Here is a 115343-nt window from a genome sequence, read left to right on the forward strand (position 1 = left end):
TTTTTTAAAAAATTTAACACTACAATCTTTGGAAGCGATTGTAATGGATATTATATGTAATGTAACAAAAATTATACTTTTTCAACTTGCATAAAACTCAATTCTAAAGGTGTTTTTCTTCCGAAAATTTTCACCATTACTTCTAGTTTACGCTTTTCTTCATTGATTTTTTCAACCGTTCCGTTAAAACCATTAAAAGGGCCATCAATAACCTTAATAGTTTCTCCCAAATTGAAAGGAATAGCACGAGTATCAGTATTAACTGCCAACTCATCTACTTTACCTAGCATTCTATTAACTTCAGAAAGTCTTAGAGGAACAGGCTCACCACCTTTAGTCTCACCCAAAAAACCAATAACACTAGTTATAGACTTAATAATATGAGGTATCTCTCCAACAAGATTTGCTTCAATCATAACATAACCAGGAAAATAAACTTTATCCTTGATTATTTTTTTTCCTTCTTTTACAGTAACTACTTTTTCAGTAGGAACTAGAACTTGAGAAACATAATCACCCATCTCTAATCTAGAGATTTCAGTTTCTATGTAAGCTTTCACTTTATTCTCCTGTCCACTTACTGCACGAACAACATACCACTTTTTTACATTATTATCTGCCATCACAAAAACTACGCTTTTATCCAGTTAAAAAATCCAGCTAATGCTTTTGCAAAAAACTCATCTACTCCCCATGTTGCCAAAGCGAATAGAACAGAAAAAATAGCAACAACAATCGTTAGACGTTGCACCTCAGCCCATGTTGGCCAAGTCATATTTGACTTTAATTCCTCAAATGCTTCTGATATGTAATTAACTACTTTTGCCATTATGATATATTTTATTTTGCACGGGCGGAGGGATTCGAACCCCCATCAACGGTTTTGGAGACCGCTATTCTACCCTTGAACTACGCCCGTATTAAAAACCAGTAACAACCTAAGCCGTTACTGGTTTAAATTTATTTTATAGAATTATGCAATTTCAGTTACCTGACCTGCACCAACTGTTCTACCACCTTCACGAATCGCAAAACGTAAACCTACGTTTAATGCAATTGGACTTAATAATTTAACATCAATTGTTAAGTTATCTCCAGGCATAACCATTTCTACACCTGTAGGCAAAGTAATGATTCCAGTTACATCCGTTGTACGCACGTAAAACTGTGGACGATAGTTATTATGGAATGGAGTATGACGTCCACCTTCTTCTTTTTTCAAGATATAAACCTCAGCCTTGAAAGTATCATGTGGTTTAACAGAACCTGGCTTACAGATTACCATTCCTCTTTTGATATCTTCTTTTTGAATACCTCTTAAAAGGATACCCACGTTATCTCCAGCTTCACCTCTATCAAGGATTTTACGGAACATCTCAACTCCTGTAATAGTAGAAGTCAATTTTTCAGCTCCCATACCAATGATTTCAACTGGATCTCCTGTATTAGCAACTCCTGTTTCGATACGACCTGTAGCAACAGTTCCACGACCAGTGATTGAGAATACATCTTCAACAGGCATTAAGAAAGGTTTTGCAACATCTCTTACTGGCTCTTCAATCCAAGAGTCAACAGCTTCCATCAATTCAAGAATTTTAGGAACCCATGCTGGATCATTATTCAATCCACCTAAAGCAGAACCTTGAACAACAGGACCATTATCTCCATCATATTCATAGAAAGACAATAAGTCTCTGATTTCCATTTCAACTAATTCTAATAATTCCTCATCATCAACCATATCCACTTTATTCATGAATACAACCATTCTAGGAATACCAACTTGACGACCTAAAAGGATATGCTCACGTGTTTGTGGCATTGGTCCATCAGTAGCAGCAACTACAAGAATAGCACCATCCATTTGAGCAGCTCCAGTAACCATGTTTTTTACGTAATCCGCGTGACCAGGACAGTCAACGTGAGCGTAATGACGATTAGCAGTTTCATACTCAACGTGAGATGTATTAATTGTAATACCTCTTTCTTTTTCTTCAGGAGCATTGTCAATTTGATCAAATGATTTTGCTTGACAGTAACCTGCATCAGATAACACTTTAGTTATTGCCGCAGTTAATGTAGTTTTTCCGTGATCCACGTGCCCAATTGTTCCAATGTTTAAGTGGGGTTTGTTACGGTTAAAGGTTTCTTTTGCCATTTTACTTAATTTTTAATCTAGTTATATATTCATTTCAATTTCCTACTTACTTGAGCCAATGTCGGGAATTGAACCCGAGACCTCTTCCTTACCAAGGAAGCACTCTACCCCTGAGCTACACCGGCAGAGACTTTCATTTAGATTTATCTAATCTAAATTTGTGGGGAGAGCAGGATTCGAACCTGCGAAGTTTACACAGCAGATTTACAGTCTGCCCTCGTTGGCCGCTTGAGTATCTCCCCTCTTTTTTTATCTTAATATTACATTTAGCCAAATGCAATACTACTGCTTATTTTGAGCCGGCGGAGGGACTCGAACCCACGACCTGCTGATTACAAATCAGCTGCTCTAGCCAACTGAGCTACGCTGGCAGTTTCAATAAAAAAAGTCCGCTATTTCTAACGGACTGCAAATGTAGAGATTTTATCTCTCAATCAAAACATTTTTTAAAAAAATTTTAATATTATATATGTGCTCTTATCTTTTCTTTCCTTTTTACCAACAATCGCTCTAACGATTCAGCCGAAAGTTCTATTGCCTCTTCGAAAGTCTTACACTGTTTTTTTACTAAAAAATCATCTCCCGGAACATTAATTTTAACCTCAACAATTTTATTTTCTTTATCACTCGTCTTTTCAACTTTTAAATAAACATCAGAAGAAACTACCTTATCGTAATACTTCTCTAATTTATCCATTCGTTCTTGAACATAATTTACTAGTTTTCCGTCAACTGCAAAGTTAACTGCATGAACATTTACCTTCATAATCATTTTTTTTAATGGTTAAACTATTTCGAATTATTATTTATTCCTTGGATGAGCGTCCTTATACACTTTTTGCAATTCTGACAAACTACTGTGCGTGTAAATTTGCGTCGAAGCCAAACTAGAATGTCCTAACAATTCTTTCACTGAATTCAAATCGGCCCCGTTATTCAATAAGTGAGTCGCAAATGTATGCCTTAAAATATGCGGACTTTTCTTTACTTTTTCCGAGACAGTACTAAAGTAAGAATTTATTAATCGATACACAAAAGATTCATTCAATTTTAACCCTTTTTTTGTTAGAAAAAAAAAGTCATTATCCTTAATATATTCCAAATCAGATCGCTCCTTTATATATTGAGAAAATTGAGATTTAATAATTGGCAAAACAGGCAAGATTCTTTCTTTATTCCTCTTACCAAGTACCTTAATTGTACTATTCTCAACGTTAACATTACTAATATTGAGATGAATTAATTCAGCCCTTCGCATACCTGTAGTATAAAACAAATCAATTATCAATTTGTTTCTAATTTCTTCAAAACCTATTGGATTCTCAATAGTACTCAACACTTCCACCACTTCTTTTTCTGAAAAAGGTATCTGAAGCGTTTTAGGAATTTTTAAAGCTTTGTGTTTTAACAGAGGACTAACTTCTATTTGCTTTGTCTTTAATAGAAATTTATAAAAAGCTTTTAAAGATGCTATTTTTCTATTGACAGTTACATTAGACAAACCACCGTTTACAAGAGAAACGATCCAGCTTCTAATTCGACCATAACCCAGATGCACAATATTTTCTTCGTCAAAGTTTATTGTATTAAATGTTTGAAAGCTCAAAACATCATTTAAATACGCATTTACAGTATGTGAAGAATACTTTTTCTCCTTCAATAAATAATCCCGAAATGCCGCAATAATAGTAACCATATATAAAAATAAAAAAACCGTTAGCATCAAAGTTATAAAACTTTAATGACTAACGGTAATTATCATGTAAAAAGAACTACTTAGTTTTCTAAGTTGTCTTTCATGTTTTGAATATAAGCTGCTTTTTGAACTTTAATTCTATTTTTTACAGAAGGCTTAATAAAAGCAGTACGAGCTCTTAATTGACGAACAGTTCCTGTTTTATCAAATTTTCTCTTATAGCGCTTTAATGCTCTATCTATATTTTCTCCGTCTTTAATTGGTATAATTAACATAATATTGACACCCCCTTTCGTTAAGTGTGCAAAAGTAATCATTAATTTGAATTACAGACCATGAATTTCAATTATTTTTTGGTGTGCCGGCAAAACACAATTCCATTCCAAGACAACATTCCGTTTTTGCCGTCAGGCTATCCGCTACAATCTTTTATTCCGTTACACTTCATAAAAGGATTTTCACTTCTATCCTTCACACATAAAAAAAGAGCCAACAACTAAACTGGCTCTTCTAAATCACTCTAGTTCGTTCGCTTTTATTTCACCGCTGGCTTATAATTTTGTTTGTCAATTATCATTTTTGCTAAAATCTCTTTAAGAATTTCCGAAGTTCCACCCCCAATTGGCCCTAAACGGCTGTCTCTAAACATACGTGCTAAAGGATATTCTTCCATATAACCATAACCACCTAACATTTGTAAACAACTATATATTGTTTCGTCAGCCACCTTTGTAGATTTTAATTTAGCCATAGTAGCCTCCTTAACCACATATTCTCCTTTATCCAATCGAGCTACAGCAGCATAATTAAACACTTTGCAATGCTCAACATCAGTAGCATGTTCTACCAAAGTATGTCTTAAAGCTTGAAACTTATCGATTGTCCTACCAAAAGCCTCACGTTGCCCCATATATTCGATCGTATAATCAATTGCATACTCCGCTCTAGCATGACCATTTATTGCCATAATCAAACGCTCTAAAGCAAAATGCTGCATAATATAAGGAAACCCCTTTCCTTCTTCTCCCATCAAATTTTCTACAGGAATTTCAACATTATCAAATGCAATTTCCGCAGTATCTGAAGCTCTCCATCCTAATTTATCCAGTTTTACAGCGGAAACTCCTTTTAAATTACTATCCATCAAGAACATACTGATCCCTTTATTACCTAGCTCAGGACTAGTTTTGGCTGCAACAACATAATAATCTCCATAAACACCATTAGTGATGAATGTCTTAGAACCATTAATAATATATTTATCTCCTTTTTTAACAGCTGTCGTGCGCATACCAGCAACATCGCTACCTCCAAAGGGCTCTGTAATACACAAAGCGCCAATTTTATCACCAGATATACTTGGCGCTAAATACTCACGTTTAATTCGCTCATCCCCTTCTGCATTCAAATGGGTCATCGCTAAATAAGAATGTGCCCACATTGCAGCCGCAAAACCTGCTGATTTAATTTTTTGAAGTTCTTCTAAAAAAATAACAGTGTAAAATAAATCTAAGTTTAATCCACCATAAACCTCAGGATAGCGTATTCCGAAAAAACCCATTTCTCCAAATTTTTTCCATATAAAACGCTCAATTGTCCCCGTTTTTTCCCATTTTTCAATATGCGGAACAACTTCTTTCTGTAAAAAATCTTTTAAACTCTCTCTAAATAATTGGTGTTCTTCTGTGAAATAATTTGAATCCATGTATTTTAATATTTTTTTTTACTTTTATAAATTGAAGTGATTGAAAAGAAAAGCAAAGGCTTTATATTTCAGACTTAAGTTTTTTTTTGAACTACATAACTAAGATCTGATTTAATGAAAGAAAAATACGCAACAAAAACAACTATTTTGCAGTAAATTAAAAAAATTTAAACCATTTCAATTATACACTTCTAATTAAAGTCCAAATATAAGGCAATTATTTTTGCTTTTTCAACAGGAAAACCCTTAATATTTATTAAATCCTCAATATTATTAAAATTTCCATTCATACTTCGATAGATAATAATCTCTTTAGCCAAAGGATATTTAAAATAAGGAAATTGAGCCATTTCTTTCAAAGACGCATTATTTATATTCACTTTTTTCAAATTACTAACAGCAACAATTTTAAAATGGGAATCAAGATTAGCGATCACTTCAGGAGATAAACCCCAAACGTCTTTCATTTGATCCATCGAAACAAAGCCTCCAAGACTTTCTTTTAAAATCAATATCCTTTTAGAAATCACCTCGCCTATACCATAAATTTTAATCAAATCTTCTTGCGTTGCCTTATTGATATCAATTAAAACTAATTTTTCCTTCTTAGGAAAATTTACAATCGACTTGTTTTTATAATCTACATACTCTTTACGTTCCTTTTTATTGTTTACCCAATCTGGAAATTTAAAAAGTGGCGCTATACTATTCAATAACGAATCTGATACTTGAGTAACAGCCTGAAATTGTTTTGCAGAGTTTACATATTTATTCTCTTTTCTATAAGCGAGTAATCTATCTATTTCCTGAACTGACATACCCAGTTTGTAGCCTTTATAATCAGTAATGAAATTGGGGTTAAAAAGATAGACCTTAAATAGTGTTTGAGACTTGTCCTTTTTTAAAGCATCAAATTTAGACTGTATGGAAAGCCATTTTTGCTTACCCAAGTCAGTCTCTTGAATTACATTCTCATTAAAAAAGAAAAAACCCAATTGTAAAAACAGCATTATTACAACTAAAGAAAAAATACCAGCTCGTTGATCCTTTGAAAACTCAAAATAAGACTTTATATTTTTAAAATCCATTGACAAGAAATTGATTAAAAATTATATTTTTTTAGATAAAAATCGGTCAATATTTCCCTTTAATTACTGAGCTCTAAATTTATACAATTAAACGTCAAGATGGTTCGTACTAGAAAAATAATTTGACAATTATTAGTGTCAAATTGCTAAAAAAGCAATTTTATTATTAGTAAATAATAAAATTATTTCGAAATTCGAAATTAAACAAACATCAAAGTCTTTTTATTTTTAAGTAAAATTGAAAAAATTATTTTTATATTTTGTAAAAAATAATACATTTGAGCACTAATAACAATTAAACCAATAAATATATGTCAATTTGGAAAACAAAACCTCTGTCGGTTTTACTAAATGAAGCTTCAGAAGACGAAAAAGGGTTAAAAAGAACATTGTCTTCGCGATCCTTAGTAGCACTTGGAGTTGGAGCAATAATTGGTGCTGGATTATTTTCCCTAACAGGAATTGCCGCAGCAGAACACGCTGGACCAGCAGTAACTTTATCATTTATCCTTGCCGCAGTAGGATGTGCTTTTGCAGGACTTTGTTATGCTGAATTTGCTTCTATGATACCAGTTGCAGGTAGTGCTTATACGTATTCCTATGCAACAATGGGAGAATTTATGGCATGGATTATAGGATGGGATTTAGTTCTTGAATATGCTTTAGGGGCCGCCACTGTCGGGGTAAGTTGGTCACGATACTTACTTGAGTTATTAAATAAATACGGTGTTCATCTGAACCCTAAATTCATATGCTCCCCATGGGAAACATTAACACTAGGTGATGGTACGGTTGTAGACGGAGGATACATAAATCTTCCTGCTATATTAATCGTTTCTGCTCTTTCCTTGTTATTAATTAGAGGTACAAAAGAATCTGCTAATATTAATAACTTTTTAGTAGTTCTAAAAGTTATAGTAGTTATTTTATTTATTGTCTTAGGATGGCAATATATTGACCCTGCTAATTACTCTCCATACATTCCGGAGAACACAGGTGTTAAAGGACAGTTTGGTTGGTCAGGAATTGCTGCAGGAGCTGGAACCGTTTTCTTTGCTTTTATTGGTTTTGACGCTGTTTCTACCGCAGCACAAGAAGCTAAAAATCCACAAAAAGGAATGCCAATTGGAATTTTAGGATCATTAGTTATTTGTACTATCTTATATGTGTTATTTGCTCACGTAATGACAGGACTTGTTCCTTATTATAAATTTGTTGGAGATGCAAAACCTGCAGCTACAGCGTTTGCTGTTACTGGATATTCATTCCTTCAAACTGGATTAATCGTAGCTATTTTGGCTGGATACACTTCTGTAATGCTTGTGATGTTAATGGGACAAAGTCGTGTTTTCTATACCATGAGTAAAGATGGCCTATTGCCTTCTTTTTTCGGAGATATTCATAAAAAATTCCGTACTCCATGGAAAACAAACATCTTCTTTATGATCTTTGTAAGTTTATTTGCTGGTTTTGTTCCAGTAAGTGACTTAGGACATATGGTAAGTATTGGAACATTATTAGCATTTGTATTAGTTTGTATTGGTGTACTAGTAATGCGTAAAAAAATGCCAGATGCTCCAAGATCTTTCAAAACTCCATTTGTACCATATGTACCTATCGCTGGTATTCTTGTTTGTGTGTATTTAATGTACTCACTTCCTTATGAAAGCTGGTTGCGATTAGTAATATGGATGGCAATTGGTATTGGGCTTTACTTTGCCTACGGTAAGAAAAATAGTAAATTAAATAATCCAGATAAATAATATCTGGTAGTCATAAATAGAAAAAGGGATTATAAAGTGTCAAAGCTTTATAATCCCTTTTTTTTATTTTTATTTTTTTTACAAATCAAATACAGAGGTTCTTTTTGCGCGAATTAAATCTTTAAGCCTAATCCAAAAGGCCAAAGTTAAATAGACACCAAACCAAAGACCAGCTGTAACAAAAGAGATGTAAATAAAAAAAAGGCGAACACTTGTTACTCGCATTCCTAATTTATCAGCTAATCTTGAAGATACATGGAAACCATATTTTTCGAAAAAATATTTAAGTTTAATTACTCTAGCAATTTTTTGAGCCATTATCTATTTTATAAAATTGAATTTAGCAAAAATACGATATTATTTCTGATCTTCTAAACCAAAGAATTAATCTTGTTTCATCAACTCCATTCCCACTGCGCAATCTAAACACTTACTTTTTGAACAATATTCATTTTTAAGTTGCAATAATGACTGAGTTTCAAAAGCATTTGAAGTTTTTAATCCAAAAGAAGTAAACTTATCTATAATCGCATTTTTCTCTGGATGAACATCCATAACTAACTGGATTAGATTTTCTGAAATTTCTTTACCAATACTTTTTGCATACGCAAATTGAATAGGAATGATTGTGTTTATAATCAATAAATCGACAAAGGCTTTAGATAATTTTTTCTTTTTCTTTGGACTTTCCTTGTCAAATTGATAATGATTCTCCCAATACTTTGAAGAAGAAATTTGAAATAAATCATAACAACTTTTAACTGAATTTAGATCAGTAATTTTAGAAAATAAATTATGTCTAGAGTGATATAAATTAGCTAATTGAGAAAGTCGTATCGTTGGAAAATTATCGGGTCGGTGTTTAAAAAACTGAACTGGCGCCAGATTCATTTTATCAATTTGATACTTGTGCAGCAAATAAAAATACCTGATTTTTAAATCTTTAAAATAATTATCTTCCTTTTCGGAATTGAGTAGTCCAGCATTTCCAAAGAGTAAGGCTTCTAAATTTTCGACCTCCGCACTTTCTTTTCTAATGATAGTAAATGGAATTGATTTGGCATTTTGGTAAAAAACATCGCCATTCGTATTCAACCCAAAATTTCTAGCCAACAGGCTAAATAAAACGGCTTCCCAATCATTATTGGTTTGTTCCAATAATTCATAAATAGGCTTGGATTTTCTTTCTAATCGTTCAAAAAACAAACGCTCTTGCCAATTTTTCAATGTAAACTCGCTTACCTCTTTTAACTGTTTTTCGCAATAAATCCAAGATTTAGGAGCCATTAAAGATTGATAATTAGCAACCGTGTTCTTATCTACATATTGACAGAGTTCTAAAACAGGAATTTCGGTATTGTCTTTCCTAAAGATTTCGGTATCGTGTTCCCAAACGACATGAAGAATCACGTTTTCATAACCCGCATCTCTTACATGATGATGCACATACCAATCAGAAGATTTAAGATGGATCTCCACATTACCAGCCCATTTTTGATTGCCGATGGTAATTTGAGCATTAAAAAAATCCGGTCCTGCTAATTCTAAATATTGGCCAACATGAGTAATTGTAACCTCTTCTTTATTTGAAGTTTTTAAATTTAAAGTATCAAACTTCTTGAATTTCCAGAGGTAGTGCAGAAAATCTTCTTTCATCTTAAAGCCTTGTTGTTAAGTGACTAAAGTAATGAAAAAATAGTTCCGTTTCACTTAAAGGATGAAATTGAGCATCTTATCTCATCATATATAGTTTAGCACAAGCTCGAGCATCTGACAATGCTTCGTGATGATTTAAAGCAATATTCATTGCTCGGCAACAATCACTTAATTTTGTCGGTTTTAACCCTTTGGCTTTATAGATTTTTACGGTACATTCCCAACGAGAGGCAATATTTAAATCTTCATAATTTAAATTGTAAAGTGCCATCGATTTAGCCAATACATTCCTGTCAAAACTTTCATTATGAGCAACCACTACTCTATTTTGTAATCGTTTTTGAATTTCGGGATAGACTTGAGCAAATGTTTTTGCATTCACTGTATCACGTGGATATATTCCATGAACTTGAATGGTAAATGGAGAATATAAATTATTGGGAGGCTTGATCAAAGTAACAAACTCGTCCACAATTATTCCGTTTTCTACGGTAACAATACCTACAGAGCAAGGATGGAATGCAGTTGCGGTTTCAAAATCTATGGCAGTAAAAGTCATTTGTAAATTATAATTATAAGTAAGCAATTATCAACAACGAATTTATATAAATTAATTAAAAAAACTCGTTTTAGAAATTAAAAAAGCCACGAATTTAAAATAGCACACAAAATTAATTTATGCTTATCTATGTAATTCGTGGCAAAAAAAAAATTGGTTTGAAATTATTTTATTGATCCAATAATATCATATTTGGTAATTATATGGTGTTTCCCGTTTCCTAAATCAATCAAAACAGCTGCGTTTTCTCTAGAGAATAATTTAGATACTGCTTCAATAGTAGTCCCTAGCTCCACAATTGGATAGGGTTTCCCCATGATCTCACGAATGGGTCTGTCAGCGGTATTTTTATCGCTTACATAACTTTGAAACAAATCAGATTCATCAAGAGAACCTACAAATCCAGTAATATCCATTACAGGAATCTGAGAAATTTTATATTGACGCATTCTTTCAATTGCATGCGAAACTAATTCTTCAGTTCTTGCTACAATTAATGGTTTATCAATATGATCTTTAATGACATCCTCGGCTTTTGTAACTGTTTCTTCAAGAAAACCGCGTTCGCGCATCCAGTCATCATTAAACATTTTTCCTACATAACGACTTCCAGAATCATGGAATAACACGACTACTACATCGTCTTTCTTAAAATGTTCTTTGAGTTGCAATAATCCTTTTACGGCTGCACCAGCCGAATTTCCAACAAATATTCCTTCCTCTAATGCAATTTTACGCGTATAAACAGCTGCATCCTTATCGGTTACTTTTGTAAACCCGTCAATTAAAGAGAAATCAACATTTTTAGGAAGTATATCTTCGCCAATTCCTTCCGTGATATAAGAATAGATTTCGTTTTCGTCAAAAATTCCAGTTTCATGGTATTTTTTAAAAACAGAACCATAAGTATCGATTCCCCAAATCTTAATATTTGGATTTTTCTCTTTTAAATATTTTCCTACTCCTGAAATCGTTCCTCCTGTTCCTACACCCGAAACAAAATGAGTAATCTTACCTTCTGTTTGTTCCCAAATTTCCGGTCCCGTTTGTTCGTAATGTGCTATGGCATTTGATGGATTATCGTATTGGTTTACGTACCAAGAATTAGGAGTTTCCTCCGCTAATCTTTTAGAAACAGAATAATATGATCTTGGATCTGTAGGCTCTACATCAGTAGGACAAACCACTACTTTTGCTCCCACAGCGCGTAGAATATCCATTTTTTCTTTGGATTGTTTATCAGAAATCACACAGATTAATTTGTAGCCTTTTATAATTGCTACTAAGGCTAATCCCATTCCTGTATTTCCAGAAGTACCTTCAATAATAGTTCCGCCTGGTTTTAGACGGCCGTCCGCTTCGGCATCTTCAATCATTTTTACTGCCATTCTATCTTTTACAGAATTTCCTGGGTTGAAGGTTTCCACTTTGGCAAGTACTAAAGCGTCTATTCCTTCGGTTACTTTGTTCAATTTAACCAAAGGAGTATTTCCTATTGTACCTAATATATTTTCAGCGTAATGCATTTGATTTTATTTTAATAATTGCAAAATGTTATAAATGTAGTCGCAAAGATAGCATTTTGTTATAAAATAGCATCAATTAGTCTGTTTTGCGTTCGTGATAAAAGCGACATCCTCTACTTGCTCCCTTTAAGCAAGTGCCAGCTATAGCGGATAGCAGGATGAAACGCCCAAGAAAAACTTAAAATCGAATGGGAATTAGTTAAAGAAGTTCCAGATTAAACCAAAGCGAACTGTGAAATCACGATACGGACTATTGGGTGCTGAATAGAAGTTATTTCCTGTGAAAGAAGAATTAAAATGCTCTGCTTTGAAGTAGATTCTTGTTCGTTGAATGCGAGCATTAACGAAAAAATCAACATTAGGATAATTACCAATTTCTTTTTTATTTTGAACAAAAAATTCTCCAATAACCGGATTATAATCATTCGCCATGTAGCTTGTGAAATAATTCAATGTGAAACCAGTTTGCAAAAACAACGCTTTTTTGAACAGGTAATTAGTATAATAAATGGTGTTTCTACTCACTATTTCGGGAACATTTAAAATAGCATCTTGTTGATCTGCTTTTTGGTATAAAACGGTATTATCTAAAGCAAATCTCCCGAATTTAAATTCCTTACTCGCTTTAACAGAAATGTAATTTATCGTATTACCATATTGTTTTGGCGTTACAATTTGCTGGCTGTCAACAGTTGCTGTGTTTTCAAAATACAAGTGATCATTTAATGTCATTAATTGAAGAGAAGCTTCAATCCATGGCGTCGACGCATTGGCTGTTATCGAATTTATTTTTTCGTTTTTGAAATCATTCGACCAGTTGTAATTTATATAACTACTTTGATATAAGTTGTAATTATCGTTTGGTAGTTTATTTAAGTTTTGGTATCCAAATGAAAATTGATAATCATCATTCATTTCATAATGCAACTTAGCATCTAAATTCGACAACGATTGATTTGTAACCGATCTTGAATACAAGAATTTTCCGTTCCATTTGTTTTTTTGATATTCGTATTGCCCACCTGCACTATTAATATTTCTAGACAAAGAAGCAGGAACGGTTTTAGTATCAAAAATCAATATTTGATTGTAGTAATAATTCGATCTAAAATCATCGGCAAAAAACTGAAATTTACCTAAAGTCGTATTCTCATAAACCAACCCCACTTTATTATACATTTTATTGTAATGCGTTTGATCATTGATTCCAGAACTTACAAAAGAATCCCCAAATCTATAAACAATTGAAGAACCTACTGTAGAAGGAACTGTAGCTTGATTGTATTCGAAAAACTTATTTTCGTAATTGAATTGATGGGCAACATATAAATTATTTTCTCCCTTGGTTGGATTCACTCTGAAAAAATGATCCACAAAAAAACGTTTCCCTTTTAAGAAGGATTTGGCATCATTGAAATAAACCTCCAATCGTTGTCTATTATCGTATTTAGGATCTTCGCTTTCAAAATCAGAAATGGTTGTTATACCCCCATTTTCTTCATTTAAAATATCTTGATATGTAAAATGAGCATTGGCAACATAGCGGTTATTTAGCGTGTTGTAACTTGTTGTGAATCTAAAATTTCCTGTACTAGCCAACTGATTAATATATTTTCCCTCAGAACGCAATCCTTTATAAGCGATAGAAAAATTGAGTCTAGGTGACGTATTTATAGCAAAAAAAGCATCCAGAGATTGTCCTTTTTGCATAACCGATTTGAAGTACAATTCAGTTACTGGAGTTGCTACAGAGCTGTATTTAATTTGATTGGCTTCCAAAAAATTAAAATGTTTTGCCTTGAAACCAAATTCTGGATATGGAGAAAACTCTGTTAAACTATATTGAAGTGTGTTATAGGTTTGCCCTTCATTAGAAAAGGGTAAAAGTCCAAAAATGTCTTTTCGTAAATAATTAAACGAATATTCTCTTTTAATAGTAAGAGCAGTGTCGAGATAAGTGGTATCACGTTCTATGTTTATAAAACGGTACATATCCATCGTAGCTACTTTTTGAACTTTAATTGAATCTGATTCTCTTTGATATTTATTATTGTTGTTATTATTGCCGCCATTTCCTGAATTTACTTGAGAAAATAAAAGAGTAGGAAATATTATGAAATATAAAAAAAAGAGGATTCTCATTGAAACGGATATATAATTAGGGCTATTATTTTCACACTAGTAATACGAGCAAAGGTAAATGATAAAATCATATAAAAAAACACCATAATTTACAGACTTAATATTGCAAATATTTAAAATAACGAAACATTATTAATAAAATTTCATAACCTTTGTTAAACCAAAAAAATAATATGCTTGCACTTAATTTTTCTAATTTTATTCTAGAAACTGGAACCGATGAAGCGGGACGAGGTTGTCTTGCGGGACCTGTAACCGCTGCGGCAGTAATCCTACCACAAGATTTTGAAAATATAATTTTGAATGACAGCAAGCAGTTAACCGACAAAACGAGAGAAAAACTAAGGCCTATTATCGAAAATCAAGCTGTTTCATTTGCTGTAACTCATTTGTATCCCAATGAAATTGATGAAATAAATATCTTGAATGCTTCGATGAAAGGAATGCAAGAATGTGTTTTGAAATTAAACACAGTACCCGAATTTATTATTGTTGATGGCAACCGGTTATTGAATGCAAAACTGGGTTTAAAAAGTAATTTTGGAAAGCAATTTTCAAAAACTGAAATTGAATTATTAAAATCAATTCCGAATCAAAGCATTGTAAAAGGAGATGCTAAATTCATGAGTATTGCTGCGGCTTCCGTTTTGGCCAAAACGTATCGGGACGAGTATATGAATGCCATTCATGAGGAATTCCCCATGTACAATTGGAAAAAAAACAAAGGCTACCCAACTAAAGAACATCGAGAAGCAATTAGAAAATATGGGGTAACTAAATACCACCGAATGAGTTTTCGATTATTGCCGGAACAGTATAAATTTGATCTATGATTAACGATTGATGCTTTCAGATTTCACGAAAGTTGCATCAAATAATTGTGAGAAGTGTTTCAAAATTTTTCCTTTAACTTCCTCTTCATCTACTCTTTCAACTCCCAATTCTACTTGTAAAGAAGTGACTGCTTTGCCTCGAATTCCGCAAGGAATGATGTTGTCAAAATATCCCAAATCGGCATTGACATTTAAAGCAAATCCATGCATGGTTACCCAGCGCGAAGCACGAACACCCATAGCACATATTTTTCGTGCAAAAGGAGTTCCAACACCTAGCCAAACTCCGGTTTCTCCTTCGCTTCGTCCACATTCTAAACCGTATTCTTGAAGTGTAAGAATAATAGATTCTTCGAGAAAACGCAAGTATTTATGAATGTCAGTAAAGAAATTTTCTAAGTCTAAAATAGGATAACCTACAATTTGTCCTGGCCCATGATAGGTAATATCACCACCACGATTGATTTTGTAGAAAGTAGCTCCTTTGTCTTCCAATTGTTTTTCGGATAACAATAAATTACTCAAATCCCCACTTTTCCCTAATGTATACACATGCGGATGCTCTACAAATAGAAAATAATTGGGCGTTTCTAATTCTAGTTCTTCTCTCCTATTCTTAATTTTTAAATCTACAACTCCTTTAAACAATTCTTCTTGGTATTCCCAAGTTGCTTTGTAGTCTTTATTTCCTAAATCTTGAAGTTGGATTGTTTTATTCATTTTTTGAAGTCTCAAATTTTCAGAGGGACAAAGGTACAAAGTTTTTAAGAATGAATAAGTTGTTTTCTATTACACATTTGTCAAGTCGAGCGCAGTCGAGACCAACTAGATGAGTCTCGACTGCGCTCGACTTGACAAGAAAAACGATTTTTTAAGTTCAACATCATTACTCTAAAACTACTTCCAAATTAGTAATCTCAGGATTTTGAAGACAATCTGTCAATAGAAAATGTAATTCCAATGATTTTTTGTCTGCGCTTAATTTTGCATTTGTGTTCGAAACAGATTTTATTTTTTTAGGAAAATGGTAGCGTAAAACATATGGCTGACTTATTTTTAAATTAGAAAACCGAGTTTTTAATTCGGCTATTTTATCCTGCTGTTTTTTTAATTCAGCTCCATCAGTAATTTTTACCATTCTTTTAAAATGACTTCCGTCAAAAGTATAACTGACATTATAATAATGTTCTTCGGCAGATAAAGCATAATTATGTTCTAAATCATCTGCATATTCTTGAGTTTTATATAAATCAGGCACTTCTTGCATATTATTGAAATCTAGATTCATCTTTGTTCGAAATTCTTTCTCATAAGAACTATTCTTAATATGAACCTGTACTGCTGCATATTTTTGAAAAATAGCTTTTTCGAATGCTGGAAGTTTTAAAAAATTCTCCGAATATTTATTTATGTAATCCTTAAAAATATAAGTGGTGTCTTCAAATTTCTCCTCTTTTGAATAATTTTCACCAGACAATTGCATATAACTATTTTCGTCCCGTAGCGATTCCGTTTCTATTTTACCAGAGCCATCTTGGTTTAAATAAATAGTTTCTGTTATTTGGCAACTAGTTAAGGATACCATTAAAATGAGAAGTAGATATATTTTAGTTTTCAAGTTTTTAAATTTGGATTATAAATTAGTATCGAATATAGTATAATTACTCGAATCCCTAGCCCAGATTAAAGTAGAAATCCTTTAGTTTTTTTCTTTAAAAAACTAAAGATTGTAACGGAAAGCTGGAAAATGCTCCAAAAAAAACTTTGCTCCCATAAAACTTTGCGATTTTGCGACTTATAAAGTATCTTTGCGCTCTTAAAATCAGCATAAAATGGCATTATCAGAACAAGAAATTATCCGTAGAGAAAAACTACAAAACTTACGCAATTTGGGAATAAACCCTTATCCAGCTAATCTTTTTCCAGTAAATCATACTTCGAAGCAAATAAAGGAAAGCTTTGAAGAAGGTAAAAAGGTCATTGTTGCTGGGCGTTTGATGAGTGTGAGAGATCAAGGAAAAGCTTGTTTTGCTGAACTACAAGATAGCGAAGGGCGCATACAATTGTATGTGAATCGCGATGTATTGTGTGAAGGTGATGATAAAACATTATACAATCAGGTATTTAAAAAATTAACTGATTTAGGTGATTTTATTGGTATTGAAGGAGAATTGTTTACTACTAAAGTAGGCGCGCAATGTATTCGTGTGGATGGTTTTACTTTTTTGAGCAAAACATTACGTCCGTTGCCTTTACCAAAAGTAGATGAGGACGGAAAAGTACACGATGCTTTTAATGACGCTGAATTGCGTTATAGAATGCGTTATGTGGATTTAACTGTGAATCAAAATGTGAAAGAAACGTTTATCAAAAGAACAAAAATGTTCAATGCGATGCGTAATTTCTTTAATGATAGAGGATATCTTGAGGTGGAGACTCCAGTTTTACAACCGATTCCTGGTGGAGCAGCAGCACGTCCGTTTATCACACATCACAACTCGCTCGACATTCCGCTTTACATGCGTATTGCAAACGAATTGTATTTAAAAAGATTAATTGTTGGTGGTTTTGAAGGAGTTTATGAGTTTTCTAAAAACTTCAGAAATGAAGGAATGGATAGAACCCATAACCCAGAATTTACCGCTATGGAAATATATGTAGCCTATAAAGACTACAACTGGATGATGGAGTTTGCCGAAGATCTTCTAGAGCATTGCGCAATTGCTGTTAATGGAACTAGTGAAGCGACTTTTGGAGAACACACTATCAACTTTAAAGCACCTTATGCTCGCGTTACTATGACTGATTCTATCAAACATTTTACTGGTTTTGATATTTCAGGAAAAAGTGAAACGGAACTTTTTGAAGCGGCTCGCGGAATGGGAATTGAGGTTGACGCTACCATGGGTAAAGGAAAATTGATTGATGAGATTTTTGGCGCTAAATGCGAAGGAAATTACATTCAGCCAACATTCATCACTGATTACCCAAAGGAAATGTCTCCACTTTGTAAAGAGCACCGTGATAATTCAGATTTGACCGAACGTTTTGAATTAATGGTTTGTGGTAAAGAAGTAGCCAATGCGTATTCCGAATTAAACGACCCAATTGACCAAAGAGAACGTTTTGAAGAGCAATTAAAACTAGCTGCAAAAGGAGATGATGAAGCGACTGAATTTATTGACGAAGATTTCCTTAGAGCATTAGAATACGGAATGCCTCCTACATCAGGAATGGGAATTGGAATGGACCGTTTAATTATGTTCTTGACTAATAATGCCTCTATTCAAGAAGTATTGTTGTTTCCACAAATGCGTCCAGAGAAAAAACAAATTGTGGTGGAGCTTGAAGCAGATGAAAAAACAATTGTTGCTATTTTAGAAGCAAATGATAACCAAATGGAATTTGGTTTACTAAAAATAAAATCAGAATTAAGCGGTAAAAAATGGGATAAAGCCATGAAAAACCTTTCTTCACTTGGAATGACCGAAGTAGTTGTTGAAGGTGATGTTAAAGCGTGCCGATTGAAAGGATAATAGAGATACAAAAAGGAGTTCCAATTGGAACTCCTTTTTTATTTTAAGGAAAGATCAATATTACTTCTTGATAAATATACTAGTCCTATATTTTAAAGAATTATAAACAAAGTCATTATGTCAGAATCATTACCTATTAAACGAGCTAAAGAATTACAATCCATTACTGTTCATCATCATAACGGATTACTTTTAAGCAGGAAAATTAGAATTGGATTTAACAAAAAAATAGAACCAAAACGAATTAAGAAATATGTAGATTGGTATTATGAAAATCAAATAGTTCCACATTTACAACTGGAAGAAGAACTTCTTTTTCCTATTTTAGGCAATCAAAATGAATTGATTAAAAGAGCTTTGACAGACCACCGCCGATTAAGGCGTTTATTCAAAAAATCAGAACAAATTGAAAAAACGTTAGTCCAAATTGAAGAAGAAATAGAATCACACATCCGCTTTGAAGAACATACTCTTTATGCTGAAATTCAAAAATTTGCATCGGTAGAGCAGCTAACTGAAATCGAAGAAGCACATTCAAAAATGGCCTTTATAGAAAATGAAGAAGATCAATTCTGGAATTAACAATTCAGTACTTATTCAGATTAAAAAATGAGTTTGAGAACCTTTTCAAACTCATTTTTTAATTCATAAACTTTCACTAAATGCCATACAAAAAATTGTGGTAGCGTATAAAAACAAATGCTAAATCAAATTACTCCTCTACTAAAAAAGCGAGCTTAAAATTTAGCCTTTTTTGATAACTTTAAAAAAAAAAAATCTTTTACCTGTAATAATTCTAAACTTTAGCCACTAATTAAGAAAAAACATAGTGAGTAGCGATTTTTACACCACATTCATTTTACCGTATTCAGGAATCATTATCAAGATTTGCAGGGCGTATACTAACACCCAAGAGGATTTTGAAGATTACTACCAAGAAGTTTGTTTACAGATTTGGAAAAGTCATGCTAATTTCCGTGAACAATCAGAATGGTCTACTTGGATTTACAGGATATCATTGAATGTGTGTTTGACTTTACTGAAGAAAAAAAAGAAACATCATTTCGTTTCTGATGCTATGCCTGACGAGGCAATAGAGGACAGCCGTTCTTTTGTAGATGAATCTCTTAACCAACTCTTTCAAGCCATCAGACAATTATCTGAAATTGATAGAGCAGTCATTATGCTTTATTTAGAAGAAAAGTCGTACCAAGAAATTGCTGAAATTATTGGAACAAACCAAAACAACATTGGGGTGCGCATTAAAAGAATTAAAGAACGCTTAAAAAAATTATTAGATGGAAAAGTCAATTGAAACAATTTGGAACGAAGGTTTTTTGAAAAATGATGCTTTAATAGCACCAAAATTGAATGACCTCTACAATCGAAAGTCGATAGATATAGTAGAACAATTTAAAAGAATGTATAAAATAAATCGGATTGCAGTTCTTGCATTTGCCTTTATCATTTTACCTATTTCTTTTTTAGTCAAAATACCCTATATGGGTATCGGAATATTTATTTTATTTAATGTATTAGCTGCTATTGCTGATAAATTTGGTAAAAGTTTAGACAAAATAGACAAAACCGTTAGCAGTTACCAATACCTCCTTTCGTTTGACAAATGGACAAAAGAAATGGTTTCAGTAAACACTAAGTTGTCAACTTTTTTATATCCTTATGTATTCATAATCATGGTTTCCGGTTTTTGGTTTGGAAGCATTGGAGGAGACGTTCCGGGTGACAGACTTTTAAACTATTTGCTTTTGGAATACCCCAACACCTATTTAATCTTAGGCTTTCCCCTAATTCTAATCATCATAGCGATTACTATTATTAGTTTATTAGCTTATTTCGGAGGGAGAATCGGGAAATGGGATTTGAATCTTGTATACGGAAGAATATTAAAAAAGCTAGATACTATGCTGGCGGATATGGCAGAACTAAAAGCCTAATTATTTTTTTGAACAACCAATTCATTAAACTAGTTTTTGAGAATCTCAATTTCAGAAGGTAAATAAAAAAAGCGGCTTGAAAATTCAAGCCGCTTTTTTTAAGCTAATTCCAATTCTGGAATTTTGATATTTGCAATTTCGGTTTTATACTGATCTAATAAATCAATTTTACTATTCACAAAATCCTTTACAAAAAACGGAGTTGCAAATAAATTCTCATAATATCCGATACCCTCTAAAAGATTATTTTTAAACAAGTTCCATTTTTTAATTTGTCCCGCTGTTATGGATGCAGAAACAGTAGCAATTTCATTTTTTAAATAATCGATATACATCTTCAACTCTTTGACAAACATGTTTGGACGGCCTTCCCCATCTAATACAGTATCATTTCCATAAATATGTTGTACCATTTTTATTAATGAAACTTCATGATCAAAATACGCCATATTGGGTCCTGGACAAATGACCACTCCTTGTGCTTGCCCTTTAATTTTTAGGTCGTTTTCAAGATAAGACGCATTGGCTAATCCAACGCAAAGACAGGATTTGTCAGTGATTTTATTTTTAGCATTCGCGTACATTGTTGCTGTCAAAGTTTCTTTTTCCACCTCTAATTCTTGCAATTTTACATCTTGGTATTTCTTAGAAGCGGTACAAATTCCTTCGGCTCCAAATTCCTTACTCAATGCTAAAAACCTTTTAGGACACGAACTTCCTGCTTTATTATCTTGAATTCGTTTTTGCTTGAGGGTTTCATTTGTCGTTCCTCTCAAAGTGTTAAATGGAATTCCTAATGGCGAAATTGGACTTAGATACAAATCTTCTTCTTTGGCTTTCGCCAATAATTCACGGGTATGGACATCTACAGAAGTTGCCTCGGGAACCAATAAAAAAGGACTTCCCCAACCGACAGAATCCACTTGATAGTGATCCAATAAAAAGTCATGTTCTGTTGCGGTTCCTACTCCACCTTGAACCGTAATTTTTAATTCTAATGGATTTTCTGGAATGTATTTCCCTTTAATAGCTAAAGCTTTTACCATCAATTCATGAGCTGATTGAATTAATTGTTCTTTCTTTTCTTTGAATTCTTCTAAAATAGGTCCTAATAAATAACCGTCAGTTGCGAAAGCATGTCCTCCACAATTCAATCCTGATTCTACGCGGTACTCAGAAACCCAAAGTCCTTTCTTAGCTAAAAAATTTCCTTGTATCATGGCCGAACGAAAATCACTAACTTTTAAAATAATTTTTTTATTCAGATGATTATTTTCATCTGGAAAAAAAACATCGAAATTTTCGAAATAGCTATACAATCTGGGGTTCATCCCTGCAGAAAGCACAACCGATGATGACAAATTACTATTTGCAAAACCACGAAGTGAAGCATGCGCGTCATTAAACTCAGTAGGCAATTGTTCGTCTTTTATAAAATTATCCTTGTCAATTTTAGTCATGATATTCACATCAATATCACCAGGGCTTAGATTACTTTCCAGATAATTCATAATTGCTTCCTTGCCGTCTTCCATCATGTTTTGCAACCCAATTTTAATGGCTGATTTGTTAGGCAACATTGCAATATAATTGTCTAATGCTATTTTGCTTTCAGACAATTCATTTTTAAAGTTTTCAAACTTATCTTTTACAATTTTGTCAACCAGATTCAAATAAGTTGTAATTCTTTTTGCACGATAATCATGCATTTTTTGTGTGATTTCTTGATAAGGAAGATTGAATTTAGAGCTGTAAAAAGCACTCATTTTTTCAATAAGATCATCATCAATAATTGAAATCACTGAGGAAATTCCAAATTTTGCAACTCGAATCGGACTATCAATCGTGTATGCCAATCCCATAACAGGAATATGAAATGTATGTAATGGTTTTGTAGTTGTCATTGATTATAATTTTAAATAAATAATCCACAAATATTGTTATTATCCCCCATAAAAAAACTGATATTTATCATGCTCTAATTTTAGATAAAACAAAAAAACTTGAATTTTGAAGACGCATCTCCAAAATTCAAGCTTTTATAAAAATTTAAATTGTTACAAAAAAAGTGCTTTTTACAAAGTATAATTCAAATTCACACTCCAACGATAATTGGCTTCAATTCGTCCACTAGATAAATTTTGATTGATAGGAAACATGGCATTGACACCAATAGAAAACTTATCTTTCCCCGCTTCTAAACCAAATTTACTAAACAGAATAGCTCCAGAAGTATCAGGCAATGTAGTCCCATATTGCTTATTGGACTCATAAACCTCACCAGCAAGACCAACTTGCGGCATCAGTTTTATAGCATCAAAGTCTAAAAGATAGAATAAAGTACTTCCATAATTAAGCTGATTCCCATACTGATAATTCTTTTTATTTTCTGTTTTAACAGTATAATTCAACATAGCATTCAAACCCAAATTTTGCTTTTTTATTACATATTCAGTCACAAACAGATAGTCAAAACTTCCTGTACCTACCTGAAAACTCTGGTTTACACTTCCTGAATTATTTGCCTCATTAAACTTACCTGTTGGTATTTTCACACCTCCACCAACTTGTAGATTATGCGTAAACAGCGTGCTGTCTTTTTCCGTTTGATAAACGGAATAGGTTGCAATTACTGAAATATCTCCAAGACCTTGAATATTTTCCGTTCCCGTGGTAAGTGCTCTTTCATGAAACTGATACGGAATTAAGGCGGCTAGTTGAATTTTTGGTGTTACCGGAATTCTAGCCCAAACTTGTACGGTATTGAAGTTTTCATCAATCCATGGGGAATTGGCAAAAATTCCATCACGACTCGTATAACTTTGATTAAAATAACGAACACCAATAAAATTACTATTAAGCATAGAGCTAAATCCCATACTTCCACCACTTGCCGAACAGCCACATGCATCACAATCATCCAGCAATTGCATTTTTACAAAGGTGAATCTGGAAATGCTGTCGTTTTCAATCTTTGCAGATGCATACTGAATAGCAAAAAGCGAAAAAAGAGTTATTATTATTTTATTTTTCATTGTAATTAATATTCTGAAAATCGTTTATCTGTAAGATATTGATTGTCGGTTAATGTATTTAAGAATGTAATTAATTGTACTTTCTGTGTGGCAGTAAGAGGAATCCCTACAATACCATTTTGTTTTAAAATAGGATCCAATGTTGGCGAATCAGTAACTCCTGAACTGTAATAATCCAATACTGATTCTAAAGTTCCAAAGCGACCATCATGCATGTAAGGAGCAGTCATCGCTACGTTGCGTAAACTAGGCACTTTAAACTTATAATAATCGGTGGCGAGTTCCGTAACACGATACCTTCCTACATCATTTATTGCAGGGTTTATTACCAATCCATTATTACGGAACGAGTTATCCGTCATCAAATCAGTGGCGTGGCACGAAGCACATTTTGTATTAAACAATGCATATCCTGCTAGTTCCTCAGTGGTCAAGCTTCCTCCAGTTTCAACCCTTCTGTATTTATCAAACTTAGAGTCAGATGAAGTGAGCATCACCATAAACTGGGAAAGTGCTTTCAGCATGTTCTCAATAGTAATGTCTCCATTTGTAAAAGCCTGCTTAAACAAGGTTTTATAGACTGGATCGGCTTTCATCATTACTAGAATAGCATTTAAATCTCCATTCATTTCCACAGTACTTGTTAACGGTATTATGGGTTGTAAATCGAGATGATTCGCTGCTCCATCATACATAAATGTAGTTTGGTAGGCCATGTTTTGGATAGCCGGTGTGTTCCTAGTTCCAATACCTTCTCCTACTCCATGACTAAAAGTGTGCCCATGATGTGTAAATGCATTTTCCTGAATGTGACAAAATCCACATGAAACTAATCCATCTGAGGACAAACGGCCGTCATAGAACAACTTTTTCCCTAGCTCAAATCCTTTTTCCGTTGGTGGATTAAGAGCAATGTTATAGGCTAATTCTGGAAAATTGGACGGAACTACAACAGCCAATGGTTTATTGATATAAGCATCGTCATTATCCGTACAGCTGAATAAAAATGGAAATAGCAACAAGCAATAATATATTTTTCTCATCTCAAATGTTTTAGAAACGAAGAAGTCCTAAATAGCCCCGACTGAACCGATATCCCGCGCCTTTTTTGGCGTGGATAAAGGGTAAGGCGGGACAACTATTCCTTATGAAAAAGAATAGTTGTGCTCCTCCTTAATTATTTAATCATTATGAACATGAGCAACGGTAAACATATTAGATAGGTTAGCCGTGATAAGTGCTAAGCTGGAACCTCCCATAATAGTTGCATTGTCAGATAATTTGAATTTATTTGTTCCGTCGATGATTTTAGATACATCAGAAACAACGTGGATTTCAGGAGTAATTGTTGTTCTCACCATCGCATTTGTTGGTAAATCAAGTGTTACTTCGGTATAATTATAATCGGTTCCCGTTTGTCCTGTGTGTACTTTAAAATCTTTTGCAGTTGTTACTGTTGGTGAGGTAAATGTTCCTTCGAAAGCCACAAATTTATAACCTGCTGACCAACTCCACATCATTCCTGCTGCTTGAGCTTGAGCTAAAAAATCGCCTTGCCCTATTGCTCCAAGTTCCCATTGTGCTTTATCTACTCCGAGTCCGAATTTTATTTTGGTGTAATTTCCAGCAGGAATTCCTTCCAGTTCCGCTACTCTTTTATTAGAATCTGATTCATCAATAATAAAATAACTTTGACTTTTAGGATAGGTAAAAGTAGTTCCATCTTCCTTTGTCAAGACGATATTACTAATGATATATTTTACGGTACTAATTTTAAGCATTTCACTATTTGAAGTGGTATTTGCTTGAGTTCCTAATATTAAATCATTGGCTCCAAAAGCATTATCAAATTCAACTCCTAGATTTCCTGTTCCTGTAATTGCGATTTCATCACTTGAGCATGAAGCAAATGCTATACTAATAGCAATAATTGCAATTGCTTTATTCAATATATTTTTCATTCTTTTTTTAAATTTTCATTCTTTTTTTAAAATAATTTTGCGCACAAGTCTCTTTCAAATGAAGATGTTCAAATGAAAAGTACAGCTGGCACTGCTTTTACTAAAATTTAAGAAATAAAAATTGGGGGATGAAAAATAGAGTATACTTCTAAATGGGAATATAAATTAGTGTATTTAGAATTTAAAATATATTGAACTGGTTTATTACCAATCATAAATACATACTCACTTACTTCCTGAACAAAAAGGTCGTTTAACGTATTGGTATTTGTTTTTTTATTGGTAGAAAGGGGTTTTTCATCATCAGCTGCATTTGCCAGTTCTTTCATCAACTGACACTTTCCATTACAATGCAACTCTGGTTTGTCTTTATTTACACAAAGTACTGTAGAGATATAATCATAATTAACGATATAGTCTATAACCGGAAACACTGGTTTTAGAAAAAGAACTATAATGATTATGAGTGCGATTTTTTTCACTGTGCAAAGATAGCTTACCATTTTTAAAAATATCAAATAAATTTTAGCTTTTATTAAACTTTTGTTAAGGATTAAACCTTTGAAACGTATCCCTGTCTTATTACTATAACTTAAAAATAATAAAAATGAAAAAATTACTTATTGCTGCATTATTGGTTGTTAGTATGACAAGCTTTGCACAAGACTCTAAAGGAATGGAAAAAAAACAACATAGAGCTGAGATGGAAAAATTAACTCCTGAACAACGAAATCAGCTAATGTTGAAAAAAATGACATTAGAACTGGATTTAAATGCAAAACAGCAAGATCAAATGAAACAAGTCATTATGGAACAAAGCAAAAAAAGAGAAGCTTTGAGAGAGGCTCATAAGGCAGATAAGAAAGAGATGACTAGTGACGAACGTTTTGCCATGAAAAACAAAATGTTAGACGAACAAATTGCTATGAAAGCAAAAATGAAAAACATATTATCTCCGGAGCAATTTGAAAAATGGGATGCTATGAAAAAGAACCATCATCATAGAAAAGGAATGCATCAAAGAAGAGGGATGCATGAAAGAAACACAAAAGAAGAAATGAAAAAATAATTTTAAAAAAAACTCTCGGTTAATGCCGAGAGTTTTTTTTTGTATTAAAAAGTTTTAGCAACTTTGTCAACGGCTTGAATCGTAAAATCCAAATCTTCATATGAAAGTGCATCCGTAATAAACCAAGTTTCATACGCTGAAGGCGCAATATAAACCCCTTCATTTAATAATCCGTGGAAGAATTTCTTAAAAGTTTCATTGTCACCGTTCCCTGCCGTTTTAAGATCAACAACTGGTCTCGCATCAAAATGTACTGAAATCATCGAACCAATTCTATTGATTGTAAAAACAACATTATTAGCTTTCAAAACTTTATCAATCCCTTCATGTAAGTAGGCTGTTTTATCTGCTAATCTTTGAAAAATAGCACGATCATTATCTAATGTTTGCAACATGGCTAATCCAGCGGCCATAGCAAGTGGATTTCCCGATAGTGTTCCTGCTTGATAAACAGGTCCTAGAGGCGCTAAGTAATTCATTATTTCTTCGCGAGCAGCAAAAGCACCCACAGGTAAACCTCCACCGATTACTTTTCCGAAACAAACAATATCAGCATCCACATTAAAAAGTTCTTGAACTCCACCTCTTGCTAATCGGAATCCGGTCATTACCTCATCAAAAATAAGTAGAATTCCATTAGCAGTACAAAGTGTTCTTAATCCTTCAAGAAACCCTTTATTTGGAGGAATACAACCCATGTTTCCTGCAACAGGTTCTACAATAATTGCTGCAATTTCATTTTCATTGGCTTCAATTAAAGTCTTTACGTTTTCTAAATCATTGTAATTAGCCAATAAAGTATCCTTGGCAGTTCCTTCCGTAACTCCGGGACTATTAGGACTACCGAAAGTAATTGCACCACTTCCTGCCTGAATCAAAAATGAATCAGAATGGCCGTGATAACAACCAGCAAATTTTACTATTTTATCTCTTTTTGTAAATCCACGAGCTAGTCTTACGGCGCTCATACAAGCTTCGGTTCCTGAATTTACAAAACGTATTTTATCAATATTGGGCACCATTGCAACAGCTAAGGCTGCAATTTGAGTTTCTAATTCGGTAGGCATTCCAAAAGAGGTTCCTAGTTTAGCTTTCTCAATTACTGCTTGTACAACTGGTTCAAAAGCATGTCCCAAAATCATTGGCCCCCATGAATTAATGTAATCAATTAAACGATTTCCGTCTTCATCGTATAAATAGGCTCCTTTGGCACTTTTTACAAAAATCGGAGTTCCTCCTACCGCTTTAAATGCTCTTACTGGTGAGTTTACACCACCAGGTATTACTTTTTCTGCTTCAGCAAAAAGCTGACTACTTCTTTTATATATCATTTTTTTGTATAAATTCTAAATGTGAAATTATGATAATTTAATTTACTCTCAGTTTTTGTCCAATGGAGATTGTATTTTCTGACAGATTATTTTTTAGTTTTAAGTCGGTAACTAGTAAGTTGTATTTCCTAGAAATAGAGTACAAAGTATCTCCTTTTTGCACCTCATAATAATCACCAGACTGTGTATTTACACTAGCTATTTTTATAGGTTGATTTTCTGTTCGTGTATAGTTGATTCCTAAAACTTGGGAATCATATTGCCCTAAATTATAGCGTTCAATATAAGATATTAGCTTTTCAGGGTATCTAGGATCTGTAGCATAACCTGCTCTTCTAAGTCCTTTCGCCCAAGCTTGATAATCTGATTTTGACAAGGCAAACAAACTGGAATACCTACTTCTCCCTGTCAAAAACAAGGCGTGATCTTTAAAAGATTCAGCTGGTTCTTTGTATTTTCTAAAACATTCTTGACTGGAATCATCATCATGCCTAACACTTTCTCCCGTCCAATCTACATGGCATTTAATTCCAAAATGATTATTTGCTGTTACAGCTAAATCTCCTCTTCCTGCACCAGATTCCAAAATTCCCTGAGCCAGAATAATACTCGCTGGAATTCCATAAACTTTCATATTATTCATGGCAATATCTTTATATTGAGAAATATAATTTCCTATAACATCATTAGAAACAACCGTTCTTGAAGTGGATTCGATTATTTCATCTTCTTGTGCTCTCTTTTCGTTTTCTCTCTTTTCTTGAAGTACTTTCTTTTCAGCTATGGGTTTTGCAATAATTTTCTTTTTAGAAGTACGAACAACTGGCTTTTTATTACTTTGAGAAACTGCTTTGGTGGTTACAATTGGAGATTTTGTAGCGTTACAACTTATTAACGTTATAATTATAAAAAGGAGTACGATTTTTTTAAACATGGATATCTAGTGTTGGTAATTTTTTCTTTTTTAATTTCAAATTCATTCCCTGTATTCCTTGAATTCCACCAGTGTGAATCAATAAAATTTTGGAGTGCGAAGGAAAATGATTTGTAGCAATCCTATCCATAACGCCAAAAACCATCTTTCCAGTATAAATAGGATCTAATGGAATTTTATTTTCTTGATAAAACTGGTTTATAAAAGCAATCAGTTCTTCATTAATTTTACCGTAACCACCAAAATGATAGTCCGCAATTAGTTCCCAATTTTTATTCTGCGCAAAAATACGAATTTCATCTTTTAAAAAGTCTCCTTTTAAAGCGGGAAATCCTAAAACTTTTTGATGAGGAAGTGCGCTATTTATAATACCTGAAATAGTACCACCAGTTCCCACTGAACAACAAATGTAATCAAATTGACTATCCACAGGAGTTAAAATTTCCTGACATCCTTTTATTGCCAATTCATTAGTACCTCCTTCAGGAATAAGGTAAAAGTTTCCGTAAATACTTTTTAAAGTTTCTAAAAACAATGTTTCTTGCTTGTTTCGGTATTCTTCTCTAGAAACAAATTTAAATTCCATACCACAGTTTTTAGCAAATTGCAATGTTGGATTTTCTGCAATTTTACTTTCTAATTCATCGCCACGAATAATTCCTATTGTCCGAAATCCATTTTCTTGACCTGCATAAGCAACTGCAGCAATATGATTCGAATAAGCTCCTCCAAACGTGAGCAATGTATCTTTATGCTCTTTTTTTGCTTGAAGCAAATTGTATTTTAACTTCCTGAATTTATTTCCTGATACAAAAGGATGAATAAGATCTTCCCGTTTTATAGAAACGGTAATCGAATTTGGAAACGATATGGTCAGGTGTTGATTCAATCTTTTTTTTTACAAAGGTAAAATTTATATACAACAAAAAAATGCAATCAGTTACTGATTGCATTTTTTAGAATCATAAAAAACAAACTAATTTTTAATTATAATTTTCTGATTGAAAATCGCGTTTTCATTTGTAGCTAACTTCGCAAAATAAATTCCATCACTTAGGTTTGCTGTTGTAAAACTATAAGTAGTATTAGTCCCTAGGTCTTTTTTATTAAAAATGAGTTTTCCTAAAACATCATATAAACTACAAGACACTAATTCCTTTTGCAAAGGGTTACTAAGTGTTAGGCTTTTAGTTTTATTATTTTGATACATCAAAAATTTTTCTTTGTTTACATCCTCTACCCCTAAAGTTGATCCATTTTTGAAGGTGATTTCAAATTGGGTATTATTAACACCCGCAGGCAAGTCTACCTCATAAAAACTATTTTTGATATCAAAATAAGAATCGGAAGTTTTATCATGCAAATAAACATTTTCTATTTCTGTGAAGTTTATAATTTCTTTGACTGAAATTTTATAATTGGCTTGTGCTTGATTTTTAAATCCTAAAGGGATTTTTTTATCTATACCAAATTGTACCGCATCTATAATATATTCATTCTCATTTAATACAAAATAAATATCTGCTTGATCATTATCACTCGTTGATAAAGCATCCATGGCATGATCTACACCATCAGTAGCTTCAGGGACAAATGCAAGAACCATTTGACGAACACCCTGTCCATTCAACAATGTATTTAATCTAATTTGTGACGGAGGAGTTGTATTAATTGTCGTATAATCAAATCCTGAAACTGATTGTATGGTAGATAAAAACGAATTGCTTTTTACTGTTTTAGGGATATTGGCATTCTTTTCGAACTCAGATGAATTTGAAGCACCTTCTTTTACATAAACTCTGTAACTATTTTTCATTTCGACAATTCCATTAACCTTACCTTCAATCATAAATCCCTGGCCTACTGGCGAAAAACGTCTCCCATAAACTACTCCAGAACCAGTTGATATTACTTCATTTCCAGAACCATCATACGAATAAAAAGTAGCTGGAGTATACACTCCATTTCCAGATCCACCTAGCGGAGAATAAGCACCGTACCCCCCCTTATAATCAGCTATATAATGAGAATTTACTGTTTTATCTTGTTCCCAAAAATAAGCAATACCAGTAGAATTTGTTGCATTAGTTAAAAAAGCAGCTAAATCTATTGCAGATGGATATGGATTCCCTGTTAATGTTAATTCTTCATGAACAACAGGTATAGAGATAGTACCATCATTAGGTTTACCCCTAAAATCATAACGTTGTTTACTACCTGAATTATTTTGCACACCATTTACAGTAATGGAATTAATCCCTGATGTTCCCTTCATTGTAAAACCTTCACCCGTATTTAAAGTGGAACCTGAACCTACATAAACCCAGTTTGAAGTGGAATTGGCAGGCAGTTTCCATATCCAATATGGAGCAATTGCTAAAGGGGAAGAGGCACCATTATAATTATTTGATGGTAATATAGTCGATGAATTACTATTTGTCAAATCTACTACATCCATTAGTTGTGTAATTCCAAAAGCTGTATTTCCAACTGTTGCACTACTTCCTCCTACTGGTGAACACCAGTAATTATATTGAAAATTATTAGTTGTTCCTTCTTGAAAAACAGATAAAGTTCCTAATCCTTTATTAGCACTTGCTGCTGTAGTCCCTTGTAGCAATTGAGCATCTTTCCTTAAATAAAAATTACTAGTAGCCCCTTTTAATTCCAATTCATTTTTTATAAAAACAACTTCGTTATTTACAAAAACAGAACTATTTGGGCTAACAAACATTTGGGCATTAGAATCATGCAAAAATAAAAACCCAATAATAATCACTGTTGTATTCCTAAGTATTTTTGAGCTCATAAATAATTGTATTTTAATATATTACACTAATTTCTTGTTAAAAAAGAATTCTAATTATTGAAAATGTAAAAATAAAATCAAAAGATTTCTCTACAAACTGATTAACTTTAGAAGACTTTATTAAAGTTACTAAAAAATAATTGTGAAATAGGATAAAATGACGATAATAAGTAAAATACATCGTTTAAATACATCTTTTAAATATAAAAAGAAGTATTATCTTACATTTATAAAAATGTGAAAACAAAACAAAAAAGATGTTTAGTTATATCTTTAAAATAGAAGTATCAAACTCAGTTGATGAATAAATATTTTGTGAATTCATAAAAGGATCTGTTTTTTAAATAATTCAAATCCGATTCATTAGCATAAGCTTCTCTTTCAAAACTAATATTCCTGTAGGCCAAATTTCGATTCTTAAATTGAATCAAACGAACCAAATATTCCAAAAAATAACATATAAAAAAAGGAAGTATTAATAATTCTTTTTGTTGTCTCAAATGTATTTTTTCGTGATTGATAAAAACAAGATTTTCTTTATCAACATGGTATTTTATAAAAATAAAAGGAAATGCGGTTAATCCAGAAAATCCTTTGGGTATTAAATATTTGGTAACTACTAGATACATTCGCTTTCAATTAAAAAATAAGAGTTATACTGATTGCAAAATAATCAAAATTTTATAAAACTAAACTTTAAAAAAAAACGTAAATTAAATTAGAATTCAATTACTATTAAATAAGCTTAAAATTACCAAACTTTATCGTTAAAAAAAACAACAACTGATTTTAAATAACAAGTAAAAATAAATTACTTTTGTAAATTATTTTTTTATCCAGATATTAATATAACAAATTAATTGACAGAATGATATAAAATAACAAAGGCTTTATATTTTAAATAAATACCACACTACTTTAATCCACTTTTGTTACATGAATAGAAAATTACTTTTGTCAAATAATATATTTTTTACATTATTTATTATACTGCTTAGTCTATCTGGATTTTCTCAAGCAACCCAGACTTACAATACAGCAGGAACCTACACGTTTACTGTCCCTGCTGGAGTTACTAGTATCAATATTGAAGCATGGGGAGCTGGTGGAGCTGGAGGTGGAGCAACTGGCAACAATTGTTCAGCTGGTGGTGGCTCTGGTGGTGCTTATGCCAGAAGAAATACCTATACAGTAACACCTGGTTCAAACTATACTGTACTTGTGGGTAGTGGTGGTATTGGCAGTAGGAACAACGGAACATCTGGAGGATCATCCTCGCTAAGTACTGGAGGAACAACTTTATTATTAGCAGTAGGAGGAAATGGTGCAACTGCAACAGCTATGAATAATTCATACACGACAGGTGCAAATACCACGACTACAGGGAACAGTGGTTTTACAGGAACCCTTAGTTATTATGGAGGAAAAGGTGGAGACGGAATTACCACAAACGGTTATGCTGGTGGTGGTGGTGGTGGATCAAGTGCAGGTAGCGGTTCTAATGGAAACGCAGGAGTCAATCAAACTGGTGGAGCTGCAGTAACTGCTGGAGCTAAAGGAGCCGATGGATCTATAGATAGTGGAGACGGTGCTTTTGGTTTTTCTCCTGGTGGTGGTGGTGCAGGAGCAGTTGCATTAACAAATACAGATCGCTCTGGTGGTGGTGGGGGTAGCGGCCAAGTCATTATTTCTTGGACATGCCCGATTTTTACTTTGACTGGTACTAATATCGCTACTCCTTCATGTTCTAACTATGCCGCAAATATAAACGTGACGTCTACAGCAGCTGGACTACCAATAGGTACTTATACAGTAACTTACAATTTTTCTGGGGCAAATGCCGCTTCTGGAAATACAGCAACTATGAACGTAACCACAGCTGGTACTGGGACTTTTACAAGCAGCACCCTAGCAAACTCAGGCTCTACAACCATAACTATAATACGATTAGCAGCAGGAACATGTAATAATACTATTTCAACATTTAACACTGCTGCAGTAACAGTTGCTGCTACACCTACAACAACTTCTACAACACCAGGTTCAAGAACAGGTACAGGTACAGTCACTTTGAGTGCAACTGCATCTTCAGGAACTATTTCTTGGTTTTCTGGATCAACTGGAGGAACAGCTTTAGCCAGTGGAAATAGCTTTACTACTCCATCTATTAGCACAACGACAACTTATTATATACAGTCCACAAATGGATCTTGTACTTCGAGTCCTAGAGTAGCAATTACGGCTACAGTAAACAATCCAGAAATTGCAGTTTCAGGAAATGGAATCAATATAGCAGATGATAGTACTACACCAAGTACTACTAATTTTACAGACCTTGGTAGCTCTAACGTTCTTATTGGTTTAACTCGTACGTATACTATAAATAACCTAGGAGCTGCCACCTTAAATTTAGGCAGCATTACAATAAGTGGAGCCAATGCATCCGAATTTGTAGCGACAAACCCTCCTACAACAATAGCTCCTCAATCAAGCGCCACATTCAGTATAACCTTTACACCTACGGCTATAGGAGTTCGTAACGCCTCTCTATCATTGATAAACAATGATTCAGATGAGAATCCTTTTAACTTTAATATCTCTGGTACTGGAGATAATGGCGTTACTCCTGAAATAAACCTTCAAGGAAATGGAACCAACATTAAAGACGGTGCAACATCTGGATCTACAACCGATGATACCGATTTTGGAGCTCCACTTATCAATACTAATACAACAAAAACCTTTACTATTCAAAATTCAGGTACCGGTCCTTTAATACTAACAGGTACGCCAATAGTCACGATTACAGGAGATAATGTATTTACCGTAAATAGCCAACCATCTAGTAATTCTATCGCTCCAGGAGCTAGTTTAACTTTTCAAATTACTTTTAATACCCCTACAAGTGGTAACTTTTTAGCCGTTGTCAGTATAGCTAATAGTGATACTGACGAAAGCATTTATGATTTTGTAATCACAGCAAATGCGACAGTCTCAGGGAGAGAAATAGACGTACAAGGTAATGATGTTTCAATTGTATCTGGGGACACCACTCCTAGTGCACTAGATCAAACAGATTTTGGAATCACAGACACAACGACACCTATCAAAATTCCATTTTATATTTATTCTTTTGGTACTTCTAGCTTAACAGTTAATAGTACCGTTACCGTTACCGCTTTGACTGGAACTGGTTTCTCATCAACAAATGTAAGCCAAACCACCTTACCCTATAGTTCAAGTGGTCAATTAAGGTATTTAACTGATTTTGTGGTTAGTTTTACACCTACAGCAACTTTAGGTATAAACACAGCTAGAATAACTGTAACTAGTAATGATCCTGATGAAGGCACTTACACTTTTGTAGTTCAAGCTGAAGTAAAAGCCGCTACTACCCTAACAATTGCTCCTGGCGGTATAACCCCTAATTTAAAGTTTTGGTTAAAAGCAGATAGTAATATAGGCAACAAAGCCGATGGAGCTTCAATGTCTAGTTGGCTAGAAAGTACTACTGCAAGTACAAAAAGTGCAGTAGCAAGACTTGGAAAAGAACCCAAATTTAACCACAACGTTGCTAAAAACGTCAATTTTAATCCCGTAATTTATTTTAACGGTTCTACTGCTATGACCGGTGGTCAAGGCTTTAATAACCTTGATATGTATGTTGTGGTAAAACCATCTTCAACTGTAAATTATCAATCAAATGCAAGTGATGTTTATTGTGGAGATGATATAGCTTCAAACAAACCAAATCAAGATATTACTGGTTTTGAAATGGGAGGAAGATCTGCAAGATACACCAATGAAGTTGTCTCCTATAATCAAGCGGCAAGCACTAGTTATGGAGTAGGTGAACTTAGTACCACAAAATCATATACTGGAGTCAACATTTTCAATCCTAGTGGCAATGGGACTCGTATGGGAATGTACAATAATGGAACTTTACTATCTACAACTGAAGCAAATACAAGTACTTATAAAAATATAATAAACTCAAGATATTGGTTAGGAGCAAGTGAAACCTTTGGACCTAGTTATGAAGGAGATATCCTTGAAATCATCAACTACAATACTAGTAATAATGCAACCGATAGAAGAAGAATAGAGACCTATTTAGCAATAAAATATGGAATTACTTTGGGGAATAATGGAACCAGTTTGAATTATTATAACTCTGCCTCTACAAATACTGCTTCATCAATCTATGACGAAAATGCAGGATTCAATTACAATATTGCCGGTATAGGCCGTGATGATAAATCTGCATTAAAACAAAGACAATCCAAAACTGAAAACACCTCTGATGATATTACCATAGGACTTGGAGGCATCTATGATAAAAACACAGATAATCCAAATAATTTTGTCAATGATAAAGAGTTTTTAGTTTGGGGAAGTGATAATGGAACACTACTTGCTCAACCTTCGGTAGTTGTAAATATAAGTTCTGGAATAACACCAGCCCTTTCCACTAATGTTGATTATATCACTATTGGACGAACTTGGAGAGTCAAAGAAACTGGTGGTAACATTCCTTCTTGCAAGGTTTCGATACCTTCTACTCTTCTTACCTCGACAATTACTCCTCCAGGGGATTTCTTAATGTTTATATCCACTACTCCTCAATTTAATGCAATATCAGAATATAGAGTGATGCGCGTCAACGGATCAAAACTAGAAACTGACTATGATTTTGATGGAACTAAATATATCACTTTTGGTTATGCCCCAGAGCGCACCTACGAAAGGGCTATTGATTTTAATGGAGTAAGTGATTATTTAGACGCTGGTAAAGTTTTAGACTTAAATTCTTCCTTTACAGTATCAGCATGGATGAAAACCAACGGCTCAAATCAAACTATACTTTCCAAAAGAAACAGCCCCTATACAGCAGGATATGATTTGAGTATTAATGTAGCTGGAAAAGTTGAAATGAGTTGGTTTAATGGAACTAAACAAACCATAACTTCTTCCATAATTATGCCATTAAAAAAATGGCATAACATATGTATAGTTTATGATAATACTACCTCTACAGCTAAATTATACGTAGATGGGTTTGAAGATGCAAGCAAGACATTAAGTAAGGTGCCAGTTAATCCAACACAATCATTTTTAATTGCTGCCGCAGACGGAACAAATCCAACTTCATTCTTCAACGGAACAATTGATGAGGTACGCGTTTGGAGTGTTCCTCTTACCGTAAATCAATTGCGTTACGTAATGAATCAAGAAATACTAAGTAATGGAATAGCAACTAATGGTAAAATAATTCCCAATACTATTTCATCAAATGAAATTAGTAGTATTCCATGGTCAAATTTAAGTGCTTATTACCCTATGTCTACCTATACATTTACTAATGCTAAAGATATTTCAAACAACAATTATACGGCTGCCTTACGAAATTTAACAACAGTAAATTTACAAACAGCACCTTTACCTTATGAATCATTAACAAATGGTTTATGGCAAACTCCTGAGACATGGAAAAACAATTCAGTCCAAGACATTCCATATAGTTTATCAATCGTAGATGACACTGAAACTATCAATTGGAATATTGTAAAAACGACTCACAATATCACTTCTCAAGGAAACAAAACTGTATTAGGGTTATATGTAGGTGTAGGAACAGGAAGTACTTTAACTGCAACAACAACTGGTGGATTACAAACAGACGGAACTAAAATAGAAGTTTCTCATTATTTAAAATTAGACGGTAAAATTGATTTAGTAGGTCGCTCACAACTCGTACAAAAATTAGGAAGTGATTTAGATGTTACAAGTTCCGGTTCAATTGAAAGAGACCAACAAGGACAGGCTAATAAATACAATTATAATTATTGGAGTTCCCCTGTAGGAACCATTAACAATTCAGCAAATAATACTCCTTTTACTGTAGGAACAATACTAAAAGATGGAACTAATCCAGCTTCACTCGTAGCTATCAATTGGGTTGGAGGGTATGATGGAGCTCCTACAACGCCAATTAGTTTAGCGCGCTATTGGATTTACAAATTTGATAACTTAGCCAATGACTATTATAATTGGAATCAACTTTTTGAAACAGGTACTTTACAAGCTGGTAAAGGATTTACGCTAAAAGGAAGTGGAGCTGCAACAGCTACGCAAAACCTTACCTTCGTGGGAAAACCAAATAATGGAACCATTACAAATACAGTTGGAGCCGATCAGTTATTACTTACAGGGAATCCCTACCCATCGGCATTAGATGCAAATAAGTTTATAAATGATAATATAGGATCTATTGAAACCTCAACATCCAATCCCGCTATTGATGGTGCACTCTATTTCTGGGAGCATTACGCAACCAATGTTAGTCATAATTTAGGAAGTTACCAAGGCGGTTATGGAATCCGAAATTTATCGGGCGGTGTTGCACCAAGTTCAGTAGGCGTTAATTTTATTAGTGGTTCTGGAGCAACAAGCAAAGCTGCTCCAAATCAATTTATCCCTGTGGGCCAAGCTTTCTTTATTAATGGTAAAATAGGGTCTGGTGGTAACGTAATATACAACAACAGCCAAAGAGATTTTCATAAAGAGGATGAAATAGGAGTTTCACAAACCACTTATAAAATTCCTGAAAACCAAAAAGGATATGAAGCCCATTGGACTGATAACAGTAATGCTACGCTTGAAAAAGACAATTACAAAAGAGTACGATTAGGGTATAATTATTATAACCAAAATTTCCATAGACAAGTATTGTTAGCATTTATGGATGAAAAAGCAAATAGTGAAATTAACGATGGGTACGATGCTCTGAACATTGACGACTCTCCTAGTGATATGTATCTATTAAATAAAGAAAATGAATTAGCAATTGAGGGTGAAGGCTATTTTGATACTAATGCATCATATCCAATTGGTATACGAAACGAAGTTGCCGGGAAAATTTCTTTTAATATAGACTCTTTAGAAAATTTTGACGAAAGTCAAAATGTATATATTTTTGACAAGGAAACTAATACTTACAATTCTATAAAGAATACAATGTATGAAGTTGAACTTCCCGAAGGCACCTTTAATGACCGCTTTGTTCTCCATTTTAGTTCTATGACATCCAAAACATTAGGAACTACAGACTTTAATTTAAAAAATGGTATAAAAGTAATCGTCAATAATGGAGTAACTGTACAATCAGACACAGCACTTATAAAAACCATCTTGGTATATGATTTATTAGGAAGAAAAATTGATAGCTACAAAAAAGTGAATGCTTCAACTCAACTCTTAAATCAGCTAAACAAAACAAATTCGGGATTGATACTCAAGATAACATTAGATAATGATGAAGTCATTTCAAAGAAAATAATTTATTAATTTTTAAAAAGCCACTTAATTGAGTGGCTTTTTTTATAGCCCTAAAATTTATAATCAATACAAAAAAGTAGAAGTGGTTAACTAAAAAACAAAAAATCAACTAAAATGATCGCTCATCATTATTAATTATTTAGCACTAAGAGAATACAATCATTATAAAATGTATAAATTTGTATTGGTAAAATAGTTTCTTTTAAAGAAAAACTCAATCGTTTGAGTTCTCTTTGAACTTAGAAATTTAAAATACATTTCAACAGAATACGACTAAAATGATTAACCCAAATAAGAATACTGAATTAATTGAAGGGGAAGATTTTTATTATACCACAGAAGGTTATAAATGCTTCACTGAAAAACACCACTTAAAAAGAGGCTATTGCTGTAAGAGTGGTTGTCGTCATTGTCCCTACGGATTTGATAAAAAAACGGGAACTATTAAAAAGTAAGCAGTGTTCAATGCTCAATCACAAATTCAACTCAACAAAATAAATGGATATTTGCTTTCAAAAATTTAGGATTACCATCTACAAATCCTATCACAGGTCGGATATTCGTTATCCATAGTCACTTTTTTTAAATAGAAAATGTGCTAATTTAAAATTAGAGTATTCTAATTTTAGCAATTATCACTTTTTCAATCTTTAAATTTTTCAATCTTTAAATTAAAAAAATGACTTTTCAAGAACAAATCCAACAAGGAATACCTACGCTATTGCCACAACCAAAAACGTATGAGACAAATATAAATCATGCTCCAAAGCGAAAAGAAATACTGTCAGCCGAAGAAAAAAAATTAGCGCTTCGCAATGCTCTACGCTATTTTGATGCCAAACATCATGCGGAACTAATCACGGAATTCAAAGCCGAATTAGAAACTTACGGACGCATATACATGTACCGTTTGCGCCCTGATTATGAAATGCGTGCGCGTCCTATCAATGAATATCCTGGACAATGCGAACAAGCAAAAGCTATAATGTTAATGATTCAGAACAATCTGGATTATGCCGTAGCGCAGCATCCCCATGAATTAATTACTTATGGTGGTAACGGAGCCGTTTTTCAAAACTGGGCACAGTACCTTTTGACCATGAAATACCTGTCGGAAATGACAGAAGACCAGACTTTAACCATGTATTCTGGTCATCCTATGGGTTTATTCCCTTCACATGCAGCAGCTCCAAGAGTGGTGGTGACAAATGGTATGGTAATCCCTAATTATTCTCAACCGGATGATTGGGAAAAGATGAATGCTTTAGGTGTATCGCAATACGGCCAAATGACCGCTGGAAGTTATATGTACATCGGTCCGCAAGGAATTGTACATGGAACGACGATTACAGTTTTGAATGGTTTTAGAAAAATAAAAAAAACGCCAGAAGGAGGATTATTTGTAACCTCTGGATTAGGCGGAATGAGTGGCGCTCAACCCAAGGCAGGAAATATTGCGGGTTGCATCACCGTATGTGCCGAGGTCAACCCAAAAATCACGCACATCCGTCACAGTCAAGCTTGGATTAACGAAGTCATCGAAGATTTGGATGAATTGGTAAGCAGAGTCGCTTTGGCGAAAGCCAATAAAGAAGTAGTCTCTATTGCCTACCTAGGAAATGTGGTGGATGTATGGGAAAAATTTGACCAAGAAAACATCCATATTGATTTAGGAAGTGATCAAACATCATTGCACAATCCTTGGGCAGGTGGTTATTATCCTATTGGAATCACGTTTGAAGAAGCGAATGATATGATGGCTAATAATCCTGATTTATTCAAGGAAAAAGTACAAGAAACGTTACGTCGACATACGACTGCTATTAATAAACATACCGCCAAAGGAACTTATTTCTTTGATTATGGAAATGCTTTTTTACTAGAAGCGTCCCGCTCAGGTGCGGATATTATGGCTGAGAATCACATTGATTTTAGGTATCCTAGTTATGTACAAGACATCATGGGACCTATGTGTTTTGATTATGGTTTTGGACCTTTCCGTTGGGTTTGTGCTTCAGGAAAACCAGAAGATTTACAAAAAACAGATGATATTGCTTGCGCTGTGCTGGAAGAAATGGCAAAAACGGCTCCTATTGAAATTCAGCAACAAATGCAAGATAATATCAAATGGATCAAAGGGGCTCAAGCCAATAAACTCGTGGTGGGTTCACAAGCTAGAATTCTTTATGCCGATGCCGAAGGTCGTGTGAAAATCGCCGAAGCTTTTAATCAGGCTATAGCCAAAGGTTCAATAGGAACTGTAGTGCTAGGAAGAGATCATCATGATGTTTCGGGAACAGATTCACCGTATAGAGAAACCTCCAATATTTATGACGGATCTCGTTTTACTGCTGATATGGCTATCCAAAACGTAATTGGAGACAGTTTTCGTGGTGCAACTTGGGTATCTATTCACAATGGTGGTGGCGTAGGCTGGGGAGAGGTAATTAACGGTGGTTTTGGTATGGTTCTTGATGGTTCTAAAGAAGCTTCAAGACGCTTAGCCTCAATGCTTTTCTGGGATGTCAATAACGGAATATCAAGAAGAAGTTGGGCGCGTAATGAAGGGGCTATTTTTGCAATAAAAAGGGCTATGGAAACGCAACCTTTATTAAAAGTGACCATCCCTAATATAGTTGACGATAGTTTATTGGATTTTTAAAAATTTGATCGTAACTTTAGTAAACCCATATTAATCAAATAATCATACCATGAAAGCAATAAAACTTCTTCCCGTACTTTTTCTTTTCGTTTTGGGCGCTTGTAGCTCTATCAGAGTCAATTCTGATTATGATAAAAATGTAGATTTTAGTCAATTTAAAACTTATGCTTTTCAAAAAAGCGGAATTGATAGAGTACAGGTTTCTGAACTGGATAAAAAAAGAATACTTCGTGCCATTGATGCGGAACTCAGCAAAAAAGGAATGACTAAAAGTGAAAATCCAGATTTGCTAATCAACATTTTGACTAAAGAAAGAGAAAAACTAGACGTTAACCAGTACAATGCAGGTTGGGGTTATGGCTGGGGTTACGGTTGGAATCCTTACTTATGGGGAGGACGTACCTATGTTACCTCTTCTACTGAAGGAACATTATACATCGACTTAATTGATGCCAAGAAAAAAGAATTGGTTTGGGAAGGTGAAGGCGTGGGTTATTTAACTGAAAATAGAGACAAAAAAGAAAGTCAAATCAATGAGTTTGTTGCTAAAATTTTATCACAATTCCCACCAAAATAACAATAGCTTAAACCGTATATACTAGAAATGGCCTACCTTTGTGTAGGCTTTTTTTATACCCAATTATGACCATACAAACAGACATAACTACCCTAGACGATATTAAATTACTGGTAGATACCTTTTACGCTAAAGTGCAAAAAGACGATTTCATAGGTCCTATTTTCAATCAAAAAATAGGCAACCGCTGGCCTGAACATTTGGAAAAAATGTACCGCTTTTGGCAAACTATTTTACTAGAAGTACACACCTATTCCGGAAGTCCTTTTCCTCCGCACAAACATTTACCAGTAGACAAAGTCCATTTTGACCGCTGGATGGAAATTTTCATTGCCACAGTAGACTCCTTATTTACAGGAACTATTGCTGAGGAAGCTAAACTACGCGCCAAAAACATGGCTGAGATGTTCAATTATAAGATTAACTATTTCAGAGATGCTGGACAAAAAGGAGATCTTTTAAATTCTAAATAACACTTCATGCGCAAATTATTATTTTTAGCTTTTTTACAACTTGCTTTTATATCCTGTTCGAGTGTAAAACCTACAGAAACAGCAAACGGCAGCCCAACCTTACACTTCATCAACTCCACTGAAGTGCCTTTCAATCAAGAATTTAAAAACACCGTTATAGGCGGCTTATCCAGTATTGATTATGATGCCAAAAATGATTTGTATTATTTCATTTCTGACGATAGATCCATTTATAATGATGCCCGTTTTTATACTGCCAAAATTCATTTGGATTCAGATACCATCAAAAATATTACTTTTGAGAATGTGGTTACTTTAAAAAATGAAGCTGGAGCCAAATACAGTAATTGGGAGACAAAACCGTCTCAATCTATCGATCCTGAAGAAATGCGTTACAACCCCAAAACGAAGTCAGTGGTTTGGAGTAGCGAAGGGGCTCGAGTGATTGCCAAAGATTTTGTGGTCTTGCAAAATCCTTCGTTGCAAACAGCCGACTTAAACGGAAATTTCGTCAACGACTTTAGTTTACCCACCAACCTCAACATGCAAAAAGAGGAAAAAGGACCACGTAGCAATGGTGTTCTCGAAGGAATAACCTTCAACAAAGACTACAGCAAAGTGTACACGAACGTGGAAGAACCGCTGTACGAAGACGACACCGAAGCTACAACTACCAAAGGCGGAATGATTCGTCTGTTTGAATTTGATACAAAATCGAGAAAAAACACGGCGCAATACGGTTACCTTCTCGATCCGATTGCACATGAACCCAACCCACATACTGGCTTTGCCGTAAACGGAATTTCCTCGATACAGTATTACAGTAAAAACCAACTCTTGATTGTGGAGCGCTCCTACTCTACTGGAAAACAAGCCTGCACGATAAAAGTGTATTTATGTGATTTTACCAAAGCGACCAATGTAAAAGATATTGCTTCCTTACAAAATCAAGGCATTCAATTGGCCTCCAAAAAACTGCTCTTGAACATGGACGATTTAGAAATTTTTACGGATAATATCGAAGGAATTACTTTTGGACCAAAACTAGCCAATGGCAAGCAATCCTTACTTTTTGTATCCGATAATAATTTCTCGGACAAACAGAAAACACAGATATTGCTTTTTGAAGTGGAGTAAAAAGAGAACTTTTTTTAATCTATAGGAATCCGTGGCAGCGCTGTAGTGGATTTTTTTTTTAATACTTATTCAACCGATTGGGATTTTGTTTTCCGTTGAAGATATCAATAATCAAGACAAAATCTAATTTGCGCTCATAAATGATTTTGTAAGACCAAATGCTAATATGCCGAAATCTTTCTTTATTGATAATTGGCTCTATGGCAAATTCATAACGAGAATCATGAAGAGATTCTGCTAATGCTATTATTTTATCCAAAACCATTTCAGCATTTTGAGGACTGTCTTCCAAAATATAATAATAGATTTTAGAAAGGGAGTCTTTTGCTTCTTTTGACCAAACTACAGTCATTCCTTTTTAGATAAAATAGAAGTACGAACTTGCTCAGAAGTATAGGTTTCAGCACCATCAGCAACGGATTGACTTATTGATTCAATATGCGCAATGTATTCTGATTTGGTTAAAGATTCTCCATCTAATGTTAGAGCGACAATAGAATCGCTATTTAAAATAGCATCAATTTTATCCAAAAGTGTTTCATCTTGAACATCAATTAATTTCTTAATCAACTGGTTTTTATGCGCTTCAATATTCATAACCATAATTATTTAATAGAGTAAAGATAGTTTATTTTAGAAGTAAATTAAAATAGTTTTATAATTACAAAACTGTATACCAAATTATAAGCAATTAAAAAATACTTTTAATTAATAAGATTTTTCAGAAATAAATTATATAACTAAACATTGATTTAATTGGTTTAGAAGACTAACTTTACTTTTTAACTTACAACGATTAAAATGAAGCGATTATACATCATCATAATATTTCTGATAATAAATCACAGTTTTGCACAATCTAAAATAAAATTTTCATTAGATGAGGTTTCTGATATGACTGTAATGTTATACCAACAAATTAATGATTCGACTGGAACTAACGGTACAGGAACTATTATCGAATACAAAAACAAATATTTCTTATTGACTGCTGCCCATGTTGCTAAAGAATTAAAAAATACTTCAAAAATTATTTTTAGAATAAATAACGATCAGCCAGCGGTAATCGATTTAGTATCTCTAAATCAAAAAATGAATTGGCAATTTCATCAAATTGCTGATATTGCAATCATGGAACTAATACCTTACAATTTAGATATAAAAAATAGATTTATCAATTCCTCATTTCCTTCAACATTAATCAGTGATGAAAAAACACTATTATGGAAAGAATTTGAACTGACTTTTCTGGGTTATCCAGTAACTGATTTAATATTGGAACACTTTTCAGCATTATCCTTTAAAAGTAATTATGCTAGTGGATTAATAACCCAAACTTTTTCTTATTATGGAAAAAATAAAAAGTGTTCGGTATTTTACTTAGACAAATCTAGTATTCAAGGAGCAAGTGGTTCAGGATTATATCTATCAATAAGTAAAATGGTAGAAATTGGTGCTTTAGATAGAACAATATTAGTAGGAATTGTTAGTGGAACACATTCTGACAATACAGGAGGTAAATTAGCGATAATAATGCCTTCATTTTACATATGGGATTTGCTGAAATTAAATTAGAATATTCCACCGCTACTGCACAAAATGAAATTCACCGAAGTTAATCCTTTCGTGTGGTTCATTATTATTACAACTACAATCCTAAAGAGAATATATTAAATTTAATTGGTTCATGTGATGACATTCGCCGCAGCGAACAGTTCTATCCTCCCCCCCGCTGCCGCACGAATCCTTTCGTGTGGCTCGTCTTAATAAAAGATAAATTTCATACAAATACACATTGGTTCTGGATGTGATTTACTTCGTCTGTTCCCTAACGCTCGAGTCACCTTCGTCGGAATGAAAAAGAATGTAGAATTTGTTTGTAAAAGAGTTTTAGTGTGATTGCGTCGTTCCTCGCAATGACTTGCTGCACGTTTACTTATTATTGGAATTCTTCATTGATTGGAATGAAAATAAACCTACAAGGTTCAAAAAAACCTTGCAGGACAGGAATCAATAAACAAACATTTTACCACAACTCCCCTAGCCCCGACTGAAATGGAAAGCTTTTTGTACAAGCCGTTTTTTTAGGTTTTCCTGTTTATAAAAAGCGACCAGAGGAAGCTCTTTTATAAACTATGGAAAAACAAACGGCTGGACAAAAACTTGCAATGAAAAGCGGGAAATGGCTTCAAGAATTCGTACTTTTGCATGATAACTACAACGATTTCGAAATGAACTCAATTATAGAAAGTAATCCGTTATTAGACCGATTACCCAAACATTTAAAGCAATTTATTAAACCTCAGGATTATAGCGATTATACGCCTATCAATCAAGCGGTTTGGCGCTATGTGATGCGTAAAAACGTGGATTATCTTGCTCAAGTGGCGCATAGCTCGTATCTGGAAGGGTTGAAGAAAACAGGAATTGAGATTGACAATATCCCGAGTATGTACGGTATGAACCGCATTTTGACCGAAATAGGTTGGGCTGCTGTTGCCGTGGATGGGTTTATTCCGCCCAATGCTTTTATGGAATTTCAAGCGTATAACGTTTTGGTAATTGCCTCGGATATTCGCCAACTGGAACATATTGAATACACGCCTGCTCCCGATATTATTCATGAAGGTGCCGGTCACGCGCCTATTATTGCCAATCCAGAATATGCGGAATATTTGCGCCGTTTTGGAGAAATAGGATGCAAAGCGATTTCATCGGACAAGGATTATCAAATGTATGAGGCAATCCGACTTTTATCCATCGTCAAAGAAGCTGAAGGTACGCCACAAGCTACGATTGAAGCTGCCGAAAAAGCAGTCGAAGACTTGCAAAACAACATGGGCGAACTGTCTGAAATGGCTCAAATACGCAACCTACACTGGTGGACTGTGGAATATGGCTTGATAGGAACGGTAGAAAATCCAAAGATTTACGGTGCAGGATTGTTGTCGTCTATTGGTGAAAGTGCGTACTGCATGACGGATCAAGTGAAGAAAATCCCTTACGATATCTCAGCAGCCAACCAAAGTTTTGACATTACAAAACTACAACCCCAATTGTATGTTACGCCAACTTTTGCGTATTTGAATTTGGTTTTGGAAGAATTTGCGAATAAAATGGCATTGCGCACAGGCGGCTTGTCTGGAATTGAGAAATTGATTCACTCGGGCGCTTTGGGAACGATTGAATTGAGCACGGGATTGCAAATTTCGGGTGTTTTTACCAAAGTAATTGCTGATGAAGGGAAACCGATTTACATACAAACAATTGGAAAAACAGCTTTGGCTTCCCGCGAAAAAGAATTAGTAGGCCATGGTACTTTGACTCATGCCGAAGGTTTTGGTAGTCCAATAGGAAAACTGGAAGGAATTAACTTAGCGATAGAAGATATGAGTCCGAAGGACTTGCATGCCTATGACATTATAGAATCCAAAGCCGTTAAACTAGAGTTTGAAGGCGGTATCACTGTGGAAGGCGAAATTGTAACGGGTTCTAGAAACCTACAAGGTGAGATTATCTTGATTCGTTTTAAAAACTGTACGGTGACGCATGGTGAAACGATTTTATTCCAACCCGATTGGGGTGTTTATGATATGGCGGTGGGTAAAAAAGTAGTTTCGGCTTTCTCTGGTCCTGCCGATGTGAATAGTTTTGATTTGATTACCCATTTACCATCTAGCACCACCATTAAAGCGACACATACTGCAGAGCGCGATGATTTAGAAATTTTATACCAAACTGTTAGAATTATCAGGGAGACACATGACATCTACGCTTCGCTTAGTCCTATTTTTCATAAATTAAAAGTAAATCACCCAAAAGATTGGTTACTTTCGGTTGAGATTGTGGAGCTTTTAAAAGACCGCAATGATGCTCCACTATTGGATGAAGTATTGGCACATCTCGAACAATTAAAACTTGCCAGACCCGAAGTGGCGCATTTGATTACTGGAGGATTGGACTTGATTTTTGAGAAGGCAAAAGCATAAAATTTTAGCCACGAATGCACTGATTAAAGTTGATTCGTATTGTAAATAGATAACCGCAAATTCGCAAATTATTTTAGCGGACTTGCGGTTATCTATTTTGAGATAATTATAATAGAAATTAGTGAATTCGTGGATTTCACTTTATAATTAAAACTGACTATTGTAGAGGCAGATTAAAAAAAAAAACGAACACAAATTCGCAAATTATTTTAGCGGACTTGCGGTTATCTACTTTGAGATAATTATAATAGAAATTAGTGAATTCGTGGCTTTCACTTTATAATTAAATTCGTGGCTTTTTCTTTTACAACTTTATTTGCTGACTTAAATCTTTATCGCTTTCAATTACTTTGCCTTCGTATTTTAAAGTCCAACCTAAATTACTGGTTGTAATAAGGATCTTAGACAATTCACTTATTAAGCGATTTTGAGCATTAGATTTTAATGTGGAAGTTTCCATTTTCTTAGCTAAATTAGCTTTTACTGACTTGTTGATTTTGTTATAATCATCACCCGTAAAAGGGTTCAGCTTGCTTTGTTCTACATCATAAAACTTGATATCAGGACTAATTTTTATTTCTTCTTTAGGGATATAAACAATCGAGATTGTTTTGTTTTTCTCATCAATATCGTATTTCATTTTGTGTAAATCGTAAGCCACTGTCACATCTGCATTTACGACAATCAATGCTTTTTTATCAAAAGAAAACATTCCCATCAAGTATTTCTCTTGGTTTTTATAGGTTATTACTTCCGAATAATGCCCTTCGGTAACAACCAGTTTTCCTACGTTTACAATTTGCTGCTGAATTAAACCAGCGCCATCTATAGTTGTAGCATCATCAGCTTTTTTAAATTCACAAAACTTGAATAACAGCACCACTGTTACTATTAAACCTATAAAAACGAATAGTCTTTTTAACATAATTAAAATTTCATGAATGAATATTGGGAAACCATTTTGCTGATTTTAGCTTGCAAATTGGATTCAAATTTTTGATGACTTTCAGATGCTGGATTAAAAGCTCGATGTTGTAATGATTTTTGAATGGTCGCAACGGCATCCATTGTTTCGTAAGCTGTTTCGGCAATATTTGTTTCTTTAAAACGCTCCCAAATATAATCAACCGCCAATGCGCTTGGATGTAACATATCCTCTGTGTAAAAGCGATAATCACGCAGTTCATCCATCATGATTTCGTAACTCGGGAAATAAGTAACAGCCGAAAGTCGAAAGTCAAAACTTGCATGTAGCGCACTTATTAAATGCGCTTTACTTAGTTGATTATCTACAAAACCATCCTTAATGTGACGCACTGGCGAAACGGTAAAAATAAATTTTGCTTCTGGATTAATGGATTGAATTAACTGAATAGTGTTAGAAATACTTTCTGTAATTGTAGCTATCGAAAGCAATTCTTTGGCGAATTGTTTTTGCGGTACTTTATGGCAATTCGCTACTATTTCATCGCTTTCTGTAGCACGATATATCCATGCAGTTCCATAGGTAATAATAATATGAGAAGCTTCGAGTAATTGCTGTTTTGTAATTTTTAGAATAGAGTTTAAAGTCATTAATAGCTCTTCTTTACTATTGGAACTTAAATCCGAATGAACATCGAAACAATGCCAACGTTCGTTATGAAAGAAAACCTCCTCCTCCGTAAATTGTTTTTCTGAAACCACAAACCGAACTAATTTTTCAATAGAAACAGGATTGAAAATAATCCCAAAAGGATTACAACTGTTTTGAAACTGATAATAATCTAGTTTCTCCGCCATATTGACTGCAAAACAAGAACCTAAAGAAATCACCTTTGAATTATAATCAAGGAGGGAATTACTTTTAGGAATAGGTATTTGGGTTCTGAATTGCATCATTCTAATTTACTACAAATTTGAATAATTTTAGTGACTTAAACACGGTTTAGTTGTTTTTTTCCTTCATCAAAAAATAGCATCAAAAAACCCTTTTAACGTTTTATAGTTGAAAGGGTAGTTTTATATGGTTTTACAAACTAAATTGTTTACTCATAGAAATATTGAAAAATAGCATTGAGTTTATCACCATTATATTCATAATATTCTTTTCTTTCAATAGGATATCCATTTGTGTTATATGTATATTGATTTTTTGTTGGATAATAACCCGGAATATTCATTTTTAAAATATTGTTTGATCGATCCAGGTGAGGAATCAAAGGGTGTAGATTGAAATTTGTTGGAAGACCAAAATATATAATTTTATTATATCCTAAAATATTTTTTTTAGGATTGGATTTCAAATCATAAACGAGAGTCGAGAAATAACCTTCCTCTTCAGAATAAGCCATTTTGATAATATTTCTATTTGCATCAAAAAAGATTTTACCATTTTGATAAGGAGTCTCAATATTATCTCGACTATCAGTCAAAAATATTTTAAAATCTTGTGTATTATTATCAATTTTAATATATAAAATTTTTAAAATTGTTTTGTAATTTTCAAGATAATGCTCTTCAACTGATGAAATTAAATCACCATTACTGTCGTAAACATAATCAATTTTGATAATTTGCCTCTCTGTATACCCTAAAGGAGTCACATAAATTCTTTTATTGGTAATCAAATTTCCTGTATAGCTATAATCCATTCTATAACTATAGCCTATATCAGTCCCCATACTAAAACTATTTTGCTTCCAAGACTCACTTACAATTTTATTCCCATCATAAGAAAAGGTTGTTGTGACTAAAAGTTTTCCTGCTGAATCAGATGTAGTAATTTTCTTTACTAATGCAGAAGGCGCAACTACAACTGGCGAATCACTCCCAGAAGAATCACTTGAACAGGAAAACAACATCAGCATTAAACCGACTAATCCTAAAGCTAATTTATTCATGTTTATTTTTTATATAAATAAAGTAAATAAAAAACATTTAACACTATTTTTTGCACAAAAAAACTCAATTGTCTTTTAATCAAGACCATTGAGTTTTTTATTATAATTCAATCTTTTTTATTCTGTTTTATTTGTAGAAATATTCAGTTTTTAAATACCCTGATTTCCCATCAGATGGCATCACTGATTCAGCAACTTTTTCAGTAGGATATCCTTCTTTATCATATTTAAAAGAGCTCTTGTAAAAATTAGCCGATGATGTGATTTGATCTTCTGCATTTGTAATTGTTGCTTCCACAATACCTATCTGGCTATTATTTATAGAAATTAAATCGTTTTGATTCAGCAACTTATCAAAGCCCAATATGTTATAAAAGGGATTGTTTTTTAAGTCATATTCATAACTCAGGTCGTAATTTGAAGTGATCCCTGGTTCAGTATCATCAAGCGTTCTTTTGTCTTTAATCAAGTTTTTATTTTTGAAAGATAAAACACCATGATAAACCTTAACCTCTTCATTCTGAGAACTCAAAGTTGTTTTTTGATAAGAAACCGTTTCATCGGACTTATGCGTGAATTTAATCGAGTAATTGTCTGATGATTTTATACCCACTAATTTGTCCTTATCATAAGTGAATTCTAAGGAAGTACTACTTTGATTTACCTTCGTCTTCGTAATTATCTTAGTGATTAAGCCATTCGTATATGTATAATCAACATGTTGTTTTTCATTGTCTGTATTTACAATTTCATTTCCTTTATAAGTAAACAAAGTCGTATTTGATGTACCATCAGATGAAGTTTCAACTAATTTTTTAAGTAACTTTATGTTGTCACTATTATCTTTTGAACATGAAAAAAGAATCAATAAAAAAATTGACACCACCCCAAATAAAATTTTTCCTTTTCTCATTATAATAAATCTAATAGGGTCGACGCATAGGGCTTTACCAATATCAAACCTAAAAAAATAAAATAAAAGCTACAAAATTCATCGTTACAATCCTTATTTTTCGGATTAACTACTTATTAATAGCCTTGAAAAAAGAGTATATAAGTAATGATTTTGGGAATTTACGAGTTAAAAACAATCCTATTTTATTTAAAAAATCATCAGTTCGCTACTACAAATTCTAGAATTAAAACAACCTGCTTCTTGGAAGATGAATTTTATTTGTTGTTTTTTATAATGTCATTAATTATAAAATAATTGCGACTTTAAATGATTCGCATTATGTCCTCCAAACATTTCATTTTCAGAAACTATTTCCGTAGGATAGTCATTCGAATTATATTTATATTTATTGGTGTTCATTTTGACAGCTGAAATAGCTTGATCTTCATTTACATATTTAACTGATGATGTTTCCATACTACTAATATCATTATTTGAAGAAATAAATTTAGAATAATCTAACAGTTTACTAAATCCTAAAATATTAAGCAATGCGTTATTTTTATAATCATAAGTAACCTCCATTTTATTAACTGCCAAAACTCCTGTCCCCACATTATCTAAAACTTTTTCATCTTTGATAAGGTTTCCATTTTGAAAATATAAAGTTCCGTGATTACTTCTAACCTCATTAGCATTTGAATCCTTTGTTAGTTTTTCATAAGAAACTGTACCATCTGTGTTGTGAATATAATTCAACGTATAATTATCTGAAGAAATAATTTTTACTAATTTATTATCAGAGTATACATATTCTAACGTATTTTGATTTTGGGTTGATTTATTTAACACAGTAATTTTAGTAATTAAATCTCCTGTATAATAAAACGTTGAAAATTCACCAACTTTATCAATACTCACAATTTTATTAGCTTCATAAGCAATAAATGTTGCTTTCGAAGATCCATCAACAGCAACTTCAACAATCTTTTTTAATAAAAGAGCTTGATTGTCATTCCCGTTATCGTTAGTACAAGAACACAGAGTTATTAATAAGATTGAAACTAGTAAAACTATTTTAGTTGGTGTTTGCATGTTACTTAATTTATCCACATTTATTAAATGTTTCTGTTTTTTAAATTGATGGGGCAAACGTAAAAAAATAAAATAAAAGCTACAAAATTCATCGCTACAATCCTTATATTTCGGTTAAACTACTATTTTAAAAAACTAACAAATACAACCTATGTGGTTCATTTTACAATAGATTCTACAAAAAAATAAACCCTTTTAAAGCGCATGCTCTAAAAGGGTTATTTTATATAATAACTAAAACTATTTTACTTCACAAACTCAACTGCTTTATTCAAAGCCTCTTGAATTCCTTCTACTTTTTTTCCTCCTGCAGTGGCAAAGAAGGGTTGGCCTCCACCTCCACCTTGGATATACTTCCCTAATTCACGAACCACCAGTCCTGCATTTAAGCCTTTATCAGCTACTAATTCTTTAGAGATATAACAACTTAACATTGGCTTTCCTTCTTCGGCTGTAGCCAAAACTAGGAACATATTACTTCCTAGATTTCCTAATTCATATGCCAAATCTTTAGCACCCTCTGGATTTAAATCCACTTGTTTTGCTAAAAACTGAATACCATTGATTTCTTTCAACTCTTTAGCCAAATCCCCTTTCATATTTTTAGCCTTCTCTTTCAATAAGGTTTCCAATTGTTTTTTCAATTTGGCATTATCCTCTTGAAGAGAAACTACTGCTTTCAGCGAATCTTGTGGGTTTTTTAAAGCTACTTTAATTTCGCTCAACATGTTTTCCTGAGATGCAAAAAAAGCTTTTACAGCATCGCTAGTTATTGCTTCAATACGACGAATTCCTGCCGCAACTGCTCCTTCACTTGTGATTTTAAAATGCCAGATTTCCGCCGTGTTTTTCACATGGATTCCTCCGCATAATTCCATACTGTCACCAAATTTTATAGCACGTACATGATCTCCATATTTTTCTCCAAAAAGTGCCATCGCTCCTTCTTCTACCGCTTGCGCAAAAGGAATATTCCTACGTTCAATCAATGGCAATTGTTCTTGAATTCTAGCATTTACAAAATCCTCTACCTGCTGCAATTCTTCATCCGTTACTTTTGCAAAATGTGAAAAGTCAAAACGCAAATAGTTCGGATTTACCAATGATCCTTTTTGCTCTACGTGTGTACCTAAAACAGTACGCAATGCCAAGTGCATTAAATGGGTAGCCGAGTGATTCTTGGCACTTGCTGTTCTTAAATTAGTATTTACTTTAGCAACAAAACTAGCATTTACATTTTCTGGCAATTGCTTAGCAAAAAGTAAAATAAGGTTGTTTTCTTTTTTAGTATCTATAATTTGAATGGTCTCATTTGCTGAAACCAATGTTCCTTTGTCTCCTACTTGTCCTCCTCCTTCTGGATAAAACGGACTATTATCTAATACAATTTGGTATAAAACGCCATCTTTTTTAGAATCGACTTTTCGGATACGGGTGATTTTCACGTCTGCTTCTGTGTCGTCGTAGCCTACAAATGTTTCTACATTTCCAGGTATTAAAACAGACCAGTCTTCTGTTGAAACTTCCGATGCTGCTCGAGAACGCGCTTTTTGTTCTTGCATTGCAATATCAAAACCCGCTTCGTCCAACTCTAATCCTCTTTCTCTTAAAATCAAAGCCGTTAAATCCTTTGGAAAACCAAAAGTATCATACAATTCGAATGCTTTAGCACCTGAAACTTCTTTTCCTTTTGTTTCAGTAATAACATTTTCAAGCAATTGCAATCCTTGGTCTAATGTTCTTAAGAAAGAAACTTCCTCTTCTCTAATTACATTCGTTACCAAGTTTTGTTGCGATTTGATTTCTGGGAAAAATTCACCCATTTGATTGGCCAAAACAGCAACCAATTCAAATATAAAAGGTTCTTTAGTATTCAAAAAAGTAAATCCGTAACGGATCGCACGACGCAAAATACGACGAATTACATAACCCGCACCAGTGTTTGAAGGCAACTGACCATCAGCAATGGCAAAAGCAACCGCACGAACGTGATCCACAATAACGCGAATTGCTATATTCGTTTTGTTTTGTTCCTCGCTTATGTCTTTAACTTCGTTTGAAGTATATTTTAATCCTGTAATCTGTTCCACTTTCTCAATAAGTGGCGTAAATACATCCGTATCATAATTTGAAGTTGTGTTTTGCATCGCCATACACAAACGCTCAAATCCCATACCGGTATCCACATGTTGGGAAGGCAATTTTTCAAGAGAACCATCCGCTTTGCGGTTGAATTCCATAAATACATTGTTCCAAATCTCTACTACTTGAGGATGATCTGCATTTACTAAACTTCTACCTGAAACAGCAGCTCTTTCTTCATCCGAACGTAAATCGATATGAATTTCAGAACATGGTCCGCAAGGTCCTTGATCTCCCATTTCCCAAAAATTGTCTTTTTTATTCCCTAGAATGATGCGGTCTTCTGGCACAAACTGTTTCCAAATATCAAATGCTTCTTGATCAAAAGGGACATTTTCTGCTTCGTTTCCTTCAAAAACTGAAACGTATAAACGGTCTTTGTCTAATTTTAAAACTTCGGTTAAAAATTCCCAAGCGAAAGGCAAAGCCTCTTTTTTGAAATAATCGCCAAAAGACCAGTTTCCTAACATTTCAAACATAGTATGGTGGTAAGTATCAAAACCTACATCCTCTAAATCATTGTGTTTTCCTGAAACACGAAGACATTTTTGCGTATCGGCAATTCTATTGCTTTTGGGTGTGGCATTTCCTAAAAAATACTCTTTGAACTGAGCCATCCCTGAGTTGTTGAACATCAAAGTAGGATCATCTTTAAGAACAATTGGTGCAGAAGGAACGATTAAATGCCCTTTGCTTTGAAAAAAATCTAGAAATTGTTTACGTACGTCTTGTGATTTCATTATTTATTTTAGTTTAAAGTTTAAGGTTTAAAGTTGATTAGACCAGAAACTATCTCTTTTTATTATTTTTTTTCATGCCCCAGATAGTAGTGAAAAGCTTCGAGGTTTTGAAATTTATTTTTTCTTGTGGTGGTAGAGCGACCGCAGGAAGCTCCTGCCAGCGCAGTAGAAAAAAAGATTTCAAGACGAGAACTTGAAACGAATAGCTGGAATAGGCACATTATTTTATTTATTCCTGAAAAAAGGGTTGAACAAATGAAACATTTATTAAATTTGTTCGACTAACATTTTACAATGTGCAAAAATAGGGTATTTTAAAACATGGCGAAAGTAAAATATTATTACGATTCCGAAAATCTAGCATATCGAAAAATAAAAACAAAAAAAAGATGGAAATTCGGTTTTGCCATCTTGTTTTTAGTGGCTTCTGCATTGTTTGGCGTTTTAAGTTTTGTCGTTTTATTGAACACCCCTTATTTCGACACTCCAAAGGATCGATTGTTATTGCGTGAAATTGAAAATTTAAAACTGAATTATGCTGTTTTAAATAAAAAAATGGACGAGGTGGATGATGTCATTGTAGCTATTGAAGATCGAGATAACAATTTATACCGCACGTACTTTAATACTGCTCCGATTCCCGAAGAGGAAAGAAAATCAGGTTTTGGAGATGTAAACCGGTATGTAGCACTTGAAGGATATAACAATACACAACTGGTTTTAAATACCACAAAAAGAATAGATGTTTTGAGTAAAGAATTGGCAATTCAATCTAAATCTTTGGACTATATTTTAAAATTAGCCAAAGAAAAAAACAAGCTATTGTCATCTATTCCTGCCATTCAGCCAGTCCGAAATGAAAACTTGAAACGTATGGCTTCTGGTTTTGGATATCGAACAGATCCATTTACCAAAGCGCGTAAAATGCATGAGGGAATGGACTTTACAGCCAAAACAGGCTCTCCAATCTACGCCACTGGAGATGGTGTTATAGCTGAAGCCAATAGTAATGCTTCAGGTTTTGGTAATCATGTGGTCATTAGGCATGGTTATGGATACGAAACGTTGTATGCGCATTTAAGCAAATACAATTGCAAAGCGGGACAAAGAGTGAAGCGTGGAGATATTATAGGGTATGTAGGAAGCACAGGGCGATCTGAAGCGCCACATTGCCATTACGAAGTACATAAAGATGGAAAAGTGGTCAACCCACTTAATTTCTATTACGGAAATATATCGGCAGTGGAATATGTAGCCATATCAAAATTAGCCAACCAAGAGAACCAGTCACTGGATTAATTTATAAAATCGACGTTATAAAATGGAGCGTTTGGCTTTAAAATTATAACATTAAACTTTTAAACAAGAAAATGCATATAGAACTTTCAAAAGATAAAAGATATTACAGCATTGGGGAAATCTCCAAAGCTTTTAATGTTAATGCATCCTTAATTCGTTTTTGGGATAGTGAATTTGATATTCTAAAGCCTAAGAAAAATGCCAAAGGAAATCGAATGTTTACTCCAGAGGATGTGACCAATTTACAGCTCATTTATCATTTAGTAAAAGAAAGAGGTTTTACACTGGAAGGAGCAAAAACGCATTTGAAAGAAGGACAAAAGAAAACCTTAGATAAGTTTGAAATTATTAGAAAATTAGAAACGATACGAACACAATTAACAAATATTAAAAACCAACTTTAAAATTAAATAAACATGAAAAGATTTTTGCCTTGGATTATTGGAGCCGTTGTTATTTTAGGAATATACAGCTGGGTTAAAGGAATAAACAATACTGCTGTAACATTAAACCAAACAGTAGAGCAATCGTGGGGAGATGTACAAACGGCTTATCAAAGACGTAATGACTTGATTGGAAATTTAGTTAATACTGTAAAAGGAGCAGCTGATTTTGAAAAAAGCACTTTGACTGCAGTAATTGAAGCTAGAGCAAAAGCAACTCAAGTTACAGTGGACCCAGCAAACATTACTCCAGAACAATTAGCTGAATTCAACAAAGCACAAAGTGGTGTTAGTAGTTCATTATCTCGTTTATTGGTAACGGTAGAGCAATACCCTGATTTAAAAGCGAATCAAAACTTCTTGAAATTACAAGATGAATTGGCGAGTACTGAAAATCAAATCTTAACGGCTAGAACTCGTTTTAACGAAGCAGTAAAACCATACAACACACACATCAAAACGTTCCCAAACAGCCTTTTTGCTGGAATGTTTGGATTCAAAGAAAAAGCATACTTTAACGCTGTTGAAGGTGCTGATAAACCCGTAGAAGTAAAATTCTAAAAACCGAATTTAAATTTTTGAGTACCGATTTTTGATAGCAGAATAAAAACTTGTCCAATCAGAAATCGTTACTCTTCATTAAAAAATAATTTCCATGTCAAAAGTAGAAGATTTTTTAACACAAGAAGAAGAACAAGAAATTGTAGAAGCGATTCGCGTGGCCGAAAAAAACACCTCTGGCGAAATAAGAGTACATCTTGAAAAAACGACAGAATTAGATCCTTTTGATCGTGCTTTAGAAGTTTTTAATGAATTAAAAATGGATGAAACCCAACTGAAAAATGGAGTTTTAATCTATCTAGCGGTAAAAGACAAAACCTTTGTGATTTGTGGTGACCAAGGAATTAATGAAATTGTAGCTAATGATTTTTGGGACAGTACCAAAGACATAATGGTTACTCACTTTAAAAATGGCAATTTCAAACAAGGTTTGATTGATGGTATTTTAAAAGCGGGTGAAGAATTAAAAAAACATTTTCCATGGTCCGAAGATGATACGAATGAATTATCAAACGAAATATCTAAAGGATAATATGATTATATCTAAATCGAATACCCCACTTTTTTTCAAACTACTTATTTGTTTTTTTATTACTCAAATAGGTTTTGCACAATATACAATACCCAAAGTCCCTAGTGAACAAACCTCTGTTTATGATTATGCTAATCTTTTAAGTGCGTCAGAAAAAGCACAACTTGAAGAAAAATTAATCCATTATTCAGATACCACAACTACGCAAATCGTTGTTATTACTATTGAAAGTTTACAAAACGAAGATGTAAGTCAACTAGCAACTAAATGGGCTCAAACTTGGGGAATTGGAGGAACTGCAAAAGACGATAATGGAGTTATAATTTTGGTGGCTAAAGCCGAAAGAAAAATTGCAATCAACCCCGGTTACGGATTGGAAGATCGATTAACAGCGGGAATTGGAGGAGAAATAATTCGAAATATAATTACACCTGAATTCAAAGCCGGAAGTTATTACAATGGTTTAGACAAAGGAACTGATGCTCTTTTTGATGTTTTCAAAGGGAAGTACAAAGGAAAAAGAAAACAAACGCAGCAAAAAGACTTTCCAATTTTACCATTTATTGTTATTATCATCATCATCCTTGTTCTTATTTCTAAAAATAAAGGTGGCGGTGGCGGAAACTCTGGAAATCGCGGTGGTCGTGGCCCTAGTTTACTAGATGTCATTATCTTAAGTAGCCTTGGACGTGGCGGAGGCGGTGGTTTCGGTGGCGGTTCATCAGGAGGTGGATTTGGCGGCGGAGGCGGTGGCTTCGGTGGTGGCTTTGGTGGAGGAGGATTCTCTGGTGGAGGCTCTAGTGGAGGCTGGTAATTATTTATTAGAACCTTTTTATAAACCAATACAATGATCAACGGTACTATAAAGTAGCACCCAGGCAAAAATGCATGCAATAATTTTAAATCCATACTAGTAAATGCTTTCACACAAAGCCAAATACGCACTAAAAGCGCTACTCTTTTTAGCTCAGCAAGATGAAAATCATATTTCAAGAACAATTGAAATTGCAGAAGAGGCCAATATTCCAAAAAAGTTTTTGGAACAAATCTTATTGGATCTAAAACGAGGACATTATGTGGGTAGTAAGCAGGGTAAATTTGGCGGTTATTATCTTTTAAAATCTAAAAACGACATCACTTTAGCCGATATTTATCGGTTATTTGATGGCGCTATTGCCCTTTTACCTTGCGCTTCTTTAAATTTTTATGAGCGATGTGCTGATTGCACCAGCGAACACAACTGCCTGTTGCGAAGCGGATTAATCACTGTTAGAGATGAAACTTTAAAGGCAATGGAAGAAATCACAATTGCTTCATTAGTAAAAAAATAAAAATTTTATTTTAAACTCTACTAATTACATAGAATTAATTGTATATTTGCTGAAAATTATATAACACTAACTAGTTAAAGTAATTTTTAAAATAGTGCATTTTTTAAACTCGACTAATCCTATATAATTAATTATATTATGAGACCAATTCAATCAAAAACTGAAGTTTTAAATACTATAGCATTTTTAAGATTTAGAGCAATGGATTCTTTTTGTTATATGTGCCTTCGGGCATACTAAGCACTGTTTCATTAGAAATAAAAAAAGAAAATAAAAAAGTATCCAATAAAGATTTAAAAATAAAAATGAAAACAAAATACATACTCCTACTGATCATCACTTTTTTTTCAGTCGAAATAGTTTCGGCACAATCATCAGATGACTTAATCAATTTACTAATTCAAAAAGGCATTGTAAAACAAACTGATGCTGATTCGCTTCGTGCTGAATATGCTTTCAAACAACAAGAAGTAAAAGAAAAACAAAAACTATTTAATGTTCTTTCCAGCCGCAATATTACTATTGGTGGTTACACCCAGGTTCGCTATCAATCTTTACAAGAGCCAGGAAAGCCAGACGGCTTTGACATAAGAAGAGCTCGCTTTGATCTAAAAGGTAATTTTTCGCCAGAATGGGAATACCGATTACAAACCGATTTTGCAATCAGTACCAAAATAATAGATGCCTATTTTGTCTACAAACCATTTGAGTTCTTAAAAATAACAGGAGGACAATTTTTAATTCCCAATTCATTAGAAAGTACCACTTCGGACAATTTATTAGAAACCATTGACCGCGCTCAAATAAGTGGCTTAACAGGGCGAAATAAAGATGCAATAGGAGATCAAAATGGCCGCGATATAGGAATACAAGCGAGTGGTAGTTTATTCAAAACAGCTTCAAATCGTTTTTTACTAGATTATTATGTAGCTTATTTTGATGGACAAGGAATCAATATCGCTGCCGATAAAAACGAATCCAAAGACATTACAGCTAGAATTGTAGGTCATCCTTATTCCTTTTTGGATTTTGGTATCTCATATTCAAACGGTCATGACTCATGGACTACGCCAGCTAGAAACCAAGACCAAGTACGTACTGGAGCTGATGTCGCAGTAAATTATAATGACTTTTCATTTAGAGCCGAATATTTACAAGCACAACAAGGCACTTATATTGTAAATGGAGTAAATAGAGATCTACTTAAGGACGGCTGGTATGCGCAGCTAGGCTATTTTGCACTACCAAAAAAACTACAATTTGTAGCAAAATACGACACGTTTGACCCTACAAAAAACAATCCTAAAAACGACATAACTTCATTCTATACACTTGGTGCCAATTTATATCCAAATTCATTTGTGAAATTTCAAGTCAACTACAAGCACAAAAGTGAACAAGGATATTCAATCAACAAAGATGAAGTCATCGCACAACTACAATTAAAATTCTAATTAATAAAATCCCCAAAATAAATAAAATGAAAACAAATAAAATCACATTAGTAGCCGTAATAATTTTAGTATTGGCAAATGCGACCGCTTCAAAAGTAGCGGCACAAGATTTAAAAGGAAATATCAGTATCTCTGGAGCATTTGCTTTGTATCCCATTACAGTAAAATGGGCAGAAGAATTCAAAAAAATCAATCCAAATGTAAAAATTGACATTCAAGCAGGAGGAGCTGGAAAAGGAATAACTGATGTACTTTCTAAAGTAACAGATATTGGTTTAGTATCTCGTGATCTAAATGCGGCAGAGTTTAAAAAAGGAGCTTTTGCCATTGCTGTAACTAAAGATGCTGTGATACCTACAATAAGTGCGACGAGTCCATACAAAAAAGTACTGTATGAAAAAGGAGTTAAAAAAGAGGCATTTAACCACATCTTTATTACTGGAAAATACAAAACATGGAATAACTTAGGTTTTAAAAGCGAAGCTCCAATACATGTTTATACTAGATCTGATGCATCAGGAGCAGCTGAAACTTGGGCTAAATATTTCAATAAAAAACAGGAAGATTTACAAGGTGTGGCTGTTTTTGGTGATCCAGGTTTAGCACAGGCAGTAAAAAGAGATCCTTCTGGATTAGGGTTCAATAATATCGTGTATATCTATGATACCAAAACAAATAAACCAACAAATGGAGTTGTTCCAGTACCAATAGATTTGAATAACAATGGAAAATTAGATCCAGATGAGAATTTTTATGATGATATCGATCAATTAATTGCGGCTATTGTTAGTGGAAAATATCCATCGCCTCCCGCTAGAGATTTATATTTTGTGACTGTAAATAAACCTACTAATCCAATCGTAAAAGAATTTATAAAATACATTCTTACTGATGGACAGAAATTTGTTCAAGAAGCAGGATATATTAAGTTTTCAAAAGAAAAAATCGCTAAAGAGTTAGAGAAAGTAAAATAAATAAATCGTTTCATATTCCCTTTAGCAATAATGGAAAGAACTTATAATTCCTTCTACAATCGAACTAATTGGAGTTTAAATAGTAAAAAATGAAAAACATACGACTCCTGAAAGACAGTGCATTGAGCAAACTATTTTTAGTACTGACACTATTATCAATTTCTACAGTACTATTTATAGGTTTGGGTTTGTTTTACAAATCTTTCCCTCTATTAAAAACACATTCTTTGACTAATTTACTATTTTCATCAGAATGGAAACCTTTCAAAGAAGCCTTCGGATTTTATCCTTTTATTATTGGAACACTATGGGTAACGGCAATAGCAATATGTATCGCATTGCCACTATCAATACTTACGGCAATCTTTCTTTCAGAATATGCTCCAATAAAAATCCGGAAATTGATTTTGCCGCTTATTGAATTATTATCAGGAATACCACCTGTTCTTTTTGGAGTTTGGGGCGTGCTGGTTATCGTTCCATTAATACAAGATAAGATAGCGCCTCATTTTATAACATTCACAACAGGATATTCTATACTGGCAGGAGGGATTGTATTGGCCATTATGATTTTTCCGCTTATTATCAGTATTCTGATAGAAGTGTTTGATAATGTTCCGCAAGAACTAAGAGATGCTTCATTAGCTCTGGGTGCAACAAAATGGCAAACCACAAAAAAAGTACTTCTTAGAAAAACATCTGATGGGATAATAGCGGGAGTAGTTCTGGCCATTTCCAGAGCATTTGGAGAAACTATCGCCGTATTAATGGTTTGTGGAAACTTAGCACAAGTCCCAAATACGGTTTTTGATTCAGGATATCCTTTGCCCGCACTTATTGCTAATAATTATGGAGAAATGATGTCGATTCCTATGTATGACTCGGCACTAATGTTTGCTGCATTACTCCTATTTGTCATTATCTTTTTGTTTAATGCCCTGTCTAGAATTATTTTATTCCGAATTGAAAAAAGAACCAATTAAATCCATCAAGATGAGAAAATTAGAAGAAAATATAGTTAAGTTTTTGATGGTACTCAGTACATTCATCATCAGTAGTACTTTGTTCCTGATATTGTATACCATTTTTTCAAAAGGTATCGGATCCTTGAGTTGGGACATGATTTCAAAAATTCCAGAAGGAGGATTTTACATTGGTAAAGGAGGAGGAATTCTGAATGCTATAATTGGGTCCATATACATCACTATTGGCGCTACATTTCTAGGTCTATTAATCAGCATTCCTGTTGTAATTTACATCAATGTTTATGCAAATAAAAACTCGCTCTTAGCTAACATTACGAGATTGAGTTATGATATTTTATTTGGAATTCCATCGATTGTTTATGGAGCCTTTGGATTTGCCATCATGGTATATATGGGATTAAAAACCTCATTAATAGCGGGTATTATAACAGTAACCTTATTAATAATCCCCATACTTGTACGAGCCATAGATGAAGCGGTACGGGTTATTCCTGAAGAAATGAGCAGTGCGGTTTATTCCCTTGGAGGAACACGTTATGAAACAGCCAAAATTTTATTGCGACAATCTATTCCTGGAATCATAACCGCTATTTTATTATCATTTGGTAGAGCAATTGGTGATGCAGCTTGTGTACTTTTCACTGCTGGTTTTACAGATAGTATTCCAACTTCACTTGATCAACCTGCAGCAACACTGCCACTATCCATATTTTTTCAATTAAGCAGTCCAATACAAGAAGTCCAAAACAGAGCCTATGCATCAGCAGTTATATTAACTATAATAGTTCTGGTTATAAGTATCTCAGCAAAAATAATAAGCAAAAATCTTTCAAAAAATAAAATATGATCATTCAACCACATATTAGTATACAAAACTTAAACGTACACATTGGAGAAAACCACATCCTTAAAAACATCAATCTGGATATTCCTGATAAAAAAGTAACGTCATTAATTGGCCCTTCTGGATGTGGAAAAACAACGCTTTTAAAAACCATGAACCGATTGCTAGACCGACAAACCGATGTACGTGTAGAAGGAAAAGTTTTAGTTGATGGCGAAAACATCTATGATCCAAAAATTGAAGTTACACACATTAGAAAAAAAATGGGATTACTCTCTCAAAGACCTTTTCCATTACCAATGAATATCTATGACAATATTGCCTATGGGCAACGAATTCATGGAAATAATAACAAAAAAGAATTAGATGAAATTGTAGAAAAACAACTTCGGGCTGTAAATCTTTGGGATGAAGTCAAAGACCGATTAAAATCGCCTGCGACACGTTTATCCATAGGGCAACAACAACGATTGTGTTTAGCAAGAGGACTTGCTATTGAACCCGAAATCATTTTGGGTGACGAGCCAACCTCAGCATTGGATCCCATTTCTACACAACATATAGAAGAATTGTTTTTGCAGCTTAAGGACAAATATACCATTGTATTGGTAACACATATCCTTCGACAAGCACGCAGGGTTTCTGACTATATTGGTTTTGTGTATATGGGTGAAATTATTGAATTTGGTCCTACCGAGGAAATATTATTAAACCCGAAAGAAAAATTGACTAAGGACTATGTAAAAGGTTTTTTGAGTTAGATTGTAGCGTTAAAATCCACAGTTTTGTATTTAAAATTAACATATTGATTATAAGTTATTTAACTTATAAAAAAGTGCGTTTATCGTAACTTTAATAGAAAACAAAGCCATGAAAAATTTTGCAATTCAACTCGTGTGGTTTACCACTTTGTATGTATTTATTTTTGCCGGTTTATGTCAATTCAACATCCCATTAGCGGTATTAATCAGTTTACTCATTTTTGGACATTTACTAATACTCTTTATGGTTTATACGGTTCTCAAAGATAAATACACCACTACAAAAACCTTTAAAGACTGGTATGAAGATCATCCCATGGACACTTTGGATGAGTAGAAACACCATTAGTTTCATTAAAGGTATTGATGTAAGAATGCGGCTCAGCTGCTGCTATTTTTGCTATAGGAATAATGGAAGAAGGCATTAAAGTTTCACTACATGCCTTCTTCCTTTTTTTATTGCAAAGATCAAAAATTAACGTACTTTACTTTTTAATACAAAACGATGCAGCAACTTCGGAAAAAAGCGTTTTAAATAAATGCCTAAAACTTCTTTTCCACCAATATAAGCCTCAAATTTATTAGCCTCTACAGCCTTAACTAGTTTTTTAGCAAAGACGCTAACTTCCATTCCGTTTAAGGTTGCAGTATCATCCTTATTTTGTTTTGTACCATCTCCTGTGAGTGCATTTATAGCCACATTAGTTTGAATAAAACCAGGGCAAATTAATGTTACATTGATATTATCTTTTTCATGCTCCATACGTAACACATCAAAAAAACCGTGTAAAGCATGTTTTGCACCACAATAACCGGAACGATATGGAGAGCCAAATTTCCCCATCAAACTGGTAATAGTTACAAAATGTCCTTTTTGATTTTGAATAAAATGAGGCAATAACGCCTTTGATAATGCTACAGTGCCAAGATAATCCACTTCAATCAATTTTTTATCCACTTCAAAGTCTGTTTCTACCAAAAGAGAACGTTGACTTACTCCCCCATTATTTATAAGAATATCAATTTTTCCAAAAAAAGAAATTGCATTGGCTACCTGTTTTTTGGCATTATCAAAATCCGACAAATCAAATGGTAAAACAACCACTTCAGAATTCGCACATTTGGATTTTACCCGTTCTAAGTTTTCAATATTACGCGCCGATGGAATGAGTTTACAATTGCGGCCTGATAACTCATAGGCCAAAGCCTTTCCTATACCACTTGAAGCTCCTGTTATCCAAACTACCTTGTTATTTATGGAATCCATTTTTCTTATAAAAGTAAAAAAGTTTATCGAGTTATTACTAACTCAATAAACTTTCTGAAAACATTGTAGAAATAAAAACTATTTCTCTCTAATATAGATATCTATTGGCACTCCTGAAAAGTCCCAGTTGTCACGAATTTTATTTTCAAGATAACGTTTGTACGGTTCTTTTACGTATTGTGGCATATTGGCAAAAAACACAAACTGAGGCGTTGGTGTTGGTAATTGCATACAATATTTAATTTTTACATATTTCCCTTTTGTTGCTGGTGGCGGGTATGCTTCAATCACTTTCAACATGTATTCGTTGAATTTTGAAGTAGCAATACGTTGTTGTCTGCTTTCGTACACTTTTACCGTAGCTTCTAATGCTTTCAATAAACGTTGTTTTGTTAATGCAGATACAAAAAGAATAGGCACATCCGTAAATGGCATTAATTCTTCTCTAATTTTATCTTCATAATCTCTAGTAGACATGGTTTCTTTTTCAACTAAATCCCATTTGTTTACTAAGATCACAACCCCTTTTCTGTTTTTTTCAGCCAACCAAAAAATACTTTGATCCTGACCTTCAAATCCACGAGTAGCATCAATAATTAAAATACAAATATCAGCATGTTCAATGGCACGAACAGAACGCATTACAGAATAAAATTCTAAATCTTCCTTTACTTTAGCTTTACGACGGATTCCCGCTGTATCCACTAAATTGAATTCGAAACCAAAACGGTCAAATTTTGTATCAATAGAATCACGGGTTGTCCCCGCAATATCAGTAACTATATAACGATCTTTTCCAATCAATGCATTGATAAAACTTGACTTTCCAGCATTTGGACGACCTACAACTGCAAAACGAGGTAATGCAATTTCCTCTTGCGTTGGTTCTGGTTTTATTGGGAATGCTTCAATTAAAGCATCTAATAAATCTCCAGTTCCACTTCCTGAAATACTTGCAAAAGTGTAATATTCCCCTAATCCTAGGTTGTAAAACTCAATAGCATCTTTTTCACGCATTGCGTTATCTACCTTATTTACAGCTAGCAAAACAGGCTTAGTCACTTTACGCAATAATCTCGCAACGGCATCATCCATTGGTGTGATCCCTTCTTCAACATCAACTACAAATATGATAACATCAGCCTCATCGATAGCCAATTCTACTTGTTTACGGATTTCGCCTTCAAAAACATCATCAGAACCACGTACATAACCTCCTGTATCAATTACAGAAAATTCCTTTCCATTCCATTCACTTTTACCATAGTTTCTGTCACGGGTAACTCCCGAAACTGAATCTACTATAGCTTCTCTTCTTTGTATCAGCCTATTAAAAAGGGTTGATTTCCCTACATTAGGTCTTCCTACTATCGCAACAATATTGTTCATAATATAAATTCAAATATTTTGCAAAGGTAGTGTAAAAAGCGTGAATATCAATTATTTTACTATATTAGCTATAATCAACCTTTTAACCCTTTAAAATCGATTAGATGGATACTGAAAATGAGATTACACTTCGTTTGCGTTTTCATAAAGATATTAAAGAAAACAGCGCTTCTCTACTTTTAAAATTCGAAAACTATTCTAAAATAAAATCAGATGATTTCACCATAAAAACAAGTGACAATCATATTTGGCTTGACATTATTGCGTCAAAAAGAAAATATTGGACCCCGCATCTGCATCTAGAATTAGAACCTAAAAGTGATTCCGAAACTCATATTAGAGGATTATATGGACCAGACCCTACACTTTGGACCTTCTTCATGTTTCTCCATTTTATAATTGCAGGTATATTTCTAATTTTTTGTGCGATTGCTTATTCGGACTATATTTTAAAAAATTCCATTACTTTAGATTTGATTATCATCACGTTGATGACTTTCTTTTGGTTTTTCCTATATTATCTAGCTAAATCCATTCGGAAAAAAGGACATCCGCAAATGAACGAATTGGAAAATTATTTTAATACCATTTTAGAATCGTAATAAAAATAAAAAAGCCCCGATACAATCACTAAAGATCGTATCGGGGCTTTTAATATAACTTCAATAAAACTATTGATTGTAACCAAAACGTTTTAACATATTGGCATTGCTTCTCCAGTTTTTATTTACCTTCACATATAGTTCAATATGTATTTGTTTTCCAAAAAACTTCTCTAAATCAGCACGAGAATCCATCCCCACTTTCTTTAAAGCGGCTCCTTTGTGACCTATTACAATTCCTTTTTGAGTTTCGCGCTCCACCATAATCAAAGAACGGATTCTAATGATGTTCTCATCCTCAAAAAACTCTTCGGTTACAATTTCTACCGCATAAGGAATTTCTTTGCTGTAATTCAATAAGATTTTTTCACGAATAGTCTCGTTAACGAAAAAACGTTCCGGTTTATCCGTTAATTGATCTTTTGGATAATAAGCTGGTGATTCTGGTAAAAGAGTAATTATTCTTTGGAAAACTTCAGGAACATTAAAGTTTTGCAATGCTGATATTGGAAAAATTTCGGCATTAGGTACTTTTTCAGCCCAGAAAGCTACTTGTTCTTCTAATTTTTCTTGATTAGAAGTATCTATTTTATTCAATAATAATAGTACTGGAATTTTGGCGTGGATGATTTTATTGAAAAAAGCTTCATCTTTCAAATCTTGCTCTCCTATTTCGACCATGTAAATCAAAATATCAGCATCTTCAAATGCTGACTTTACGAAGTTCATCATCGATTCCTGCATTTCGTATGCTGGCTTAATGATTCCAGGAGTATCCGATAAAATCATTTGAAAATCTTCTCCGTTTACAATCCCTAAAATTCTGTGACGTGTTGTTTGTGCTTTGGAAGTAATGATTGATAACCTTTCTCCAACAAAGGCATTCATCAAAGTTGATTTACCAACATTTGGATTTCCAATGATATTTACAAAACCTGCTTTATGTGACATTTAATATGTATTTATTTTGCAAAGGTAGTTATATCAAGTCAATAGATGAAATAAAACATTTTTTTAAATTTATCTTGCAAATACCAAATTTCGTTGTACCTTTGCACCCGAAACAACGCGGGATAGAGCAGTAGGCAGCTCGTCGGGCTCATAACCCGAAGGTCACAGGTTCGAGTCCTGTTCCCGCTACTAAGTTAATTTTATTGAGATTACAAACGCACATCGCGGGATAGAGCAGTAGGCAGCTCGTCGGGCTCATAACCCGAAGGTCACTGGTTCGAGTCCAGTTCCCGCTACTAAGAAAGCTTCCTAGAAATAGGAGGCTTTTTTCTATTTAAGACGACAATAGCCTGAACATCCTAGTCAATCCCCTCAGTAACTTTTATTATTTAATCGCTTTTTTAAGCTTATCTAAAGAATCATCATTCCATAACTTGATTTGATCTATTGCTAAACCCGCAATTGCCAAAGCGCCTTTTTTACTTAAATGGGTATCATCTGATTTTCCTTCTGGGTAATATGGAATCTCTCCTGGTTTGAAATGTAAATGCAACCCTTTTGATTTTTCGGAACCATATGAAGCTTCTAATAATTCGGAATAATATTCTAAATCTACAAAAGGTACTTTATATTCTTGTGCTACCAGACGAGTTTCTAATGGATAATCACCATGCGTCCCAACTAAAACCCCATTCTCATTAAAATTCCTCCTTGCAATTGATGAAAACAAAATTGGAACTGCTGTAATAGTATTCCCAGGTGGAGGTTATTCACATTTAGCAATAAATAAAGAAGGGAATAAAGTTGCAGAATGGTTAAATACAATGGGGATAACAGCCTATGTATTAAAATATAGGTTACCAACTGATCAAATAATGAAAGATAAAACTACTGGACCATTGCAAGATGCACAAGAAGCAATACGGTACGTGAGACGAAATGCTGCTAAATAGAATATAAATAAAAATAAAATTGGAATTATTGGATTTTCTGCTGGAGGACATTTAGCCTCAACACTAGCTACACATTATAATGAAAAGGTTTATCAATCAACAGACACTACAAATGCTCGTCCAAACTTTTCCCTCTTAATTTACCCAGTAATTTCTATGAATAGTGAGATTACTCATCTAGGCTCACAAACTAATTTATTAGGAAATCAAGCTTCAGCATCATCAATAGAGAAGTTCTCCAATGAGTTACAAGTAACGTCCGAAACTCCAGAGGCTTTTCTTGTCCACGCATCGGATGACACAGTGGTATCAGCAAAAAATAGCATTGTTTATTATGAAGCTTTAATTAAACATAAAGTTCCAGCGGAGCTCCATTTATATGAGAAAGGTGGCCATGGTTTTGGATTGGGTAAAGAACACAGCAGTAAATATTGGACGACTGACTGTCAAAATTGGCTAAAAGAACACAAATATGTTGATTAGAAAAAGTTTCTTTCAAAAAAAAAACCTGTGATGTTTTACATCACAGGTTAAACTAACTAAATTTATCACAAAAACTTATTTTAAAACAACCAAATTTTATAATATATTTTTAATCTTCAGATACTAATGGTCTTTCAACATCCATTTTTACATCTAATAGTACTGCAACACCTTTATCATTAACCATTGTCATATTTAAAGTATCTAATACTGCCAATTTTCTTGATGTTAAACCACTAAACATATTGTATGAAATATTCATTTCTTTTAGATTATTTAATTTCTCTAAATCGAAAGGAACTTGTCCATCCATATTATTTTCAAATAAGCTAAGGTTTTCTAAATTTTCTAAATTCGCAACATTAACACTTAATTTCCCAACTATTTTATTACTATTTAAAAGCAAAACTTTTAATGTTTTTACTTCATAAAGAGAGTTAGGTATTTGACCTTCAATTTCATTATTAAAAACGGCTAAAGTTTCTAAAGATTTTAAATTCCCAATTTGAGAAGGCAATTCACCAGAAATTCTATTCATGTAAAGTTCAAGATCTTTTAAATTATTCATTTCACAAATAGTAGCTGGTATAATTCCAGTCAATTTATTAAACGAAAGATCAAGTACTTTAAGTTCTTTTAAATTTTCCAAAGCATAAGGTATACTTCCAGAAATATTATTTTTATGTAAATTTAATTCTTGCAAATTGACTAAGCTTGAAATTTCACTAGGAATTTCACCAACTAAGTTATTATCAGATAAATTGATTGCAATTACTTTGTCTCCATCCAATTTGACACCATACCAAGTAGAAATTGGGGTATTTAAATCCCATTTTGTAGTCCAATTGTCTCCATTAGTTGCTTTATACAATTTCAACAGCACTGCCTTATCAGAAAAAGAAACATCTGCCATCATCGAAAATGATGTTAAAACAGTTAAAAGTAGAGTTAAAATATTTTTCATAATAATTGGGGTATTACTTATTTGATAGAATAAAAGTACATACAAAGGAGTTTATCAACAAATAAAATCGATGAAATACATCAATTGTAATTATAATGGTATAATATTCCTACAAAAAAATGAATTATTATTAATAAAAAAAATATTACATTTGAAATATCAACTTTAAATATAACTTTATGGAAATTAACTTTTTAGCACTTGTTGTTGCTGCAATTTCAACATTACTAGTCGGTTTTGTATGGTATCATCCAAAAGTTTTTGGAACAATATGGATGAAAGAGTCAGGAATGACCGAAGACAAAATGAAAGGCGGCAATATGGCCTTGATTTTTGGCATGGCCGTTTTTTATGCTTTTTTAATTGCTATGGTCCTTCAAACCCTAACCATTCATCAATTTGGAGCCTTAAGTATGGTTGGCGGTGACGCTACAATTGCAAAACCATCTTACACAGCATTTATGGCAGATTACGGAACAGCATTTAGAACTTTTAAACATGGAGCGTTACATGGTTTCATTTCGGGACTTTTTCTTGCGTTACCCATTATTGGAACAAATGCACTTTTTGAAAGAAAAAGCTACAAGTACACGTTAGTAAGTGGTGGTTTTTGGATAGTATGTTTTATGCTAATGGGCGGAATTATTTGTGCTTGGAAATAAAAACTAAATATTCTACTCTCTATTAAAATCTCATTTCATAAAAAAATGAAATGAGATTTTTTTTTAAAAAAGCTGTTCGATTGAATTAGCTAATTCAAAATCTTTATCAGTAAGTCCGTTGGCACTATGTGTTGATAATCTAATATCTACTTTATTATACACATTAAACCACTCTGGATGATGATTTTGTTTCTCAGCCAGCAATCCAACTTGAACAATAAACCCTAGCGCTTCACTAAAATTTTTAAAAATAAAATTTTTCTCAATTGCTTCATTTTTAAAAAACCAACCTTTTATTTCTCTCAATTTAGGTTGAGCTGTTTCTTCATTGTACTTTTCCATAACAATATGTTTTTATTAAAATTAGTTAAAATTTATATAATCTCTTTCTCATTTAACTTTATATATTAATTTAGACAAATACTAATTAACTATCTATTGGGCTCTAACTTTTCATTTCAAATCTATTCTTCCTCAAAAAATCTACCTATTGGCTGGGATTCATTAGTTGTTGACAACATCTTTCTTTCAAGTGATTATTTATCTGTTCTAGAATCATCCGCCCCTACAAATATGGATTGCCATTTTATTGGTTTGTTTCAAGACCAAGAATTAATTGGCGCGGCTTTGTCACAATTTATTAATTTAAGTGAGGTAAGTTCCTTTGGAGAAAGAGATCATTGTTTAAAAACGGTGATTCGGAATTTAGTTTTTAAAAATCTTAGTTCGAAAGTATTGGTGATTGGAAACAATATGCTTACTGGTCAAAACAGTTACTGCTTTAATGAAAAATTACCTGTAACTGAAGGCTTAATTTTATTAGAAAAAGCATCCGAGGAATTAAAGAAAATCTTCAAAAAAAAGGGATTAAAAATACATCTCACCATTTTTAAAGATTTTGCAAATCAAGAAATTCAAAATTTTAAAATTCCTGAGTACAATTCTTTTTTCAACTTTTCCACACAACCAAATATGGTTTTTTCTATTCAAGAATCATGGAATATATTTGATGATTATATCAATGATTTATCCAAAAAATATAGAGATCAATACAAGAGAGCAAGAAAAAAAGCAACAACTATTACTAAGAAAAAATTATCTCTAGAAGAAATAAAAGAATACAATATAAGAATACATGAGTTATATATGAATGTAGCAAAGAACGCACCTTTTAATACTTTTTATTTGCCTGAAAATCATTTTGAAGAATTTAAAAAAGCACTAAAAGACCAGTTTCTTTTTTACGGTTATTTTATTGATAATGAATTAATCGGATTTAATACCTTAATAAAAAATGGCAAAGACATTGACACCTATTTCTTGGGATATGATGAGAAGCACCAACGTGAAAAAATGTTATATCTCAATATGTTGTATGATATGATTGGTTATTCAATCAATAAAGGATACAAACGAATCATTTTTGCAAGAACAGCTTTAGAAATAAAAAGTTCGGTAGGCGCAAAACCAATTAAAATGTATGGTTTAATGAAACATAGCAATCCTTTTATTAATTTATTTGTTTCAAAAACGTTTAGTTATTTTGAACCTGTAATGGAATGGAAAGAAAGAAACCCATTTAAATAATAGAAATATTATGGAATAGCTACCCTCATTTTTTGAGCAGAAATTGAAATATTAAGTTCCGTTTCTAACCCATAATATTCTCCGTCAATTTGAAAACTTACTGGCCTATCCGTTTTGATTATGGCTTTGTCCGTTGAAATAATCTCAATGTCTTCGGTATCTAATGGTAAATTCCCTGTAATAATTTTGCCAAAAACAAGCAAATCTAAATTTTTTATAATTACCAATTCAAATTTACCATCATTCATCAGTCCGTTTGGATTTATAGTCACTCCTGTTCCATATTTTTGAGAATTAGCAACAACAATCATTTGTGCTAAACAGTCAAACTTTTTTCCATTTGCCTCTATTGTTGCATTAAAAGGATCTTCTCTATCAATCAAAGTATTAAATGCTTGCAAAGCATAGCCCCATTTACCATGCAGCGCATTATTTTCATAGTTTTTAATAAGTGAAGCATTCAACCCTAAGTCACTTAAATGCAAACTTTTTTTACCGTTTATTACAACTATATCTATTTCTACATAATCATTATGAAAACATATCGTTAAATTCTCCTCAAGAGTCTTTGGTAAATTTAAATCGGTTGCTAATCCATTTGCTGATCCTGCAGGTAAAATTCCAAAAATAACTTCAGCATTTTCTAATGCTTCCACTGCTAACTTTATAGTACCATCTCCTCCAGCTACAATTATTCTTTCTGGTTTGAATGTATTATAAATTTCTTTAATCTTTTTGCTATCAGCATCCCCTGTTGTTTCATATAATACAAAGTTAAGGTTTTCCTTAGCGGCATAAAGTGCAGTTGCCTCTATAAATTCTGATTTGTCAATTCCTCCTGACACAGGATTAGTAATCATTACGATATTCTTTTTCAAAGTTTTATTGCTTTTATTGCTTAAAAATAATTAATTTTCAACTTACTTCAAAAGTACTACAAAATGAGACCTGTTTTAAAATTATATCGTGGTTATGCAAATGAGCAAGAGTTAATTGTGATGGGGCATGTTTTCAAGCCTACAAAAAAGAAAGATTATGACTTTCTTTCAAAAAACTTCAAAAACGCAAGCTCGGTAATCAGTATGTTCAGAATAAAAACAATGGCAAATGCCGATGTTTATTTGACCCATAACAATACCAAAATTCACACAAAAACATTAATAGACGGCTATTTTAAATTTTGTATTCCATTAGATCAAAACATTCATTATGGTTGGATTGATTATGAAGTGAGTATTATTCACGAAACGCATACCATTACAAGTAAGGAGAGCTTCATTCGACCATTCAAAGGAAATCTTGGAATTATTTCAGATATTGATGATACTTTTTTAGTTTCTTACACGATTAATCCACTCAAAAAACTATATCACCTTTTATTTAGAAATGTAAATACCAGAAAAATTTTCGCAGATGTAGCCCAGCATTATCAAGCCTTAAGCACTGCTGGAAGAAAAAACAATGAAGAACTAAATGCTTTTTTTTATGTTTCTAGTAGTGAATGGAACTTATATCGTTTCCTAGTGAAATTTACAGACATCCACAAATTACCAAAAGCTGTTTTATTATTAAAAGACATTAAAACAAGTTTGACTAACTTTTTTTGGACTGGACGTGGAGGTCATAATCATAAATTTGACAAAATAAAACATGTTTTAGAATTCTATCCAAATCTAAAATATGTCTTAATTGGTGATGATTCTCAACATGATCCATTTCTTTACGAAGCTATTAGTAAAATTTTCCCTTTAACCGTTAAGGTTATTTACATTCGGCAAACGGGCAAACATAAGAAAACTAAGGTGATTAAAGCCTTAACTAATCTAGAAACCTTAAATATTTCCGTTTGCTATTTTAAAACTAGTACTGAAGCAATTGCTCATTCAAAAAAAATAGGGTTAATTGATTAACGAATAGTCTTCAAATTCATACACTTATAGCCCAGATAGGAATGAAAATCCTTTCCATAAAAAAAATCCTTTTTTACAACTGAGGCAGAGCGACCAAAGGAAGCTCCTGCTACAGTTTTGTAAAAAAAGATTTTTTGTGGAAAGATTGTAATGAATAGCTGGATTGGCTACAAATTATCTATTTCTTCTTGTACGTTTTCCCAGTCAGCTAATAATTTATCTAACTCGGCTTTCTTTTTATTGTAGGCTGTAAAAAACTTAGCATCTTCTATGTGTTTGTCATAATTAGAAGCAAGCATTTTATCATCATTTTGAATGTCTTTTTCCAATTGCTTTATTTGGCTTTCGACTTTACTCAAGCGATTCTGTAACGATTTCCCTTTCTTTTGATCTTCGTATGATGCTTTATTACTTTCTTTAGGTGCTGCAGCTTTTTGAGCATCTTTTTTCTCGACTTCACGCATATTCTCTAAATTGCGTTGCTCCAAGAAATAGTTTATATCACCCAAATATTCCTTTATCTTTTGATCTTTGAACTCATAAACAAGATTTGACATTCCCTGTAAGAAATCTCTATCGTGAGAAACCAAAAGTAAGGTCCCTCCAAATTTTTGTAAGGCTGCCTTTAGCACATTCTTAGATTTAATATCCAGGTGATTCGTAGGCTCATCCATCAGCAAAACATTGATGGGCTGTAATAACAATTTACATAGTGCCAAACGGTTTCTTTCTCCTCCTGAAAGCACTTTTACCTTTTTCTCTACATCATCACCACGAAATAAGAACGAGCCTAACATGTCACGGACCTTCATTCGGTTCGTATCGGCAGCGGCATCTTCCATAGTTTGAAGTAACGTAATTTCTCCGTCTAAGTATTCTGCTTGGTTTTGGGCAAAATAACCCAATTGTACATTGTGTCCTAATTTAATAGTACCATCGTACTCAAATTCGTCAACTATCGCTTTGATAAAAGTTGATTTTCCTTGTCCGTTTTGACCAACAAAAGCAATTTTACTTCCTCTTTCAACTAATAAATTAATATCTTTTAAGATGGTTTTATCACCATAACTTTTGGTTACGTTTTCAGCTTCAACTACTACTCTACCTGGCTCTTTGGAAACTGGAAAAGTGATGTTCATCACCGAATTATCATCTTCATCTACTTCAATACGTTCAATCTTATCTAATTTCTTAATCATAGACTGCGCCATAGAAGCTTTAGAAGCTTTGGCACGGAATTTCTCAATTAATTTTTCTGTTTCTTCAATTTTTTTCGCTTGATTCTTTTGTGTGGCCAATTGTTTCTCGCGAATTTCATGACGCAATTCTAAATATTGAGAATAAGGCTTGTTAAAATCATACGCTTTTCCTAACGAAATTTCGATCGTTCTGTTGGTTACATTATCCAAAAACATTTTATCGTGCGAAACAATAACAACAACTCCAGGGTAATTACGTAAGAAACTCTCTAACCAAATGATACTTTCGATATCCAAGTGATTGGTAGGCTCATCGAGTAACAATACATCATTAGCTTGTAATAATAATTTGGCTAATTCGATACGCATTCTCCAACCTCCAGAAAAAGTTTCTGTTTGATTATTAAAAACTTCTCTTTTAAAACCAAGACCAAGAAGAATTTTCTCCGTATCTCCCACGTAATTATAACCACCCAACAATTCAAAGCGATGCGTATAATCCGATAAATCTTCAATTATTTTTGAATATTCTTCACTTTCATAATCAGTACGAGTGACCAATAAGTGATTAATTTCTTCTAATTTTTTTTCTACAATTTTAATATCTATAAAAGCTTCATAGGCTTCTTCTAGAACTGTACGTCCTTGCTCAAAATCAATGTCTTGACGCAAAAAACCCATCCTAACATCTTTTTCTTGAGAAATCACACCTGTGTCAGGAAGAAAATCTCCTGCTAACATTTTTAGCATGGTCGATTTACCTGCACCATTCTTTCCAACAAGACCTACTCGATCTCCAGCTCCAAGACGAAATGTTACTTCTTCAAATAAATAAGTACCTCCGAATGAAACGGATAAATTGTGTATATTAAGCATGTATTATGAGTTTATTCCTTTTTGAATTTGTAAATTTACAACTTCCAGAAAAGGAAAAATTAAATTTTTTGCAAATGTTAAAAAAAGGATCCAAATTATATAGCATTTTAACAGGAACTTGTCCTAAATGTCAGAAAGAGAGCATGTATTTAGATCAAAACGTGCTGCATTTGGGCAATATTTTAAAAATGAATGAAAAATGCAGTCATTGTGGTCTAAAATATCAAATTGAACCCTCCTTCTTTTATGGAGCTATGTACGTTAGTTATGGACTAAATGTAGCTACAGGAATTGCTGCCTTTATAGTTTCCTATTTAATTTTTGGCTCCTCTTTAAAAGTGGCTTTTATAGCTATAATAGCATCTATTATTATATTATTTCCATTTATATTAAGATGGTCAAGAAATATCTATATTAATATGTTTGTTTCTTACGATCCAAATTTTAAAGCTTAATACTTATTGTTTTTTAGGTTTAAACCGATTTATATTAATAACTGTATCTAAAGGTATTCCTTCTTCAATATTTTCAAATAAAGCTTTTGCCATTGCAGGTCCTAGCATTACGCCACGAGTCCCTAGTCCATTAAGAATATGCATTGAATTGTGCTCTGAATGTGTTCCTACCAAAGGTCTTCTATCTTTTACTGTAGGTCGTACACCAGCAAAGTGTTCCACAATTTCAAAATCACAGGTAATAATTTCTTTTATTCTGTCTATTAACTCCTGCTTGCCTTCTTCTGTAGGCAAATCTGTTTTGTCTTTCCAATTATAAGTGGCACCTACTTTAAACAAGTCTCCGCCTAGTGGTAAAATAAAAACACTAGTATTAATTATTACATCTAAGTTTAATTGTGGCGCTTTGATGATAAACAACTCCCCTTTTGTACCATCTAACGGCAAGTGGTTAAAGAAAGGATTTGCATGCATACCAAATCCCTCAGCAAAGATTATATTCTTAGCTTGGATATCTTTATAACTAACACCTTCATTATGGATGACTAAAGAATCATAATCAAAGGATTCGCACAAAAATAAATTATGCTCCATTAGATAAGCTCTATATTTTTCTAATAACAAAGCTGTATCAATATATCCAGTATGAAGTACTTCGCCATAATTATAAGGTGAGTGAATTCCAGAAAATTGGGTTGTAATTATATTTGGAGACAAGAAAGGAGATAAAGCTTCTTTATCCGAAGCTGTAAACCAATTATTTTGTTCTTCTATAGAAAAAAACTTTCTTAGAATTGGCTTTTTAAAATCGAATTGTATTTTAAGTTTCTTTTCAATAACAGAATAAAAGCTTTCCATCAATACTAATTGTTCCTGAGCACACCAAACTTCACTAAATCGTTTTAAAATAACAGGATTGTATAATCCCCCAGCAATTCTAGATGAATTTTGAGAATAATTATCCAGAACCAAAATTGACTTATGATGCTTTAGAGCCATTTCGGAAAATGATATTCCTGCTAATCCAGAACCAACAATTAAATAATCAATCATATTAAAAAATGAATTTTAGAATAAAATACAAAGTACGTGTATTAAAAAATAAAACTAAGTCAGCTATAAATAAAAAACTCTTGCTTTACAGCAAGAGTTCTAATATTAACTAATAAATGAAATTAGTAATTCCACATATCAGATTCGAAATCACGTATCTTTTCTTTAACTCTTTCCGATTCCAACAATTGATTTTGAGCGTTATCTTTCATGTATTCAGCAATAGATCTATCACCATATACATTTTCTTCTTTATAGATAACACTATTAAAACGCCTTGAATTTAAAATTTGATCAAAAGAAATAGGCATGGCAGAATTCACGTCGTTAAATGCTTTTGCTTCATGCAAAACCTCTCTAGCCGACGGAAAAAAGATCCAAAATAATTCAATATAATCTTTTTCATCATTATTCATAGTGTACACATCAGGAGTCACAGGACAAATACCTAAAAGACGATATTTTAATTCACTTTGACGTTTATCAAAATACCAATATCCTTTAATCTTGTATTGTGTTACATCTTGAGCTGTTAAATCAGATCTCAAAATATACTCAGGAGAAACCTGTGATCCAGCATTTATTTGCTCCCTACCAGCATCCGTAGTATCAACTCTTGTTAAAGAAGATTGAATGTCTTTAAAAGATTTCTTAGTATTAAAATAACTATCAGAATAGACGTCACTAATTGCACCGCTTCTAATTGCTTTTGTCAAAACATCATATAAAGAACGTCTATCAGAACCAATGTTAGCAGTATCAATAGGAAAGTATAAAGCGAAGTTGATTTTCTCGCTTAAATCAATAATTTCCCAAGTCGTCTTACCCATTAATACATCTCTATCATGAACGTAACCATAGGCCAAAGGCTTATCATTATCAGAAATAAGCTGAGCAGCAGTTTTAAGACCTATTTCAGAAGGTGTTTTTGCATTTAGCAAATTAGATTGCGCAAAAGATGAAACACTTCCAGTAACGGAAATAATAACTAATAAAAATTTTCTCACATTCATCATGTTTTCATTATAAGATATTGAAGATGCCAATAAGGCAACCTACTTATTATTGTATTTCAAAAATAACCGGAGCAGTTCTAGGTAATAAATAACTACCAGCACCTACTAATTTTGTTTTAATTTCAGAAATGGTAACTTGATCTCCTCTTCCCGCTTTAGAAAGTACAGCTTTACATTGAGAATTTAATTTATCACCTTGTACAACTACTGTTGGCTGTCCAGTAACTTTTAAATTGAACCCTACAACATTTAACCCCACTTCAAAATCAAAATCTTCTAATTTAGCACCTATCGTTGCAATCTCAAGATTAGATTTAGGCCCTTTTACAACACCCGTTTCTCCTCTAATTGTTCCTGTTGGTCCTGGAATTCCTTTAATTCTAAATGTCTTTTTATCTGAAACTTTAGAACCATCAGGTAACGTACCTGTAACATTAATCACTACTTCATTCCCAGATGTAGGACTCATGCTAAATTTACCACCACCTGCAGAGCTTAATCCTGGAGCTGAAGCTGAAATTTTATCAGCAGAGATTCCAGCAAATGAAATAGTCATTGGATTAACAACACCTCTGTACACTACATTCATTTTATCCGCTGAAATGGTAGCCGATTTAGGTCTTGCAACAACCACATATTTGTCTTTAATTGCTAAACTTACTGTCTTCCCTCCCTCATCAAAATTAAACGAACCATTTATAGGATGTTCACCAATATTACCTGCTCCAAAAGAAAATTTAGCTTGACCAGCCATCGCTTGAATATTTGAACCATTCAATATAACTGATTTAGCCTGTAATGATGGATCAAATTTTCCTAATATAATTTTACCTGAAACTGCTTCACCTTGAAAGAATACTGATTTATCAAGAACTACAATTGGTTGATAAGCTGTAAGTGATGCAGCAGCAACCAAATCAGATTGAAACATTCCACTCATAATATCACTTTCTGTAGCCTTAATGTCAGCTTGCAATTGAGATATTTTAGTAATTGTAGCAATCAAAGGAAAACCTTTGTAGTTATAATCAATCCAATCTAAATTAGCACCTGCTTTTTCTGAATACACTGGTTTTGTAGCAAATCTAGCTTCTATTTTTGTCATTTCAGACTCTGCAATAGAACTACCTCCAATTTGCTTAATCTGAGCTGGATAACTATTTATTTTATCTAAAAATTCTTTACCTTGTTTAGAAACTTTATCTCCAGTAAAAAACATGCGATCTATTAAATCGCCCTTATCCATTTGTTCATAAGGCAAATTACCTTTAGCGTCTCTTTCAAAATTTTTAGTAACAGATGCTTTAATATTTTCTAAATAATCATTAAATTGTTTAGATAAAGCTCTTATCTTTTCAACTTTTACCTTTTTATCTCCAAATTGACCCGGCTGATCAACCGCTTTTTGCGCCAATTGTGCAAATGAGCCTTCATTTCTTTGATCTGTAATTGCATTTGATTCTACAATTTTAACATTTAAAATCCCAAAAGCAGATAAAACTTCTTTTGACATATTTAAAGCCAGCATTGCAATAAAAATTAAGTACATCAGATTTATCATCTTCTGTCTAGGGGTAAGTTTTCCTCCTGCCATATTTTCTACTAATTAGTTAGTTGTTTTTTTATAGTTCGAAACTAATTATCCCTTGTTATTCATTGCAGAAAGCATTCCACCATAAACATTGTTCAATGACGACAAATTTGTAGTCAATGACTGCATTTGCTCTTTTAATTTCAAGTTGTTTTCGACAACTTCTTCATTAATTTGGGCATTTCTTGACGCACTTTGCAATTGTATTTTATATAAACTATTTAAAGATTCCATTTGAGCAGCAGCAAGAGTCAATTCTTCACTGTATTTCTTAGTTGATGCCATTGATTCAGCAGTTGGAGCAATACTTTTTGCAGCTGATTCGAAATTTTTAATGCTATTTCCTAAACTTGACATCAATTCCCCGTCAATTTTTGCATCTTTCAACATGGCATCTAATTTTTGAGAAAGTAAACCTTGAGCTTCAGCAACTGGAGCCTCTACTTTAGGTGCTTTCTTTTTTGCCTCACCATTTGCCAATTCTGGATATACTAAAGTCCAGTCTAATTCATTATCAACAGGTTCAAAAGCCGAAAGAGCAAAAATCCCAGCTTCAACCAACAATCCAATCGTTAACATTAAATTACCAGTTATAGGACCAAATTCTATGTGTGTTATTTTGAATAATGCTCCTACGATTACAACTGCAGCACCCATTCCATAACAGAAATTCATTGCTTTTTTGCTTAATATTGCCATAATTTAATTTTTTTTTAGGTAGTTAGTAGATTTGGTTTTTGTTTTTATTTATCTTTTAATTTTCTTACCGTTTCCGGTTGTTTCTAATCCCATGTAATCTTGAACAGTTCTGAATCCAATAAAACTTCTTGCAGAATCAGCATATTCAAAATCTCTAGTACTTACTTGTAGGAAATAAGCAACGTCTTTCCATGATCCTCCACGAACCACTTTACGTTTGTTTGAGCCATCCTGAACATTTGGGTTCATTGAAGAAACATATTCATAAGCATTTGGGTCATATGATGAATCAGTCCATTCCGAAACGTTTCCAGCCATGTTATACAAATTATAACCATTTGGCTCGTAAGATTTAGCTTCTACAGTATACAATGCCTGGTCAGCTGCATAATCCCCTCTATTTGGTTTAAAATTAGCAAGAAAACAACCTCTATCATTTTTAGTGTAAGGACCTCCCCAAGGGTAAGTACCTGACTCTAAACCACCTCTAGCTGAATATTCCCATTCTGCTTCCGTAGGCAATCTGAATGAATTGATTAAGTCGTGTCCTTTTTTCTTTGATTTGATATATGTATTTTTATTAAGTGTTCTCCAAGCACAAAAAGCTTTTGCTTGTGTCCATTTCACACCAACAACAGGATAATCTCCATATGCTTTATGCCAGAAATAATCATTATGCATTGGTTCATTGTAAGAATACGAAAAATCTTTAATCCAAACTGTTGTATCTGGATATACTTTTACTTCTTCTGTTTTAATAAAATCTTTTCTTTTTCCAACTTTAGCTTTAGCTGCGGCCTGAATATCCATCCAAGAGTAACGGAATTTAAGCTTATCTACATCAATAGTCCTTAAACCATTATAAGAAGCCGCTAAGGGCAAATACATCGAGTCCATTACTTCAACGTAATATTCGTCAGGATATAACTTAGTATCTTTAATTAATTTTACTTTTCTATTTAATCTTCTACCAGCATAAGGATCGTCGTCCGTACCTATACTGTAATAGTTATCGTACATATACTTATCATACGCAGTCATTTTTTCCGGATCAGAATCATTAAAAGCAAAATCACCTATACTTCCAGCATTTTTACCTTTTCCTTTTCCATCACCTGCTTTAATACCACTTTCATCTGCAAGAATAGCTAATCTTACTCTCATTGTAGAATCTTTTACCCATTCTACAAACTGACGGTATTCGCTATTGGTAATTTCAGTTTCATCCATATAAAAGGAACGAACAGTAACCGTTTTTGTTGGAGCATCTTGAATTGCAGCTACATCATCATCAGATTTACCCATTATAAATGCACCTCCAGGAACTAAAGTCATTCCATAAGGTTTTTCTGGATGCCATTTCCCTCCATTAATCCCTACCAATTCACCTTTGTCGCCTGATTTACCACAGCTTATTAATAGCGCCAAAATTGCCATAAATGCAATGAACTTCTTCATATAAATTCGGGTTAATTATTCATTATTATTTAAGTGTGTAAACCTATTTATTATTTTTTTAAAAAACAATTATTTTACACTAAACAACATTATTTTTTACAATAAAAATTCAGTAAGCTTAAAAACAATTTTTAAATACTGTTTTTACGCTGTGCCTTCCACCATCTTTCAGGTAATTCCTGATTACATGCCCCTATATATTCATCATAAGAACATGGTAATAACGTATTTCTTTTCAATTTATTATTCCCATTTGAAATAAATGGAATTTCAATCCACCATCTATCCGTCTTATCACTTTTATAAAAAACTAAAACTTCTTCTTCAGATGGAACTATATATTTTATATAATTTTCTCTACTTCCAAAAGGATATTCATTAGAACGATAATGAAACCCTTCAATAAAATACCAAATAATTTGTGCAACTAATACTGATTCCTGTACAGAATTATTATGATTAAATATCCCAAACATGGATACTTTATCACTTATACCAGCATACCTTGACAAGGAACAAATCTCTTTTCCATTAAAACCATTAGGCGTAAATATACTGAAATTTCCTGAATCTGAGGACTTTACAGAATTCAAATCAAGGCTAACGATGTCAGCATCCCTAAAAACGGGTTCAGCCAAAGCTATATTATTAGAAATTTCACCCAAGCGATATCCATCAAAAAATAGCTTTTCAACTAAATCTATCTCTTCTTGAGAATTATAATAGGTTTGATATCCTATATTACAATAATTAAAGAGATTATTAGGTTCGTCAATTATTATCTTGGTCAAATAAGAATTTGAAGATGTTTCTTCATTTTCTTTTCCAAAATCAAATTTACTATCTATAGAAACTAGGTTAACCATTTGTTCTAATTCGTCATATGCTCTATATAAGGCATAGGTCAAATCTTGAGAACCTCCTATAACAATTGGAATAATTTTATTTTTTATCAAATTAGAAACTACTTTACGTAAAGCAAAATAAGTATCGGTAATCGTATCTCCGGCAAGAATATCTCCTAAATCCGCAATTGAAGCGTCCCAATTTCCCGGAAACATACTGTACAATTCTTTTCGAATAGCCATTATATCCACTTCCGAAAATGCAGTATCGCTTCCGCGATTTTCCAGTACACCAATCACAGCGATATTAATTTTATTTAAATCCGGAAATTGATCTTTAGTGTGAAAAACAATTTTACTTCCCAATTGCTGAGAAGACAACTTTTCCAAAAAATCACTATCAATGGGTTTTAAAAAATCAAATTCCATTTTATTTCTTTTTTACAACAGGTTTCTTAATAGCAACTTTTTTCACAACTACCTTTTTAGCTGGAGCTTTTTTAGCTGCTGCCTTTTTAGCTGGTGTTTTCTTAGCAATCATCTCTTGAACTTCTTCCAAAGTTAATTTAGTAGCATCTACGTCCTTACTCAGTTCAATTTTAATTTTTCCTTTAGTAATAACGGAACGACCCCAACGTGCTTTTTCAACTAAAATCCCTTCTTCAACCCAGTTGTGTAATACCTTGTCGATATTTTTCTGTAATTTATCTTCAATCAATGCTTCTATGTCCGATTGCGATAAATTATCAAAATTATATTTTTTACTTACATTAATAAATAAACCATTCCATTTTATAAAAGGACCAAAACGGCCAGTTCCTTTTTGAACTCCTTCTCCTTTATAAACAGCTATTGGAGCGTCAGCAATTGCTTTTTCGTCAATTAACTCTTGCGCTCTTTTAAAATCAACGTCAAGTGGATTCTCTCCTTTTGGCAAAGATACAAATGCAGCACCATGACGAATATAGGGACCAAAACGACCATTACTCACTTCGACCTCTTCTCCTTTGTATTCTCCTAAATTTTTAGGAAGCAAAAATAAATTTAATGCTTCTTCTAAATTTATATTTCCTATATTTTGGTCTGCCATCAAACTAGCAAACTTTTTCTCTTCATCATCTGCAGCTCCAATTTGAGCCATAGGTCCAAACTTTCCTAAACGAACAGAAACTGGCTTTCCACTTTTTGGATCTGTTCCTAAAATTCGCTCTCCACTTTCTCTTTCAGCATTTGCCTCTACATCTTTAACTATTGGATGAAATTGATCGTAGAATTCTTTCATCATTACTGCCCAATCAACATTTCCTTCTGCAATTTCATCAAAATCCTGTTCAACTTTGGCGGTAAAGTTGTAATCTAATATGTTTCCAAAATTCTTAACCAAGAAATCAGTAACAATAGTTCCAATATCTGTTGGCACTAATTTTCCCTTATCTGAACCGGTATTTTCTTTAAGTAACTTCTCTCCTACTTTATTTGATTGCAAAGTAAGTTGAGTATAATTACGCTCCTGACCGTCAAGATTTCCTTTCTCTACATAGTTTCTATTTATAATTGTAGAAATAGTTGGAGCATAAGTAGATGGGCGCCCAATCCCTAGTTCTTCTAATTTTTTTACTAAAGAAGCTTCAGTATAACGAGCTGGTGGTCTTGAATATCTTTCTGTAGCAGTGATGTAGTTATTTAATAACTTTTCATTGACTTTCATTGCAGGAAGCATTCCTTCTTGCTCCTCTTCATCGTCATCATGACCTTCAAGATATACTTTTAAAAACCCTTCAAATAGCAATACTTCACCAGAAGCTGTAAACAACTCTCCGTGATTATTAGCTTCAATTTTTACGTTTGTTCTTTCCAGTTGCGCATCACTCATTTGGGAAGCCAATGTTCTTTTCCAAATTAAGTCATACAATCGAGCTTGGTCTCTGTCAATATTTACAGTGTGTCTTGACATATCCGTAGGACGAATCGCCTCATGCGCTTCTTGAGCTCCTTTACTTTTATTGACAAAAGTACGAGGCTTAGAAAACTCCTTACCATAAGATTTAATAATTTCAGCTTGAGCCGCATCCATAGCATCCTTAGACAAGTTAACACTATCGGTTCTCATATAAGTGATAAGTCCAGCTTCGTATAAACGTTGTGCTAATTGCATAGTAATTCCAACTGGCAAGTACAACTTGCGTGCCGCTTCTTGTTGTAAAGTTGAAGTTGTAAACGGACCTGTTGGTGATTTTTTTGTCGGTTTCGTTTCTAAATCTGAAACCTTATAAGTAGAACCTACATTTTTATTTAAAAAATCTTCGGCTTCTTTTTTAGTATTGAAATTCTTAGGCAGCTTTGCTTTGAATGACTTTCCTGCTTCGTTAGTAAATTCTGCAACAACAGAATAAGTTGCAATTGAATTGTAATTTTGAATTTCTCTTTCACGCTCCACAATTAAACGAACGGATACTGATTGTACACGACCTGCTGAAAGTCCGCCTTTTATTTTTCTCCAAAGAACAGGAGATAATTCATAACCTACCAATCGATCTAAAACGCGACGTGCTTGCTGCGCATTCACTAAATTATAATCAATCTCGCGAGGATTATCAATTGCTTTTAAAATGGCATTTTTAGTAATCTCATGAAAAACAATACGCTTTGTTTTTTTTGCATCTAATTTTAATTCTTCCGATAAATGCCAAGAAATAGCTTCCCCCTCTCGATCCTCATCACTTGCTAACCAAACCATTTCGGCTTTTTTAGCCAATCCTTTTAGCTTGGTTACTAATGCTTTTTTATCAGCCGAAACTTCATATTTAGGTTTAAAACCATTCTCTACATCTACACCAATTTCCTTTGAAGGCAAGTCGGCAATATGCCCATAACTTGACTCTACTTGGAAATCACTTCCTAAAAATTTCTCGATTGTTTTTGCCTTTGCAGGTGACTCAACTATTACTAAATTCTTTGCCATTGCTCTATTTTTCTAGGACAAAAGTAGAAGTTTTTTTTAAATATTGGGCTTTTGAAAATTTTTAAAATATTTTTCATCCAAAAACTAATCCCTAAAACGGTAACTAATAACAATCATTAAAACCAATAAAATCAATTCTTTTACAACTAATACGTATACATTAATTAATAAGAATCATCCTTTTCCAGCAACGACAACATCAATACCAAATTCTTCTAGTTTTACTTTTGTTTCGTTATCAATACCACTATCCGTAATCAAAACGTCAATTTTATTTAAATTACAAATTTTACCAAACCCCCTAATATTCATTTTTGTAGAATCTGCTAACACGATAACTTTCTCAGCCACGTCAATCATCGCTTTATTAAGATGTGCCTCAAGAGCATTTGACGTACTCAAACCAAATTCTAAATGAAGACCATCCGTTCCTAGAAACAACTTATTACAAGAAAACTGACCTAAAGTGGCTTCTGCAATAGGCCCAACTGCCGAAGTCGAACTATTTCGAATATCTCCACCTAATTGAATTGTATCAATACTTGTATCTTTACAAAGCTCTAACGAAACCTTTAACGATGGCGTAAGGACTGTTAATTTATGAAAACCTTTAATAATACGTGATAAATAATGAATATTGGAACCCGACCCTAATATAATATAATCATTATTACTAATATACTTCAAGGCTTCTTCTGCAATTTGTTTTTTTTGCTCTACCTGCAACGTTTCCTTATCACTTACATCCCTTTCAAAAGCATAAATAGGCTGTTTACTAGCTCCTCCATGCGTACGATGCAAAAGTTTTTCGTTTTCCAAAAAATTTAAATCCTTTCGTATGGTTACGGTTGAAACATTATGTGTTTCACATAAATCAACCACATTCACATATCCTTTTTGATCTAATTCTTTAAGTATATCTTCTTGCCTTCTATTGATTATAGTCATAATATCTCTCCTGTTGCTTAATTTTGGTTATTTTTAAAGGTACAAAAATAAAATATATAAATAAATTTCATTTAAATAATTTTACCTTCATTTAATTTCATTATGTTTGTTATTCGAAAGTAATCGAAGCTACAAAACAACAAATATAACACACAATGAAACTATCCGAACAATTAACAAAACTAAAACAAACACCAGAATGGGATGTAATCATCATTGGTGGAGGGGCCAGCGGACTAGGAACTGCACTTGATGCTGCTAGCAGAGGGTACAAAACGATTTTAGTTGAAGCAGTAGATTTCGCAAAAGGCACCTCAAGTAGAAGTACTAAACTAGTTCACGGTGGTGTACGTTATCTTGAGCAAGGTGATATCTCTCTTGTAAGAGAAGCTCTTAAAGAAAGAGGTTTAATGGCCCAAAATGCTGGTCATCTTGTTAAAAACCAATCTTTCGTTATACCCAACTATAATTGGTGGGGCGGTTATTTTTACACTATAGGACTTACCATTTACGACATGTTAGCTGGTAAATTAAGCTTAGGCAAATCTAAATATATTTCAAAGAAAAGAACAATTGAGTTACTTCCCACAGTTGAACAAAAAGGATTAGTTAGTGGTGTTATCTATCAAGACGGTCAATTTGACGATTCACGTTTAGCCATCAATATTGGTCAGACCGCCGTGGAAAAAGGAGCCTGCCTTTTAAACTACACCAAAGTAGTTAACTTATTAAAGGACAGTAAAAACCAAGTTACTGGTGTGCAAGTAAAAAACCAAGAAACTGGAGAGGTATTTGAGTTAAAAGGAAAAGCGATCATAAACGCAACTGGAGTTTTTACTAATGCAATAATGAAACTAAACGATACTGTTTATAGAAAATACATTGTTCCAAGTCAAGGCATCCATCTTGTCTTTGACATATCGTTCCTACCTAGTGACTACGCATTGATGATTCCTAAAACAAGTGATGGACGTGTTTTATTTGCAGTGCCCTGGCATGATAAAATTGTAGTTGGAACAACTGATACACTAATCAAGAGTCACAGTTTAGAACCTATAGCATTAGAAAAAGAAATTGAATTCGTATTAGAGACAGCACAGCGATTCTTAGCAAAAAAGCCCACACGCGCAGATGTACTGTCCGTTTTTGCTGGATTAAGACCACTTGCAGCTCCAGAAAAAGAAGGAAAAAGCACGAAAGAAGTTTCACGAAGTCACAAAATAATTGTTTCTGAAACTGGATTAATCACTATCACAGGCGGAAAATGGACCACTTATAGAAAAATTGCTGAGGATATTATTGACAAAGCGATAACTGTAAGACATCTACCTAAAAAAGAATGTCAAACAGAACACATATCCATTCATGGAAATATTAAAACAAACACTGTTGATCGCGAAAACCACCTATACATATACGGAACTGATGCTCCTAAAATACTAGAATTACAAAATGAAGAACCCGAATTAAAACAAAAACTCCATCCAAATTATGATTATACCATGGCAGAAGTTGCATGGGCAATTCGCTATGAAATGGCAAGAACAGTTGACGATGTGCTTTCAAGAAGAGTACGCCTCTTATTTTTAGATGCTCGTGCAGCTATTGCCGTTTCAAAAAAAGTAGCTCAATTGATCGCTAAAGAACTTGGACACGATGAAGATTGGACAGAAAAACAAATAACCGAATTTAAGACTTTAGCCAACGGATTCCTTTTATCGGAATTTAAAATAAATTAATCTTTAACTATAAATGCCAACCATGCAAAATAAATTAATCCTTGCCCTCGACCAAGGGACAACATCATCAAGAGCAATCATCTTTAACCATAGTGGAGAAATAGTAAACATATCTCAAAAGTCATTTGAGCAAATATTCCCTAAACCAGGATGGGTTGAACACGATCCAAACGAAATTTGGTCTTCCCAAATTAGTGTTGCTGCCGAAGTCATTGCAAAAACAGGAATAAACGGAAAACAAATTGCTGCAATTGGCATTACAAATCAAAGAGAAACTACAATTGTCTGGGACAGAGAAACTAGCGAACCTATTTACAACGCAATTGTTTGGCAAGATCGAAGAACCGCAAAGTATTGTGATGAGTTAAAAGCAAAAGGACACGCAGAAATGATCCAGAAAAAGACCGGTTTAGTTTTAGATGCTTATTTTTCTGGGACAAAGGTAAAATGGATTTTAGACAATGTTCCTGGAGCGCGTGAAAAAGCGGAACAAGGAAAACTATGTTTTGGAACTGTAGACACATGGCTAATCTGGAAACTTACTCGTGGAGCCATGTTCATGACAGATGTTTCTAATGCCAGTCGAACATTATTATTAAACATCCACACACTAGAATGGGACACTGAACTACTTGAGTTATTTGACATTCCAAGAGCAATGCTTCCCGAAGTAAAAGAAAGTAGCGAAATATACGGAGAAACTTGCACCACATTATTCGCAACAAAAATCCCTATTGCAGGGGTTGCTGGAGACCAACAAGCAGCACTTTTTGGTCAATTATGCACAAAGCCTGGTATGGTTAAAAACACATACGGAACGGGTTGTTTCATGTTAATGAATACTGGAGAAAAACCTGTTTATTCCAAAAACAATTTACTAACTACGATAGCTTGGAAAATCAACGGAAAAACAACGTACGCATTAGAAGGAAGTGTTTTTGTAGGAGGTGCTGCCGTACAATGGCTGCGAGATGGAGCTAAAATAATTGAATCAGCAGAAGAAATCGAAGCTTTAGCATCACAAGTTCCAGATAATGGTGGCGTTTATTTCGTGCCAGCATTAACAGGTCTTGGCGCTCCATATTGGGATCAGTATGCAAGAGGCGCAATTGTAGGAATAACAAGAGGAACAACAAATGCACATATTGCCCGCGCTACTCTTGAAGGAATCGCCTACCAAGTATACGATTTAGTCAAAGCTATGGAAGCTGATTTTGGTAAAAAAGGAACCGAATTAAGGGTGGACGGAGGAGCTGCAGCAAATAATTTAATGATGCAATTCCAATCTGATTTATTTAATTTTAAAGTAATTAGACCAAAAACACTAGAAACAACTGCTTTAGGAGCAGCATACTTAGCTGGACTAGCAATTGGATATTGGAAAAGTGTGGACGATTTACAACAACAATGGTCAATTGACCGTGAATTCACCCCGGAAATGCCAAGAAATGAAGTCGAGATATTAGTACATAAGTGGGACAGAGCTGTTGGACGAGCTTCAAACTGGATCGAAGATTAATTGTAACCAAAAAAAACACCAAAAGATGACACCATTTATAGCAGAAATTATTGGCACTATGCTAATGATTTTATTAGGCAACGGAGTAGTTGCAAACGTAGTTCTTAAAGGAACAAAAGGAAACAATTCAGGTTGGATTGTAATTACTACAGCATGGGCTTTTGCTGTTTTTGTAGGTGTCGCTGTGGCTGGCCCAGTAAGTGGAGCGCATCTAAATCCTGTTGTAACACTTGGACTAGCAATTATTGGTAAATTTGCCTGGAGTCAAGTAGCGACCTATATAATCGCTCAAATGATTGGAGCTATGCTAGGCGCTTTCTTAGTTTGGCTATCACATAAAGATCATTTCGCCGCTACTGAAGATGAAGCCGCAAAATTAGCTTGTTTTAGTACAGGTCCAGCTATACGAAACTATTCATCTAACTTAATAAGCGAAATCATAGGAACCTTTGTACTTATTTTTGTGATTTTTTATCTCGCAGGTCCTAATGTAAGTATTGCAGTAGCCGCTGATGCTAAAATTGGATTAGGTTCAATAGGTGCTCTACCTGTAGCAATTCTTGTATGGGCAATTGGATTAAGCCTAGGTGGCACAACGGGATACGCTATTAACCCAGCTCGAGACCTAGGCCCTAGAATTGTACATTCAATACTTCTAAAAGGAAACAGCGACTGGAGTTATGCCTGGGTTCCTATTATAGGCCCAATCGTAGGTTCAAGCTTGGCTGCATTATTATATTTATTGCTCATATAACCCTAACTTAAATAATAATAATAATAACCTCTGTAATTTCACTTACAGAGGCAACTTGACTTGTAAAAAAACACACTATCGTTTCTGATAAAATTCCCTTAAACGAATTTAAGTTTACACACTACTTTAAAGCGGCTTAAATAATCACAAATAACAACTGCAATGATCATAGTAGTAGAAACTCCATCTTTTTAGAATTGAGTTATCGCCTTTACCCGCTTTTAAGGATTGAAAAATAAATTTAAATACACAGACAGTACTGCTTTTCCTATTAATGAGATAAACATCTATTTGTCAAAAAATTGAAAGTAATTTTGATTTCGTATATATGGGTATAAAAGACATAAAAATATTTAATTTTTCAATTACAAACTAATTATTTCCACAAGATCAATGTGGAATCCTTACAATAAAATAACGCCCTATCCTCAGTCTAGATAGCTGGGGAAAACCTACAAAAAACTTCCGATTTTGGTGCCTTAAAAGCGACCGAAAGTAGCGCTTTATAATACTTGTAATCCTTATTTTTTTATAAAACCTCGAAACAAAAAGTAAGAAACAGCTGTTAAAATAGTATTCCCAAAATGACTTAAAACAATGTTAATTCTTCGTCTGACATCTTGTCATATTGATTGAAATTGCCTTATCTTTGCGTTTTTAAAATATACAATGGAAAAGATTATTGAAGAAAGTAAACAAGGCGAAAGTCTTGTTCTGGAAAACAAACCTGAGAATACAAAAAAATTATTTATAGAAAGCTATGGTTGTGCGATGAACTTTTCGGACAGTGAGATCGTTGCTTCCATATTATCCGTAAATGGATACAATACAACGCAAGTTCTGGAAGAAGCCGATTTGGTTTTAGTAAATACTTGTTCCATTAGAGATAAAGCAGAACAAACTGTTCGTAAACGTTTAGAAAAATACAATGCAGTAAAACGCATTAACCCTAAAATGAAAGTGGGTGTTTTAGGCTGTATGGCGGAACGCCTTAAAAGTCAATTTTTAGAAGAGGAAAAAATTGTAGATCTTGTAGTAGGTCCTGATGCCTATAAAGATTTACCTAATCTATTAGCAGAAGTTGAAGAAGGTCGTGATGCCATAAATGTAATTTTATCGAAAGATGAAACGTATGGTGATATTTCTCCTGTTCGATTGATGAGTAATGGAATAACCGCATTAGTTTCTATAACTCGTGGCTGTGATAACATGTGTACTTTTTGCGTAGTTCCATTTACCCGCGGTCGTGAAAGGAGTCGTGAGCCACAAAGTATCATGAAAGAAATTCAGGATTTATGGGATAAAGGGTTTAAAGAAATTACTCTTTTAGGACAAAATGTTGACAGTTACCTTTGGTACGGTGGTGGTTTGAAAAAAGATTTTGAAAATGCCTCTGAAATGCAAAAAGCAACAGCAGTAGATTTTGATCAATTACTAGAAATGGTCGCTGAAGGTTTTCCTAAAATGAGAATTCGATTTTCAACATCCAATCCTCAGGATATGCATGAGAGTGTTTTACATGTGATTGCAAAACACAATAATATATGTAAACACATTCACCTGCCTGTTCAATCAGGAAGCAATAGAATTCTAAAAGAAATGAACCGCTTGCACACTCGTGAAGAATACATGACTTTGATTGATAAAATAAGAACCATAATTCCAAACAGTTCTATTTCACAAGATATGATTGCTGGTTTCCCAACTGAGACTGAAGAAGATCATCAAGACACATTGAGTTTAATGGAATATGTGAAATATAATTTTGGTTATATGTATTCGTATTCTGAACGCCCTGGAACTTTGGCTGGAAGAAAAATGGATGACGATGTAACCGAAGAAACTAAAGCCCGAAGATTGCAGGAAATTGTAGACTTACAACAAAAACACGCTTGGTTGCGATCAGAAGAATTTATTGGACAAACGGTAGAAGTCTTAGTTGAAAAAGTTTCGAAAAAATCGACTGAAGAGTTTTCAGGTAGAAATTCGCAGAGTATTACTGTAGTTTTTCCGAAAGAGAATTATAAAATTGGTGATTTTGTAAATGTAAAAATCAATTCTTGTACTAGCGGAACTTTGAAAGGCGAAGCTGTTGGCTTGAGTGAAATGAATTAAAAAAGTTAGCCACAGATTCAAAAGATTCTCACAGATTATTTGAAAATCTTTTAATTATTTAAATCTGTGACAAAAAACAAAAATTACTATTTTACAATATTAAATAATGACAAAAAAACAAATAATCATAGCAATACTTACTTTCATCATAGGATTTGGGGGAACGTTTTATATAATTAGAACCTACTTTCCAAAGCACAAAGTAGAAAAAACGAGTACTGTAAAAGATACTTTGACAAAAAAATAAATTACAAAAGTGAATCGTTTAATTAAATAGAGTTCGATTTTGAACTTGAAAACTTAAACCTCAAAACTTTAAATACAAAATAATGGATACAGTTCAAGCCATAAAACAACGATTTGAAATTATTGGAAATGATCCAAAATTAAATCGTGCCATAGAAAAAGCCATTCAAGTTGCCCCAACCGATATTTCAGTACTGGTTGTAGGTGAAAGTGGTGTAGGTAAAGAAAGTATACCTAAAATAATACATTCGCTATCCCATAGAAAACACGGTAAATATATTGCTGTTAACTGTGGTGCCATTCCTGAAGGAACAATTGATAGTGAACTTTTTGGTCATGAAAAAGGAGCTTTTACGGGAGCAACAAGTACCCGTGAAGGGTATTTTGAAGTGGCTGATGGGGGAACTATTTTCCTAGATGAAGTAGGTGAATTACCATTAACTACCCAAGTGAGATTACTTCGTGTTTTAGAAAATGGCGAATTTATTAAAGTAGGTTCTTCTCAAGTTCAAAAAACAGATGTTCGTATTGTAGCTGCAACCAACGTCAACTTATTTGATGCCATCGAAAAAGGAAAATTTCGTGAAGATTTGTATTACCGTTTAAGTACAGTAGATATTCTTTTACCTCCTTTAAGGGACCGAAAAGATGATATTCATTTATTGTTTAGAAAATTTGCTGCTGATTTTGCTCATAAATATAAAATGCCCCCATTAAAACTAGATGAAAATGCAGTTCAAGTGTTACAAAAATTTCGTTGGAGTGGAAACATCCGTCAATTACGAAATGTAGCGGAACAAATTTCAGTATTAGAAACAAATAGAGACATTTCCGCTCAAACCTTACAATCCTATTTGCCTTCAGAAGGGAGTAACTTACCATCGGTTATTAAAGATAAAAAAGCAGAAAGCGACTTTAGTACCGAAAGAGATATTTTATACAAAGTGCTTTTTGACATGAAAAGTGATTTACATGATTTGAAAAAACTAACTCTAGAATTAATGAAAAGTGGTGCATCAAAAGCACAGGACATCAATCCTTCTTTAATTCAGAAAATATATGGTTCGAAAGAAAATGACAGTGAAATAGACTTTGAAGAAGAACCAAGAACTGCTTTAATTTCCACACCAAATAAAGAAGAACGTTACGAAGAAAATGACGAGAATTATTTGTTTGCGGAGACTATTGAAGAAGAAGAAGTTTTAAGATTGGAACAAAAAGAAATCGAAATGATTAAGAAATCATTAGAAAAAAACAAAGGAAAACGTAAAGCAGCTGCAGATGAACTTGGGATTTCTGAAAGGACATTATACCGAAAAATTAAGCAATTCGACCTTTAAAAAATTAGCAAATAGTAATAGATATTTACAAACTATTTTTTGAATACCTTTGAACCGAGCGTTAGCCAACTAACGTAGCAATTTTTAAATGAAAATGAAAAAACTACACTATACCCTCTTAATCGCTTTACTATTTGCACTTAACAGTTGCTCAGTATATAACTTTACAGGAACTGGAAAAATTGATGCCAAAACATTTCAAGTCAACTTTTTTCAAAATAATGCTGACCTGATTGAACCCGGAATTGACCGTACATTCACACTGGCGCTTCAAGATATTATACAGAATCAAACCAACCTAAATTTAGTGAAAACAGGAGGTGATTTGACATACGAAGGAGAAATTGTAGATTACAGAATAAGCCCAATGACTGCAACAGCGGATCAAAAAGCGTCTCAAAACCGTTTAAAGATTAGAGTAAATGTTCGATTTACAAACAAAAATAAAGAAGTAGATAATTTTGAAAAAACTTTTGAATTTTATTATGATTATCCAGCTACGCAACAATTAGGCGGAGCAACCTTGAGTAATGCTTTAAAAGAAATTTTTGACAGAATAACACAAGATATCTTTAACGAGTCACTAGCTAAGTGGTAGATGAAATTATAATTTCAAATAATTTACAAAACAATACATACAACTGAATAACTATTTATGAACGTAACCGATTATACTTACTTAATTAATAAACCAAATACGATTACAGAAAATCAAACAGAAGCTTTAACAAAAGTGCTGGATGAGTTTCCTTTTTTTCAAAGTGCAAGAGCTTTGCGATTAAAAGGACTGTATAATCAAAATAGTTTTAAGTATAATTTTGCATTAAAAGTTACGGCAGCCCATACAACAGACAGAACCGTTTTATTTGATTTTATCACTTCGGATAGTTTTATTGCGATTCAAAAAGAATTTTATGACAAGAAATCACTTGAGCTTCTTGACATAACTGTAATCGATAGTGAAGTCGTTATTTCAAAAGAAAATTTAAAGATAGAGAAAACACCTATAGAACAATCTATTCTCACTTCTATTAAGAAAGCTTCAAATGAAACTATTGACAGCACAAAAATAGTTGAAGAAAAATTGGCCATAGGCAAGCCTTTGGATTTTTCTAAAAATGAGACACACTCTTTTCAGGAATGGCTTCAGCTTTCTAGAACACAACCTATAATAAGAGAACCCGAAGTCAATAAAACTCCAGAAAACACTGTTCTGGATGAGACAAAAAAGAAAAAAGCAAAACTAATTGACCGCTTTATCGAATCAAGTCCTAAGATTTCACCTGTAAAACATGGAGTACCTTCCACTATTCATATTGACATTAATAAAGACGATAATTCGTCATTAATGACCGAAACTTTGGCAAGAGTCTATTTGGAACAAAAAAAATATCAAAAAGCGATTCAAGCTTATGATATATTAATTTTGAAATATCCAGAAAAAAGTAGTTTCTTTGCAGACCGTATATCGGATATTAAGATTTTACAACAAAACAATAATAATTAAACAATGAGCACATTTTCAATTTTTTTAGTTTTAATCACAATAGTTTGTTTTCTATTGATCGTAGTAATAATGGTTCAAAACCCTAAAGGTGGTGGACTTTCTTCTACATTAGGAGGATCGACTCAAATGGGTGGTGTACAAAAAACAACAGACTTTTTGGACAAGAGTACTTGGACATTAGCTACAATTTTAATTGCATTAATATTACTTTCTAGTTTGAGTTTTACTGGAACATTAAGCGATACTGATTCTAAAATCATTGACAATACACAAACTGCAGCTCCTGCTTCGCCAGTACAAAACACACCTGCACCAACAACACCTGCAAAATAATTTACATTATATAAATATTACTAAGTGCCAGCCTGTCAAAGCTGGCATTTTTTATAAGAAAATGTGTCAGTTATAGCAAGATGGCACAATTTCTGAAATCGTATTAACAATCTATATAAAACAATAAAAACATATAATTATGGCTTTAAACATTAAACCACTTTCAGACCGTGTTCTTATTGAACCAGTTGCTGCTGAAACAAAAACTGCTTCAGGAATTTTCATTCCAGATACTGCAAAAGAGAAACCACAAAAAGGAACTGTTGTTGCTGTAGGAAGCGGAACAAAAGATCACTCCATGACTGTTAAAATTGGTGATTCTGTTCTTTACGGTAAATATGCAGGTACTGAATTAAAATTGGAAGGTAAAGATTACTTGATAATGAGAGAAGATGATATTCTTGCAATAATTTAAATTTTGTTTCAAGTTTGCTTCGCCTGTTCACTATCGTTCGGGTCAGGTTTCAATTTTCGAATCCTAAAATGAAACTTTAAACAAAAAAATTTCAAACATTAAACAAAAAAAATTAAGATGGCAAAAGATATAAAATTTGATATTGAAGCACGTGACGGACTAAAACGTGGTGTAGATGCATTGGCTAATGCAGTAAAAGTGACTCTAGGACCAAAAGGTCGTAATGTAATCATCGGAAAATCTTTTGGTGGACCAAATGTAACTAAAGATGGTGTTACTGTAGCAAAAGAAATTGAATTAAAAGACCCATTAGAAAACATGGGAGCTCAAATGGTTAAAGAAGTCGCTTCTAAAACTAATGATTTAGCTGGAGACGGTACTACAACTGCAACAGTTTTAGCACAAGCTATTGTAAAAGAAGGCTTAAAAAACGTTGCTGCAGGTGCAAATCCAATGGATTTGAAACGCGGTATTGACAAAGCTGTTGAGGCCATTGTTGCTGACTTAGCAAAACAATCAAAAGTAGTAGGTACTGATTCTGAAAAAATCAAACAAATCGCTTCTATTTCTGCTAATAATGACGAAGTAATTGGTGAATTGATTGCTACTGCTTTTGCAAAAGTAGGAAAAGAAGGTGTTATCACAGTTGAAGAAGCTAAAGGAACTGATACTTATGTTGACGTTGTTGAAGGAATGCAATTTGACCGAGGATATCTTTCTCCATATTTTGTTACAAATCCTGAAAAAATGGAAGTGGAATTAGAAAACCCTTACATTTTATTATATGATAAAAAAGTTTCTTCACTAAAAGAATTACTTCCTGTATTAGAGCCAGTAGCACAATCTGGAAAACCTTTATTAATTATTGCTGAAGATGTTGATGGTGAAGCGTTATCTACATTGGTAGTAAATAAATTAAGAGGAGCATTAAAAATTGCGGCTGTAAAAGCACCCGGTTTTGGAGACAGAAGAAAAGCAATGCTTGAAGATATTGCAATTTTAACTGGTGGAACTGTAATTTCTGAAGAAAGAGGTTATACTTTAGAAAACACAACAATTGAAATGTTAGGAACTGCTAAAAAAGTGACTATCGATAAAGACAATACTACTGTTGTAAGCGGAGCTGGTGAAGCTGACATGATCAAAAATCGTGTGAACCAAATTAAAGGTCAAATGGAGGCTACAACTTCTGATTATGACAAAGAAAAATTGCAAGAGCGTTTAGCTAAATTAGCTGGCGGTGTTGCGGTTCTTTATGTTGGAGCTGCTTCTGAAGTAGAAATGAAAGAGAAAAAAGACAGAGTAGATGATGCATTACATGCAACTCGTGCTGCTGTTGAAGAAGGTATTGTTGCTGGTGGTGGTGTTGCACTATTAAGAGCTAAAAATGCATTAACTACTGTAAAAGCAGACAATGCTGACGAAGCAACAGGAATTCAAATTGTATCTCGTGCAGTAGAATCTCCATTAAGAACTATTGTTGAAAATGCAGGTCTTGAAGGTTCTGTAGTTGTAGCAAAAGTAGCTGAAGGAAAAGGTGATTTTGGTTATAACGCCAAAACTGATGAATATGTAGATATGCTAAAAGCAGGAATTATCGACCCTAAAAAAGTAACACGTGTAGCATTAGAAAATGCAGCATCAGTTGCTGGAATGATTCTTACTACTGAGTGTGCATTAATTGACATTAAAGAAGATAACGGAGGCGGAATGCCAATGGGAGGCGGAATGCCAGGAATGATGTAATATCAAACCCTTCTAGATATAAAAAAATCCGTTCAACAATGTTGAACGGATTTTTTATTTATACTTTTTTTTGAAAATAATATTTCGTCAAATAAGCACTACTTTTTTAGTTTTATTCCTCTGAAACTGGATGCTTTCTAGCTAACTTGATTAGTACTGGCGATAAAGTAATTACTACCAAACCAATAACGATTAACTCAATATGTTCTTTCAAATTTATTTGATAATTATCTAGTAAAAATCCATATAAATAATGTCCTGCGAAAATCAATATAAATGACCATAGAAAAGAACTAACCACATTATAAAACATAAATTTCTTTTTATCCATAGTCACAATTCCAGCAACAATAGGAGCGAAAGTTCTAAATATTGGCAAAAACCTAGCGAAAATAATTGCTCTACCTCCATGCCTTTCAAAAAAATCTTTAGATTGAACAAGGTATTTTTTCTTAAACCAAAAAGTATCTTTTTTATTATAGAGATAGTATCCGCTTTTTGATCCAAACCAATAGCCGACAATATTACCTAAAATACCTGCAAACCCAACCATTGTCGACAAGAGAACAACATTTATAAAATCACTATCTATAAACAATATATTTTCAATCAATTCACGATTGTAAATTCCAGCAAGAAATAGCAAACTATCTCCAGGTAAAAAGAAACCAGCAAACAATCCTGTCTCGGCAAAAACAATAAACAATACGATGTATATCCCTAATTTTATTCCATTCACATCAAAATGAATATAAAAAAGTGGGTCTATCAAATTCTTCCAATCAAAGCTATTCATTCTGTGGGGTTTTATTCAAAAATGTTTTGTGCGTGAAAGTAAGTATAATTTACATGAACCACAATTTATTGAATCTTTTTAAAGATTAATTAACGATTAATCTAAAATTAAAATACCATGACAACCCTACATGCTTCTAGTACAGATTTAACAATCTAGTTTTTTTACGCCTAATAGTATATTCAACTGAATTACAATATGAAGGATTAAAGGTCAAATTCTTGTCCCATTAGTGGAATGACACAATCAAATCCATAATGTTCATTAATTTTTATACGCAACTCATCAGCAGGAATATTTTCCCCATGGACTAAAAATACTTTTTTAGGTTTATTTTCTAAGGCCGAAAGCCAATTAAGTAAATCCTTTTGATCACCATGTGCTGACAGCCCTTCAATGTCAAGAATTTTAGCTAAAACAGGATAATATTTTCCGTAAATTTTAACTTCTTTGGCACCTTCAAGTAATTTGCGTCCTCTAGTTCCTTCCGCTTGGTACCCCACAATAATAATAGTAGTCTCTGGTAATCCAATGTAATTTGTTAAATAACTTAAAACACGTCCTCCAGTCACCATTCCACTAGCAGCAATTACTACTTTTGGTTTTTTATTATAAATAGCCTCTATTGTATCTTTATAATCCGTAATCATCGTGAACATTTTACTCATAGCCACGCAATCGTCTATGGAAAGCTTATGCCATTTTAAATTGTTAAAAAAAACATCAAATGCACTTACTCCCATCGGGGAATCAATAATATATTCAATGTCTGGGATTTTTTTATCCGTTTTTAACTTCCATAATAAATACATTATACTCTGTGCCCGCTCTACAGCAAAAGAGGGAATTATTACTGTCCCACCATTTTTAAAAGTAGAATTGATATACGTTTCCAATTCTAATTTCGCATCCGTTTCAGGATGAAGACGATTACCATAAGTGCTTTCCAGAAATATATAATCCCCTTTTGTTGGCCTTGTGGGTGGAAACATTAAAACATCATTATCCCTACCTACATCTCCAGAAAAAACCAAAACTTTACCTTCTAAACTCAATTCTACACTACAAGCCCCAATGATATGTCCTGCATTTGTAAAAACTGCTGAAATTTCAGCATCCAGTGGAACTGTTTCCTTTACATTAACAACTCTAAAAAAAGGAAATACTTTCTCGGCTTGCGCAGCAGTATATAAAGGTTTAGCGACTTCATGTTTAGAATATTTTTCCTTATTTGCTTTGTACGCTTCTTCTTCTTGAATTTTACCACTATCCAAAAGAATCAACTTAGCAATATCCTTGGTTGGGCTTGAACAATAAATTTTTCCTTTAAATCCCTGTTCAACTAAAACTGGCAACCAACCACAATGATCTAAGTGTCCATGGGTCAATAGAACAAAATCAATAGTTGAAGGCAAAACTGGAAGAGGGTTCCAATTAAGCTCTCGCAAAGGTTTTATCCCTTGAAAAAGTCCACAATCTATCAAAATCCGCACACCATTACTTTCTACTAATGTTTTTGAACCTGTAACTGTTCCAGCTCCTCCAATAAATTTTATTTTCATGATTCCGTGTTTATAATGAACAATTAATCAAATAGTTATTTTATACACATTTACACAATTCCCTAACTTCTTTCAAAACATTTTTAATCCTATTGGAACTCAAACTAATTTTTTCTAAAGCATCTGAATTATTTATCAATTCCTTGGCTAAAATCACATCCAGAAATAATAATTTATCTTTTTCAGCAAGTGACAAAGTGGTTAAACAAGTGACTGGATAAAGACAGTCATTATCGTTTTTTGTTTTCAAACTATTATTTTTAGGATAATCCCAACTCAATAAATTCATTCCAGAACATTTAGCAAATGCTATTGCATCTGAGGTGAATCGGTTGTTCGTTGAAATCCAACATTTTGATACCGTATCTTTTTTGGAAAAAATCATATGGTTTCTATCTTTCAAATCATTAAATCTTGAAAGCACATATAATGGTACTTTAACATCTGAGGCAGCTTCCCTACTAGAATGAAACTTACATTCTATCATCGAAATCACATTATCTTTCTTTACTAAAACATCTATTTCATGTGAAACACACTTTCCTTGCAAAACCAGATTTGTGGTAGTTGTATATTTTTCGGCATCAAAAAGTCGAGCTATATATTTCTCGAAGAAAAAACCAGCAGGACCTAACAACTGAAGTGCTGCTCTTAGATTGTATCTGGCTGCATGTGAATTAGCCTCTTTTTTTAATAAAAGAAAAGCTCTTTTATAAATATGTTTGGTTGAAATTCCTTCGTAAAGTTCATTTTTAATTTTATTCAAAATATCTTCAACAATAACAGGACTAGCACCAGATTTCAACAATGAAACCTTTAGTTTTTCTGGCTCAAAATCAACAATATCTCCAGAGTGTTTTACTATTTTCATGACTCTAAATTATTGATTATTAATGATTTAATATTAAATTAAAGATAATAAAAATAAATCATTTATTAACCTTTTGGAAATAAAAAGCAGGAATAAACAATAGGACAAAAATAGGCTGAATTAAAAACCTCCTAATATAAAAAAGAAAAAGATTATTATTCACTCCATAAAAATTAATCACCATATAAAAAGAAGCGATTAAAATCATAAAAAAAAGCAGATACAAAATAGCAGCGAATTTAATTATCTCAACATCTTTAAATAATACATAAAGCAACACTAACGAAATGATAGTATTAAGTCCATATCGAAATAAATAACCTATAAACAAACGATATGGACTATAAATAGGTAGCGGTAAATTATTAAAATCACTTTTAAAATAATTTAAGAAAGGATCATAGAATAAACGGTCTTCAAAGGCGCGAACTAAAATAAGTAATAGCACTAACAGTGCTGCCGCAACAAATCTAAATTTATGTGTTAGTAGAATTTTTAGCATATAATGAAAATTTATTAACCCAAATTACCCATAAAATAAAAACGACTCCATAAATAAACAACGGAAAAAACACACCGTGTAAAATAGATTCTTGTGTAGGAAAAAAATAAATCAGAATACACAATAATGCAATTCGCATCACATTTAAAAAAAAAATACCTAAACTTCCTCCGATAATATATAAAACTGTAGGTTTTAATTTTCCTGAAAAAGAAACTACAAACGAAATAAATAAAATAATAACACTAATCGCATTGCACCCCTCAATCAATCTGGCAACATATTTTTGATTGTAAATCAATTTGATGTAATCATCTGTTTTATTTTCTTCAAGTACCACATCAGCATGAAACAGTTTCAATAATTGTTCTGTGTTTTGGGCGACTAATTTTGTAATTGAATCTGTTTGATTGCTCTCAAAACCATTTAAGAACATTTGATAAACAAAAGCTAATATTATGTAGGTTAAAAAAAACTTTGCCAAAAAAAGCAAAAAAGGCTTATACAAAACAATATATTTTCTCAAAATGCAATTTTTAACAAATTTAATATAAATAAGATTAAGGACTTTAAATACTTTTGTATAAAAATTGAACAAAATGACATTTCAAGAATTGAAACCAAAAGTAACAGCAATAACATCAAACAATTCACTTACAAGAGACGAAAAATTATTGATCATTTGCCAACTTTTAAATTCCAGCATAGAATACTATAATTGGGTAGGCTTTTATTTTGCAAACCACGATACAAAAACATTACATCTAGGTCCTTATGTAGGAGCAGAAACGGATCATACCGTTATCCCATTTGGAAAAGGAATTTGTGGGCAAGTAGCAGTTTCAAACGATAATTTTGTTGTGCCAGATGTTGCCGCTCAAGACAACTATATTGCTTGTAGCTTTACTGTAAAATCAGAAATTGTTGTTCCTTTATTTGCAAATGGGCAAAACATTGGGCAAATAGACATTGACAGTCATGTGATTGACCCTTTTACAGAAGCGGACGAACGATTTTTGGAGTTTGTAAATGAGGAGGTTGCAAAATTGTATTAAGATTTAAAATAATTTACAATTCATAATTATTAATTGATAATTATTAATTACTTTTGCACCCGTCTTACAATAGCTGTATGACATACATAAAAATCATTAAACAAATATTGGAATGTATTTAACTAAAGAGATTAAAGAAGAAATCTTCGCACAACACGGAGAAAAAACAAACACTGGAAAAGCTGAAGCACAAATCGCTTTATTCACTTTCAGAATTAGCCACTTAACTGAGCACTTGAAAAAAAATCGTCATGATTATAACACAGAGCGTTCATTAGTATTGCTAGTAGGTAAAAGAAGATCATTGTTAGATTACTTGAAAAAGAAAGAAATCAACAGATATCGTGAGATTATCAAAGTATTGGGTATCAGAAAATAATCAATATAAAAAAGAGGTGCGTAAGTGCCTCTTTTTGTTTTTACACAAGAATAAAAAAGTTTGGTTTTTCATTGGGTTTTAGGCATTAACTACGCAAACAACAACTACAACACAACTAGAACCCATGTTTAACTAATAAATTAAATTTATGATTCCACAATTATTTGTAGAAAGTATCGATTTAGGTGATGGCAGAAACATCACAATCGAGACAGGTCGTTTAGCTAAACAAGCTGACGGATCTGTAGTAGTAAGAATAGGTAAAACTGTTATTTTAGGAACAGTAGTATCTTCAAGAAAAGCAAGTCCAGGTATCGACTTTTTACCACTTACGGTAGATTATCGTGAAAAATTTGCTGCAGCAGGACGTTTCCCTGGAGGTTTCTTCAAAAGAGAAGCAAGACCAAGTGATAGCGAAGTATTAACCATGCGCTTAGTAGACCGTGTTTTACGTCCACTTTTCCCAGATGACTATCATGCAGAAGTGCAAGTAATGATTCAATTAATGTCTTACGATGAAGACATTATGCCAGATGCACTAGCAGGTTTAGCAGCATCAGCAGCATTAGCTTTATCTGACATTCCTTTTGAAACATTAATCTCTGAAGCTAGAGTTGGTCGTATCGACGGAAAATTCATCATCAACCCATCTCGCGCACAATTAGCATTATCAGATATTGATATGATGATTGGAGCTTCTATGGATTCTATCGCAATGGTAGAAGGTGAAATGAAAGAAATTTCAGAAGCAGAAATGCTTGAAGCAATTAAATTTGCTCACGAACATATTAAAAATCAAATCTCTGCTCAATTGCGTTTACAAGCTGCTTTTGGAAAAAAAGAGACTAGAACGTATGAAGGAGAAAGAGAAGATGAAGCAATTTACGCTAAAGTAAAAGCGGCATCTTACGATAAAATTTACGCTATTGCAAGCAAAGGTTCTTCTAAACAAGAACGTACAGCTGCATTTGACGAAGTAAAAGAAGAAGTTAAAGCATTATTTACTGAAGAAGAATTGGCGGCTGATGGAGATTTAGTTTCTAAATACTTCAAGAAAACAAACAAAGAAGCAGTTCGTAACGTAACTTTAGATTTAGGAACCCGTTTAGACGGAAGAAAAACTACAGAAATCAGACCAATCTGGTGTGAAGTAGATTACTTACCATCTGTACACGGATCTGCATTGTTTACTCGTGGAGAAACGCAAGCTTTGGCAACAGCAACTTTAGGAACATCTAGAGAAGCAAACCAAATTGATTCTCCATCAGAACAAGGTGAAGAGAAATTCTACCTACATTATAACTTCCCTCCTTTCTCAACTGGTGAAGCTCGTCCTTTAAGAGGAACTTCAAGAAGAGAAGTAGGTCACGGAAACTTGGCTCAAAGAGCATTAAAAAACATGATTCCTGCTGATTGTCCTTATACAATCCGTGTTGTATCTGAAGTATTAGAATCGAATGGTTCTTCTTCTATGGCAACTGTTTGTGCTGGAACATTATCATTAATGGATGCTGGTATTCAAATGATTCGTCCCGTTTCTGGAATTGCAATGGGATTGATTACTGACGGAGATCGTTATGCTGTATTGTCTGATATTCTTGGTGATGAAGATCACTTAGGAGATATGGACTTTAAAGTAACAGGAACTTCTGTAGGTATTACTGCTTGTCAAATGGACATCAAGATTGACGGATTGAAATACGAGATTATGGAAGCAGCACTAGCTCAAGCTCGTGATGGACGTTTACATATTCTTGGTAAATTAATCGAAACTTTAGCTGAGCCAAAAGCAGATGTTAAAGCATATGCTCCAAAAATCATTACAAGAAGAATCCCTAATGCTTTCATTGGAGCATTGATCGGACCTGGTGGAAAAGTGATTCAAGAATTACAAAAAACTACAGGAACTACAATTGTTATCAATGAAGATCCAACTACTGAAGAAGGAGTTATTGAAATTTTAGGAACTGATCCTGCTGGAATTGAAGCAGTATTGGCTAAAATTAAATCAATCACTTTCAAGCCTCAAATGAATGAGTCTTACGAGGTAAAAGTAATCAAAATGCTAGATTTTGGTGCAGTTGTAGAGTATACATCAGCTCCAGGAAACGAAGTTTTATTACATGTATCTGAGTTGGCTTGGGAACGCACAGAAAATGTTTCTGATGTAGTGAACATGGGTGATGTTTTTGAAGTGAAATACTTAGGTATGGATCCAAAAACTAGAAAAGAAAAAGTGTCAAGAAAAGCACTTTTACCAAGACCTCCACGTGAGGAAAGAAAAGAGTAATCAGATCTTAGTTTACTAAAGGTTTATTTATAGGAAATCCCGTTTCATGAATTTGAAACGGGATTTTTGTTTTGCATTAGGGATGGCAGCGTTTGTTTGAGCTCTTTTTATGCAATGAAATGGAATAAAAAAGCGAGTGCGGACAGCCCGACCGCAGGGAATGCCCAAATTAAATGGTCTAAAAAATAAAATAAATATTTATTTCATCCCTTTTGTAACTTTTTCACAACTTCGTACGTATAATCACTTGTACACTTAAAACTTGAGGAGACAAAAACATGAGACAACTAAAAATTACCAAGCAGGTAACGAATCGTGAAACTGCATCATTAGACAAATATTTACAAGAAATTGGAAAAGTTGATCTTATTACCGCTGACGAAGAAGTAGAATTAGCTCAAAAGATTAAAGCTGGTGATCAAAAAGCACTAGAGAAATTAACAAAAGCCAACTTACGTTTCGTAGTTTCGGTAGCAAAACAATATCAAAACCAAGGATTAACGCTTCCCGATTTAATTAACGAAGGAAATCTTGGTCTTATAAAAGCAGCACAACGTTTTGATGAAACACGTGGTTTCAAATTCATTTCGTATGCCGTATGGTGGATTCGTCAATCGATACTTCAAGCATTGGCTGAACAATCCCGTATCGTTCGTTTACCATTAAATAAAATTGGTTCTATCAATAAAATCAACAAAATGTACGCTTTATTAGAGCAATCTAACGAGCGTCCACCATCTGCTGAGGAAATTGCAAAAGAATTGGACATGACCGTAAATGACGTAAAAGAGTCAATGAAAAACTCTGGACGTCACTTATCAATGGATGCGCCGCTTGTAGAAGGAGAAGATTCTAACCTTTATGACGTTTTACGTTCTGGTGAATCTCCTAATCCAGACAGAGAATTAATCCACGAATCATTGCGTACCGAAATCGAGCGTTCATTAGAAACATTGACTCCTAGAGAGGCTGATGTGGTTCGTTTGTACTTTGGTCTTGGTGATCAACACCCAATGACTCTTGAGGAAATAGGTGAAACTTTTGACCTAACTCGTGAGCGTGTTCGTCAAATCAAGGAAAAAGCAATCCGAAGATTGAAACACACTTCAAGAAGTAAAATATTAAAAACCTACTTAGGTTAATTCACAATATTCCCCAATTAAAATCTTTAAAACTTAAATTTTTTAATTCAAAATGAACAACAGTTTGATTGACTGTTCGTTTTTTGATTGATGATTGAAACTCCGGCTGATTACCGGAGTTTTATTTTTTTAATCTGAATTCATTTCAGATTCTCTTCTATCTTAATTCCAGATCCTCGTTCCTCTTTTTTCTTTCCTCTTTTTTCTCTTTTCTGGCGTAACCCTTCGTAAAAACTTCGGGTCGGGCTTTATGTTTCAATCTTTTTATTAAAAAAAAATAAAAAGGATTTCCACTTCAATCCCTTACGCAAAACATGGGTAACTCGCGAGTTGTACCTTTTATAAAAAAACTTTCCCGTTTGTTTTAAATAAACTAATTTTGCACAAACAACAACTTAAGAATCTGAAATAAATTCAGATTAAACAACAAAACAATGAAAAATACACTTATTGCTCCATCAGTATTAGCGGCCGACTTTGCTAACCTGCAACGTGACATTGAAATGATTAACAACAGTGAAGCAGATTGGTTTCATATTGATATTATGGATGGAGTTTTTGTACCCAACATCTCTTACGGAATGCCCGTTTTAGAAGCAATCAACAAACATGCTAAGAAAACAATCGACGTACACTTGATGATTGTTGATCCTGATCGCTACATTAAAACCTTTGCAGACTTAGGAGCAAATATCCTTAGTGTACATTACGAGGCTTGTACTCACCTGCACAGAACGCTTCAGGCAATCAAAGCAGAAGGAATGAAAGCTGGTGTTGCCATAAATCCTCATACTAACGTTGATTTATTGGAAGACGTAATCAATGATATTGATTTAGTTTGCATCATGAGTGTAAACCCAGGTTTTGGCGGACAATCTTTTATAGAAAACACCTACACTAAAGTTAAAAAATTAAAAGAATTAATCACGAGAAAAGGAGCCAACACCATTATTGAAATTGACGGTGGAGTTACCAATAAAAATGCTAAACAACTAGTCGAAGCAGGAGCTGATGTTCTTGTTGCAGGAAGCTATGTTTTTAAAGCAGAAAACCCAACAGCAACTATTGCCGATTTAAAGAAATTGACCACTCTATAAAATCAAAAAAGTCCCTTAATTGGGACTTTTTTATTTAACTTTCATGAGTAGTATTGTATTAAATCATCATGAATTTTTTAATATCCTTTTCACTAATCTTAGGATTAGCGCCCTCTTGTCCTGCCACTAATGCTCCCACTGCGCAGGCATAATTTAATGCTTTTTGTGGCGATTTCCCTCTAAGTAATCGTATAAGAAGAGACGCTAAAAAAGAATCCCCCGCACCAACGGTATCTACTACTTTTACAAAATAACCGCTATTATAATAAAATTTATCATTATAATATAAAACCGCTCCAAATTCCCCCTTAGTTACACAAACTTGTTTTGAATTTGTTTTCTCAGCAATGAATTTTATGTTTTGTTCAAATGAGTTATATGGAGAACCCAACTCTCTACTTATTTCACGTAACTCTTCATCATTCAACTTAATAAAATCAGCTTTTTGCATCAGCTCATTTAACACCTCTGCTGTATAGTAAGGCGATCTTAAATTTGCATCAAAAACCTTATACTTTGCCTTGTCCAATAGGGAATTCAAAGTTTCACGAGAAACTTCATCTCTAGAAGCTAAACTCCCAAAGACAAATACATCTGCTTCAGAAATCACTTTATCCATTACTTCTGTTTCTACAATTTTATCCCAAGCAGAAGGATATAATATATCATAAGAAGCATTTCCCTTTTCATTTATCATTACATGAACGGCACCCGTTTTATATTCCTTAGTGACTTGAATCAAATCAGTAGTAACCTCTTGCTTGTTTAAAAAAGATAAAATATCTTCCCCATTTTCATCCTCACCTACTCGGCTTATCATAGTCGTTTCAACCCCTAAAGAGTTCATCCGTAAAGCCACATTTAAAGGAGCTCCTCCAATTTTTTTATGTGTTGGAAAAATATCCCATAGGACTTCCCCAAAACATACTGCACTTAAAGTGTATTTTGCATTCATAATAAAAACTAATTAAAAATTAAGAACAAGCACAAAAATAACTTATTCAATAAAACAGTTAAAAGTTAAAGGCAAGAATAAATCTTGCCTTTAACAGAATTAAAAAACCACCAAACAAATTTACTCCTTAATAACCAGGGTTTTGTTTGTACAACCCTGCTGTAAAATCTATCTCTCTTTGAGGTATTGGATAATACTCATCTCTACCTGCTGTAAACTTAGCATTAGTAAGAAAATCTCTTTTCGTTTTCTCTACATTAAGGTACGCATTTAAAACAGGCTCAGCTATACCCCATCTTACTAAATCAAAAAATCGTGGACCTTCCATACCAAATTCCAAACGTCTTTCAAACATAAGTGCCTTCATAGCATAGTCTTTCGAAGGAAAAGAAGAATACTGCTGCACTTTATAAACATTTGAAGCTCCTGCTGCTAATGGCATAGACTCACTCGCACCTGCTCTAGCTCTAATTTGATTGATTAAAGGCAACGCTTCTGTATATCTATTTAATTGAATTAATGCCTCCGCTTTGAACAATAAAACATCTGCATATCTAATAAAATCAACATTTTTAGAAGTACCTATAAATGGTCCGTTTTTCACATAACAAGAACAATCTGGAGATTGTTGTTCTTTCATATTTCCAAAATACCCATAAACACCTGGATCTCTAGCCCAACTAAAATTATAAACCATATCTCCAGAAGTTTTTAAAGTGTTTTTATATTTAAATGGTCTTCCTGGAACTCCTACTGTATGGTCAATTCTTGGATCAAGTGTAACACCAGCAGCAAGAGGAGCACTACCATTCGTAATTGTATTAAAAACATCTGAATTATTGAAAGTATCTAATAATGGTAAGCCATTTGCATCTGTTTTAAAAGCATTCACCATATTTTGGCTAGCCATATGAAAACCACAACAGCCGTAAAGAGGTGTTCCATGAGGAGAATTTAAGCCTGTAACAAAACTTACTCTTCCAGTATTTGTTCCATCATTAATAGAAAACTGAACAGCCCAAATCGATTCAGAACCATTGTCATGACCATCCAAAAAATTATTTCCATAATCTGGCTCTAAAGCACCAGTAACTTTATCCGCATAATCTATTACTTCTTGTAATTTTGCTGCATCTATACTTGTAACTTGATGCGCATCATTTTGCTTATAGGCTTGATATAGACTTAATTTTGCAAGATAAGCGGCAGCGGCATTTTTATCAGCTCTACCTACTTGATCTTGACTTTGTGGTAAATTATCGAATGCAAATTTGAAATCTTCAGCAATTTTATCCCACAAAGCATCGCTTGTTAAATCATTTGACGTTTTTAATATATCTTCCTGAGAAAGTTCTTCTGTGATATACGGAACTTTATTAAACAATAACTTTAGCATAAAATGAGAATGTGCTCTTAAAAAACGCAATTCTGCTTGTCTTACTTTCTTTAACGGATAATCTGCATCAGGAATTTCATTGATTACAGACAAAGCAAAGTTTGCTCTAGAGATTGCTTTATAATGATTTGTCCAAGTTCTAGGCAACATCCAGTCACCATAATCAGCGATTGTTGTATTGTATTGTTCGTATGTATCTATCACATCAACATCACCACGACCACCTCCACCTTTGTAGGCATCATCAGATCGTACACTTCCATAAACCCATTGGTTTGTTATTGGCCCAACCATTTCATCATTCCCAATTGCTGCATAAGCTGCGGTAACAAGAGCGTCCGCATTTGCAGCAGTTGCCACATTCACAGAAGATAGCACTCCTGTTGGTTCATAATCTAAAAAATCGGAGCTACATGATGCCAAAAACAAAATTGACAAGCAACTGATAACTATATTATTATATTTCTTCATGATAATTAATTAAAAATTAAAGTTTACACCTAATGAGAATGTAGTTGGTACTGGTATTCTATTAACATCTGTTCGTTCTGGATCGGAACCAATATATCCTTTTGGCGTAAACCAAAATAAATTTTCTCCTTGTGCATATACTCTGCAACTAGTAATGAATCCCGATTTTTCAACTAGCTTATCTGAAAATGAATATCCAATTTGCATGTTTCTTAGTTTGAAATAAGAATTATTTCTTAAGATATAATCTGACATTTGTGAGTCATTGTGTGCTAATGAAAGAGAAGGCACCTCAGTATTTGTATTTGTTGGCGTCCAAGCATTCAATGTTCCAGGGGCAGCATTGTCTCTCCCTTGAACAAAATTATTCCAATAGATATATGGATCAACTCCAACTCTTCCAGCTACACCAGAACCAAAAATAGAAAAATCAACATTTTTATACGCTAAACTAATATTAATACCATATTCTAATCTTGGAAGTGTTGAACCAATAAAAGTTCTGTCATCTGAATTTATCACATTATCCCCATTGATATCAACAAATTTAATACCCCCTAATCGAGAACCTACTTGAGTAGCATGCGCATCAATTTCAGCTTGATTTTGGAATAAGCCCTCTGTTTTATATCCAAAAACTTCGAATTGTGAATGTCCAATTATCGAATTAGCTGCAGTTCCTGGATAAGCTGCTCTTACCTCTTCAGGCAAATCCGTGATTTTATTCTTGGTTGCACCAAAATTTGTGGTAACATTAAAATATAATCCATTTTCTAATTTATCAGCATATCCTACTGTAAGTTCCCAACCTTTATTTGCTGTCGAAGCACCATTTACAAAACGTTGTTGCCCTTCTCCAACAGCAGATGCAACTGGTGGTCTAATCAAGATTCCTTCTGTTTTTCTTGAGAAATAATCAAAAGAACCTGATAATTTGTTTTCAAAAAAACCAAAATCCAAACCTACGTTAACCTCTTTGGTAGTTTCCCATTTTAATCCTGAATTCGCAGCTTGTATAGATACAAAGCCTGAAGGCAAATTTCCAGTATTGGTTCCATTTAAATCATAAGCAGTTCCTACATTATAATAAATATTGAAAAAATCTGGATAATATACATTTTGATTCGGTCCGTATCTAGCTTCATATAGTCCAAAACGAGCATTATCACCAATGGATTGATTACCAACTTCTCCGTAACCAGCACGTAGCTTCAAGTTTGAAACTGCTTTCACATTTTTAAGAAATTCTTCATTATTTATCCTCCAACCTGCAGTAACAGCTGGAAAAATACCATATCTATTGTCTTGACCAAATCTTGATGAACCATCTCTACGAATAGTGAATGAAGCTAAATATCGGTCAGAAAAGGAATAATTAAATTTTCCAAACTGAGAAAGTAGTCTGCTACCGGTTGAAATTCCATTGTTTGTTCTCGCTCCTGTAGCCGCAGATAGTGTAAAATAAGATTCTGATTCAACTGCAAATCCCTCTGCACGGGCATACAACGTATTCAAATCTGTTTTAGTCGATTCAGTTCCTATCAGGATTCCGAATTTATGCTCAGAAACAGTAAGATTATAATTTAAAGTATTTGAAATCGTTAAACTAGAATATTTATTGGTATCAAAGGTTAAACTATTATTACCTCTATTAACAAATCCATTTCTAACTATTGGCTCAATGTCTTTTCTACTGAAATCATTAAAATCCATTCCAATACTATTTCTGAAGGTTAGCCCTTTTAAAATATCAATTTCTGTAAAAACATTACCATATAAAGCAATTTTTTTGCTATTATCCCATCTGTTCAGATATTGCATTAATAATGGGTTATTTCTATCTGAATAACCAGACCCCAATGGGCCAGCATAATCACCAGACGCAGTATAAACTGGAATAGTTGGTGCAAGAGTTATTGCTAAACCTGGTGTTGGAGCGTTTCCAACATCATTTGCAGCAGCTCTTTCATTTGACTGTGTAAATTGAGAATTAACACCAAATCTCACTTTGTCATTGAATAACTTGAAATTGGCATTAAGTCTTGCAGAATATCGCTCATAATTAGTATATTTTAGCATACCTGAATTATCTAAATACCCCATGTTTAATACTGCATTTGCTTTTTCAGATCCTCCAGATACAGATAAATCATTATTAATAAGCAATCCTGTTTTGTATACAGTATCTTGCCAATCTGTATCACCAACAGGAACATTAGTATCGCCACCTACATAAGGCTTTACACTTACACTATTCAATATTGGATTATTAAAATCATTATTCCAATCAAAATTATAGATTTCACCATATCCACCTGACGGACTTGCTCCATCATTAACAGATGCTTGCCATAATACTTTTCCTCTATCCA

Annotated in this window: 108 protein-coding genes and 6 tRNA genes (2 of these 114 cut by a window edge); 52 read left to right on the plus strand and 62 right to left on the minus strand. The window is 33.4% G+C overall.

Annotated elements, in window-relative coordinates; translation table 11 throughout:
* The 13 genes from rplK to AB3G33_RS00305 all read right to left on the minus strand — a co-directional run.
* Position 1 carries a 1-nt sliver of a 50S ribosomal protein L11 gene (gene rplK, locus AB3G33_RS00245; protein WP_367754859.1) on the minus strand. Its footprint begins 437 nt before the window's first position, so just 1 of its 438 coding nucleotides falls inside the window; its start codon straddles the left edge of the window (only 1 of its three bases is visible, at position 1); the stop codon falls past the left edge of the window.
* Between the two features lie 70 nt (positions 2-71).
* Positions 72-623, minus strand: a complete 552-nt coding sequence (gene nusG / locus AB3G33_RS00250) for a transcription termination/antitermination protein NusG (protein ID WP_367754861.1) — start codon at positions 621-623, stop codon at positions 72-74.
* 8 nt (positions 624-631) lie between these two features.
* Positions 632-829 (minus strand): preprotein translocase subunit SecE, encoded by a 198-nt coding sequence (secE, locus tag AB3G33_RS00255; RefSeq protein ID WP_367754863.1) that lies wholly within the window; start codon positions 827-829, stop codon positions 632-634.
* 19 nt (positions 830-848) lie between these two features.
* Positions 849-919: transfer RNA gene (locus AB3G33_RS00260), tRNA-Trp, on the minus strand.
* A gap of 54 nt (positions 920-973) precedes the next feature.
* Positions 974-2158, minus strand: a complete 1185-nt coding sequence (gene tuf / locus AB3G33_RS00265) for an elongation factor Tu (protein WP_367771748.1) — start codon at positions 2156-2158, stop codon at positions 974-976.
* A 53-nt stretch (positions 2159-2211) separates the two neighbouring features.
* Positions 2212-2283, minus strand: a tRNA-Thr gene (locus AB3G33_RS00270).
* 36 nt (positions 2284-2319) lie between these two features.
* A tRNA-Tyr gene (locus tag AB3G33_RS00275) sits at positions 2320-2400 on the minus strand.
* A gap of 55 nt (positions 2401-2455) precedes the next feature.
* Positions 2456-2529: transfer RNA gene (locus tag AB3G33_RS00280), tRNA-Thr, on the minus strand.
* 92 nt (positions 2530-2621) lie between these two features.
* Positions 2622-2924, minus strand: coding sequence for a ribosome-associated translation inhibitor RaiA (raiA, locus tag AB3G33_RS00285; RefSeq protein ID WP_367757973.1), 303 nt, complete (start codon positions 2922-2924; stop codon positions 2622-2624).
* Between the two features lie 36 nt (positions 2925-2960).
* Positions 2961-3854, minus strand: a complete 894-nt coding sequence (locus tag AB3G33_RS00290; RefSeq protein ID WP_367771751.1) for a tyrosine-type recombinase/integrase — start codon at positions 3852-3854, stop codon at positions 2961-2963.
* Between the two features lie 80 nt (positions 3855-3934).
* Positions 3935-4129, minus strand: a complete 195-nt coding sequence (gene rpsU / locus AB3G33_RS00295) for a 30S ribosomal protein S21 (protein WP_007137807.1) — start codon at positions 4127-4129, stop codon at positions 3935-3937.
* Positions 4130-4389: 260 nt separating this feature from the next.
* Positions 4390-5559, minus strand: a complete 1170-nt coding sequence (locus tag AB3G33_RS00300; RefSeq protein ID WP_367771754.1) for an acyl-CoA dehydrogenase family protein — start codon at positions 5557-5559, stop codon at positions 4390-4392.
* A gap of 191 nt (positions 5560-5750) precedes the next feature.
* Positions 5751-6647 (minus strand): ComEA family DNA-binding protein, encoded by an 897-nt coding sequence (locus tag AB3G33_RS00305; RefSeq protein WP_367771757.1) that lies wholly within the window; start codon positions 6645-6647, stop codon positions 5751-5753.
* A gap of 311 nt (positions 6648-6958) precedes the next feature.
* Here AB3G33_RS00305 and AB3G33_RS00310 point away from each other — a divergent pair, with 311 nt between their 5' ends.
* A complete protein-coding gene (locus AB3G33_RS00310; RefSeq protein ID WP_367754873.1) occupies positions 6959-8410 on the plus strand; it encodes an amino acid permease in 1452 nt (483 codons plus the stop codon).
* 78 nt (positions 8411-8488) lie between these two features.
* On the opposite strand, the gene AB3G33_RS00315 is transcribed toward AB3G33_RS00310, so the two are convergent.
* The 5 genes from AB3G33_RS00315 to AB3G33_RS00335 form a co-directional block, all read right to left on the minus strand.
* A complete protein-coding gene (locus tag AB3G33_RS00315; RefSeq protein WP_367757975.1) occupies positions 8489-8716 on the minus strand; it encodes a PspC domain-containing protein in 228 nt (75 codons plus the stop codon).
* A gap of 78 nt (positions 8717-8794) precedes the next feature.
* On the minus strand, positions 8795-10066 hold the full coding sequence (locus tag AB3G33_RS00320) for a DUF2851 family protein (RefSeq protein WP_367771760.1): 1272 nt from the start codon (positions 10064-10066) through the stop codon (positions 8795-8797).
* 76 nt (positions 10067-10142) lie between these two features.
* Positions 10143-10625, minus strand: coding sequence for a 3'-5' exonuclease (locus tag AB3G33_RS00325; protein ID WP_367771763.1), 483 nt, complete (start codon positions 10623-10625; stop codon positions 10143-10145).
* 164 nt (positions 10626-10789) lie between these two features.
* Complete coding sequence (locus AB3G33_RS00330) at positions 10790-12151, minus strand: pyridoxal-phosphate dependent enzyme (protein ID WP_367771766.1); 1362 nt, start codon at positions 12149-12151, stop codon at positions 10790-10792.
* A gap of 195 nt (positions 12152-12346) precedes the next feature.
* On the minus strand, positions 12347-14293 hold the full coding sequence (locus AB3G33_RS00335; RefSeq protein ID WP_367771769.1) for a putative porin: 1947 nt from the start codon (positions 14291-14293) through the stop codon (positions 12347-12349).
* Between the two features lie 173 nt (positions 14294-14466).
* Between AB3G33_RS00335 and AB3G33_RS00340 the strand changes: the two genes are divergently transcribed.
* Positions 14467-15126, plus strand: coding sequence for a ribonuclease HII (locus tag AB3G33_RS00340; protein WP_367771772.1), 660 nt, complete (start codon positions 14467-14469; stop codon positions 15124-15126).
* On the opposite strand, the gene lipB is transcribed toward AB3G33_RS00340, so the two are convergent.
* Together lipB and AB3G33_RS00350 are read right to left on the minus strand one after the other, a co-directional pair.
* On the minus strand, positions 15127-15846 hold the full coding sequence (gene lipB, locus AB3G33_RS00345) for a lipoyl(octanoyl) transferase LipB (RefSeq protein WP_367754885.1): 720 nt from the start codon (positions 15844-15846) through the stop codon (positions 15127-15129).
* A gap of 166 nt (positions 15847-16012) precedes the next feature.
* A complete protein-coding gene (locus tag AB3G33_RS00350) occupies positions 16013-16744 on the minus strand; it encodes a hypothetical protein (protein ID WP_367771774.1) in 732 nt (243 codons plus the stop codon).
* A gap of 214 nt (positions 16745-16958) precedes the next feature.
* On the opposite strand from AB3G33_RS00350, the gene lysS reads away from it, so the two are divergent.
* The 4 genes from lysS (at position 16959) to AB3G33_RS00370 (ending at position 20617) form a co-directional block, all read left to right on the plus strand.
* A complete protein-coding gene (gene lysS / locus AB3G33_RS00355; protein ID WP_367771776.1) occupies positions 16959-18662 on the plus strand; it encodes a lysine--tRNA ligase in 1704 nt (567 codons plus the stop codon).
* A gap of 117 nt (positions 18663-18779) precedes the next feature.
* Positions 18780-19244 (plus strand): hemerythrin domain-containing protein, encoded by a 465-nt coding sequence (locus tag AB3G33_RS00360; RefSeq protein WP_367754891.1) that lies wholly within the window; start codon positions 18780-18782, stop codon positions 19242-19244.
* Positions 19245-19491: 247 nt separating this feature from the next.
* Positions 19492-19977 carry an RNA polymerase sigma factor gene (locus AB3G33_RS00365; RefSeq protein WP_367754893.1) on the plus strand — a complete coding sequence of 162 codons (486 nt, stop codon included), beginning with the start codon at positions 19492-19494 and terminating at the stop codon, positions 19975-19977.
* Positions 19961-20617 (plus strand): hypothetical protein, encoded by a 657-nt coding sequence (locus tag AB3G33_RS00370; RefSeq protein WP_367754895.1) that lies wholly within the window; start codon positions 19961-19963, stop codon positions 20615-20617. Before AB3G33_RS00365 ends, AB3G33_RS00370 begins: the two co-directional genes overlap by 17 nt.
* A 98-nt stretch (positions 20618-20715) precedes the next feature.
* Here AB3G33_RS00370 and AB3G33_RS00375 read toward each other — a convergent pair whose 3' ends face one another.
* The 5 genes from AB3G33_RS00375 to AB3G33_RS00395 form a co-directional block, all read right to left on the minus strand.
* Complete coding sequence (locus tag AB3G33_RS00375) at positions 20716-22521, minus strand: hypothetical protein (RefSeq protein ID WP_367771778.1); 1806 nt, start codon at positions 22519-22521, stop codon at positions 20716-20718.
* Between the two features lie 171 nt (positions 22522-22692).
* Positions 22693-23652 (minus strand): transporter, encoded by a 960-nt coding sequence (locus AB3G33_RS00380; RefSeq protein ID WP_367754899.1) that lies wholly within the window; start codon positions 23650-23652, stop codon positions 22693-22695.
* 5 nt (positions 23653-23657) lie between these two features.
* Positions 23658-24695, minus strand: coding sequence for a cytochrome-c peroxidase (locus AB3G33_RS00385; protein WP_367771781.1), 1038 nt, complete (start codon positions 24693-24695; stop codon positions 23658-23660).
* A gap of 138 nt (positions 24696-24833) precedes the next feature.
* The gene (locus AB3G33_RS00390; protein WP_367771784.1) at positions 24834-25613 is read right to left on the minus strand and encodes an MbnP family protein; all 780 of its coding nucleotides are present in this window, start codon (positions 25611-25613) and stop codon (positions 24834-24836) included.
* A gap of 107 nt (positions 25614-25720) precedes the next feature.
* Positions 25721-26116 (minus strand): hypothetical protein, encoded by a 396-nt coding sequence (locus tag AB3G33_RS00395; protein WP_367771787.1) that lies wholly within the window; start codon positions 26114-26116, stop codon positions 25721-25723.
* 104 nt (positions 26117-26220) lie between these two features.
* Between AB3G33_RS00395 and AB3G33_RS00400 the strand changes: the two genes are divergently transcribed.
* Positions 26221-26682: a hypothetical protein gene (locus AB3G33_RS00400; RefSeq protein WP_367771789.1), complete on the plus strand. Its 462-nt coding sequence runs from the start codon at positions 26221-26223 to the stop codon at positions 26680-26682.
* 44 nt (positions 26683-26726) lie between these two features.
* On the opposite strand, the gene hemL is transcribed toward AB3G33_RS00400, so the two are convergent.
* The 5 genes from hemL to AB3G33_RS00425 form a co-directional block, all read right to left on the minus strand.
* Positions 26727-28013, minus strand: a complete 1287-nt coding sequence (gene hemL / locus AB3G33_RS00405) for a glutamate-1-semialdehyde 2,1-aminomutase (RefSeq protein WP_367771792.1) — start codon at positions 28011-28013, stop codon at positions 26727-26729.
* A gap of 37 nt (positions 28014-28050) precedes the next feature.
* The gene (locus tag AB3G33_RS00410) at positions 28051-28947 is read right to left on the minus strand and encodes a glucosaminidase domain-containing protein (RefSeq protein WP_367771794.1); all 897 of its coding nucleotides are present in this window, start codon (positions 28945-28947) and stop codon (positions 28051-28053) included.
* On the minus strand, positions 28940-29836 hold the full coding sequence (locus AB3G33_RS00415) for a 1-aminocyclopropane-1-carboxylate deaminase/D-cysteine desulfhydrase (RefSeq protein WP_367771797.1): 897 nt from the start codon (positions 29834-29836) through the stop codon (positions 28940-28942). The genes AB3G33_RS00410 and AB3G33_RS00415 overlap by 8 nt, the downstream gene beginning before the upstream one ends.
* 87 nt (positions 29837-29923) lie before the next feature.
* Positions 29924-31756, minus strand: a complete 1833-nt coding sequence (locus tag AB3G33_RS00420) for a T9SS type A sorting domain-containing protein (protein ID WP_367771800.1) — start codon at positions 31754-31756, stop codon at positions 29924-29926.
* A gap of 293 nt (positions 31757-32049) precedes the next feature.
* Positions 32050-32385 carry a hypothetical protein gene (locus AB3G33_RS00425; RefSeq protein WP_367771803.1) on the minus strand — a complete coding sequence of 112 codons (336 nt, stop codon included), beginning with the start codon at positions 32383-32385 and terminating at the stop codon, positions 32050-32052.
* 307 nt (positions 32386-32692) lie between these two features.
* Here AB3G33_RS00425 and AB3G33_RS00430 point away from each other — a divergent pair, with 307 nt between their 5' ends.
* The 6 genes from AB3G33_RS00430 (at position 32693) to AB3G33_RS00455 (ending at position 43943) form a co-directional block, all read left to right on the plus strand.
* Positions 32693-39103 carry a choice-of-anchor D domain-containing protein gene (locus AB3G33_RS00430; protein ID WP_367771806.1) on the plus strand — a complete coding sequence of 2137 codons (6411 nt, stop codon included), beginning with the start codon at positions 32693-32695 and terminating at the stop codon, positions 39101-39103.
* Between the two features lie 269 nt (positions 39104-39372).
* Entirely contained in the window at positions 39373-39549 is a 177-nt protein-coding gene (locus AB3G33_RS00435; RefSeq protein ID WP_367771810.1) for a DUF5522 domain-containing protein, read from the plus strand.
* A gap of 224 nt (positions 39550-39773) precedes the next feature.
* A complete protein-coding gene (locus AB3G33_RS00440; protein WP_367771813.1) occupies positions 39774-41756 on the plus strand; it encodes a urocanate hydratase in 1983 nt (660 codons plus the stop codon).
* Between the two features lie 49 nt (positions 41757-41805).
* Positions 41806-42333: a DUF4136 domain-containing protein gene (locus tag AB3G33_RS00445; protein ID WP_367771816.1), complete on the plus strand. Its 528-nt coding sequence runs from the start codon at positions 41806-41808 to the stop codon at positions 42331-42333.
* Positions 42334-42398: 65 nt separating this feature from the next.
* Positions 42399-42806, plus strand: a complete 408-nt coding sequence (locus tag AB3G33_RS00450) for a group III truncated hemoglobin (protein WP_367771818.1) — start codon at positions 42399-42401, stop codon at positions 42804-42806.
* Between the two features lie 6 nt (positions 42807-42812).
* Positions 42813-43943 (plus strand): esterase-like activity of phytase family protein, encoded by a 1131-nt coding sequence (locus tag AB3G33_RS00455; protein ID WP_367771821.1) that lies wholly within the window; start codon positions 42813-42815, stop codon positions 43941-43943.
* A gap of 58 nt (positions 43944-44001) precedes the next feature.
* Here AB3G33_RS00455 and AB3G33_RS00460 read toward each other — a convergent pair whose 3' ends face one another.
* Positions 44002-44295 (minus strand): type II toxin-antitoxin system RelE/ParE family toxin, encoded by a 294-nt coding sequence (locus tag AB3G33_RS00460; protein ID WP_367771824.1) that lies wholly within the window; start codon positions 44293-44295, stop codon positions 44002-44004.
* The gene (locus AB3G33_RS00465) at positions 44292-44540 is read right to left on the minus strand and encodes a hypothetical protein (protein ID WP_367771826.1); all 249 of its coding nucleotides are present in this window, start codon (positions 44538-44540) and stop codon (positions 44292-44294) included. Before AB3G33_RS00465 ends, AB3G33_RS00460 begins: the two co-directional genes overlap by 4 nt.
* A gap of 204 nt (positions 44541-44744) precedes the next feature.
* Here AB3G33_RS00465 and AB3G33_RS00470 point away from each other — a divergent pair, with 204 nt between their 5' ends.
* Positions 44745-45518, plus strand: coding sequence for a hypothetical protein (locus tag AB3G33_RS00470; protein ID WP_367771829.1), 774 nt, complete (start codon positions 44745-44747; stop codon positions 45516-45518).
* Between the two features lie 656 nt (positions 45519-46174).
* A complete protein-coding gene (locus tag AB3G33_RS00475) occupies positions 46175-47932 on the plus strand; it encodes an aromatic amino acid hydroxylase (RefSeq protein ID WP_367774175.1) in 1758 nt (585 codons plus the stop codon).
* Between the two features lie 304 nt (positions 47933-48236).
* Here AB3G33_RS00475 and AB3G33_RS00480 read toward each other — a convergent pair whose 3' ends face one another.
* The 6 genes from AB3G33_RS00480 to alaS form a co-directional block, all read right to left on the minus strand.
* Entirely contained in the window at positions 48237-48857 is a 621-nt protein-coding gene (locus AB3G33_RS00480; RefSeq protein ID WP_367771832.1) for a DUF4230 domain-containing protein, read from the minus strand.
* Between the two features lie 2 nt (positions 48858-48859).
* Positions 48860-49810, minus strand: a complete 951-nt coding sequence (locus AB3G33_RS00485) for a GSCFA domain-containing protein (RefSeq protein WP_367774178.1) — start codon at positions 49808-49810, stop codon at positions 48860-48862.
* Positions 49811-49959: 149 nt separating this feature from the next.
* A complete protein-coding gene (locus AB3G33_RS00490) occupies positions 49960-50814 on the minus strand; it encodes a hypothetical protein (RefSeq protein ID WP_367771835.1) in 855 nt (284 codons plus the stop codon).
* 127 nt (positions 50815-50941) lie between these two features.
* Positions 50942-51727, minus strand: a complete 786-nt coding sequence (locus AB3G33_RS00495; RefSeq protein ID WP_367771837.1) for a hypothetical protein — start codon at positions 51725-51727, stop codon at positions 50942-50944.
* A gap of 282 nt (positions 51728-52009) precedes the next feature.
* Positions 52010-52804 (minus strand): hypothetical protein, encoded by a 795-nt coding sequence (locus tag AB3G33_RS00500; RefSeq protein ID WP_367754939.1) that lies wholly within the window; start codon positions 52802-52804, stop codon positions 52010-52012.
* Between the two features lie 245 nt (positions 52805-53049).
* A complete protein-coding gene (alaS, locus tag AB3G33_RS00505; protein WP_367771839.1) occupies positions 53050-55686 on the minus strand; it encodes an alanine--tRNA ligase in 2637 nt (878 codons plus the stop codon).
* A gap of 321 nt (positions 55687-56007) precedes the next feature.
* On the opposite strand from alaS, the gene AB3G33_RS00510 reads away from it, so the two are divergent.
* The 12 genes from AB3G33_RS00510 (at position 56008) to AB3G33_RS00565 (ending at position 65208) form a co-directional block, all read left to right on the plus strand.
* Positions 56008-56985 carry a M23 family metallopeptidase gene (locus tag AB3G33_RS00510; RefSeq protein WP_367754943.1) on the plus strand — a complete coding sequence of 326 codons (978 nt, stop codon included), beginning with the start codon at positions 56008-56010 and terminating at the stop codon, positions 56983-56985.
* 71 nt (positions 56986-57056) lie between these two features.
* Positions 57057-57389: a MerR family transcriptional regulator gene (locus AB3G33_RS00515; RefSeq protein WP_367754945.1), complete on the plus strand. Its 333-nt coding sequence runs from the start codon at positions 57057-57059 to the stop codon at positions 57387-57389.
* A 12-nt stretch (positions 57390-57401) separates the two neighbouring features.
* Positions 57402-57989: a LemA family protein gene (locus AB3G33_RS00520; protein ID WP_367771841.1), complete on the plus strand. Its 588-nt coding sequence runs from the start codon at positions 57402-57404 to the stop codon at positions 57987-57989.
* Between the two features lie 94 nt (positions 57990-58083).
* Positions 58084-58521, plus strand: a complete 438-nt coding sequence (locus tag AB3G33_RS00525; protein ID WP_367754949.1) for a TPM domain-containing protein — start codon at positions 58084-58086, stop codon at positions 58519-58521.
* 1 nt (position 58522) lies between these two features.
* Positions 58523-59335, plus strand: coding sequence for a YgcG family protein (locus AB3G33_RS00530; protein ID WP_367771843.1), 813 nt, complete (start codon positions 58523-58525; stop codon positions 59333-59335).
* A 103-nt stretch (positions 59336-59438) separates the two neighbouring features.
* A complete protein-coding gene (locus AB3G33_RS00535; RefSeq protein WP_367771845.1) occupies positions 59439-59852 on the plus strand; it encodes an Rrf2 family transcriptional regulator in 414 nt (137 codons plus the stop codon).
* Positions 59853-60157: 305 nt separating this feature from the next.
* Positions 60158-61306, plus strand: a complete 1149-nt coding sequence (locus AB3G33_RS00540; protein WP_367771847.1) for a porin — start codon at positions 60158-60160, stop codon at positions 61304-61306.
* A 26-nt stretch (positions 61307-61332) separates the two neighbouring features.
* Positions 61333-62280: a PstS family phosphate ABC transporter substrate-binding protein gene (locus AB3G33_RS00545; RefSeq protein WP_367771849.1), complete on the plus strand. Its 948-nt coding sequence runs from the start codon at positions 61333-61335 to the stop codon at positions 62278-62280.
* Positions 62281-62369: 89 nt separating this feature from the next.
* Positions 62370-63263, plus strand: coding sequence for a phosphate ABC transporter permease subunit PstC (gene pstC / locus AB3G33_RS00550; protein WP_367771851.1), 894 nt, complete (start codon positions 62370-62372; stop codon positions 63261-63263).
* Positions 63264-63273: 10 nt separating this feature from the next.
* Complete coding sequence (pstA, locus tag AB3G33_RS00555; protein ID WP_367771852.1) at positions 63274-64113, plus strand: phosphate ABC transporter permease PstA; 840 nt, start codon at positions 63274-63276, stop codon at positions 64111-64113.
* Entirely contained in the window at positions 64110-64871 is a 762-nt protein-coding gene (gene pstB, locus AB3G33_RS00560; RefSeq protein WP_367771853.1) for a phosphate ABC transporter ATP-binding protein PstB, read from the plus strand. The genes pstA and pstB overlap by 4 nt, the downstream gene beginning before the upstream one ends.
* 109 nt (positions 64872-64980) lie before the next feature.
* Entirely contained in the window at positions 64981-65208 is a 228-nt protein-coding gene (locus AB3G33_RS00565) for a hypothetical protein (RefSeq protein ID WP_367771854.1), read from the plus strand.
* Positions 65209-65346: 138 nt separating this feature from the next.
* Here the strand turns inward: AB3G33_RS00565 and AB3G33_RS00570 are convergent, their stop codons facing one another.
* Complete coding sequence (locus AB3G33_RS00570) at positions 65347-66138, minus strand: SDR family oxidoreductase (RefSeq protein WP_367771855.1); 792 nt, start codon at positions 66136-66138, stop codon at positions 65347-65349.
* 78 nt (positions 66139-66216) lie between these two features.
* Complete coding sequence (der, locus tag AB3G33_RS00575) at positions 66217-67527, minus strand: ribosome biogenesis GTPase Der (protein WP_367754970.1); 1311 nt, start codon at positions 67525-67527, stop codon at positions 66217-66219.
* A 104-nt stretch (positions 67528-67631) separates the two neighbouring features.
* On the opposite strand from der, the gene AB3G33_RS00580 reads away from it, so the two are divergent.
* Complete coding sequence (locus tag AB3G33_RS00580) at positions 67632-68129, plus strand: hypothetical protein (RefSeq protein ID WP_367771857.1); 498 nt, start codon at positions 67632-67634, stop codon at positions 68127-68129.
* Positions 68130-68198: 69 nt separating this feature from the next.
* Here AB3G33_RS00580 and era read toward each other — a convergent pair whose 3' ends face one another.
* Entirely contained in the window at positions 68199-69080 is an 882-nt protein-coding gene (era, locus tag AB3G33_RS00585; RefSeq protein ID WP_367771859.1) for a GTPase Era, read from the minus strand.
* A gap of 116 nt (positions 69081-69196) precedes the next feature.
* Between era and AB3G33_RS00590 the strand changes: the two genes are divergently transcribed.
* Together AB3G33_RS00590 and AB3G33_RS00595 are read left to right on the plus strand one after the other, a co-directional pair.
* Positions 69197-69269 (plus strand) — tRNA-Met (locus AB3G33_RS00590).
* Positions 69270-69303: 34 nt separating this feature from the next.
* Positions 69304-69376 (plus strand) — tRNA-Met (locus AB3G33_RS00595).
* A gap of 89 nt (positions 69377-69465) precedes the next feature.
* Here the strand turns inward: AB3G33_RS00595 and AB3G33_RS00600 are convergent.
* A complete protein-coding gene (locus tag AB3G33_RS00600; RefSeq protein WP_367771861.1) occupies positions 69466-69810 on the minus strand; it encodes a hypothetical protein in 345 nt (114 codons plus the stop codon).
* A gap of 94 nt (positions 69811-69904) precedes the next feature.
* Between AB3G33_RS00600 and AB3G33_RS00605 the strand changes: the two genes are divergently transcribed.
* On the plus strand, positions 69905-70033 hold the full coding sequence (locus tag AB3G33_RS00605; RefSeq protein ID WP_367771863.1) for a hypothetical protein: 129 nt from the start codon (positions 69905-69907) through the stop codon (positions 70031-70033).
* A 27-nt stretch (positions 70034-70060) separates the two neighbouring features.
* Positions 70061-70516 carry an alpha/beta hydrolase gene (locus AB3G33_RS00610; RefSeq protein ID WP_367774180.1) on the plus strand — a complete coding sequence of 152 codons (456 nt, stop codon included), beginning with the start codon at positions 70061-70063 and terminating at the stop codon, positions 70514-70516.
* A 109-nt stretch (positions 70517-70625) separates the two neighbouring features.
* Here AB3G33_RS00610 and AB3G33_RS00615 read toward each other — a convergent pair whose 3' ends face one another.
* Positions 70626-71480: a leucine-rich repeat domain-containing protein gene (locus AB3G33_RS00615; protein ID WP_367771865.1), complete on the minus strand. Its 855-nt coding sequence runs from the start codon at positions 71478-71480 to the stop codon at positions 70626-70628.
* A 179-nt stretch (positions 71481-71659) separates the two neighbouring features.
* Here AB3G33_RS00615 and AB3G33_RS00620 point away from each other — a divergent pair, with 179 nt between their 5' ends.
* Positions 71660-72142, plus strand: a complete 483-nt coding sequence (locus tag AB3G33_RS00620; protein ID WP_367771867.1) for a DUF1761 domain-containing protein — start codon at positions 71660-71662, stop codon at positions 72140-72142.
* Positions 72143-72205: 63 nt separating this feature from the next.
* Here AB3G33_RS00620 and AB3G33_RS00625 read toward each other — a convergent pair whose 3' ends face one another.
* Positions 72206-72484, minus strand: coding sequence for a 4a-hydroxytetrahydrobiopterin dehydratase (locus AB3G33_RS00625; protein WP_367771869.1), 279 nt, complete (start codon positions 72482-72484; stop codon positions 72206-72208).
* 96 nt (positions 72485-72580) lie between these two features.
* On the opposite strand from AB3G33_RS00625, the gene AB3G33_RS00630 reads away from it, so the two are divergent.
* The gene (locus AB3G33_RS00630; RefSeq protein WP_367771871.1) at positions 72581-73729 is read left to right on the plus strand and encodes a GNAT family N-acetyltransferase; all 1149 of its coding nucleotides are present in this window, start codon (positions 72581-72583) and stop codon (positions 73727-73729) included.
* Between the two features lie 8 nt (positions 73730-73737).
* Here the strand turns inward: AB3G33_RS00630 and AB3G33_RS00635 are convergent, their stop codons facing one another.
* Entirely contained in the window at positions 73738-74607 is an 870-nt protein-coding gene (locus AB3G33_RS00635) for a diacylglycerol kinase family protein (RefSeq protein WP_367771872.1), read from the minus strand.
* A 63-nt stretch (positions 74608-74670) separates the two neighbouring features.
* Here AB3G33_RS00635 and AB3G33_RS00640 point away from each other — a divergent pair, with 63 nt between their 5' ends.
* A complete protein-coding gene (locus tag AB3G33_RS00640) occupies positions 74671-75639 on the plus strand; it encodes an App1 family protein (RefSeq protein ID WP_367771874.1) in 969 nt (322 codons plus the stop codon).
* 167 nt (positions 75640-75806) lie between these two features.
* On the opposite strand, the gene AB3G33_RS00645 is transcribed toward AB3G33_RS00640, so the two are convergent.
* Positions 75807-77714 carry an ABC-F family ATP-binding cassette domain-containing protein gene (locus tag AB3G33_RS00645; protein WP_367754991.1) on the minus strand — a complete coding sequence of 636 codons (1908 nt, stop codon included), beginning with the start codon at positions 77712-77714 and terminating at the stop codon, positions 75807-75809.
* Between the two features lie 74 nt (positions 77715-77788).
* Here AB3G33_RS00645 and AB3G33_RS00650 point away from each other — a divergent pair, with 74 nt between their 5' ends.
* Positions 77789-78169 carry a DUF983 domain-containing protein gene (locus AB3G33_RS00650; protein ID WP_367754993.1) on the plus strand — a complete coding sequence of 127 codons (381 nt, stop codon included), beginning with the start codon at positions 77789-77791 and terminating at the stop codon, positions 78167-78169.
* A 3-nt stretch (positions 78170-78172) separates the two neighbouring features.
* Here AB3G33_RS00650 and AB3G33_RS00655 read toward each other — a convergent pair whose 3' ends face one another.
* From AB3G33_RS00655 to AB3G33_RS00690, 8 genes are all read right to left on the minus strand, one after another.
* Positions 78173-79222 (minus strand): NAD(P)/FAD-dependent oxidoreductase, encoded by a 1050-nt coding sequence (locus tag AB3G33_RS00655; protein WP_367771876.1) that lies wholly within the window; start codon positions 79220-79222, stop codon positions 78173-78175.
* Between the two features lie 122 nt (positions 79223-79344).
* Positions 79345-80235 (minus strand): gliding motility protein GldN, encoded by an 891-nt coding sequence (gldN, locus tag AB3G33_RS00660; protein ID WP_367774182.1) that lies wholly within the window; start codon positions 80233-80235, stop codon positions 79345-79347.
* 49 nt (positions 80236-80284) lie between these two features.
* The gene (gene gldM / locus AB3G33_RS00665) at positions 80285-81832 is read right to left on the minus strand and encodes a gliding motility protein GldM (RefSeq protein WP_367771878.1); all 1548 of its coding nucleotides are present in this window, start codon (positions 81830-81832) and stop codon (positions 80285-80287) included.
* A 45-nt stretch (positions 81833-81877) separates the two neighbouring features.
* Complete coding sequence (gene gldL, locus AB3G33_RS00670) at positions 81878-82528, minus strand: gliding motility protein GldL (protein WP_367754999.1); 651 nt, start codon at positions 82526-82528, stop codon at positions 81878-81880.
* 48 nt (positions 82529-82576) lie between these two features.
* On the minus strand, positions 82577-83986 hold the full coding sequence (gldK, locus tag AB3G33_RS00675) for a gliding motility lipoprotein GldK (RefSeq protein ID WP_367755001.1): 1410 nt from the start codon (positions 83984-83986) through the stop codon (positions 82577-82579).
* Between the two features lie 131 nt (positions 83987-84117).
* Positions 84118-85260, minus strand: coding sequence for a formimidoylglutamase (locus tag AB3G33_RS00680; protein WP_367771880.1), 1143 nt, complete (start codon positions 85258-85260; stop codon positions 84118-84120).
* Between the two features lies 1 nt (position 85261).
* Positions 85262-87793 (minus strand): type I DNA topoisomerase, encoded by a 2532-nt coding sequence (gene topA / locus AB3G33_RS00685; RefSeq protein WP_367771882.1) that lies wholly within the window; start codon positions 87791-87793, stop codon positions 85262-85264.
* Between the two features lie 174 nt (positions 87794-87967).
* The gene (locus AB3G33_RS00690; protein ID WP_367771884.1) at positions 87968-88741 is read right to left on the minus strand and encodes a DeoR/GlpR family DNA-binding transcription regulator; all 774 of its coding nucleotides are present in this window, start codon (positions 88739-88741) and stop codon (positions 87968-87970) included.
* Positions 88742-88896: 155 nt separating this feature from the next.
* Between AB3G33_RS00690 and AB3G33_RS00695 the strand changes: the two genes are divergently transcribed.
* From AB3G33_RS00695 to groL, 11 genes are all read left to right on the plus strand, one after another.
* Positions 88897-90480: an FAD-dependent oxidoreductase gene (locus AB3G33_RS00695; protein WP_367771886.1), complete on the plus strand. Its 1584-nt coding sequence runs from the start codon at positions 88897-88899 to the stop codon at positions 90478-90480.
* A 22-nt stretch (positions 90481-90502) separates the two neighbouring features.
* Positions 90503-91999, plus strand: a complete 1497-nt coding sequence (gene glpK / locus AB3G33_RS00700; RefSeq protein WP_367771888.1) for a glycerol kinase GlpK — start codon at positions 90503-90505, stop codon at positions 91997-91999.
* A gap of 25 nt (positions 92000-92024) precedes the next feature.
* On the plus strand, positions 92025-92753 hold the full coding sequence (locus AB3G33_RS00705; protein WP_367771890.1) for an MIP/aquaporin family protein: 729 nt from the start codon (positions 92025-92027) through the stop codon (positions 92751-92753).
* Positions 92754-93422: 669 nt separating this feature from the next.
* Entirely contained in the window at positions 93423-94868 is a 1446-nt protein-coding gene (gene miaB / locus AB3G33_RS00710; RefSeq protein WP_367771892.1) for a tRNA (N6-isopentenyl adenosine(37)-C2)-methylthiotransferase MiaB, read from the plus strand.
* 106 nt (positions 94869-94974) lie between these two features.
* Entirely contained in the window at positions 94975-95115 is a 141-nt protein-coding gene (locus tag AB3G33_RS00715) for a hypothetical protein (protein ID WP_367771894.1), read from the plus strand.
* Between the two features lie 82 nt (positions 95116-95197).
* A complete protein-coding gene (locus AB3G33_RS00720; protein ID WP_367771896.1) occupies positions 95198-96454 on the plus strand; it encodes a sigma-54 interaction domain-containing protein in 1257 nt (418 codons plus the stop codon).
* A gap of 94 nt (positions 96455-96548) precedes the next feature.
* Positions 96549-97052: an LptE family protein gene (locus AB3G33_RS00725; RefSeq protein WP_367771898.1), complete on the plus strand. Its 504-nt coding sequence runs from the start codon at positions 96549-96551 to the stop codon at positions 97050-97052.
* Between the two features lie 57 nt (positions 97053-97109).
* On the plus strand, positions 97110-97961 hold the full coding sequence (locus tag AB3G33_RS00730) for a tetratricopeptide repeat protein (protein WP_367771900.1): 852 nt from the start codon (positions 97110-97112) through the stop codon (positions 97959-97961).
* A 3-nt stretch (positions 97962-97964) separates the two neighbouring features.
* A complete protein-coding gene (gene secG, locus AB3G33_RS00735; RefSeq protein ID WP_367755016.1) occupies positions 97965-98294 on the plus strand; it encodes a preprotein translocase subunit SecG in 330 nt (109 codons plus the stop codon).
* Positions 98295-98433: 139 nt separating this feature from the next.
* Positions 98434-98709 carry a co-chaperone GroES gene (groES, locus tag AB3G33_RS00740; RefSeq protein ID WP_367755018.1) on the plus strand — a complete coding sequence of 92 codons (276 nt, stop codon included), beginning with the start codon at positions 98434-98436 and terminating at the stop codon, positions 98707-98709.
* 117 nt (positions 98710-98826) lie between these two features.
* Positions 98827-100455: a chaperonin GroEL gene (groL, locus tag AB3G33_RS00745; RefSeq protein ID WP_367771902.1), complete on the plus strand. Its 1629-nt coding sequence runs from the start codon at positions 98827-98829 to the stop codon at positions 100453-100455.
* A 112-nt stretch (positions 100456-100567) separates the two neighbouring features.
* Here groL and AB3G33_RS00750 read toward each other — a convergent pair whose 3' ends face one another.
* The 5 genes from AB3G33_RS00750 to xrtF form a co-directional block, all read right to left on the minus strand.
* Positions 100568-101251: a DedA family protein gene (locus AB3G33_RS00750; RefSeq protein ID WP_367755021.1), complete on the minus strand. Its 684-nt coding sequence runs from the start codon at positions 101249-101251 to the stop codon at positions 100568-100570.
* A gap of 206 nt (positions 101252-101457) precedes the next feature.
* The gene (locus AB3G33_RS00755) at positions 101458-102813 is read right to left on the minus strand and encodes an MBL fold metallo-hydrolase (RefSeq protein WP_367771904.1); all 1356 of its coding nucleotides are present in this window, start codon (positions 102811-102813) and stop codon (positions 101458-101460) included.
* A gap of 40 nt (positions 102814-102853) precedes the next feature.
* Entirely contained in the window at positions 102854-103684 is an 831-nt protein-coding gene (locus tag AB3G33_RS00760) for a restriction endonuclease (protein ID WP_367771905.1), read from the minus strand.
* A gap of 58 nt (positions 103685-103742) precedes the next feature.
* Positions 103743-104186: an exosortase F system-associated protein gene (locus AB3G33_RS00765; protein WP_367771906.1), complete on the minus strand. Its 444-nt coding sequence runs from the start codon at positions 104184-104186 to the stop codon at positions 103743-103745.
* On the minus strand, positions 104161-104712 hold the full coding sequence (xrtF, locus tag AB3G33_RS00770; protein ID WP_367771907.1) for an exosortase family protein XrtF: 552 nt from the start codon (positions 104710-104712) through the stop codon (positions 104161-104163). Before xrtF ends, AB3G33_RS00765 begins: the two co-directional genes overlap by 26 nt.
* 73 nt (positions 104713-104785) lie before the next feature.
* Between xrtF and AB3G33_RS00775 the strand changes: the two genes are divergently transcribed.
* The 5 genes from AB3G33_RS00775 to rpe all read left to right on the plus strand — a co-directional run bounded on the left by AB3G33_RS00775 (position 104786) and on the right by rpe (position 110149).
* On the plus strand, positions 104786-105241 hold the full coding sequence (locus AB3G33_RS00775) for a GAF domain-containing protein (RefSeq protein WP_367771909.1): 456 nt from the start codon (positions 104786-104788) through the stop codon (positions 105239-105241).
* Positions 105242-105353: 112 nt separating this feature from the next.
* Entirely contained in the window at positions 105354-105620 is a 267-nt protein-coding gene (gene rpsO / locus AB3G33_RS00780; protein WP_367755033.1) for a 30S ribosomal protein S15, read from the plus strand.
* A 148-nt stretch (positions 105621-105768) separates the two neighbouring features.
* Positions 105769-107910 (plus strand): polyribonucleotide nucleotidyltransferase, encoded by a 2142-nt coding sequence (locus AB3G33_RS00785; RefSeq protein ID WP_367771910.1) that lies wholly within the window; start codon positions 105769-105771, stop codon positions 107908-107910.
* A gap of 278 nt (positions 107911-108188) precedes the next feature.
* Positions 108189-109052 (plus strand): RNA polymerase sigma factor RpoD/SigA, encoded by an 864-nt coding sequence (locus tag AB3G33_RS00790; RefSeq protein WP_007137700.1) that lies wholly within the window; start codon positions 108189-108191, stop codon positions 109050-109052.
* A gap of 434 nt (positions 109053-109486) precedes the next feature.
* A complete protein-coding gene (rpe, locus tag AB3G33_RS00795; RefSeq protein WP_367771911.1) occupies positions 109487-110149 on the plus strand; it encodes a ribulose-phosphate 3-epimerase in 663 nt (220 codons plus the stop codon).
* 58 nt (positions 110150-110207) lie between these two features.
* Here the strand turns inward: rpe and AB3G33_RS00800 are convergent, their stop codons facing one another.
* From AB3G33_RS00800 to AB3G33_RS00810, 3 genes are all read right to left on the minus strand, one after another.
* Positions 110208-111104, minus strand: a complete 897-nt coding sequence (locus AB3G33_RS00800) for a carbohydrate kinase family protein (protein ID WP_367771913.1) — start codon at positions 111102-111104, stop codon at positions 110208-110210.
* 127 nt (positions 111105-111231) lie between these two features.
* Positions 111232-112971 carry a RagB/SusD family nutrient uptake outer membrane protein gene (locus AB3G33_RS00805; protein ID WP_367771914.1) on the minus strand — a complete coding sequence of 580 codons (1740 nt, stop codon included), beginning with the start codon at positions 112969-112971 and terminating at the stop codon, positions 111232-111234.
* 9 nt (positions 112972-112980) lie between these two features.
* Positions 112981-115343: the 3' portion of a SusC/RagA family TonB-linked outer membrane protein gene (locus AB3G33_RS00810; RefSeq protein ID WP_367771916.1), read on the minus strand. 787 nt of this gene lie beyond the right edge of the window; the window shows 2363 of its 3150 coding nt (coding positions 788-3150); its start codon lies off the right edge, out of view; the stop codon is at positions 112981-112983.

It is taken from the genome of Flavobacterium sp. WC2421 (genome assembly GCF_040822115.1).
Taxonomy (GTDB): Bacteria; Bacteroidota; Bacteroidia; order Flavobacteriales; family Flavobacteriaceae; genus Flavobacterium.

Excerpts from the sequence above, each read along its gene's own strand:
- nusG (WP_367754861.1), bottom strand. The coding sequence starts at position 623 with ATGGCAGATAATAATGTAAAAAAGTGGTATGTTGTTCGTGCAGTAAGT.
- secE (WP_367754863.1), bottom strand. The coding sequence starts at position 829 with ATGGCAAAAGTAGTTAATTACATATCAGAAGCATTTGAGGAATTAAAG.
- tuf (WP_367771748.1), bottom strand. The coding sequence starts at position 2,158 with ATGGCAAAAGAAACCTTTAACCGTAACAAACCCCACTTAAACATTGGA.
- raiA (WP_367757973.1), bottom strand. The coding sequence starts at position 2,924 with ATGAAGGTAAATGTTCATGCAGTTAACTTTGCAGTTGACGGAAAACTA.
- AB3G33_RS00290 (WP_367771751.1), bottom strand. The coding sequence starts at position 3,854 with ATGGTTACTATTATTGCGGCATTTCGGGATTATTTATTGAAGGAGAAA.
- rpsU (WP_007137807.1), bottom strand. The coding sequence starts at position 4,129 with ATGTTAATTATACCAATTAAAGACGGAGAAAATATAGATAGAGCATTA.
- AB3G33_RS00300 (WP_367771754.1), bottom strand. The coding sequence starts at position 5,559 with ATGGATTCAAATTATTTCACAGAAGAACACCAATTATTTAGAGAGAGT.
- AB3G33_RS00305 (WP_367771757.1), bottom strand. The coding sequence starts at position 6,647 with ATGGATTTTAAAAATATAAAGTCTTATTTTGAGTTTTCAAAGGATCAA.
- AB3G33_RS00310 (WP_367754873.1), top strand. The coding sequence starts at position 6,959 with ATGTCAATTTGGAAAACAAAACCTCTGTCGGTTTTACTAAATGAAGCT.
- AB3G33_RS00320 (WP_367771760.1), bottom strand. The coding sequence starts at position 10,066 with ATGAAAGAAGATTTTCTGCACTACCTCTGGAAATTCAAGAAGTTTGAT.
- AB3G33_RS00325 (WP_367771763.1), bottom strand. The coding sequence starts at position 10,625 with ATGACTTTTACTGCCATAGATTTTGAAACCGCAACTGCATTCCATCCT.
- AB3G33_RS00330 (WP_367771766.1), bottom strand. The coding sequence starts at position 12,151 with ATGCATTACGCTGAAAATATATTAGGTACAATAGGAAATACTCCTTTG.
- AB3G33_RS00335 (WP_367771769.1), bottom strand. The coding sequence starts at position 14,293 with ATGAGAATCCTCTTTTTTTTATATTTCATAATATTTCCTACTCTTTTA.
- AB3G33_RS00340 (WP_367771772.1), top strand. The coding sequence starts at position 14,467 with ATGCTTGCACTTAATTTTTCTAATTTTATTCTAGAAACTGGAACCGAT.
- lipB (WP_367754885.1), bottom strand. The coding sequence starts at position 15,846 with ATGAATAAAACAATCCAACTTCAAGATTTAGGAAATAAAGACTACAAA.
- lysS (WP_367771776.1), top strand. The coding sequence starts at position 16,959 with ATGGCATTATCAGAACAAGAAATTATCCGTAGAGAAAAACTACAAAAC.
- AB3G33_RS00360 (WP_367754891.1), top strand. The coding sequence starts at position 18,780 with ATGTCAGAATCATTACCTATTAAACGAGCTAAAGAATTACAATCCATT.
- AB3G33_RS00370 (WP_367754895.1), top strand. The coding sequence starts at position 19,961 with ATGGAAAAGTCAATTGAAACAATTTGGAACGAAGGTTTTTTGAAAAAT.
- AB3G33_RS00375 (WP_367771778.1), bottom strand. The coding sequence starts at position 22,521 with ATGACAACTACAAAACCATTACATACATTTCATATTCCTGTTATGGGA.
- AB3G33_RS00380 (WP_367754899.1), bottom strand. The coding sequence starts at position 23,652 with ATGAAAAATAAAATAATAATAACTCTTTTTTCGCTTTTTGCTATTCAG.
- AB3G33_RS00385 (WP_367771781.1), bottom strand. The coding sequence starts at position 24,695 with ATGAGAAAAATATATTATTGCTTGTTGCTATTTCCATTTTTATTCAGC.
- AB3G33_RS00390 (WP_367771784.1), bottom strand. The coding sequence starts at position 25,613 with ATGAAAAATATATTGAATAAAGCAATTGCAATTATTGCTATTAGTATA.
- AB3G33_RS00395 (WP_367771787.1), bottom strand. The coding sequence starts at position 26,116 with ATGGTAAGCTATCTTTGCACAGTGAAAAAAATCGCACTCATAATCATT.
- AB3G33_RS00400 (WP_367771789.1), top strand. The coding sequence starts at position 26,221 with ATGAAAAAATTACTTATTGCTGCATTATTGGTTGTTAGTATGACAAGC.
- hemL (WP_367771792.1), bottom strand. The coding sequence starts at position 28,013 with ATGATATATAAAAGAAGTAGTCAGCTTTTTGCTGAAGCAGAAAAAGTA.
- AB3G33_RS00410 (WP_367771794.1), bottom strand. The coding sequence starts at position 28,947 with ATGTTTAAAAAAATCGTACTCCTTTTTATAATTATAACGTTAATAAGT.
- AB3G33_RS00420 (WP_367771800.1), bottom strand. The coding sequence starts at position 31,756 with ATGAGCTCAAAAATACTTAGGAATACAACAGTGATTATTATTGGGTTT.
- AB3G33_RS00425 (WP_367771803.1), bottom strand. The coding sequence starts at position 32,385 with ATGTATCTAGTAGTTACCAAATATTTAATACCCAAAGGATTTTCTGGA.
- AB3G33_RS00430 (WP_367771806.1), top strand. The coding sequence starts at position 32,693 with ATGAATAGAAAATTACTTTTGTCAAATAATATATTTTTTACATTATTT.
- AB3G33_RS00435 (WP_367771810.1), top strand. The coding sequence starts at position 39,373 with ATGATTAACCCAAATAAGAATACTGAATTAATTGAAGGGGAAGATTTT.
- AB3G33_RS00440 (WP_367771813.1), top strand. The coding sequence starts at position 39,774 with ATGACTTTTCAAGAACAAATCCAACAAGGAATACCTACGCTATTGCCA.
- AB3G33_RS00445 (WP_367771816.1), top strand. The coding sequence starts at position 41,806 with ATGAAAGCAATAAAACTTCTTCCCGTACTTTTTCTTTTCGTTTTGGGC.
- AB3G33_RS00450 (WP_367771818.1), top strand. The coding sequence starts at position 42,399 with ATGACCATACAAACAGACATAACTACCCTAGACGATATTAAATTACTG.
- AB3G33_RS00455 (WP_367771821.1), top strand. The coding sequence starts at position 42,813 with ATGCGCAAATTATTATTTTTAGCTTTTTTACAACTTGCTTTTATATCC.
- AB3G33_RS00460 (WP_367771824.1), bottom strand. The coding sequence starts at position 44,295 with ATGACTGTAGTTTGGTCAAAAGAAGCAAAAGACTCCCTTTCTAAAATC.
- AB3G33_RS00465 (WP_367771826.1), bottom strand. The coding sequence starts at position 44,540 with ATGAATATTGAAGCGCATAAAAACCAGTTGATTAAGAAATTAATTGAT.
- AB3G33_RS00470 (WP_367771829.1), top strand. The coding sequence starts at position 44,745 with ATGAAGCGATTATACATCATCATAATATTTCTGATAATAAATCACAGT.
- AB3G33_RS00475 (WP_367774175.1), top strand. The coding sequence starts at position 46,175 with ATGAACTCAATTATAGAAAGTAATCCGTTATTAGACCGATTACCCAAA.
- AB3G33_RS00480 (WP_367771832.1), bottom strand. The coding sequence starts at position 48,857 with ATGTTAAAAAGACTATTCGTTTTTATAGGTTTAATAGTAACAGTGGTG.
- AB3G33_RS00485 (WP_367774178.1), bottom strand. The coding sequence starts at position 49,810 with ATGCAATTCAGAACCCAAATACCTATTCCTAAAAGTAATTCCCTCCTT.
- AB3G33_RS00490 (WP_367771835.1), bottom strand. The coding sequence starts at position 50,814 with ATGAATAAATTAGCTTTAGGATTAGTCGGTTTAATGCTGATGTTGTTT.
- AB3G33_RS00495 (WP_367771837.1), bottom strand. The coding sequence starts at position 51,727 with ATGAGAAAAGGAAAAATTTTATTTGGGGTGGTGTCAATTTTTTTATTG.
- AB3G33_RS00500 (WP_367754939.1), bottom strand. The coding sequence starts at position 52,804 with ATGCAAACACCAACTAAAATAGTTTTACTAGTTTCAATCTTATTAATA.
- alaS (WP_367771839.1), bottom strand. The coding sequence starts at position 55,686 with ATGAAATCACAAGACGTACGTAAACAATTTCTAGATTTTTTTCAAAGC.
- AB3G33_RS00510 (WP_367754943.1), top strand. The coding sequence starts at position 56,008 with ATGGCGAAAGTAAAATATTATTACGATTCCGAAAATCTAGCATATCGA.
- AB3G33_RS00515 (WP_367754945.1), top strand. The coding sequence starts at position 57,057 with ATGCATATAGAACTTTCAAAAGATAAAAGATATTACAGCATTGGGGAA.
- AB3G33_RS00520 (WP_367771841.1), top strand. The coding sequence starts at position 57,402 with ATGAAAAGATTTTTGCCTTGGATTATTGGAGCCGTTGTTATTTTAGGA.
- AB3G33_RS00525 (WP_367754949.1), top strand. The coding sequence starts at position 58,084 with ATGTCAAAAGTAGAAGATTTTTTAACACAAGAAGAAGAACAAGAAATT.
- AB3G33_RS00530 (WP_367771843.1), top strand. The coding sequence starts at position 58,523 with ATGATTATATCTAAATCGAATACCCCACTTTTTTTCAAACTACTTATT.
- AB3G33_RS00535 (WP_367771845.1), top strand. The coding sequence starts at position 59,439 with ATGCTTTCACACAAAGCCAAATACGCACTAAAAGCGCTACTCTTTTTA.
- AB3G33_RS00540 (WP_367771847.1), top strand. The coding sequence starts at position 60,158 with ATGAAAACAAAATACATACTCCTACTGATCATCACTTTTTTTTCAGTC.
- AB3G33_RS00545 (WP_367771849.1), top strand. The coding sequence starts at position 61,333 with ATGAAAACAAATAAAATCACATTAGTAGCCGTAATAATTTTAGTATTG.
- pstC (WP_367771851.1), top strand. The coding sequence starts at position 62,370 with ATGAAAAACATACGACTCCTGAAAGACAGTGCATTGAGCAAACTATTT.
- pstA (WP_367771852.1), top strand. The coding sequence starts at position 63,274 with ATGAGAAAATTAGAAGAAAATATAGTTAAGTTTTTGATGGTACTCAGT.
- pstB (WP_367771853.1), top strand. The coding sequence starts at position 64,110 with ATGATCATTCAACCACATATTAGTATACAAAACTTAAACGTACACATT.
- AB3G33_RS00565 (WP_367771854.1), top strand. The coding sequence starts at position 64,981 with ATGAAAAATTTTGCAATTCAACTCGTGTGGTTTACCACTTTGTATGTA.
- AB3G33_RS00570 (WP_367771855.1), bottom strand. The coding sequence starts at position 66,138 with ATGGATTCCATAAATAACAAGGTAGTTTGGATAACAGGAGCTTCAAGT.
- der (WP_367754970.1), bottom strand. The coding sequence starts at position 67,527 with ATGAACAATATTGTTGCGATAGTAGGAAGACCTAATGTAGGGAAATCA.
- AB3G33_RS00580 (WP_367771857.1), top strand. The coding sequence starts at position 67,632 with ATGGATACTGAAAATGAGATTACACTTCGTTTGCGTTTTCATAAAGAT.
- era (WP_367771859.1), bottom strand. The coding sequence starts at position 69,080 with ATGTCACATAAAGCAGGTTTTGTAAATATCATTGGAAATCCAAATGTT.
- AB3G33_RS00605 (WP_367771863.1), top strand. The coding sequence starts at position 69,905 with ATGGGGATAACAGCCTATGTATTAAAATATAGGTTACCAACTGATCAA.
- AB3G33_RS00615 (WP_367771865.1), bottom strand. The coding sequence starts at position 71,480 with ATGAAAAATATTTTAACTCTACTTTTAACTGTTTTAACATCATTTTCG.
- AB3G33_RS00620 (WP_367771867.1), top strand. The coding sequence starts at position 71,660 with ATGGAAATTAACTTTTTAGCACTTGTTGTTGCTGCAATTTCAACATTA.
- AB3G33_RS00625 (WP_367771869.1), bottom strand. The coding sequence starts at position 72,484 with ATGGAAAAGTACAATGAAGAAACAGCTCAACCTAAATTGAGAGAAATA.
- AB3G33_RS00640 (WP_367771874.1), top strand. The coding sequence starts at position 74,671 with ATGAGACCTGTTTTAAAATTATATCGTGGTTATGCAAATGAGCAAGAG.
- AB3G33_RS00645 (WP_367754991.1), bottom strand. The coding sequence starts at position 77,714 with ATGCTTAATATACACAATTTATCCGTTTCATTCGGAGGTACTTATTTA.
- AB3G33_RS00650 (WP_367754993.1), top strand. The coding sequence starts at position 77,789 with ATGTTAAAAAAAGGATCCAAATTATATAGCATTTTAACAGGAACTTGT.
- AB3G33_RS00655 (WP_367771876.1), bottom strand. The coding sequence starts at position 79,222 with ATGATTGATTATTTAATTGTTGGTTCTGGATTAGCAGGAATATCATTT.
- gldN (WP_367774182.1), bottom strand. The coding sequence starts at position 80,235 with ATGAATGTGAGAAAATTTTTATTAGTTATTATTTCCGTTACTGGAAGT.
- gldM (WP_367771878.1), bottom strand. The coding sequence starts at position 81,832 with ATGGCAGGAGGAAAACTTACCCCTAGACAGAAGATGATAAATCTGATG.
- gldL (WP_367754999.1), bottom strand. The coding sequence starts at position 82,528 with ATGGCAATATTAAGCAAAAAAGCAATGAATTTCTGTTATGGAATGGGT.
- gldK (WP_367755001.1), bottom strand. The coding sequence starts at position 83,986 with ATGAAGAAGTTCATTGCATTTATGGCAATTTTGGCGCTATTAATAAGC.
- AB3G33_RS00680 (WP_367771880.1), bottom strand. The coding sequence starts at position 85,260 with ATGGAATTTGATTTTTTAAAACCCATTGATAGTGATTTTTTGGAAAAG.
- topA (WP_367771882.1), bottom strand. The coding sequence starts at position 87,793 with ATGGCAAAGAATTTAGTAATAGTTGAGTCACCTGCAAAGGCAAAAACA.
- AB3G33_RS00690 (WP_367771884.1), bottom strand. The coding sequence starts at position 88,741 with ATGACTATAATCAATAGAAGGCAAGAAGATATACTTAAAGAATTAGAT.
- AB3G33_RS00695 (WP_367771886.1), top strand. The coding sequence starts at position 88,897 with ATGAAACTATCCGAACAATTAACAAAACTAAAACAAACACCAGAATGG.
- glpK (WP_367771888.1), top strand. The coding sequence starts at position 90,503 with ATGCAAAATAAATTAATCCTTGCCCTCGACCAAGGGACAACATCATCA.
- AB3G33_RS00705 (WP_367771890.1), top strand. The coding sequence starts at position 92,025 with ATGACACCATTTATAGCAGAAATTATTGGCACTATGCTAATGATTTTA.
- miaB (WP_367771892.1), top strand. The coding sequence starts at position 93,423 with ATGGAAAAGATTATTGAAGAAAGTAAACAAGGCGAAAGTCTTGTTCTG.
- AB3G33_RS00715 (WP_367771894.1), top strand. The coding sequence starts at position 94,975 with ATGACAAAAAAACAAATAATCATAGCAATACTTACTTTCATCATAGGA.
- AB3G33_RS00720 (WP_367771896.1), top strand. The coding sequence starts at position 95,198 with ATGGATACAGTTCAAGCCATAAAACAACGATTTGAAATTATTGGAAAT.
- AB3G33_RS00725 (WP_367771898.1), top strand. The coding sequence starts at position 96,549 with ATGAAAAAACTACACTATACCCTCTTAATCGCTTTACTATTTGCACTT.
- AB3G33_RS00730 (WP_367771900.1), top strand. The coding sequence starts at position 97,110 with ATGAACGTAACCGATTATACTTACTTAATTAATAAACCAAATACGATT.
- secG (WP_367755016.1), top strand. The coding sequence starts at position 97,965 with ATGAGCACATTTTCAATTTTTTTAGTTTTAATCACAATAGTTTGTTTT.
- groES (WP_367755018.1), top strand. The coding sequence starts at position 98,434 with ATGGCTTTAAACATTAAACCACTTTCAGACCGTGTTCTTATTGAACCA.
- groL (WP_367771902.1), top strand. The coding sequence starts at position 98,827 with ATGGCAAAAGATATAAAATTTGATATTGAAGCACGTGACGGACTAAAA.
- AB3G33_RS00750 (WP_367755021.1), bottom strand. The coding sequence starts at position 101,251 with ATGAATAGCTTTGATTGGAAGAATTTGATAGACCCACTTTTTTATATT.
- AB3G33_RS00755 (WP_367771904.1), bottom strand. The coding sequence starts at position 102,813 with ATGAAAATAAAATTTATTGGAGGAGCTGGAACAGTTACAGGTTCAAAA.
- AB3G33_RS00760 (WP_367771905.1), bottom strand. The coding sequence starts at position 103,684 with ATGAAAATAGTAAAACACTCTGGAGATATTGTTGATTTTGAGCCAGAA.
- AB3G33_RS00765 (WP_367771906.1), bottom strand. The coding sequence starts at position 104,186 with ATGCTAAAAATTCTACTAACACATAAATTTAGATTTGTTGCGGCAGCA.
- AB3G33_RS00775 (WP_367771909.1), top strand. The coding sequence starts at position 104,786 with ATGACATTTCAAGAATTGAAACCAAAAGTAACAGCAATAACATCAAAC.
- rpsO (WP_367755033.1), top strand. The coding sequence starts at position 105,354 with ATGTATTTAACTAAAGAGATTAAAGAAGAAATCTTCGCACAACACGGA.
- AB3G33_RS00785 (WP_367771910.1), top strand. The coding sequence starts at position 105,769 with ATGATTCCACAATTATTTGTAGAAAGTATCGATTTAGGTGATGGCAGA.
- AB3G33_RS00790 (WP_007137700.1), top strand. The coding sequence starts at position 108,189 with ATGAGACAACTAAAAATTACCAAGCAGGTAACGAATCGTGAAACTGCA.
- rpe (WP_367771911.1), top strand. The coding sequence starts at position 109,487 with ATGAAAAATACACTTATTGCTCCATCAGTATTAGCGGCCGACTTTGCT.
- AB3G33_RS00800 (WP_367771913.1), bottom strand. The coding sequence starts at position 111,104 with ATGAATGCAAAATACACTTTAAGTGCAGTATGTTTTGGGGAAGTCCTA.
- AB3G33_RS00805 (WP_367771914.1), bottom strand. The coding sequence starts at position 112,971 with ATGAAGAAATATAATAATATAGTTATCAGTTGCTTGTCAATTTTGTTT.